This window comes from Vibrio inusitatus, assembly GCA_024346935.1.
In the GTDB taxonomy this organism is placed as follows: domain Bacteria; phylum Pseudomonadota; class Gammaproteobacteria; order Enterobacterales; family Vibrionaceae; genus Vibrio; species Vibrio inusitatus.
In genome coordinates this window covers 576713-692055 of record AP024878.1, presented here as the reverse complement: position 1 = coordinate 692055, position 115343 = coordinate 576713, and the positions used below count along the sequence as shown (strand labels likewise).

Annotated in this window: 104 protein-coding genes, 1 other RNA gene and 2 pseudogenes (2 of these 107 running past the window's edge); 37 read left to right on the top strand and 70 right to left on the bottom strand. The window is 43.1% G+C overall.

Features of this window, described 5'->3' with window-relative positions; all coding sequences use genetic code 11:
- The 9 genes from OCU48_RS03245 to OCU48_RS03205 all read right to left on the bottom strand — a co-directional run.
- A protein-coding gene (locus OCU48_RS03245; RefSeq protein ID WP_141343692.1) for a riboflavin synthase crosses the window boundary here: on the bottom strand, window positions 1–206 show its 5' end (the start). 451 nt of this gene lie to the left of the window's left edge; 206 of the gene's 657 nt are visible here — the first part of the coding sequence; its start codon is at window positions 204–206; its stop codon lies beyond the left edge, outside the window.
- Window positions 207–219: 13 nt separating this feature from the next.
- Window positions 220–1317: a bifunctional diaminohydroxyphosphoribosylaminopyrimidine deaminase/5-amino-6-(5-phosphoribosylamino)uracil reductase RibD gene (gene ribD / locus OCU48_RS03240; protein WP_141343691.1), complete on the bottom strand. Its 1098-nt coding sequence runs from the start codon at window positions 1315–1317 to the stop codon at window positions 220–222.
- Between the two features lie 48 nt (window positions 1318–1365).
- Entirely contained in the window at window positions 1366–1815 is a 450-nt protein-coding gene (gene nrdR / locus OCU48_RS03235; protein ID WP_141343690.1) for a transcriptional regulator NrdR, read from the bottom strand.
- Window positions 1816–2090: 275 nt separating this feature from the next.
- Complete coding sequence (locus OCU48_RS03230; protein WP_141343689.1) at window positions 2091–3341, bottom strand: glutamate-5-semialdehyde dehydrogenase; 1251 nt, start codon at window positions 3339–3341, stop codon at window positions 2091–2093.
- A 39-nt stretch (window positions 3342–3380) separates the two neighbouring features.
- On the bottom strand, window positions 3381–4490 hold the full coding sequence (gene proB / locus OCU48_RS03225; protein WP_141343688.1) for a glutamate 5-kinase: 1110 nt from the start codon (window positions 4488–4490) through the stop codon (window positions 3381–3383).
- A 114-nt stretch (window positions 4491–4604) separates the two neighbouring features.
- Entirely contained in the window at window positions 4605–4994 is a 390-nt protein-coding gene (gene crl, locus OCU48_RS03220) for a sigma factor-binding protein Crl (RefSeq protein ID WP_141343687.1), read from the bottom strand.
- Window positions 4995–5104: 110 nt separating this feature from the next.
- Window positions 5105–6343, bottom strand: coding sequence for an esterase FrsA (gene frsA, locus OCU48_RS03215; RefSeq protein WP_141343686.1), 1239 nt, complete (start codon window positions 6341–6343; stop codon window positions 5105–5107).
- A gap of 115 nt (window positions 6344–6458) precedes the next feature.
- Entirely contained in the window at window positions 6459–6923 is a 465-nt protein-coding gene (gene gpt, locus OCU48_RS03210) for a xanthine phosphoribosyltransferase (RefSeq protein ID WP_141343685.1), read from the bottom strand.
- Window positions 6924–6950: 27 nt separating this feature from the next.
- The gene (locus OCU48_RS03205; protein ID WP_141343684.1) at window positions 6951–8243 is read right to left on the bottom strand and encodes an NCS2 family permease; all 1293 of its coding nucleotides are present in this window, start codon (window positions 8241–8243) and stop codon (window positions 6951–6953) included.
- A 1000-nt stretch (window positions 8244–9243) separates the two neighbouring features.
- Here OCU48_RS03205 and OCU48_RS03200 point away from each other — a divergent pair.
- Window positions 9244–10716, top strand: coding sequence for an aminoacyl-histidine dipeptidase (locus tag OCU48_RS03200; RefSeq protein ID WP_141343683.1), 1473 nt, complete (start codon window positions 9244–9246; stop codon window positions 10714–10716).
- A gap of 67 nt (window positions 10717–10783) precedes the next feature.
- On the opposite strand, the gene OCU48_RS03195 is transcribed toward OCU48_RS03200, so the two are convergent.
- Both OCU48_RS03195 and purL read right to left on the bottom strand, forming a co-directional pair.
- A complete protein-coding gene (locus tag OCU48_RS03195; protein ID WP_141343682.1) occupies window positions 10784–11320 on the bottom strand; it encodes a DUF3332 family protein in 537 nt (178 codons plus the stop codon).
- A 327-nt stretch (window positions 11321–11647) separates the two neighbouring features.
- Entirely contained in the window at window positions 11648–15541 is a 3894-nt protein-coding gene (gene purL / locus OCU48_RS03190; RefSeq protein ID WP_141343681.1) for a phosphoribosylformylglycinamidine synthase, read from the bottom strand.
- Window positions 15542–15869: 328 nt separating this feature from the next.
- On the opposite strand from purL, the gene mltF reads away from it, so the two are divergent.
- Together mltF and OCU48_RS03180 are read left to right on the top strand one after the other, a co-directional pair.
- Window positions 15870–17363, top strand: coding sequence for a membrane-bound lytic murein transglycosylase MltF (gene mltF / locus OCU48_RS03185; protein WP_141343680.1), 1494 nt, complete (start codon window positions 15870–15872; stop codon window positions 17361–17363).
- Window positions 17364–17536: 173 nt separating this feature from the next.
- Window positions 17537–17671: a hypothetical protein gene (locus tag OCU48_RS03180; RefSeq protein ID WP_280176866.1), complete on the top strand. Its 135-nt coding sequence runs from the start codon at window positions 17537–17539 to the stop codon at window positions 17669–17671.
- Window positions 17672–17716: 45 nt separating this feature from the next.
- On the opposite strand, the gene tadA is transcribed toward OCU48_RS03180, so the two are convergent.
- Both tadA and OCU48_RS03170 read right to left on the bottom strand, forming a co-directional pair.
- A complete protein-coding gene (gene tadA, locus OCU48_RS03175; RefSeq protein WP_141343679.1) occupies window positions 17717–18247 on the bottom strand; it encodes a tRNA adenosine(34) deaminase TadA in 531 nt (176 codons plus the stop codon).
- 15 nt (window positions 18248–18262) lie between these two features.
- Complete coding sequence (locus tag OCU48_RS03170; protein ID WP_141343678.1) at window positions 18263–19153, bottom strand: LysR substrate-binding domain-containing protein; 891 nt, start codon at window positions 19151–19153, stop codon at window positions 18263–18265.
- Window positions 19154–19271: 118 nt separating this feature from the next.
- On the opposite strand from OCU48_RS03170, the gene OCU48_RS03165 reads away from it, so the two are divergent.
- Both OCU48_RS03165 and fghA read left to right on the top strand, forming a co-directional pair.
- Window positions 19272–20402, top strand: coding sequence for an S-(hydroxymethyl)glutathione dehydrogenase/class III alcohol dehydrogenase (locus OCU48_RS03165; protein WP_141343677.1), 1131 nt, complete (start codon window positions 19272–19274; stop codon window positions 20400–20402).
- A 62-nt stretch (window positions 20403–20464) separates the two neighbouring features.
- The gene (gene fghA / locus OCU48_RS03160; RefSeq protein WP_141343676.1) at window positions 20465–21322 is read left to right on the top strand and encodes an S-formylglutathione hydrolase; all 858 of its coding nucleotides are present in this window, start codon (window positions 20465–20467) and stop codon (window positions 21320–21322) included.
- A gap of 145 nt (window positions 21323–21467) precedes the next feature.
- Here fghA and OCU48_RS03155 read toward each other — a convergent pair whose 3' ends face one another.
- From OCU48_RS03155 to grpE, 8 genes are all read right to left on the bottom strand, one after another.
- Window positions 21468–23024, bottom strand: coding sequence for an AbgT family transporter (locus OCU48_RS03155; RefSeq protein ID WP_141343675.1), 1557 nt, complete (start codon window positions 23022–23024; stop codon window positions 21468–21470).
- A 306-nt stretch (window positions 23025–23330) separates the two neighbouring features.
- On the bottom strand, window positions 23331–23681 hold the full coding sequence (locus tag OCU48_RS03150) for a hypothetical protein (RefSeq protein ID WP_141343674.1): 351 nt from the start codon (window positions 23679–23681) through the stop codon (window positions 23331–23333).
- A 28-nt stretch (window positions 23682–23709) separates the two neighbouring features.
- Window positions 23710–24603, bottom strand: a complete 894-nt coding sequence (locus tag OCU48_RS03145) for a hypothetical protein (RefSeq protein WP_244312206.1) — start codon at window positions 24601–24603, stop codon at window positions 23710–23712.
- A complete protein-coding gene (locus tag OCU48_RS03140; RefSeq protein WP_141343673.1) occupies window positions 24590–25168 on the bottom strand; it encodes a hypothetical protein in 579 nt (192 codons plus the stop codon). Before OCU48_RS03140 ends, OCU48_RS03145 begins: the two co-directional genes overlap by 14 nt.
- The gene (locus OCU48_RS03135) at window positions 25162–25668 is read right to left on the bottom strand and encodes a hypothetical protein (RefSeq protein WP_141343672.1); all 507 of its coding nucleotides are present in this window, start codon (window positions 25666–25668) and stop codon (window positions 25162–25164) included. The genes OCU48_RS03140 and OCU48_RS03135 overlap by 7 nt, the downstream gene beginning before the upstream one ends.
- A gap of 142 nt (window positions 25669–25810) precedes the next feature.
- Window positions 25811–26956, bottom strand: coding sequence for a molecular chaperone DnaJ (gene dnaJ, locus OCU48_RS03130; RefSeq protein WP_141343671.1), 1146 nt, complete (start codon window positions 26954–26956; stop codon window positions 25811–25813).
- A gap of 287 nt (window positions 26957–27243) precedes the next feature.
- On the bottom strand, window positions 27244–29160 hold the full coding sequence (gene dnaK / locus OCU48_RS03125) for a molecular chaperone DnaK (protein ID WP_141343670.1): 1917 nt from the start codon (window positions 29158–29160) through the stop codon (window positions 27244–27246).
- 229 nt (window positions 29161–29389) lie between these two features.
- Window positions 29390–30016, bottom strand: coding sequence for a nucleotide exchange factor GrpE (gene grpE / locus OCU48_RS03120; protein ID WP_141343669.1), 627 nt, complete (start codon window positions 30014–30016; stop codon window positions 29390–29392).
- A 150-nt stretch (window positions 30017–30166) separates the two neighbouring features.
- Between grpE and nadK the strand changes: the two genes are divergently transcribed.
- The 3 genes from nadK to OCU48_RS03105 all read left to right on the top strand — a co-directional run bounded on the left by nadK (window position 30167) and on the right by OCU48_RS03105 (window position 33347).
- Complete coding sequence (nadK, locus tag OCU48_RS03115) at window positions 30167–31051, top strand: NAD(+) kinase (protein ID WP_141343668.1); 885 nt, start codon at window positions 30167–30169, stop codon at window positions 31049–31051.
- Between the two features lie 104 nt (window positions 31052–31155).
- The gene (gene recN, locus OCU48_RS03110) at window positions 31156–32817 is read left to right on the top strand and encodes a DNA repair protein RecN (RefSeq protein WP_141343667.1); all 1662 of its coding nucleotides are present in this window, start codon (window positions 31156–31158) and stop codon (window positions 32815–32817) included.
- 170 nt (window positions 32818–32987) lie between these two features.
- The gene (locus OCU48_RS03105; protein ID WP_141343666.1) at window positions 32988–33347 is read left to right on the top strand and encodes an outer membrane protein assembly factor BamE; all 360 of its coding nucleotides are present in this window, start codon (window positions 32988–32990) and stop codon (window positions 33345–33347) included.
- Window positions 33348–33409: 62 nt separating this feature from the next.
- Here the strand turns inward: OCU48_RS03105 and OCU48_RS03100 are convergent, their stop codons facing one another.
- Together OCU48_RS03100 and OCU48_RS03095 are read right to left on the bottom strand one after the other, a co-directional pair.
- Window positions 33410–33721, bottom strand: a complete 312-nt coding sequence (locus tag OCU48_RS03100; RefSeq protein WP_141343665.1) for an RnfH family protein — start codon at window positions 33719–33721, stop codon at window positions 33410–33412.
- A complete protein-coding gene (locus OCU48_RS03095; RefSeq protein WP_141343664.1) occupies window positions 33711–34154 on the bottom strand; it encodes an SRPBCC family protein in 444 nt (147 codons plus the stop codon). Before OCU48_RS03095 ends, OCU48_RS03100 begins: the two co-directional genes overlap by 11 nt.
- A gap of 102 nt (window positions 34155–34256) precedes the next feature.
- Here OCU48_RS03095 and smpB point away from each other — a divergent pair, with 102 nt between their 5' ends.
- The 4 genes from smpB (at window position 34257) to OCU48_RS03075 (ending at window position 37916) form a co-directional block, all read left to right on the top strand.
- On the top strand, window positions 34257–34742 hold the full coding sequence (gene smpB / locus OCU48_RS03090) for an SsrA-binding protein SmpB (protein ID WP_141343663.1): 486 nt from the start codon (window positions 34257–34259) through the stop codon (window positions 34740–34742).
- A 66-nt stretch (window positions 34743–34808) separates the two neighbouring features.
- Window positions 34809–35175: a transfer-messenger RNA gene (gene ssrA / locus OCU48_RS03085) on the top strand.
- Between the two features lie 81 nt (window positions 35176–35256).
- On the top strand, window positions 35257–36975 hold the full coding sequence (locus OCU48_RS03080; protein WP_141343662.1) for a DUF6538 domain-containing protein: 1719 nt from the start codon (window positions 35257–35259) through the stop codon (window positions 36973–36975).
- 86 nt (window positions 36976–37061) lie between these two features.
- Window positions 37062–37916, top strand: coding sequence for a hypothetical protein (locus OCU48_RS03075; RefSeq protein WP_141343661.1), 855 nt, complete (start codon window positions 37062–37064; stop codon window positions 37914–37916).
- A gap of 109 nt (window positions 37917–38025) precedes the next feature.
- On the opposite strand, the gene OCU48_RS03070 is transcribed toward OCU48_RS03075, so the two are convergent.
- A complete protein-coding gene (locus OCU48_RS03070; RefSeq protein ID WP_167496136.1) occupies window positions 38026–39057 on the bottom strand; it encodes a competence protein CoiA in 1032 nt (343 codons plus the stop codon).
- Between the two features lie 184 nt (window positions 39058–39241).
- On the opposite strand from OCU48_RS03070, the gene OCU48_RS03065 reads away from it, so the two are divergent.
- Both OCU48_RS03065 and OCU48_RS03060 read left to right on the top strand, forming a co-directional pair.
- Window positions 39242–39856 carry a recombinase family protein gene (locus OCU48_RS03065; protein WP_141343659.1) on the top strand — a complete coding sequence of 205 codons (615 nt, stop codon included), beginning with the start codon at window positions 39242–39244 and terminating at the stop codon, window positions 39854–39856.
- A 32-nt stretch (window positions 39857–39888) separates the two neighbouring features.
- Window positions 39889–40410 (top strand): helix-turn-helix domain-containing protein, encoded by a 522-nt coding sequence (locus tag OCU48_RS03060; RefSeq protein WP_141343658.1) that lies wholly within the window; start codon window positions 39889–39891, stop codon window positions 40408–40410.
- 3 nt (window positions 40411–40413) lie between these two features.
- Here the strand turns inward: OCU48_RS03060 and OCU48_RS03055 are convergent, their stop codons facing one another.
- Both OCU48_RS03055 and OCU48_RS03050 read right to left on the bottom strand, forming a co-directional pair.
- Window positions 40414–41265 carry a DUF2971 domain-containing protein gene (locus tag OCU48_RS03055; RefSeq protein ID WP_141343657.1) on the bottom strand — a complete coding sequence of 284 codons (852 nt, stop codon included), beginning with the start codon at window positions 41263–41265 and terminating at the stop codon, window positions 40414–40416.
- Between the two features lie 22 nt (window positions 41266–41287).
- Entirely contained in the window at window positions 41288–42589 is a 1302-nt protein-coding gene (locus OCU48_RS03050) for a DUF3427 domain-containing protein (RefSeq protein WP_141343656.1), read from the bottom strand.
- A 540-nt stretch (window positions 42590–43129) separates the two neighbouring features.
- On the opposite strand from OCU48_RS03050, the gene OCU48_RS03045 reads away from it, so the two are divergent.
- Entirely contained in the window at window positions 43130–44857 is a 1728-nt protein-coding gene (locus tag OCU48_RS03045; protein ID WP_141343655.1) for a site-specific integrase, read from the top strand.
- Between the two features lie 184 nt (window positions 44858–45041).
- Here the strand turns inward: OCU48_RS03045 and OCU48_RS03040 are convergent, their stop codons facing one another.
- Complete coding sequence (locus tag OCU48_RS03040; protein ID WP_141343654.1) at window positions 45042–46214, bottom strand: hypothetical protein; 1173 nt, start codon at window positions 46212–46214, stop codon at window positions 45042–45044.
- A 575-nt stretch (window positions 46215–46789) separates the two neighbouring features.
- Window positions 46790–47638, bottom strand: coding sequence for a hypothetical protein (locus OCU48_RS03035; RefSeq protein WP_141343653.1), 849 nt, complete (start codon window positions 47636–47638; stop codon window positions 46790–46792).
- Window positions 47639–48107: 469 nt separating this feature from the next.
- On the opposite strand from OCU48_RS03035, the gene OCU48_RS03030 reads away from it, so the two are divergent.
- On the top strand, window positions 48108–48653 hold the full coding sequence (locus OCU48_RS03030) for a recombinase family protein (protein WP_141343652.1): 546 nt from the start codon (window positions 48108–48110) through the stop codon (window positions 48651–48653).
- Between the two features lie 73 nt (window positions 48654–48726).
- Window positions 48727–49797, top strand: coding sequence for an HNH endonuclease family protein (locus tag OCU48_RS03025; RefSeq protein ID WP_141343651.1), 1071 nt, complete (start codon window positions 48727–48729; stop codon window positions 49795–49797).
- A gap of 359 nt (window positions 49798–50156) precedes the next feature.
- On the opposite strand, the gene OCU48_RS03020 is transcribed toward OCU48_RS03025, so the two are convergent.
- A complete protein-coding gene (locus tag OCU48_RS03020; RefSeq protein ID WP_141343650.1) occupies window positions 50157–50444 on the bottom strand; it encodes a hypothetical protein in 288 nt (95 codons plus the stop codon).
- A gap of 833 nt (window positions 50445–51277) precedes the next feature.
- On the opposite strand from OCU48_RS03020, the gene OCU48_RS03015 reads away from it, so the two are divergent.
- Complete coding sequence (locus tag OCU48_RS03015) at window positions 51278–52483, top strand: integrase domain-containing protein (RefSeq protein WP_141343649.1); 1206 nt, start codon at window positions 51278–51280, stop codon at window positions 52481–52483.
- Between the two features lie 328 nt (window positions 52484–52811).
- Here the strand turns inward: OCU48_RS03015 and OCU48_RS03010 are convergent.
- Window positions 52812–53045, bottom strand: a pseudogene (locus tag OCU48_RS03010) (IS66 family transposase); the annotation flags it as partial.
- Between OCU48_RS03010 and OCU48_RS03005 the strand changes: the two are divergent.
- The 3 genes and pseudogenes from OCU48_RS03005 to OCU48_RS02995 form a co-directional block, all read left to right on the top strand.
- Window positions 53037–53129 (top strand): annotated as a pseudogene (locus OCU48_RS03005) (transposase); the annotation flags it as partial. The pseudogenes OCU48_RS03010 and OCU48_RS03005 overlap by 9 nt on opposite strands.
- Before the next feature lie 472 nt (window positions 53130–53601).
- On the top strand, window positions 53602–55332 hold the full coding sequence (locus tag OCU48_RS03000) for an amidohydrolase (RefSeq protein WP_141343647.1): 1731 nt from the start codon (window positions 53602–53604) through the stop codon (window positions 55330–55332).
- Between the two features lie 279 nt (window positions 55333–55611).
- Window positions 55612–55947 carry a hypothetical protein gene (locus OCU48_RS02995; protein WP_141343646.1) on the top strand — a complete coding sequence of 112 codons (336 nt, stop codon included), beginning with the start codon at window positions 55612–55614 and terminating at the stop codon, window positions 55945–55947.
- 233 nt (window positions 55948–56180) lie between these two features.
- Here the strand turns inward: OCU48_RS02995 and OCU48_RS02990 are convergent, their stop codons facing one another.
- Window positions 56181–56843, bottom strand: a complete 663-nt coding sequence (locus OCU48_RS02990) for a DNA-binding protein (protein WP_141343645.1) — start codon at window positions 56841–56843, stop codon at window positions 56181–56183.
- A 261-nt stretch (window positions 56844–57104) separates the two neighbouring features.
- Here OCU48_RS02990 and OCU48_RS02985 point away from each other — a divergent pair, with 261 nt between their 5' ends.
- The 3 genes from OCU48_RS02985 (at window position 57105) to OCU48_RS02975 (ending at window position 60309) form a co-directional block, all read left to right on the top strand.
- Window positions 57105–57353, top strand: a complete 249-nt coding sequence (locus OCU48_RS02985) for a helix-turn-helix transcriptional regulator (RefSeq protein ID WP_141343644.1) — start codon at window positions 57105–57107, stop codon at window positions 57351–57353.
- Window positions 57354–57357: 4 nt separating this feature from the next.
- Complete coding sequence (locus OCU48_RS02980) at window positions 57358–58560, top strand: tyrosine-type recombinase/integrase (RefSeq protein WP_167496134.1); 1203 nt, start codon at window positions 57358–57360, stop codon at window positions 58558–58560.
- A gap of 735 nt (window positions 58561–59295) precedes the next feature.
- Complete coding sequence (locus OCU48_RS02975; protein WP_141343642.1) at window positions 59296–60309, top strand: integrase domain-containing protein; 1014 nt, start codon at window positions 59296–59298, stop codon at window positions 60307–60309.
- Between the two features lie 74 nt (window positions 60310–60383).
- On the opposite strand, the gene OCU48_RS02970 is transcribed toward OCU48_RS02975, so the two are convergent.
- Window positions 60384–60713, bottom strand: a complete 330-nt coding sequence (locus OCU48_RS02970; RefSeq protein ID WP_141343641.1) for a hypothetical protein — start codon at window positions 60711–60713, stop codon at window positions 60384–60386.
- A 301-nt stretch (window positions 60714–61014) separates the two neighbouring features.
- Between OCU48_RS02970 and OCU48_RS02965 the strand changes: the two genes are divergently transcribed.
- Complete coding sequence (locus OCU48_RS02965; protein WP_141343640.1) at window positions 61015–61305, top strand: hypothetical protein; 291 nt, start codon at window positions 61015–61017, stop codon at window positions 61303–61305.
- A gap of 300 nt (window positions 61306–61605) precedes the next feature.
- Here the strand turns inward: OCU48_RS02965 and OCU48_RS02960 are convergent, their stop codons facing one another.
- The gene (locus OCU48_RS02960) at window positions 61606–62001 is read right to left on the bottom strand and encodes a hypothetical protein (protein ID WP_337983900.1); all 396 of its coding nucleotides are present in this window, start codon (window positions 61999–62001) and stop codon (window positions 61606–61608) included.
- 259 nt (window positions 62002–62260) lie between these two features.
- A complete protein-coding gene (locus OCU48_RS02955) occupies window positions 62261–62641 on the bottom strand; it encodes a hypothetical protein (RefSeq protein WP_141343638.1) in 381 nt (126 codons plus the stop codon).
- Window positions 62642–63232: 591 nt separating this feature from the next.
- Between OCU48_RS02955 and OCU48_RS02950 the strand changes: the two genes are divergently transcribed.
- The 7 genes from OCU48_RS02950 (at window position 63233) to OCU48_RS02920 (ending at window position 71232) form a co-directional block, all read left to right on the top strand.
- On the top strand, window positions 63233–64045 hold the full coding sequence (locus tag OCU48_RS02950) for a RecX family transcriptional regulator (RefSeq protein WP_141343637.1): 813 nt from the start codon (window positions 63233–63235) through the stop codon (window positions 64043–64045).
- 230 nt (window positions 64046–64275) lie between these two features.
- Window positions 64276–64701 (top strand): septal ring lytic transglycosylase RlpA family protein, encoded by a 426-nt coding sequence (locus OCU48_RS02945; RefSeq protein ID WP_141343636.1) that lies wholly within the window; start codon window positions 64276–64278, stop codon window positions 64699–64701.
- Between the two features lie 107 nt (window positions 64702–64808).
- Window positions 64809–65030: a hypothetical protein gene (locus OCU48_RS02940; RefSeq protein WP_141343635.1), complete on the top strand. Its 222-nt coding sequence runs from the start codon at window positions 64809–64811 to the stop codon at window positions 65028–65030.
- Between the two features lie 372 nt (window positions 65031–65402).
- Window positions 65403–66446, top strand: coding sequence for a polysaccharide lyase family 7 protein (locus OCU48_RS02935; RefSeq protein ID WP_141343634.1), 1044 nt, complete (start codon window positions 65403–65405; stop codon window positions 66444–66446).
- Window positions 66447–66822: 376 nt separating this feature from the next.
- On the top strand, window positions 66823–67584 hold the full coding sequence (gene kduD / locus OCU48_RS02930) for a 2-dehydro-3-deoxy-D-gluconate 5-dehydrogenase KduD (RefSeq protein ID WP_141343633.1): 762 nt from the start codon (window positions 66823–66825) through the stop codon (window positions 67582–67584).
- Window positions 67585–67797: 213 nt separating this feature from the next.
- Window positions 67798–69213 (top strand): glucuronate isomerase, encoded by a 1416-nt coding sequence (gene uxaC, locus OCU48_RS02925; protein WP_208727071.1) that lies wholly within the window; start codon window positions 67798–67800, stop codon window positions 69211–69213.
- Between the two features lie 18 nt (window positions 69214–69231).
- The gene (locus tag OCU48_RS02920) at window positions 69232–71232 is read left to right on the top strand and encodes a heparinase II/III domain-containing protein (RefSeq protein ID WP_141343631.1); all 2001 of its coding nucleotides are present in this window, start codon (window positions 69232–69234) and stop codon (window positions 71230–71232) included.
- Between the two features lie 56 nt (window positions 71233–71288).
- On the opposite strand, the gene OCU48_RS02915 is transcribed toward OCU48_RS02920, so the two are convergent.
- From OCU48_RS02915 to OCU48_RS02900, 4 genes are all read right to left on the bottom strand, one after another.
- Complete coding sequence (locus OCU48_RS02915) at window positions 71289–72146, bottom strand: amino acid ABC transporter ATP-binding protein (RefSeq protein ID WP_141343630.1); 858 nt, start codon at window positions 72144–72146, stop codon at window positions 71289–71291.
- Window positions 72139–72804, bottom strand: coding sequence for an amino acid ABC transporter permease (locus tag OCU48_RS02910; RefSeq protein WP_141343629.1), 666 nt, complete (start codon window positions 72802–72804; stop codon window positions 72139–72141). The genes OCU48_RS02915 and OCU48_RS02910 overlap by 8 nt, the downstream gene beginning before the upstream one ends.
- Window positions 72805–72827: 23 nt before the next feature.
- Window positions 72828–73469 (bottom strand): amino acid ABC transporter permease, encoded by a 642-nt coding sequence (locus tag OCU48_RS02905; protein ID WP_141343628.1) that lies wholly within the window; start codon window positions 73467–73469, stop codon window positions 72828–72830.
- 124 nt (window positions 73470–73593) lie between these two features.
- Window positions 73594–74457 carry a transporter substrate-binding domain-containing protein gene (locus OCU48_RS02900; protein ID WP_141343627.1) on the bottom strand — a complete coding sequence of 288 codons (864 nt, stop codon included), beginning with the start codon at window positions 74455–74457 and terminating at the stop codon, window positions 73594–73596.
- A 193-nt stretch (window positions 74458–74650) separates the two neighbouring features.
- On the opposite strand from OCU48_RS02900, the gene pdxR reads away from it, so the two are divergent.
- Window positions 74651–76141, top strand: a complete 1491-nt coding sequence (gene pdxR / locus OCU48_RS02895; protein ID WP_141343957.1) for a MocR-like pyridoxine biosynthesis transcription factor PdxR — start codon at window positions 74651–74653, stop codon at window positions 76139–76141.
- An 85-nt stretch (window positions 76142–76226) separates the two neighbouring features.
- On the opposite strand, the gene OCU48_RS02890 is transcribed toward pdxR, so the two are convergent.
- A complete protein-coding gene (locus OCU48_RS02890) occupies window positions 76227–77540 on the bottom strand; it encodes an aspartate aminotransferase family protein (protein WP_141343626.1) in 1314 nt (437 codons plus the stop codon).
- 211 nt (window positions 77541–77751) lie between these two features.
- On the opposite strand from OCU48_RS02890, the gene OCU48_RS02885 reads away from it, so the two are divergent.
- Both OCU48_RS02885 and OCU48_RS02880 read left to right on the top strand, forming a co-directional pair.
- Window positions 77752–78456: a sulfite exporter TauE/SafE family protein gene (locus OCU48_RS02885; protein ID WP_141343956.1), complete on the top strand. Its 705-nt coding sequence runs from the start codon at window positions 77752–77754 to the stop codon at window positions 78454–78456.
- Window positions 78457–78469: 13 nt separating this feature from the next.
- Window positions 78470–79222 carry an SDR family NAD(P)-dependent oxidoreductase gene (locus tag OCU48_RS02880; RefSeq protein WP_141343625.1) on the top strand — a complete coding sequence of 251 codons (753 nt, stop codon included), beginning with the start codon at window positions 78470–78472 and terminating at the stop codon, window positions 79220–79222.
- 195 nt (window positions 79223–79417) lie between these two features.
- On the opposite strand, the gene OCU48_RS02875 is transcribed toward OCU48_RS02880, so the two are convergent.
- From OCU48_RS02875 to OCU48_RS02835, 9 genes are all read right to left on the bottom strand, one after another.
- Window positions 79418–80485 (bottom strand): polysaccharide lyase family 7 protein, encoded by a 1068-nt coding sequence (locus OCU48_RS02875; RefSeq protein ID WP_141343624.1) that lies wholly within the window; start codon window positions 80483–80485, stop codon window positions 79418–79420.
- Between the two features lie 238 nt (window positions 80486–80723).
- Window positions 80724–82214, bottom strand: coding sequence for a tripartite tricarboxylate transporter permease (locus OCU48_RS02870; protein ID WP_141343623.1), 1491 nt, complete (start codon window positions 82212–82214; stop codon window positions 80724–80726).
- A 9-nt stretch (window positions 82215–82223) separates the two neighbouring features.
- On the bottom strand, window positions 82224–82670 hold the full coding sequence (locus OCU48_RS02865) for a tripartite tricarboxylate transporter TctB family protein (protein WP_141343622.1): 447 nt from the start codon (window positions 82668–82670) through the stop codon (window positions 82224–82226).
- Window positions 82671–82736: 66 nt separating this feature from the next.
- Window positions 82737–83663 (bottom strand): tripartite tricarboxylate transporter substrate binding protein, encoded by a 927-nt coding sequence (locus tag OCU48_RS02860; protein WP_141343621.1) that lies wholly within the window; start codon window positions 83661–83663, stop codon window positions 82737–82739.
- A 26-nt stretch (window positions 83664–83689) separates the two neighbouring features.
- Window positions 83690–84163, bottom strand: coding sequence for a hypothetical protein (locus OCU48_RS02855; RefSeq protein WP_141343620.1), 474 nt, complete (start codon window positions 84161–84163; stop codon window positions 83690–83692).
- Window positions 84164–84669: 506 nt separating this feature from the next.
- On the bottom strand, window positions 84670–85770 hold the full coding sequence (locus tag OCU48_RS02850; RefSeq protein ID WP_244312202.1) for a hypothetical protein: 1101 nt from the start codon (window positions 85768–85770) through the stop codon (window positions 84670–84672).
- Window positions 85771–85781: 11 nt separating this feature from the next.
- On the bottom strand, window positions 85782–87332 hold the full coding sequence (locus OCU48_RS02845) for a YiiX/YebB-like N1pC/P60 family cysteine hydrolase (protein WP_141343619.1): 1551 nt from the start codon (window positions 87330–87332) through the stop codon (window positions 85782–85784).
- 335 nt (window positions 87333–87667) lie between these two features.
- Window positions 87668–88729, bottom strand: a complete 1062-nt coding sequence (gene arsB / locus OCU48_RS02840; protein ID WP_141343618.1) for an ACR3 family arsenite efflux transporter — start codon at window positions 88727–88729, stop codon at window positions 87668–87670.
- Between the two features lie 85 nt (window positions 88730–88814).
- A complete protein-coding gene (locus tag OCU48_RS02835) occupies window positions 88815–89150 on the bottom strand; it encodes an ArsR/SmtB family transcription factor (protein WP_141343617.1) in 336 nt (111 codons plus the stop codon).
- Between the two features lie 232 nt (window positions 89151–89382).
- Here OCU48_RS02835 and OCU48_RS02830 point away from each other — a divergent pair, with 232 nt between their 5' ends.
- Window positions 89383–90312 carry a LysR family transcriptional regulator gene (locus tag OCU48_RS02830; protein WP_141343616.1) on the top strand — a complete coding sequence of 310 codons (930 nt, stop codon included), beginning with the start codon at window positions 89383–89385 and terminating at the stop codon, window positions 90310–90312.
- A gap of 63 nt (window positions 90313–90375) precedes the next feature.
- Here the strand turns inward: OCU48_RS02830 and focA are convergent, their stop codons facing one another.
- The 8 genes from focA to guaB form a co-directional block, all read right to left on the bottom strand.
- On the bottom strand, window positions 90376–91851 hold the full coding sequence (gene focA, locus OCU48_RS02825; RefSeq protein ID WP_141343615.1) for a formate transporter FocA: 1476 nt from the start codon (window positions 91849–91851) through the stop codon (window positions 90376–90378).
- A gap of 447 nt (window positions 91852–92298) precedes the next feature.
- Complete coding sequence (locus OCU48_RS02820) at window positions 92299–92904, bottom strand: CDP-alcohol phosphatidyltransferase family protein (RefSeq protein ID WP_141343614.1); 606 nt, start codon at window positions 92902–92904, stop codon at window positions 92299–92301.
- Window positions 92897–93544: an ATP-binding cassette domain-containing protein gene (locus tag OCU48_RS02815; RefSeq protein WP_141343613.1), complete on the bottom strand. Its 648-nt coding sequence runs from the start codon at window positions 93542–93544 to the stop codon at window positions 92897–92899. The genes OCU48_RS02820 and OCU48_RS02815 overlap by 8 nt, the downstream gene beginning before the upstream one ends.
- Window positions 93510–95219, bottom strand: a complete 1710-nt coding sequence (locus OCU48_RS02810) for an ABC transporter permease (protein WP_141343612.1) — start codon at window positions 95217–95219, stop codon at window positions 93510–93512. Before OCU48_RS02810 ends, OCU48_RS02815 begins: the two co-directional genes overlap by 35 nt.
- A 6-nt stretch (window positions 95220–95225) precedes the next feature.
- On the bottom strand, window positions 95226–96371 hold the full coding sequence (locus tag OCU48_RS02805; RefSeq protein ID WP_141343611.1) for an ABC transporter substrate-binding protein: 1146 nt from the start codon (window positions 96369–96371) through the stop codon (window positions 95226–95228).
- A gap of 288 nt (window positions 96372–96659) precedes the next feature.
- Entirely contained in the window at window positions 96660–97181 is a 522-nt protein-coding gene (locus OCU48_RS02800; protein WP_141343610.1) for a DUF2058 domain-containing protein, read from the bottom strand.
- 145 nt (window positions 97182–97326) lie between these two features.
- Window positions 97327–98904: a glutamine-hydrolyzing GMP synthase gene (gene guaA / locus OCU48_RS02795; RefSeq protein ID WP_141343609.1), complete on the bottom strand. Its 1578-nt coding sequence runs from the start codon at window positions 98902–98904 to the stop codon at window positions 97327–97329.
- Between the two features lie 196 nt (window positions 98905–99100).
- Window positions 99101–100564 (bottom strand): IMP dehydrogenase, encoded by a 1464-nt coding sequence (gene guaB / locus OCU48_RS02790; RefSeq protein ID WP_141343608.1) that lies wholly within the window; start codon window positions 100562–100564, stop codon window positions 99101–99103.
- Window positions 100565–100771: 207 nt separating this feature from the next.
- Between guaB and xseA the strand changes: the two genes are divergently transcribed.
- Entirely contained in the window at window positions 100772–102121 is a 1350-nt protein-coding gene (gene xseA / locus OCU48_RS02785; RefSeq protein WP_141343607.1) for an exodeoxyribonuclease VII large subunit, read from the top strand.
- A gap of 10 nt (window positions 102122–102131) precedes the next feature.
- Here the strand turns inward: xseA and OCU48_RS02780 are convergent, their stop codons facing one another.
- The 14 genes from OCU48_RS02780 to hscA all read right to left on the bottom strand — a co-directional run.
- Window positions 102132–102359, bottom strand: a complete 228-nt coding sequence (locus OCU48_RS02780; protein ID WP_141343606.1) for a zinc ribbon domain-containing protein — start codon at window positions 102357–102359, stop codon at window positions 102132–102134.
- Between the two features lie 377 nt (window positions 102360–102736).
- Window positions 102737–104224: a ribosome biogenesis GTPase Der gene (der, locus tag OCU48_RS02775; protein WP_141343605.1), complete on the bottom strand. Its 1488-nt coding sequence runs from the start codon at window positions 104222–104224 to the stop codon at window positions 102737–102739.
- Window positions 104225–104386: 162 nt separating this feature from the next.
- Window positions 104387–105547 carry an outer membrane protein assembly factor BamB gene (gene bamB / locus OCU48_RS02770; protein WP_141343604.1) on the bottom strand — a complete coding sequence of 387 codons (1161 nt, stop codon included), beginning with the start codon at window positions 105545–105547 and terminating at the stop codon, window positions 104387–104389.
- Window positions 105548–105558: 11 nt separating this feature from the next.
- Entirely contained in the window at window positions 105559–106173 is a 615-nt protein-coding gene (locus OCU48_RS02765; protein ID WP_141343603.1) for a YfgM family protein, read from the bottom strand.
- Window positions 106174–106184: 11 nt separating this feature from the next.
- Complete coding sequence (hisS, locus tag OCU48_RS02760) at window positions 106185–107453, bottom strand: histidine--tRNA ligase (protein WP_141343602.1); 1269 nt, start codon at window positions 107451–107453, stop codon at window positions 106185–106187.
- A gap of 41 nt (window positions 107454–107494) precedes the next feature.
- On the bottom strand, window positions 107495–108616 hold the full coding sequence (ispG, locus tag OCU48_RS02755) for a flavodoxin-dependent (E)-4-hydroxy-3-methylbut-2-enyl-diphosphate synthase (RefSeq protein WP_141343601.1): 1122 nt from the start codon (window positions 108614–108616) through the stop codon (window positions 107495–107497).
- Between the two features lie 2 nt (window positions 108617–108618).
- Window positions 108619–109551, bottom strand: a complete 933-nt coding sequence (locus tag OCU48_RS02750) for a RodZ domain-containing protein (protein WP_141343600.1) — start codon at window positions 109549–109551, stop codon at window positions 108619–108621.
- A 56-nt stretch (window positions 109552–109607) separates the two neighbouring features.
- Window positions 109608–110273, bottom strand: a complete 666-nt coding sequence (pilW, locus tag OCU48_RS02745) for a type IV pilus biogenesis/stability protein PilW (protein WP_141343599.1) — start codon at window positions 110271–110273, stop codon at window positions 109608–109610.
- Window positions 110274–110335: 62 nt separating this feature from the next.
- Window positions 110336–111451, bottom strand: a complete 1116-nt coding sequence (gene rlmN, locus OCU48_RS02740; protein ID WP_017028343.1) for a dual-specificity RNA methyltransferase RlmN — start codon at window positions 111449–111451, stop codon at window positions 110336–110338.
- A 148-nt stretch (window positions 111452–111599) separates the two neighbouring features.
- Complete coding sequence (gene ndk, locus OCU48_RS02735) at window positions 111600–112028, bottom strand: nucleoside-diphosphate kinase (RefSeq protein WP_141343598.1); 429 nt, start codon at window positions 112026–112028, stop codon at window positions 111600–111602.
- A 93-nt stretch (window positions 112029–112121) separates the two neighbouring features.
- Entirely contained in the window at window positions 112122–113408 is a 1287-nt protein-coding gene (gene pepB, locus OCU48_RS02730; RefSeq protein WP_141343597.1) for an aminopeptidase PepB, read from the bottom strand.
- Window positions 113409–113657: 249 nt separating this feature from the next.
- Window positions 113658–113852 carry a Fe-S cluster assembly protein IscX gene (iscX, locus tag OCU48_RS02725; RefSeq protein WP_141343596.1) on the bottom strand — a complete coding sequence of 65 codons (195 nt, stop codon included), beginning with the start codon at window positions 113850–113852 and terminating at the stop codon, window positions 113658–113660.
- A 26-nt stretch (window positions 113853–113878) separates the two neighbouring features.
- Window positions 113879–114217 (bottom strand): ISC system 2Fe-2S type ferredoxin, encoded by a 339-nt coding sequence (fdx, locus tag OCU48_RS02720; protein WP_017032736.1) that lies wholly within the window; start codon window positions 114215–114217, stop codon window positions 113879–113881.
- Window positions 114218–114229: 12 nt separating this feature from the next.
- On the bottom strand, window positions 114230–115343 hold the 3' portion of the coding sequence (gene hscA, locus OCU48_RS02715) for a Fe-S protein assembly chaperone HscA (protein WP_141343595.1). 737 nt of this gene lie beyond the right edge of the window; 1114 of the gene's 1851 nt are visible here — the last part of the coding sequence; the start codon falls outside the window, past its right edge; its stop codon occupies window positions 114230–114232.

Sequence of the window (115343 nt, the reverse complement as noted above, 5' to 3'; positions counted from 1 at the left end):
CTTAGAGTCTCGACTGACAAGTCTGCGGTAAACGAGCGATGATCAAATCGCACAACCGTCAAGCAAATGCCATTAGTCGCAATACTGTCACCTAGTTTGACATCAGACATGTCCAAGCTTCCAGTTTCCACCGTGATTGAGATATCTTCGCCCTGATTTGTAATGCTAGCGAGCGTACCAACGGCTTCAACAATACCGGTAAACATAGTAAATCCTACTCTATTTTGATGTTTTAAACGTAGCGACCAATTTAATATCCGGCCCTACTTGGGTAATCTGCTCAATGTTGAGATCAATGGTCTGGTCCATACTGGTTAAACCCAATAAATTCACCAATCCTCGACCATCGGTTCCCATGATTTTTGGTGCCAAATAGACAATAAACTCATCGACGAGTTGTTGTTCTATGAAACTGGCAGCGAGTGTCGCTCCCGCTTCCACCCAGATGTGGTTTATATTGTGCTCCCGAGCAAGCTTTGCAAGTAGCTCTGGTAAATCTATGTGCTTTTCTTGGCTATTTTTCTGCTCAGAAATCAGCAGCACCTCACCTTCAGTATTAAATAGGCGCAGCTTTGAGGACAATTCTGGGTTCAAGTTTTGCTGACGATCAAGGATAACACGCAGAGGTTGTCTAACCTCACCCTCTGGGTACAAGGATTGGATTTCGTCTGGCAATTCAGTGAAACGCACGTTAAGAGAGGCATTATCATCAATCACAGTTTTTGAGCTAGAGAGAATAGCGCCCGATTGTGCTCGGTAGAACTGAACATCTGCACGCGCTTGGCTGCTGGTTATCCATTGACTTTGACCGTTACTGAGGGCCGTTTTACCGTCTAGACTAGCGGCCATCTTCAGTTGAACCCACGGCAAACCGGTGCGCATTTTCTTCAAAAATGGACGATTGATACGTTCAGCTTCAGACTCAAGTAATCCAACTTGAACCTCTATACCTGCCTCTTTAAGCATGGCAATACCATTGCCTGAGACCTGCGGGTTAGGATCTTGCATTGCGCAGACAACACGAGAAACACCCGCTTTAATGAGTCCTTCAGCACAAGGTGGCGTACGACCATAATGAGAGCAAGGCTCTAGTGTGACATACGCTGTCGCGCCTAAAGCCTTTTTACCAGCCATACGCAAGGCATGTACTTCCGCGTGTGGACCACCAGCGCGGATATGATAGCCGTCACCAACAATATCGTTACCTTGAGTAATGACACAGCCAACATTGGGGTTCGGATGTGTAGTAAAGCGGCCTTTCTCAGCTAGCTTTATTGCTTTCGCCATCATCTGATGATCAAATACAGAAAAACTCATTTATGACTCTTTGAGGTTGAAAATCTATTCTACGAGTTCGAGTTCAAGTTAATCTTCCAGTCTGGCGATCTCTTCACCAAACTCTCGGATATCTTCGAAGCTACGATAAACGGACGCAAAACGAATGTAAGCAACCTTATCCAATTCTTTCAATTGCTCCATCACAAGATTTCCAATCATATCACTAGAAACTTCTCTCTCACCGGTAGCTCGAAGCTTAGATTTAATGATACTCATAGAAAGCTCTACCGAATCAGCGCTCACTGGGCGTTTCTCAAGCGCACGATGCAAACCGTTAGATAATTTATCTTCGTTAAAGGGTTCACGATTTCCATTGGACTTAATCACCTTTGGCATTACTAGTTCGGCGGTCTCAAAGGTGGTAAAGCGTTCACTACATGCTAGGCATTGGCGACGACGGCGTACTTGATGCCCGTCAGCAACCAATCGGGAATCGATTACTTTCGTCTCATTTTCTGAACAAAATGGGCAGTGCATACAAGCTCCATATATACGATGAAAAGGGCGCTATGCCGATTTTACTCATCTAAGTAAAACCAACATCGGGTTGGTATTAATACTAAGCATTATTAGCAATGCAATTTGATCTCATTAGTGTAACGGATTTAATGAATTGATTCGAGAGTGAAGATCTATGCTTGAGCATCAAAAAAGGGCTCTGTGATTGAGCCCTCATTACTTTTTATGTCAAAATCTTAATAACCTGAATCATCTTGATTTTCAGTTCGTTACAAGCAAAGGTTAACCAAGCATTATGGTCTTGGTAAGTAGTCGCCCTTTCCTACCCATTTATAACTGGTTAACTCTTCCAGTCCCATCGGGCCGCGAGCGTGCAATTTTTGTGTAGAAACTGCAACCTCAGCACCTAGGCCAAACTGGGCACCATCAGTAAAACGTGTCGAAGCATTCACATAAACCGCAGCAGATCCTGCAGAATTAATGAAGCGCTCAGCATTATTCAAGTCATTGGTCATGATGGCATCTGAGTGGCTCGCGTTGTGCTCACGCATATGCTCAATAGCCTCATCCACATCCTTAACTACCTTTACGCCCAAGATGAAGGCGAGCCATTCAGTGTCAAAATCCCCTTCAATGGCTTCACGAAGCTTGGTCGCGTTAGTCAAGTATGGCAACGCTGAAGCATCTGCTACAAACTCGATTTTATCATTGAGTTGGTGAGCAAGTTTACCAAGGAACTCATCTGCGATTGATTGATGAACAAGCAAGGTATCCAAAGAGTTACACGCTGAAGGACGCTGCACCTTAGAGTTTTCTACTACTGTTAGCGAACGCTCGATATCTGCACTCTCATCAACATACACATGAGAAATACCAAATCCACCAATGATCACAGGGATAGTGCTGTTTTCTTTACACATTTTATGTAAACCAGCCCCACCACGAGGAATGATCATGTCAACGTACTCATCTAGCTTCAATAATTGAGAAACAAGCTCACGATCAGGCTTTTCAATATATTGAACAGAAGCTGCAGGTAACCCTGCTTGTTCTAGGGCTGTTTGAATAACCTTAACCAAAGCCATGTTTGAATGGAAGGTCTCTCTGCCACCACGCAAAATACTGGCATTGCCTGTTTTTAGGCATAAAGAAGCGATATCAATGGTCACATTTGGACGTGCCTCGTATATAACGCCGACCACACCTAAAGGTACGCGTCTGCGAGATAGCGCCAAGCCATTTTCTAGCACGCGACTATCCAGTTCACTACCAATAGGGTCACTTAACTTGATTACATTGCGAACATCGTCAGCAATTGCCGATAATCGAGCCTCATTTAGCAGTAGACGATCCAGAAGAGCTTCACTCATCCCTGCTTCACGACCGTTTTGAATATCGATAGCATTTGCTTCTAGAATCGTTTTCGATTGTTTTTCCAGCTCATCAGCCATAATCGCTAAGGCTTGATTTTTAGTTGCGGTGGTCGTCGTTGCTAGAGCAAAAGATGCATGTTTTGCGCTCTGGCCAAGTTGAATAAGATCCACAGTGTCATCCTCTATAATTTCTTGTGAGCGATTAAGCTCTTAATCTTGCATCATGACTAAGTCGTCACGGTGTACTACTTCGGAGCCATAGTCATAGCCCAAAGCTTCACCTATTTGTTTGCTATGCATGCCTTTTATTTGGCGCATATCATCACAGGAGTAGCTAACGAGCCCCTTCGCAATCAAGGTTCCAGATTGAGTGGTAACTCGCGCAACTTCACCGCGAGCAAAATTACCATTCACGCCAATAACACCTTTAGCTAAAAGGCTACTGCCTTTCGTTTGTAGGGCTTGTACTGCACCTTCATCGATAATAATTTCACCGGTTGCAGCGGGACCTGCCAGTATCCAGCGCTTACGATTTTCAAGGGCATCAGGAAGTGCAACGAAGCGCGTACCACTTGGCGAAGTCGAAACACTCTCAATCACCACATTTTGTGCACTTCCAGCTGCAATAATCACTTCAATACCAGCGCGGCGGGCAATATCTGCAGCTTGCAGTTTAGTTGCCATGCCACCCGTACCTAGGGTTGTGCCACTGCCACCGGCAATTTTACGCAGGGTCTCGTCAATAGTAGTGACTTCACGAATCAACTCAGCTTCTGGGTTGTTTCTTGGGTCAGCGGTAAATAAACCTGGCTGATCGGTCAATAGCAACAGTGTATCTGCGCCGCACAAAATCCCAACCAACGCCGAAAGGTTATCGTTGTCTCCAACCTTTATCTCTGTAGTCGCCACCGCATCATTTTCGTTTACGATAGGAATAATATCATGCTCAACTAGGGCATTAATCGTATCCCTAGCATTTAGAAAGCGCTCTCTATCGTCGAGATCAGCACGAGTTAGCAACATCTGCCCAATCTTTAAGCCATAGATTGAAAATAATGACTCCCACACTTGGATAAGATGTGACTGACCGACAGCAGCTAAGAGTTGTTTGCTTGCCATTGAGTTGGGGAGTTTGGGGTGTCCTAGATGCTCTCGACCAGCAGCAATCGCGCCAGAAGATACTAGAACTAGGTTATAGCCACGTTGCTTTAATTCTGCGCACTGACGCACTAAATCAACCATATGGGCGCGGTTAAGGAACTGAGAGCCCCCTGTTAGCACACTTGTGCCAAGTTTCACCACAACTGTCTTAGCTTGCATTTGTTACTCAATGATACTGATAAAAAGAGTCCCTTTTTTAACAAGGTGTGACCCGTTGCACAAGCTAAAAAAACAAAAAGGCGCCACTAGGCGCCTTGAATCAATGTTTTTTAATTAAGCGATGGCTTCAGAATCTTCATGTAAAGCAAACTCTAAAGCAAATTGCTCAGTCAGTTGCTTCTGAATTTTGGCTTGAAAAACGCTTTGAGTGCGTTGCACTTCCGCCTCTGCGGCAGCTGGAAGCTTTTCATCTACCCATGCGCCTGACGCGTTATACATTCCGTGATGAAAGCGAGCAGTACAAATGTTTTCTTCGTCTTGCTTTTCTAGTTCCATCCACCAGCCCCAAAACTCGCGGCACTCTGGTGATTTAGTGTCATCGACACAAACAGACAAGCAATCGAACAAAAACAGGTTTGGTTTACATTCAGCTTCACGTAAATAAGGACCAATCGCTTTGAGCTTTGCGATCATCCGATGATAAGTAGGTTTGTTTCCTGGCATAATAACTCCATTTATTATTGCTTCGCCACGCACAACTACGCACAGCGATTTTTATGTTGCTCATCAGTTACATAAGCAACACTCATAGTGCCATTAAATTAACATATATGTCACGATTTTAATTCTTCAAGGAGCCAATCTATCGCTAGGTTTAGTGATTTTTGGTATCCAGAGCTCAAATTCTTTGACGGGATCTTCACGGCCTTCCCTACCTTACTCGACATTGCTATCAATTTATTGTCGCTATGGGGTGCGACAGGATCGCCTTCCAAAGAAATAGCTAACATCGGCACATTGGTGCGACGAGCGGCAAGCAAACCTTGAGTACGAAGAGACCATGCTGACATCTGCCCCGTCAAGCTTTGAATATCAACCGGCGATTTACCAAGACGAGAGCCCAGTACATCGATATACATTTTCGACATGTTCGTCAGCTTTTCTGGATTTGCCAAGATATCATGTACTGGCGAGCCTATTGCGACACATGCCTTAATTCTGTCTTGCTCCAAAAAGCTTAAGCGAACCAGTGCATTGCCCCCGAAGCGGAATCCCAGTAGCCCTACTTTCCAGTGGTCTACAAATGGCACTTGCGGCAGATAATCCAGCAAAGCCTTGTGTAAACAGCTCGTATCCTCTGAAAGCGTCCATTGACTGCTTTTACCCACGGATGGCATATCAATAGTCAGCATCGCAAATTCATTAGGGGCTAGGTGGTCGAGGAAAAGCTTCCACATATCGGTTTGTACGCTATCTAACCCCGCACATACGATGACCACGGGTAATGGACGCTCAGTATGTGGCAGGTGTAAATTGGCTTGAACCGTTTTTCCCTTATAAGGCACATTAAGTTGCTTAAACACATACTTACTGGCATGAGATGCATCTTCGTAAGCCTTGTTTGCTAATACTTGAGCTTGTAGAGATAGGTTATCGCCCTTGATATGTGGGTAGGCTGCAATACTGAAATAAAGGCTCGCTTTATAAAGCGCTTCAGCGGCCTCATCTCCCTTTAGGTCTGCAGCACGTTTTTGATGAACCATCCCAGCATGTGTCCATTCATAGGCCCAATTCCCCGAACGAAACCCCATAACGGTATCCAACCACTCGTCGTTACTCCTAGAGTGTTCAGATGAAGATATCCGTGCGAGTACTTGATCTTGTTCAATTGGGTCTGCCCCCTGCCAAATCCATTGCAACCGGCGCAGATTACGATACCAAGAATGCTGTGGCTTATTCTCTAAGATACTCAAGCTGCTTGGCATGTACTGCGTTAAGCCTGAGGTTTCTTTTGCTTGTAAATGCTTAGAGAATAGTTGCTCGGAAAGATTTTTATTGTGTTCTTCAGTCATATGAGGGCATCTTCGAATTGAACTTATGCTTAAGCATAAACAAAAAATGCCTCTAAATAGAGGCATTTAATATAAATATTATTTTGCGATACTGTATGAGTACCGAAAAAGCTAATTATTTGCGTTTGCGATTAATCGGCTCTGCAAATTGTAGCTGCATATCCCAAGGCTGCTCAATCCAAGTCTCTTGAGCAATATCAACAACATAATCGTCTAGCAGTTCAGCGCCAGAAGGCTTAGCACATACAGCGATCAACTTCGCTTTAGGGTACATTTCACGTAGCTTACGTGCAGTGTCACCACTATCCACTAAATCTTCAACGATTAGGAAGCCTTCGCCATCACCTTCAGGTGCTTTAAGAACGGTCATGTCACGCTGGTGATCATGGTCGTAGCTTGAGATACAAATAGTATCAACGTAACGGATACCTAATTCACGAGCAAGAATAGCAGCAGGAACTAGACCACCACGGCTCACACCCCAGATACCTTTCCACTGTTCAGCAGGCATTTGACGAGCAGCAAGCTCACGACAGTTTGTCTGCATTTCATCCCAGGTGATGATGTATTTTTTTGGCATAACTTGAAAACCTATTTAATGACGCAATTAAGCGGTCAAAACATATTTTAGGATAAAGACAGCAGACATAACCCAAACACTCATGGAAACGTCGCGTCCCTTACCACTCAGCAATTTAATTGCAGCGTAAGAGATGAAGCCTAGAGATATACCCTCTGCGATAGAGAACGTTAGAGGCATTAACAAGCAAGTTACTACTACAGGAGCAGCTTCTGTAATGTCACTCCAGTCAATGTTCACTAGACCAGAAAGCATCAGGATAGCTACATAAAATAGCGCTCCTGCTGTCGCATAGGGCGGAATCATACCCGCTAATGGAGAAAACAGCAAAGCCAATAGGAAAAGTACGCCTACGGTTACTGCAGTCAAACCAGTACGACCACCAGCGGCAACACCAGCTGTTGATTCTACGTAAGATGTGGTGTTAGAAGTACCAAGTAAAGCACCCACTGACGTCGCAGTGGAGTCAGCCAATAGCGCCTTATTAAGACGAGGCAGTTTGCCATCTTCTTTAATAAGGTTTGCTTTAGTTGCTACACCCACTAGCGTGCCCGCCGTATCAAACAGATCAACAAACAAGAATGCGAAGATAACTGAGATCATGCCAACTTCAAATACACCAGCAAAATCCAGTTGCATGAAGGTTGGAGCAAGGCTTGGTGGAGCAGACATTAAGCCGTTGTATTGAACATCACCAAAAATCAGACCTAAAACGGTAACACAAAGGATAGCGATCATAACCGCGCCACGAACGCCGCGGTGAACAAGAGCGATAGTAATAAAGAAGCCAACAGCAGCCAAAATCGCGTTCAAGCTAGTGATATCACCAAGAGAAACGAATGTTGCTGGGTTATCGACTACGATGCCTGCATTCTTAAGACCGATAAACGCAAGGAATAAACCAATACCCGCAGCGATACCAGTGCGCAGCGACATAGGGATTGAATTAATAATCCACTCACGAATACGAAACAGGCTTAGCAAGATAAACAAGATACCTGATACAAATACCGCTGCTAGTGCAACCTGCCATTCATACCCCATGCCAAGAACAACACCATAGGTAAAGAAGGCGTTAAGACCCATTCCTGGTGCTTGAGCAATTGGGTAGTTAGCGTATAGACCCATGATGAAACAACCAATAGCGGCAGCTAAACACGTTGCTACAAATACAGCACCGTGATCCATGCCCGTTGCAGACAACATCGACGGGTTAACAAAGATGATGTAGGCCATTGTCAGGAAGGTAGTCATACCTGCAATGATTTCAGTGCGAACCGTAGTACCGTGTTCACGTAGTTTGAATAGCTTCTCGAGCATAATCAATTCCTAAAAGTTTCTAAAAGTAATCGTTTGCGTATCTAAATTGGCGTGAATTATAGTGAGTAACATCACGAAATACCATACTGTTTTGGCTATAAATTCATTTGGATCACTTTATGCGCAAACTGTCAACGTTAGAGGATGCATTAACTTATTGATATTCATGAATATGAATGGTTAGGTGCCGTCTGATATATAAGGTTAATTATTGAACCCTGTCTTAAAGTTACAGCTCAAAAATTACAGATAAGTACTTATGTAGCACATAGAAATAAGCCTCTTACCCTGTAATCTGAAGAAGAACTCTCAAACTGGCATCCAGCAGCTATTACTCTTAATTATTACAGCCTTAAAATAGAAGATTTAGACGAAAAAAAAGCCGCTCCAAACTGGGCGGCTAATGAAATCAGTAATAAATTTCCAATATATCAGGGTGAACCGAAGTTCAATCACATGCTTAAAAACCCTATAAATAGGGTTGAAACTTTATACGAAATACATCTTTAGCCGACAAGCTATCAATATACCCATCTAAAATCCCAAGGCTAATTAGTTTAAAATCAACAAATTAGCGCTTTAAATTAGCATAGATACAGACATAATGATGAGCGGGGTGGCTCATAGAAGGGTAGTCTGTATCGACAGGGTTTATATTACCGATCTTGTAATTTAATTACAAGTATTTTTCTCATTGAGGTCGTAAAAGTCAAAACAGGCTGTTTTGCGACCTGTTTTGGTAATTTAATTTCACACGTAAAATAAATAATTAACGCTCAATTTCTTCACTATCGCGTCACAAATGATAATAAAACTTACTCAAGCTTTACGAGTTTGCCTGTCCAACCCTACTTCACAGTGATATCCTGCCCACAATTCTTCGACCTACATGAGGTCGAACTTAGTACTTGTGCCATCCACAGTAAGTAAACAATCAGCCTAGTTTGTTACTTACTTCGATTGGTATTGGTTGCTATTTGTATGCATGAAGGAGTATTACATGTCCCAATTTCTCAATGAAATCACCCTGCAAACTCAAAATCCAATCTGGCCATTCTTCGATAAGATCTGTTCTATCCCGCACCCCTCTAAACATGAGCAGGCGCTAGCAGACCATATTGTTGCTTGGGCTAAAGAGCAGGGACTAGAAGTAAAAGAAGATGCTGTAGGTAATCTTTTCATCAAAAAGCCTGCAACTCCTGGTATGGAAAACAAAAAAGGTGTCGTGCTACAAGCACACATCGACATGGTACCTCAGAAGAATGAAGATACCGTTCATGACTTTACTGTCGACCCTATCCTTCCGTATATCGACGGTGAGTGGGTAACAGCGACTGGCACCACGTTAGGTGCAGACAATGGTATAGGTATGGCATCGTGCCTTGCTGTTCTTGCTTCAACCGATGTTGCTCATGGACCAATCGAAGTATTGCTAACCATTGATGAAGAAGCCGGTATGACAGGTGCTTTCGGCTTGCAACAAGGCTGGCTTGAGGGGGATATCCTTCTTAATACGGACTCAGAACAAGAGGGCGAAGTTTACATGGGTTGTGCCGGTGGCATTGATTCTAGCCTTGAGTTCACAATCAGACGTGAAGATGCACCGCAAGGCTCTGTGACGAAAAAGCTAATCTTGAAAGGTTTAAAGGGCGGTCACTCTGGTTGTGATATCCACACAGGTCGTGGTAATGCGAACAAGTTGTTGGCGCGCTTTCTTGCCGGTCATGCCGAAGAGTTAGACCTGAGACTGATTGAGTTTACCGGCGGTAGTCTGCGCAATGCTATTCCTCGTGAAGGCTCTGTCACCCTTGCTCTGCCTGAAAAGCATGTAGCGACACTTGAAGGATTGTTCACCGCTTACACAGACATGCTTAAAGCCGAACTTGGCGCTGTTGAAACCAATCTCGTTACCTTTGTAGAAGATGCACAAGCTCAATTCGGTGTTTTCTCAACTCAAAGCCAACAAGCGTTAGTCGCTGCTCTTAACGCATGTCCAAATGGCGTAATTCGCATGAGTGACGCTATTGAAGGCGTAGTGGAGACATCTCTTAACCTTGGTGTGATTACTACAGAACAAGATAAAGTGACTGCGCTTTGTTTAATTCGCTCTCTTATCGACTCAGGTCGTAGCCAAGTGGAAAGCATGCTGACATCAGTTGCTACACTATCAGGCGCTAAGATCCAATTTTCTGGCGCATATCCTGGTTGGAAGCCAGATGCAGATTCAGAAATCATGGCTATCTTTCGTGACATGTACAAAGAAGTGTATGGCCATAAACCAAATATTATGGTGATCCATGCCGGTCTTGAATGTGGTTTATTTAAGAAGCCTTATCCAAACATGGATATGGTGTCGTTTGGTCCAACCATCAAATTCCCTCACTCTCCTGACGAGAAAGTAAAAATCGACACCGTCGATTTATTCTGGGAGCAGATGGTCAATCTACTCAAGCATATCCCTGAAAAAGCATAATTTACTTTCTAGCGAACAGTAAAAAGCCGAGCTTCTAGCTCGGCTTTCTTATATCTAAAACAATATTTTATGCTTTAGTTGCTGATAACTCTTGTAGTTGAGAAAGCGTAGTTTCAGACATTAACTCGCCATTGTAGTAGTAGCTAACATTCTCGCCATCACGTACACCCATGATCAATGCTTTGTCACCATTGTTGTAGGTTACGTTCATTTGAATTGTATTTGCATCAATTGCTTCAAATGTTGATGATTCTACCTGACGCATAGAAATTGGGTCTAGAGGTGCTTCAGTCAGTGAAGGATCAAGATCATCGTTCATGTTGTACATAGTCTTCACTTTTGAGTCGAAGATATGTGGTTTACCGTTGATTGGGTTTTTACCTGCCCAGAATTCGATGGAGTTAAAAATCAATGCATCCACCGCTACCGATAGCGCGTAAACAGGAGCAAGAAGCATGTTTACACCACCACGAGCGTAACGGTTATCAACAACTTCAAGGTTAAACTTCATTACATAACCAGTAACTGCGTTACTACCGATACAACCACTTAACGAAGCAGCAACAACTGCCAAGCCCACTGCCTTTAAGCCAAATTTTTTCATGTTATGAATCCTTCAAATTTTTATAATGAAAAAGGTGATCTGCCTATCTAAAATAGCTGATTTTCAATTGTTTACAATAAAATAATTGAACTTGCTTGTAACTTTAGTGTCAATCCTGTCTTCCTGACGTCAGAACCATCTACGAAACTAATAAATACAACCAACATCAAAAGGTTAGATGAATCAATAAGAATTAACAACAAGAAAACCTACATTTTCAGAACATTAATAACAAATTGAGATCTATTCGTAACCTATTAAATACAGACATAAAAAAAGCGACCTATGCAGGTCGCTCATATATATAAATAAGATAATTAAAGCTGTTTAGCCAATATTCTTACGAACGTTGCGGAACATACGCATCCAAGCAGAATCTTCACCCCAAGATTCAGGAGCCCATGAGTTAGCTACAGTCCTAAATACACGCTCAGGGTGTGGCATCATGATAGTCACACGACCATCTGCTGTAGTTAGACCTGTAATTGCATTTGGTGAACCATTTGGGTTGTTCGGATACTGCTGAGTCGCATTCCCGTTGTTGTCTACATAACGTAGTGCTACCGTACCTGAATTCTCAATCGCGTTCAGGTGAGCAGAGTCTTTCACTTCTACTCGACCTTCACCGTGAGAGACAGCGATAGGCATACGAGAACCCGCCATACCATCAAAGAATACAGAGTCAGACTTCTGAACTTCAACCAAGCTGAAGCGTGCTTCAAAGCGCTCAGATTCGTTGCGTACGAATCGAGGCCAAAGATCAGCACCTGGAATCAATTCTTTAAGGTTAGACAGCATCTGACAACCATTACACACACCTAGAGAGAAAGTATCTTCGCGGTTGAAGAAGCCTTCAAACTGGTCGCGTGCTGCTGAATTAAACAGTACTGACTTAGCCCAGCCTTCACCAGCGCCTAGAACATCACCGTAAGAGAAGCCGCCACAAGCCACAAGACCTTGGTACTCTTCTAGTACTGCTTTACCAGTTAAGATGTCGCTCATGTGGATATCAACAGAATCAAAACCTGCACGGTCAAATGCTGCTGCCATTTCTACGTGAGAGTTAACACCTTGCTCACGCAAGATAGCCATCTTAGGCTTAACACCGGTAGCAATGTACGGTGCCGCTACATCTTCACGTACATCAAAGGTAAGATCCACGTTTAGACCTGGGTCAGAGTTGTCTTTCTTCGCTTCGAACTCTTGGTCAGCACAAGCAGGGTTATCACGTAGCGCTTGCATCTTATGCGTCGTTTCAGCCCAGATAGTACGTAGTTCTATGCGAGAACGCTCTACAATTGCACTGCCGTTAGCAAAGATTTCAAAGTTGTCGCTTGCTTCTACCGTACCGATAACATGTGAACATGTATCTAGACCGTTAGCTGCCAATACTGCGCGAACTTGCTCTAGATCTTCGTTCTTAACTTGAACAACCGCACCTAACTCTTCATTAAATAGGGTTGCTAGTGTGTCTTCACCTAGCTCAGAAATGTCAGCCTTCACGCCACAGTGACCAGCAAATGCCATCTCAGCGAGAGTAACTAATAGACCACCATCGCCTTTATCGTGATAAGCAACAAGCTTGTCATCACGCACTAGAGTTTGCATTGCATCGAAGAAGCCTTTCAGTTGCTCTGCGTTGTCAACATCAGCAGGCTTATCACCAAGTTGCTTGTAAACCTGTGCCAGTGCTGTTGCACCCATGCGGTTCTTGCCATTACCAAGGTCAACAAGTACTAGGCTTGATTCACCTTTGTCAGTGCGAAGCTGAGGAGTCACTGTCTTACGAACATCTTCCACACGACCAAATGCGGTGATAACCAATGAAAGTGGAGAAGTTACTTCTTTGTCTTCGCCGTTTTCGTTCCATTTAGTCTTCATAGACATTGAGTCTTTACCCACAGGGATAGTCAGACCCAGAGCTGGACACAGTTCCTCACCCACAGCCTTAACTGCTTCATAAAGACCTGCATCTTCACCAGGGTGACCTGCTGGAGACATCCAGTTTGCTGAAAGCTTAATGCGTTTAATATCACCAATATCAGTGCCGGCGATGTTAGTCAGAGACTCACCGACCGCAAGACGCGCTGAAGCGCCAAAGTCTAGAAGTGCAACCGGAGTACGCTCACCCATAGACATAGATTCGCCGTGGTAAGTATCGTAACTTGCCGCAGTCACTGCACAGTTAGCTACAGGAACCTGCCAAGGACCAACCATTTGGTCACGAGCAACCAAGCCCGTTACACTGCGGTCACCAATGGTGATAAGGAATGTTTTCTCAGCAACGGTTGGCAAGCGCAGAACGCGGTCTAGTGCTTCATTTAGCTCAATGCCATCGCGGTTGATCGCTGGGCTATCCACTTTAAGAGTTTTCACATCACGGTACATCTTAGGTGTTTTACCTAACAGTACGTCCATTGGCATATCAATTGGCGTGTTGTCGAAGTGAGAATCTTCAAGAGTCAGTTGACGCTCTTCTGTTGCGATACCGACAACCGCATACGGTGCACGTTCACGCTTACAAATTGCATCAAAGGTTGCCATGTTTTCATCAGAAACAGCCATTACGTAACGTTCTTGAGATTCGTTACACCAGATAGCCAGTGGGCTCATGCCCGGCTCATCGTTAGGCACGTCACGTAGTTGGAATTTACCACCACGTTCGCCATCATCAACAAGCTCAGGTAGTGCGTTAGAGATACCACCTGCGCCCACATCGTGAATGAATGCAATTGGGTTATCGTCACCTAACTGCCAACAGCCATCGATCACTTCCTGACAACGACGTTCCATCTCTGGGTTTTCACGTTGTACTGAAGCAAAGTCTAGATCTTCTGCTGATTGACCTGATGCCATAGAAGATGCTGCGCCGCCACCAAGACCGATGTTCATTGCAGGACCGCCAAGAACAATCAGCTTAGCGCCAACAGGAATTTCTTTCTTCTGTACGTGTCCATCACGGATATTACCCATACCACCCGCAATCATGATTGGCTTGTGGTAACCACGGATTTCTTCACCCGCGTGAGAAGTCACTTTTTCTTCGTACGTACGGAAGTAACCCAATAGGTTTGGACGACCAAATTCATTGTTGAATGCAGCGCCGCCTAGCGGACCTTCAGTCATAATATCCAATGCCGTAACAATACGACCCGGCTTACCAAAGTCCGTTTCCCATGGCTGCTCAAAACCAGGAATACGTAGGTTTGAGGTTGTGAAACCCACTAAGCCAGCTTTTGGCTTGCCACCAATACCTGTAGCGCCCTCATCACGGATCTCACCACCAGAACCGGTTGAAGCACCAGGCCAAGGAGAGATTGCCGTTGGATGGTTATGAGTTTCAACCTTCATCAAGATATGAGCATCTTCATGGTTGTAAGAGTATTGGCGTGTCTCTGGGTTCGGGAAGAAACGGCCTACCTTAGAGCCTTCCATTACCGCTGCATTGTCTTTGTATGCAGACAATACATGGTCAGGAGTGATTTCCATCGTGTTCTTGATCATCTTGAACAGTGACTTGTCTTGAGCCACACCATCAATTGTCCAGTCTGCGTTGAAGATCTTGTGACGACAGTGCTCAGAGTTTGCTTGTGCAAACATCATAAGCTCAATATCGTTAGGATTGCGCCCTAGCGTGTTGAAGCTATCTACTAGGTAGTCAATTTCATCTTCTGCTAGTGCAAGACCCAAATTAATGTTGGCATCTTCTAGGGCTTTACGACCACCAGTAAGTACATCGACAACAGTATGTGGTGCCGGCTCGGCAACAATGAATAGTGCAGCAGCTTGTTCCATCTCACCAAAGACCACTTCCATCATGCGGTCATGCACCAATGCTTTTACAGCTTTGGTTTGTGCTTCATTTAAAGCAACAGATGTTTCAACATAGTATGCCGTACCGCGCTCTAAACGCTTAACCTTGTCCAGACCACAGTTATGTGCAATATCTGTCGACTTAGAAGACCAAGGAGAGATAGTTCCTGGGCGAGGAGTCACAAGCACTAATGTGCCTTGTGGTTCATGTTCTTCGATCGTTGGACCATAAGTAAGCAGCTTTTCAAGCTTCTCTGCCTCTGACGCGTCAAGTTCTGCACTCACGTCTGCAAAATGCATAAACTCAGCATAAATACCTGTTACTGGCAGGTCTTGTTCACGGCAAAGTTCTAGTAGTTTTTGTACACGAAACTCAGAAAGAGCTGGGGAGCCACGCAAAATTCTCATGTGCTTAGGTCTCTTTGATGATGGATTAAAGATAATATTCAAATAAAAACAATAACTTATATAAATTACCAATCTTTATTTCAATATTACCTATGTTGTTTCGGGCGTATTATAGAGCAAATCTTTTTGTGAAGTAACACAAAAAGCAACCGTTTGCGCAAATTTTTGCGTCAAGGTCTACGTAACCGATAAATCGTACGGTAAATATCTAAGATGCGAGGACGGTTTAATCATGATTCTAGTTTCACTTCCCCGGTGATAAGGGGTTTGATATAAAGGGGAAATAATTAAGAAAAATCCCCTAATTTATTTGGAGTTGTCACGCACAATGCGCACGTCAGTGTTAACTAGATTCTCCCTACTAGTAGCTTCACTAGTAGCCTTACTTTTTGTCACTGGCTGTCAGTACGAAACCGACACTAAGAACGAACTTCAAAAAATAAAAGACCGAGGTGTATTGCGCGTAGGAACCCTAAACAACCAACTCTCTTACTATATCGGCCCTGATGGTCCAACAGGTCTAGAATATGAATTAGCGTCAGAATTTGCCGAACAACTTGGCGTTCGTTTAGAGATAAAACCAGCCTATCGTCTCTCTGAGTTATTTCCTGCACTAAAAAATGGTGAAATAGACATTGTTGCTGCAGGCCTTACTCAGGCACCCAACCGAGTTAAAGCTTTTAGAGCCGGCCCAGCTTATTACTACGTCAGCCAGCAAGTAGTGTATAAAAAAGGCACGTGGCGTCCGCGCAACCTTGATCAACTCATAGAAAGCGGTGAATCAATTACTGTGGTCAAGGGATCGCACTTTGAACAAACCCTGCTCGATCTTGCTGAGGAACACTCAGACCTTAAATACGAGATCACTGATAGCTACGATATTAATGACTTACTAAAACAAGTATCGCAAGGCGAGCGCTTATTTACTGTCGCTGATTCTATAGAGCTTTCCATTACGCAACGTATCTATCCTAATGTTGCACTCGCATTTGAGTTAACAGAAGATCAGCCTACATCTTGGTTCTTACGCAAAGGCACGGACGAAAGCCTTTACGCGTTGGTTTTAGAGTTCTTTGGCGACATTCAACAAAATGGTCAGTTGCAATTAATAGAAGAGAAATATTTTGGGCATATCGAAGACTTTGATTATGTTGATACACGCGCGTTTGTGCGTGCCTTAGATAGCAAACTACCTAAATGGGAATCTCTCTTTCAAAAGTATGCCGGAGAATTTGATTGGCGTTTAATTGCGGCTCTTGCTTATCAAGAGTCACACTGGAACCCCGATGCAAAATCACCGACTGGTGTGCGTGGCATGATGATGTTGACCCTACCAACTGCAAAAAGTGTTGGCGTCACCGACCGACTTGACCCTGAACAATCCATCCGAGGCGGTGCTGATTACTTAAGAAAGATCGTTAATCGCATCCCTGACAGTATCAATCAGCATGAAAAAATCTGGTTCGCGTTAGCCTCTTACAATGTTGGTTATGGGCACGTGATGGACGCAAGACGTATTGCCAAAGCGCAAGGTGCAGACCCTGATCTCTGGAGTGATGTAAAAACACGCCTTCCCCTACTACGAAAAAAAGGTTACTACGAGTACACACGTTACGGCTATGCCCGAGGTGATGAAGCTCTCAATTACGTAGAAAATATTCGTCGTTACTATCAAAGCATCATTGGACATATTGACCAACGCGACCACGCCAACGTAGAAACTGACACTGATGACTTAATGGTGATAGAAGCCCCAGAGCCAGCAAGGTCTGAAGCTTTAGAAACACTCAGCGATGAAAGTGAATCCACTATTGAAGAATAGGGAGAGATAGCTCACAAATTAAATTCAACTGAACAATCGTTTGCGTTTATTTGCGATCTAGATCCTATGTTTAGATTCATATTATAGTAACAATCATGTTCTATATATGAGTAATGCAAACATCAAAGCGTCAGTGATTGTTTGCTTACATAAAGTTCATAGGAGATTGTTCGTTGAAACTAAAAAGAAAGCTATCTAAGAAATTATCAAATAGCACTGTTTCAGCTAACCGTCGTAAGCGTATGCTAGCCAATAACAAGAAAAAGCTTCTTTGGCGAAACCGTTCTTACGTACCGTTAGCGTTGTAGTAAAACTAAAAGCAAACATTTAACACAATAAAGTTGAATGTTTGCCTAATCCCCCTTCTGCTCTGCCTCTCTTTGTAAACGCTTTAATTCTTTTTGCTCTTTTCTGCGCCTTTTAAAAAACGCCTGCAATTGTTCTCTACATTCTGTTTCCATCAGCCCGGATTCAACCGTTGCATAATGATAGGCCGCTTGGCTTTCAAATAGATCAAGAACCGTACCTGCAGCCCCAGCCTTAAGATCCTGAGCACCAAACACAATTCGCTTCACTCGGCTATGTAGTAAGGCTCCTGCACACATAGGGCAAGGCTCTAAAGTCACATATAACGTAGTGTCGAGCAGTCGGTAATTTTGCAAAGCCTCTCCGGCCTTGCGAAGCACCTGAATCTCAGCATGGGCTGTGGCATCGTGAGCGCCAATGCAGCGATTCCATCCTTCAGCAATGACTTCATTGTTTTTAACCAAAACGGCACCTACCGGCACCTCTCCTTCCTCTTCTGCATTCTGCGCAAGTTTAATAGCACGTTGCATATAAACATGATCTTGCTCTGAAAAGGAGGGAATCTTTATTTCGCTCATATCTTGGCCTATGGATTAATTTGAAGGCAATGTACCTTGAGTCAATTTCGCACTCAAGAATTCAATGGCCATTTTTACTTTAGGTGAAAGGTGGCGGTTTTGCGGATATAACGCCCAGATCGGTTCTCGCTCGCAACGATAGTCAGCAAGTAATTCCACTAAGCTTTTATTTTCTAAATGTGTAGCCACATAGAAGTCAGGAAGTTGAACCACACCTCGCCCTTGTAAAGCAGCATCGGTAAGGACATTTCCGCTATTACATCTAATGCTCCCTCTCATTGTAAGGTTAAGTTTTTTATTGTTTTCTAAAAAACGCCATGTGGACGAGGAACTTAATAAGCAATCACAGTCAATTAATTGAGAAGGATGTGTCGCTTCTCCATGTTCAGAGATATAGTCCGGACTTGCACACACATACTGCTGACGCTCAGAGAGCTTCTTTGCAATAAGACTAGAGTCAGGAAGGTCACCAATACGAATTGCGATATCGAATTTATTCGCGATCAGGTCCAGCCTATCGTTACTCAATTGTAAATCCAGCTCAAGTTGAGGATGGCGAGCGACAAACTCCATCAGCAAAGGGGCAATAACCGACTCACCATAAGTTGTAGGGGCGGTGATCCTTAAGCGGCCTATGGGTAAAGAGTGAGACTCAGTGACTTCTCTCTCGGCTTCTGCAAGCCCATCAAGCAACATACGACAGTGCTCCGCATACCCAATACCCACATCAGTAACTGACACTCTACGAGTTGTTCTTTGGACTAACTTAACACCTAGGCGAGTTTCTAAAGCAGACAATTTACGGCTAACTTGAGCAACAGAAGTATCCAGTGCTTGAGCTGCCTTGGTGAAGCTTTCACTATCAACAACAGCAACGAACTCTTCAATGCCTTCCCACTGACTCATTATTACACCTATGTAAAAGTGATTTTCAAAATGGCTAGTTTATCATCATAAAAGAAACAATATAATCATCCCCATAGTCTAAAGTTTTAACTAACTCATTCGCCAATAGGAAATCACTATGACCGACCAATTTATCAAATCACGCGCAGCTGTTGCTTGGGGACCAAACCAACCACTGATCATGGAAGAAGTGGATGTAATGTTACCTAGAAAAGGCGAAGTTCTGGTTAAGATCATCGCAACCGGTGTATGTCATACCGATGCTTTTACTCTATCAGGCGAAGATCCAGAAGGTATCTTCCCATCAATTCTAGGCCATGAAGGTGGCGGTGTTGTCGAAATGGTGGGCGAAGGCGTTACGAGTGTCTCTGTGGGTGATCATGTTATTCCACTTTACACAGCAGAGTGTGGCGAGTGTAAGTTCTGTAAATCAGGAAAAACTAACCTATGCCAAGCGGTACGCGAAACCCAAGGCAAGGGCTTGATGCCAGATGGCACAACACGCTTCTACAAAGATGGTCAGCCTATTTATCACTATATGGGCTGCTCTACCTTCTCTGAGTACACTGTATTACCTGAGATCTCCCTTGCAAAAGTGAACAAAGATGCCCCTCTTGAAGAAGTTTGCTTGCTAGGTTGTGGTGTGACTACCGGTATGGGCGCGGTATTAAATACTGCAAAAGTAGAGAAAGGCGATAACGTGGCAATCTTCGGCCTTGGCGGTATCGGTCTATCTGCCATCATTGGCGCAAAAATGGCTGGAGCCAATCGCATCATCGGTGTTGATATTAATGAAAGTAAGTTCGAGTTAGCAAAACAGCTCGGCGCAACCGACTGCATTAACCCGAAAAACTACGATAAACCAATCCAAGAAGTGATCGTAGAGATGACTGATGGTGGGGTCGAATACTCATTTGAATGTATTGGTAATGTCGATGTAATGCGTTCAGCTCTTGAGTGTTGTCACAAAGGTTGGGGTGAGTCCGTCATTATTGGTGTTGCTGGTGCAGGACAAGAGATCTCAACTCGTCCGTTCCAATTGGTAACTGGTCGTGTATGGCGTGGCAGTGCATTTGGTGGTGTGAAAGGTCGCTCTGAATTGCCTGAAATAGTAGAGCGCTACATGGCAGGCGAGTTTGGCCTGCAAGAGTTTATTACCCACACTATGGGCCTTGAGGATATCAATGAAGCCTTTGACCTCATGCACCGAGGCGAAAGTATTCGAACTGTCATCCATTTCGATAAATAACAGCAGTAACAGCGGCGCTATATCAAGGATGTAGCGCCGCTGTTTTATTTTGGGAACCCTTTATGAGCATCAACAAAATCAACGAAACTAAAGTCTTTGATGGGTTACATCAAAGATTTACTCATCAATCGAGCTCCACACAATGCGAGATGACCTTTGCCATTTTCTTGCCCCCTCAAGCAAGCAAACAACCCGTACCTGTGCTCTATTGGTTATCAGGGCTAACTTGCACTGACGAAAACTTTATGCAAAAAGCGGGAGCCTTTCGTAAGGCCGCTGAGTTGGGTATCGCTATCGTCGCTCCTGACACTAGCCCAAGAGGCAACTCAGTACCTGATGATAGCGAGAAAGCCTATGACTTCGGACTAGGTGCGGGTTTTTACTTAAACGCCACCGAAGCACCTTGGAAAGAGCACTATCAGATGTATTCCTATGTTGTCGACGAACTGCCCGCTTTGATTGAATCACAGTTTCCTGTTACTCACAAAAAGGCAATTTCGGGCCACAGCATGGGCGGTCATGGCGCTTTGACCATTGGCTTAAAAAATCAAGACAAATATCAATCAATCTCAGCATTTAGCCCCATTACTAATCCAACAGAGTGTCCTTGGGGCATCAAGGCTTTCTCAAATTACCTAGGCAATGATCAAGTACTATGGCAAGACTATGATGCCTGTAAGCTACTAGCAAAGCACGGCTGTCAGTTGCCTATTCTTGTTGACCAAGGTGATAGCGATGGCTTTTTAGAGGAACAACTAAAGCCCAACCACCTCATTGATGTAGCGGCGCAACAACAACTGGATTTTAACCTTCGCATGCAAGCAGGTTATGACCACAGCTACTTCTTTATTTCGAGCTTTGTTGATGACCATCTAACGTTCCACGCTAAGCATCTAATACCAATCACAGTAAGTAAGTGATCAGAAATAGCGCAGGAAAAACGCCGTTATTGAATGCTTTTACAGGCTAGGCTGAACTGTTATTTACTACAATTGGTATAAACCAAGCCCGCAGAAACAACAAAGCCCGTCTAAATAGACGGGCTTTTCTTTATTGATAAGTCACTTACATAGTGTAAGTGTACGGTGCTTGGATACCTAGTGGGATACCAAGAGCCCAGTAAGCTAGCAAGAAGATAGTCCAACCAATCAGCATTGCGATTGAGAATGGCATCATTAGAGAAGCTAGAGTACCGATACCTGTGTTCTTAACGTAGCGCTGACAGTAAACAACCACTAGAGGGAAGAACACCATTAGTGGAGAAATGATGTTAGATACTGAGTCACCTACGCGGTATGCAGCCTGAGATAGCTCAGGAGAGATACCAACAGCCATCAACATTGGCACTAAGATAGGGCCGATCAATGCCCACTTAGCTGATGCAGAACCGACAAGAAGGTTCACAAATGCTGTCAGTAGAATCATGCCAACTACCGTAGCTTCACCAGGAAGGTTCATCGCTTTCAGGCCTTCAGCACCGTATAGCGCAAGCATGGTACCGATGTTTGATTGACCAAATGCTACTAAGAACTGAGCACAGAAGAACGACATTACCATGTATGCACCCATAGTGTTCATGGTGTCAGACATTGATTTAATTACGTCGTTGCTGCTTGAAAACTTACCTACCACACGGCCATATACGATGCCCGGAATGATGAATAGGATAAAGATCAAAGGAACAATTGACTGCATGATAGGTGCAGAGAATGCGGTGATCTCGCCTTCAGGAGAACGAAGTGCTGAGTTCTCAGGCATGATTGCAAATACAAGCAGTGCAATACCTACAATCATTGACCAACCAGCGTATTTAAACGCTTTCGCTTCTAGCTCAGTCATAGAACCAAGATCAGGAGCTTCTTCCGCGTCTTCATCTACTTTAGTCGTTGCATTTAGACGAGGTTCAATGATGCGCTCAGTAACAAACCAACCGATGGCAACAATTAACACTGAAGATAGGCCAGTGAAGTAGATGTTTGCTAATGGGTTAACAATGTACTCAGGGTCTAGAACGTTTGCAGCCGTCTGAGTAAAGCCAGCTAGAAGCGGGTCGATACCAGAAGGAATAAAGTTCGCAGAGAAACCACCAGATACACCTGCAAATGCAGCTGCAATACCCGCTAGAGGGTGACGACCCGCAGCGTGGAAGATGATACCACCTAGTGGAATAACCAATACGTAACCAGCATCCGCTGCTGTGTGAGACACGATAGCAACAAGAATAAGCATTGGAGTAAGAAGTTTAGCTGGCGTGAAGCTCAGCATCTTCTTTAGACCAGTAGTGATGAAGCCAGAAGAATCTGCTACACCGACACCCAACATTGCAACTAGAACGATACCTAAAGGAGCGAAGCCTGTGAAGGTCGTTACCATGTTAGCAAGGAAACTTGCTAATGCTTCACCGGTTAATAGGTTTGTAATCTCAAGAGGATCACCGGTGCGTGGATTGATTAGGTCAAACGAGACATTAGAAAGTAGAGCTGAAAATACCCATACTATGATTAATGCCCAAAAGAATAAGATAGCTGGATCTGGAATCTTATTACCTGCTTTTTCGATCAGGTTTAAGAAGCGATCCATACCACCTTGTTTAGGTGCTGTGTTTGCTGCTTGGTTGCTCATTAGATTACCGCTCTGTGACTTTTACAAAAATGTAAAATGCTAAAAAATTGGTATTATTTTTATTAGGGCGCACATTTTACCCAAACTAATGCGAAAAAACAGAATCTAAGTTTGCAAAATGAGGTATCTAACGCTTATTTTGCATCCATTTAACAAGTGCAAAATAGTCCCATTACACACGACCCTACAATTAGTGCACAAACGCAACTGACCAGTTACCTAACTGATACTTTATATATTCATATCGCTGATTATTAGTCTCTGCAACATTTAACTGTGAACGGTTAATGCTCAGTTGATACAGAGTTAATGAAATGCTACCCAAGTAGATAAAGCAGCAGATTCCGACTGTCCCCAAGGATTTATCCAACTCGCAGTAATTTCTAGCTTAGTACCCTGTACTCTCAGAGATGAAACCTTGTGGCTGCTAGATAGAGCCATTTCAAAACCGAGGTCCTCTAGTCCTTGCCACTGCGAGTCACTCGCAGAGCCCGTGATAGTCATAATACGAGCATACTCTAAATAGTTTTCCATATGCTGCAATACGAGCAAGGATTGCTCCGCGCGCTTCGACTCTCTTTGCAAGTACACGCCACCTTGAATCAAACTCAGCGATAGCAATGACACCAAAGCCGCTGATAGCAGCACCTCGAGCATGGAAGCCCCTTCCTGTCTGCGACTACAGTTAGAAATCACGCCAACTGCCGTTAAGCCACTCTCGCTTAGCAAATTTAAATCTAGACATCATAAGATGACCTTCATTTTCCACAACATCCAAGCTCCCTTGTTCAAGTAGAATTGACGTTGAAGTGTCTATTAGTAATCCCCCTTCAATTCTTAGGTTTCCCGCAATATTAACTTCATGGTATTCCTCTTCAGAGTGCCAGATTGCAATGACTCCCTGTAGCCATTGACTGCCAGAGAAGCCAAGATCGCCCCCAACAAACAGTAGAAAAAAAGGGTCTGTCGTTGATAAAACAGTTAATTGATCCCAGTGATAAGGACTAATAGAGCAATCCCCATTAATGATTAAACTGCGAGCACCATTCGCACTGTGAAGCAAAATTTCATCACCACACGCCTGTTTTAAAGTAACTTCAATTTCTTTTCCCCAACGCAGCTTTAATACCCCAATATCGTCTTCTCCAAAGAAGTTCGATATCACCGATGGTTCAACTAATACCGAAGAGCCCCATACGCCCTCAGGCAAAACTCGGTTAGAAGCAATGGCAACATCATATTGCATCTTTCCTAACTGCATCACAGCACTACTTGCAAGGGTCCCTTGATCTGCTTGCAGTTTAAATTGATTCTTAGTCTCGAAGGCGACTACCGATAAATGAGTGCTGTCATCTTTCACACATTGCGCAGTTGGAAGTGCTTGTAACGAGACTGTATGTATCGCCAAGCAATTGATAACAGATTCAAGTTGCCAATCCAGGTTAAGTCGCTTGTGGTGCAGGTGTGCCTGCCATTTTATTGAATCGGTCAAATAGCGAGAATTATCTAAGGCGAAAAACCCCATCACAAATAGAACACTTAACACTATAAATAGTGTGTATCCTCTACTGTGATGCATTGTCATCTAACGTTGTATCCAGTGAAGGTGCGCTATTGCGGGATGCCACATAGATAACACGGGCCAAAGGAGGTTGCCCTTTTAGCGCGATAGCAAAGTCAATACGCAATAAATTGCCACTATCAGAAACCTGAGTAATCTCAAAACTACTCATAGAAAAAAGCTTATCGTTCAACATTGAAAAATTAATGGTGCTAGAGCAGATATCAAGCAGTGGTAATTCAGAAGAATGAGAATCAGCACAGTATTTTAGTTTATCTTGCGATGCGTCTCGCCAGATTGAAACTCGGCGATATTGTCCCCCTTCATCTTTGTAACCTAAAGCAACCGTTGAGCCTTCTATCTCGACAGCGGATGATTGTGCGTGCCCTGCCCTTCGAATCTCTCCTCTTAGATAAGTCGTTAATTGATGACTTGCTATCAACAGTTGAGTGCGTTTAATTTGTTGTGATAACAACTGCTGTTGATGCAAAAATAAGGTAGAAGCCGAGATTAGCAATAAACTAGACAGGCCAAGCCCAAGCACTAACTCAAATAATGATAGCCCGCTTTCTACCTTCAACATTTCGAAAATCCATAGCTAAGAGTACCCGAAGCACAGATCCTTACTCGCCCAGTAATATCATGGTAAATCACCTTAACTTTGCTTTCGGCATTCAGCCAAACACTGATATTGCCATTACCTGACGGCCTGCCCGTAATACCCGAAAATCTCAGTGCTGTTGCGGTTGAACTCAGATAAACATCAGAGAGAGTCTGAGGATTGATCGCCTTAATGAATATTGACGATTGAGTGCGTGGATTAGCATCTTCATGTAGCGCGATAAAACTTTTATTTGGCGTTGAGTGAATATGCAGCCATAGATCCTTTTTCATACCATAGGCTGTATCTCGCCCTGCAATAACAGCGAAATGAACTTGGGCGACGGCGCGCTTAATATTGAAGTTATCGAGTTGATGCTTAACCGGTTTCACTATCCACTGGATTGCTATGCCGAGTAACAAGCAACACGCTAATACCTCAATAAGAGAGTATCCTTCAACGTTCTTGATTGTAGTGTTCATTATCGAACACTAGTTGCCTCAACAAATGACGTAAATCGAGAAAAAATATCTTAGGGGATGAGACGCAAAAGTTAATACTTTTACTGATACAAAAAAGGCCAACACTATGTTGGCCTTTATCAATCAAAATATAGTTAATGACTTAACTAGTCAGGTCATCAAAGAACTTTTTAACACCGTCGAAGAAACCTTCAGATTTTGGTTTATGCTTGTTGGCTGCATCGCCACCGCACAACTCTTCAAACTCTTTAAGCAGTTCTTTCTGGCGAGTGTTCAATTTAACTGGAGTCTCAACAACTAGCTTCACGATCAAATCGCCTTGTGGACCACCACGAACACCTTTCACACCCTTGCTACGCATGCGGAACATACGGCCAGTTTGCGTTTCAGCTGGAACCTTCAGACTTACGCGTCCATCTAGCGTTGGTACTTCGACTTCCCCACCAAGAGCCGCCATAGTAAAGCTAACTGGCACTTCACAATACAAGTTACTACCGTCACGCTCAAAGATATGGTGCTCTTTAACATGTACTTGAACATAAAGATCGCCTGCTGGAGCGCCTTGTTCACCGGCTTCACCCTCGCCTGATAGGCGGATGCGATCACCAGTATCTACGCCAGCTGGGATTTTAACGTTAAGTGATTTCGTTTTATGCTTGCGACCTTCACCATGACATGAATCACAAGGGTCTTTAATGATTTTGCCTTTACCATGACAAGTAGGACAAGCTTGCTGCACAGCAAAGAAGCCTTGACGCATTTGAACTTGGCCATGGCCATGACAGGTGCCACACGTCTGCGCAGAAGAGCCTTTCTTTGCACCGGAGCCATCACACACTTCACAACCTACGAGTGTAGGGACTTCAATCTCTTTTGAACAACCACGAACGGCTTCTTCAAGAGTCAATTCCATGTTGTATCTAAGGTCTGCACCACGTTGCGCACGCTGTTGACCACCGCCACGACGACCGCCACCAAAGATATCACCAAACACATCACCGAAGATGTCACCAAAATCAGCACCGCCGCCGCCACCAAAGCCGCCACCGCCCATACCACCTTGTTCAAAGGCTGCATGGCCATATTGATCATAGGCTGCGCGTTTTTGAGAATCAGTAAGGATCTCGTACGCTTCTTTAACTTCTTTGAACTTCTCAGCCGCGCCATCGTCACCTTGATTGCGATCCGGATGGAACTTCATTGCAAGGCGTTTGTATGCTTTCTTGATATCACGCTCAGAAGTGTCTCGGCTTACGCCTAGTACTTCGTAAAGATCACGTTTAGACATGTGTTTCGTCACCAAATTGTTTACTGCAAGCGGCTTGGCCGCCTAGTGTTTATATCGATATAGAGCAAGCCTAAAGCATTAAGCTCATAGCTGTAAGACTGCTCTATAGCGACAGTTACTTTACAAACAGACGGGCGTTTTGGTTTCCCGAAACGCCCGCATCAAAAGAAATATGCAGAAAATGATTCTGCTAAGCTATAGCGGGTAAATTCAAGGAGAAGGCGCGCAGCTTACTCTCGTAAGTGAGCACCTTCGACGTAGAAGTTATCCGCTATAGCGACGAAGAATTACTTCTTGTCTTCTTTTACTTCTTCGAATTCAGCATCAACAACATCGTCGTCTTGCTTAGCTTGTTCGCCAGCGTCAGCACCTTGTGCTTGCTCTGCTTGAGCTTGCTGTTGAGCCATTTCCATTAGCTTTTGAGCTGCAGTCATTAGCGCTTGAACTTTAGCGTCGATAGCTTCTTTGTCGTCACCAGACTTAACTTCTTCTAGCTCAGTGATAGCAGCTTCGATCTTAGTTTTCTCGTCAGCTGGAAGTGCGTCGCCCGCTTCTTCGATTTGCTTACGAGTACCGTGGATCATTTGGTCTGCTTGGTTACGAGTAGTCACTAACTCTTCGAACTTCTTGTCCGCTTCTTTGTTAGCTTCTGCTTCTTGTACCATTTTCTCGATATCGTCGTCGCTTAGGCCACCAGACGCTTGGATGGTGATCTTCTGCTCTTTGTTAGTCTGCTTGTCTTTCGCAGAAACATGCAAGATACCATCAGCATCAAGATCGAAAGTTACTTCGATTTGAGGCATACCACGTGGTGCAGCTTGGATACCTTCTAGGTTAAATTGACCTAGAGACTTGTTGTAAGACGCTTGCTTACGCTCACCTTGAAGAACATGGATAGTTACCGCGTTCTGATTGTCTTCTGCTGTAGAGAAAACTTGGTTCGCTTTAGTTGGGATAGTGGTGTTCTTCTCAACCAGCTTAGTCATTACGCCACCCATAGTCTCGATACCTAGAGACAGAGGAGTTACGTCAAGAAGTAGTACGTCAGTTACTTCGCCCGCAAGTACACCACCTTGAACTGCAGCACCCATTGCTACTGCTTCGTCAGGGTTAACGTCTTTACGTGGCTCTTTACCGAAGAACTCAGTTACCTTAGCTTGAACCATAGGCATACGAGTCTGGCCACCCACAAGGATTACGTCAGTGATTTCGCCTACAGATAGGTCAGCATCTGCTAGAGCTACTTTTAGTGGCTCAAGAGAACGTTGAACTAGGTCTTCAACTAGAGATTCTAGTTTCGCACGCGTCACTTTAACGTTCATGTGCTTAGGACCTGTCGCATCTGCAGTAACGTAAGGTAGGTTTACGTCAGTTTGAGTAGTAGAAGAAAGCTCAATCTTCGCTTTTTCTGCTGCTTCTTTAACACGCTGCATTGCTAGTGGATCGTTCTTAAGATCAATACCTTGCTCTTTTTTGAACTCATCAACCAAGTAATTGATCATGCGAGTATCAAAGTCTTCACCACCTAGGTGAGTGTCACCGTTAGTTGCGAGTACTTCAAACGTCTTTTCGCCTTCAACTTCGTCAATTTCGATGATAGAAATATCAAAAGTACCACCACCAAGGTCGTAAACCGCAATCGTGCGATCGCCACCTGACTTGTCTAGACCGTATGCTAGAGCTGCAGCTGTTGGTTCGTTGATGATACGTTTAACATCAAGACCAGCAATACGACCCGCATCTTTAGTTGCTTGACGCTGTGCATCATTGAAGTAAGCAGGAACTGTAACAACAGCGCCAGTCACTTCTTCACCAAGGAAGTCTTCTGCCGTTTTCTTCATTTTCTTAAGAACTTCAGCAGATACTTGAGGAGCAGCCATTTTCTGGCCTTTCGCTTCTACCCATGCATCACCGTTGTCAGCCTTAACAATTTTGTAAGGCATGATTTCGATATCACGCTGAACTTCTTCGTCTTCAAAACGACGACCGATTAGACGCTTAATTGCAAATAGCGTGTTTTCTGGGTTTGTTACTGCTTGACGTTTCGCAGGCTGACCAACCAAAGTCTCGCCGTCTGTGTATGCGATTACAGATGCGGTTGTGCGCTCACCTTCTGCGTTTTCGATTACGCGTGGCTTTTCACCGTCTAAAACTGAAACGCATGAGTTAGTTGTACCTAAGTCAATACCAATGATTTTACCCATCAGGCTATCTCCAAAAATTTGATTATTTGTTTCTTTCTACCCCATAAGTGGGGATGCTTAGCTTGGATTCAACCCCAAGCTACAAATTAGTTAGTAGCAGTTAGCTTATGTTTAATTGCTCTGCACCATAGATAGGGTCTGGATTCTTTGTTTCAAGACTTGGGCAGAAAAAAAATGAAAAAAAAGAGGCTGAAAACAGCCTCTTCTTAATACTTCATGCTTTGGACGCTTATTTAGCAACCATTACCATCGCTGGACGAACCACGCGACCGTTAAGTTCATAACCCTTCTGCAATACGATTGTAACTGTATTACTTTCGTGATCAGGGCTTTCAACCATAGATACGGCATTGTGTAGTTCAGGATTAAATGCTTCGCCTACAGGATTAATTTCCACTAGGCCATTCTTAGAAACAACGTCAATGAATGACTTATGTGTCATTTCAATTCCCTCAAGGAATGGCTTAACCACCTCGTTGTCCGAGTCTGCCGCTTCCATTGCTCGCTCTAGGTTATCGATAACCGGTAGCAACTCTTCGGCAAACTTGTTGATCGCAAACTTACGCGCTTTAGATATTTCTTGTTCTGTGCGGCGACGCATGTTCTCAACTTCAGCCTTAGCACGAACAACAGTGTCTTGTTGATCTTTAAGGCGCATTTCGGTTTGAAGCAATGCTGCTTCTAGTTGAGCAACTTTAGACTCTTCTACATCTGAGTCAGTTTCTTCGTTCCACTCGATATCACCCTCACCGCCGATCACTTCAGCTTCTTCAGTTACTTCTTCTGCAACTTGTTCAGCTTCATTTGCCGCTTGTACTAGTTCTTCTTCGTTAATCTTATTTTCTTTATCGCTCATGATCTCTCCGACGCGGATGCGCATATTCCTGAAAGTGCTATTATTTTGACAGAAATGCATCCACAAAAAATTAGCATCTGAATTCAACTTGCCTTTATTATGGGGATCATCGTTTCTGAATCAAGCCTAACCAATTATTTTGGGACTAAAATGAGCAAGCATTTCTCTACAATCGCTATTTTGGGTAAACCTCGCGACATCAGTGCCATCCAGACTCATCATGAGATCTATCATTGGCTTGCTGAAAAAGACTATCGCATTCTTATTGATGACCGACTGCAAGAGTTGTTACCAGAGTTAGACGACGAGGTCTTCAGCAACCTAATGCAAATAGGCAAAGAGGCCGACCTAGCTATTGTAGTCGGTGGTGACGGCAATATGCTAGGCGCTGCTCGTGTTCTGTCTAGATTTGATATTTCCGTCATTGGTGTAAACAAAGGGAATCTCGGATTTCTGACCGATTTGGATCCTGATAATTTCAAAGCTCCTTTAGAAGAGGTGCTAGAAGGCCATTACATCAAAGAACAACGCTTTCTTTTAGAAACCGAGATACATCGTCACGGATTGGTTAAAAGTCAAAATGCGGCACTCAACGAAGCGGTGCTCCACCCAGGTAAAGTCGCCAACATGATTGAGTTCGAGGTCTATATCGACAACTCTTTTGCCTTCTCACAGCGCTCAGACGGTTTAATTCTATCAACACCAACCGGTTCAACCGCCTACTCTTTATCTGGAGGTGGCCCAATCTTATCACCAAGCTTGAACACCATTTCTTTAGTGCCTATGTTTCCCCATACGTTATCAAGCCGCCCATTAGTAGTGGATGGAAACCGTCGCATCAAGCTTGTGTTAGCACCGGATAACCGTGGCACTCAAGAGGTAAGCTGTGATGGACAAATCTCTCTTCCCGTTGAGCCTGGTGATGAAATACACATTTATCGTAGCGACAATGTATTGCAACTGGTTCACCCAAAAGACTACAGCTACTACCATGTTCTACGAGAGAAACTGGGTTGGTCGAGCAAACTTTTTTAAGCCATCACACAAAAAATAACAAAAATCTCACTGAGCGACTTTACTGTATGTAAAACCAGTATATACTGTTTCCATATACAGTGTTTCATTCTATGGATTTTTGTATGTTAGCTCATCTTAGTGTTAATAATTTCGCCATTGTAAAATCGTTACAAATTGAACTTCAGCCTGGCATGACCACCATTACCGGTGAGACTGGTGCTGGTAAATCTATCGCTATCGATGCCTTAGGTCTGTGCTTGGGAAGCCGCTCTGATTCAGGCATGGTGCGCCAAGGAGAAGATAAAGTAGATCTATGCGCTAGCTTCATGATTGAGAGCAATCTCAGTGCACAGCGCTGGCTAGAAGACAACGAACTTACCGATGGTGAGGAATGTATTTTACGTCGAGTTATTGGCAAAGATGGGCGCTCTCGCGCCTTCATTAATGGCAATCCTGTACCTGTTTCTCAGCTTAAAAGCTTAGGCCAGACATTAGTCAGTATTCACGGGCAACACGCCCATCACCAACTGCTTAAAAAAGAATATCAGATCACCTTACTCGATCAGTATGCTGGCCATCAAAGCTTACTGAATAATGTTCAAAAGCATTATCAAGCATGGCGACAAGCAGACAATACGCTTAAGCAAACCATTCAAAATGGTCAGCAAAATCTTGCTCAAAAGCAACTACTTGAATACCAAATTAAAGAATTAGATGAATTAGCACTTCTAGAAAATGAGTTCGCAGAATTGGAAGACGAACACAAAAAGTTATCCAATAGTGGTGAACTTCTGTCATTAACTCAGCAAAGCCTTGATGTGATTAGCGATAATGACGCTGTCAATGCCATTACCCTGCTACACAATGTAATACATCAAACACAGCAATTAGGTGAGCTAGACAGCAGTCTTTCAGGTATTAGTGAAATGCTCAACGAAGCCTTGATCCAGATGGAAGAAGCAAGCAGTGAACTGCGTAATTATCTTGATTCTATCGATATGGATCCAATGCGTATGCAGATGGTAGAAGAACGTTACTCACGTGTAATGTCGTTGGCTAAAAAGCACTTAGTTTTACCTGAAGACTTGTATCAGCACCATCAAGATCTCGCAAAACAAATTGAAGCACTTGATTGCTCAGATGAACGCATTGAGCAACTTCAAATTGAGGTGAATCAAGCCCTAGATAAGTACCTTAAAAGCTCCGAAAAACTCAGTAAGTCGCGCAAACGATATGCAAAGGAGCTCAATAAACTGATCTCTGAAAGTATGCATCAGCTTAGTATGGAGAAGGCACGCTTTGATATCAGTATCAATAACGACTCTAAATATGCCTCTCCACTAGGCACTGATGATATAGAGTACTTAGTCTCTGCAAACCCAGGCCAACCTCTACAACCGTTAGGTAAAGTCGCTTCGGGTGGTGAATTGTCACGGATATCTTTGGCGATTCAAGTTATCACCGCACAAAAAGTAGAAACACCAAGCCTAATCTTCGATGAAGTGGATGTCGGGATCAGTGGTCCAACGGCTGCAGTGGTTGGACAAATGCTACGTAAACTGGGTGAAAGTACGCAAATCCTTTGTGTGACTCACTTGCCTCAAGTAGCTGGTAGTGGCCATCAGCAGATGTTTGTCGCAAAGAAAACAAAAGCAGGCACTACTGAAACAAGAATGTTTACCCTAAATACAGAACAACGTGTAGAAGAACTAGCAAGACTATTGGGAGGAAGTGAAATCACCTCATCAACATTGGCCAATGCCAAAGAGTTAATGGCAGCTTAAAGGAACTCACGCTAAATCCAACTGTCTACAGCCATGAAAACACGGGAAATGTCATATTTTGCACAGTCAATAACAGGCAATCCCCACTCTCATGGCTGTTTCTCTATACAAGCTGGCTCAGCTTGTTTATTATCTGCCGAGTTTTATTTAGAAGTTAAAGACCTGATCATATGCAGCTTACAAAATGGTTAATCGCAGCTCCATTGGCCCTAACAATGCTAACTGGCTGTGCTTTCTTAGAAAAATTGGTTTATCGCATTGATATTAGCCAAGGCAATTTTGTCGAACAATCTGCAGTAGATCAGCTTCGTATTGGTATGTCTAAAGAACAAGTGCGCTATGTTCTAGGTTCACCGATGCTGATAGAAAACGGTAAACCAAACAAATGGTATTACATCTACCATTTCACAAAAGGTCATAACGACCCAGAGCAAAAGAACCTATTTGTGTTCTTTGGCAGTGATGAGCGTCTACAACGCATTGAAGGTGACTTCAGCGCAGGCCCAGCTTTCAATCAAGCTATTCAATAACAACGTCACTAAACCAAATAAAAAAGGGGAGCACTTGTGCTCCCCTTCTAATATCTATCGATTTATTTCTCGGCCGCTTTCTTTGCTGCTTGCTCTGCTCGTTTACGTCGAATTTCTTTTGGATCTGCCAGCAGAGGTCGATATATCTCAATGCGGTCATTATCTCGCACCAAAGCATCGAGTTTAACGTTGCGACTAAATACACCAACCTTATTCTGTTTAAGATCTATCTCAGGAAATAAGGCTAACAAACCTGATTGTCCAATGATTTGCTCAACCGTTAGTTCTTTGTTTACTACCAAAGCCACCACCCTTTGATCATGGGGAAGTGCATACACGACTTCAACGTGGATCATATCGGAATCAATACTCATAACACGGGTACACCTGTTTTGCTCGCTGAGTAAAGGCATTAATCATATTGGAAGTCAGCTCGTTAAATACTTTACCAAAGGCCATTTCTATCATTCGGCTAGAGAATTCAAACTCAAGTTTCAGCTCCACTTTACAAGCCCCCTCATCAAGAGGAGTAAAAAACCACCCTCCCTTAAGGTGCTTGAATGGACCATCGACCAAATTCATTTCAATCGCACGACCAATATGCAATACATTCTTGGTGGTAAAAGTTTTACTTATACCAGCCTTAGAGACATCTACAGAAGCAGTCATCATGGTGTCATCAAAATCATGCACCTGAGAGCCAGAGCATCCCGGTAAAAATTCAGGATATCGTGCGACGTCATTGACCAAATGGAACATTTGTTCAGCGCTAAATGATACCAATGCTGAACGGGTCACCTGCGGCATAACTACTCCTCAACTACTAAATCGCTAATTTTATTGAGCTTTACCCTAAACCGAGTAAAAAGAATTTCCCTATAATAAGGCAATCCGTATAATGGCGCTATTATGGCAAAGAAAAAATCAAAAACCAAAGCGTCTAGTAATACTATCGCGCTGAACAAAAAAGCCCGTCACGAGTACTTTATCGAGGACGAGCTTGAAGCTGGCTTAGAGCTCCAAGGTTGGGAGGTAAAATCTCTACGTCAAGGTAAAGCGAATATCGCAGAAAGCTACGTCTATCTTAAAGATGGCGAAGCTTACATTAGCGGTATGAGCATTATACCACTTAACCAAGCGTCTACTCATATTGTAGCTAACCCTACTCGTATCCGTAAGCTTCTGCTTTCGCGTAAAGAGCTAGACAACCTTTTCGGTAGCATTAACCGTGATGGCATGACACTTACAGCATTATCCCTGTACTGGTCACGTTCATGGGTTAAAATTAAGATCGGTGTCGCTAAGGGTAAAAAGCTGCACGATAAACGTACAGATCTTAAAGATAAAGACTGGGCGCGCGATAAAGCTCGGATTATGAAGAGTAAACTGCGCTAATATTAAGCATCCAGTAAGCATGGTGCTAGACAGGCTGGTCTTTTCTGGTACTATGCAAGAACACTAGGGGCTGATCTAGGATTCGACGGGAATTCTGAAGTCTGAGGTGCATGTCGTGGGGCGGTTGGCCACGTTAAAAGCCGCAAAAAAATAGTCGCAAACGACGAAAACTACGCACTAGCAGCTTAATAACCTGCTGAGAGCTCTCTTACCCTAGCTTCCGCTTTTAAGACGGGGACCAATAAGAGATCAAACCCAAAAGAGCTAGCCCGGATTCTCCCGCCTGAGAGATGAACGGCGAATTATAATTCAGGATAGTCATTTACTAGCGTGTCGGTTCGCAGGTACTTGGTGAATTTAAAGATCGACTAAGCATGTAGTACCAATGATGAACGGTTTTCGGACGCGGGTTCAACTCCCGCCAGCTCCACCAATCGATTGGATAAAAGCCTGTTTTTACAGGCTTTTTTTCTATCTGAATTTTGCTTTCGGGATGAGCCACTAAGGTGTCCCAATGCAAAAAAAACTTCCAGGCCTTACACTCAACCGTTTCGGCGTCTATTATTTCCGACTTGTCTTTCCCTCTGCACTCAAAGACGTTCCAGGCGTCCCTAGAGAGCTTCGTGTGTCACTTAGAACCAAATGCAGTGATACGGCTCTAAAAAGCTACCTCCCTCTCAGCGTATCGTCTCGTCGTTTGATATCTTCCTTGCTCCGTTTTTATCATAGGCAATTAGGAATTATGACTATGGCAGCAATTGGACAGGTGCTTCAGCAAAAAATTGACAATCACCGGATAAAGTATTTCAAGGCGCGGCATGAAGAGTTAGAACTAGAACTTCAAGCCACTCAAGAAGCAGCCGATGAACTCTATGCCGACAATATAAACAAAGACAAAGAGATCGCTCGACTTAGAATAGAAAACTTTAAGATACGTGATGCGATTGTCCCAAAGCATACTTCAGTACCGGAAAGCAAAAAGATTGAGCCATCACCACTCATGCGTAAGCTGATAGACAAATTTTTGGCGTATGAGGCAACTGAGAGCACTAACACTGAACGGACTCTACAAGCACGAATGCGTCACCTGAATCGTTTTATCGATATCATTGGGTATGACCTATCTATTAGCGACTTGAGCGCTAGTCATATTCAGGAATATAGAGAAGTGATGCACCATATCCCCTCGAACTTTGATAAGTTAGGGTATATGTTACCAACCGACCGATCTTTACGTGCGAAATGGTTTAGTGATCAAACAAAAAGCTTAGATGGCTCGCGCCTCTCTGGCGGAGGGATCAACTCGGCGTTTAAGCATGCCAGACAGCTACTACGATGGGCTAAAACTAATCGTTACCTGCCCGAAGACTATAGCGACATGCTCACTGTTTCCGCAAAGCGTGAGAAATCGACCCGTAAGAAACGTGTACCGTTTACTCAAGACCAACTTAACCAGCTTTTCACCGGGTATCTTTATGGCGATAGAATGCGCCCTCGCGAAAAGCCACTCGATTGGAAATTTTGGGTTCCTTTAATTGCATTAACGACAGGAATGCGCTCCGATGAGATCGGTGCGTTGACGCTTGATAGCCTTATCTATGAACAGGGATTTTGGTGTATTCGTATCGGAGAAGCCAAAAGTGATGCTGGTATTCGCTACTTTCCTATTCCTGAATCACTTATCAATGCCGGCCTAATTGAGTACTACAAGGACAAGAAGAGTCGTAGACGCACTAAATCAAAACCTACTCGACTATTTGAAGAGCTGAAGCTCAAAGGAAAAACATCAAAATACAGTGACACTATAGGTCAATTCTTTAATGCTTCATCAAAACAGATAGACAACAAAGGAGAGGTGCGCCTCAATGGTTACATGGCTAGAGTTGGTGTATTTCCAGACAGAAGCGATATATCGCTAAGCTTCCATAGCCTGAGGCATAACTTTGTCACTCTTATGCTTAATACCAAGCTCAAAGAGACGGGAGAACCTGCCACACTTGAAACGATTAAAAACATCGTTGGTCATAGTATGGATTTTGCGAAAACCTACGGCATATCTGAAAGCCGATGGAGTGATGTAACACTGCACACATACAACCATAGGGACCGCCTTCCCATTCCTGAGCAAAAAGAACGCCTCCATGCTATGAAGCAAGCGCTCGATAACCTCGACTTTGGTTTTGACCTCAACGCAGTATCTTTTAGTCGCTTCAAGTGCCGTAAGAAGAAGTAAGCCTCACCCACAAAAAAGCCAGCGTATCCCCGCTGGCTTCTCTAATACCACTAGAAAGTAGTACCTCTAATAAGGATGATTCTAGCATGCACACTCCTCCTCTAACAGCCTCCTCTATTCAGCAAATAGCTGCACTCAAATTGGCTGACCTATCGATAAGCAGTCATAAATATTGGCTGGAATGTGAACAAAGAAAAAAAAGAGAAATCACGGACATTTGTAAATATTCACTCATAGCACTTGAGTCACCACAAACGCGCTTAATTCTTGCTTTAACAAGACTTTACACCAATCGAACATACGATCAGTTCAGGCAATTAGCATGCCACCTAGTTACTATGGAGGATAAAAGTGCTTATCCTAAACTATCTACTATCAAATCTACCCTTCCTCGATGGAAAGATCTCTGTAACTACGAGCGAGCCATTCTGACGATAGATGCAATAGGAAACGACTGTACGATTGACAGTTATCATGTAACTCTGAAGTTTACGCCAGCAATACTTAAGCAAATACACCAACAAGACAATCCTAGACATTGGATCGCAGCTAGAGTACGTCGTTATCTCAAGAGTTGCTGCGCTCAACTAGGAGTCACGCCACCTATGGTTATGTCTGTACTCGAAAATGACTCTGAAGGTGAAAAACACATACACATGGTGATTGCCTATCCAAAAACTAACGCTCGCTTCAAATTGCAGTTTAAACGCGCTTTGGAAGCGAGTGCAGGCAGTGATTGGGTATATAGAAAAGGTATCTATCAATCCATGTTCAAGAAGATAAAAAGCTCACGTGATGCGCAAAATGTATGTAACTATCTTTTGAAACAATCCCATGATGTCTATTTAGACCGACGATTAACAGCATTAGGTAAAGATCGTTATAAAAAACTCCAGTCAGTACTCAAGGACATTAGAACAAAGCACCTCCCTTCCTCTTAAGTTGCTTCAGATTGGCATAGTCTTAGAAATATCGGTCTAAGCTAAACAGAACCGGCTCACTCTCTATAGGCAAATTTGAAAATTGAGCCGGTTTTGGACCGGCTCAGCTCTAAAACCAATAGGTGCCGGGATTTCCCTCAAATGACCATGTAGGTTCTATATGCAACTCTTCCGAGTTATATGACCATTCACAAACAAGTTTGTTTCCACCTTCTAAACTCGGAGGAATAAAAAAATTGCCTTGAAGGGCATCACAATGAAAACACCCATTAGACATATAAGAATGTCCAACTGTTTTACTGTACCTATTTTTAATCTGTCCTATCCCTGCCGCATGTAATTCAGCATTGTCTATATGAGTACTTATCCACTCTTCAACTCCAGCACCACCGAACGATAAAAAATCGAGATGACGATTATTTTTATCTAATACTTCTAATCCAGTGACCAGATTCGTTGTTCTTTTACATTTCCAACAAATATCATCGATATAGCACACACGTATATTTAACAAATCACCTGTCTTTGGTCCCCAAACAAGCTTACCGCACAGCATTCCATGTACAAATTCAGTAATACTTTTCTGATAACGAGCCACTACATAGCCATCGGCTTTTTTCTTGAAACCAAAATACGGCAAACTATAAGACTCAATGAATTCATAGCGACCATATTCCTTGCTACCATTTAGCCTAAATAGCCAAGCACAACGTACTCCGGATTGAGTATATTTCTCTGTTCGTCTCAAATACTCATTCGTCGCTTGTTGTGACCATTGAATTTCAAAAGCAATTCTTGCAGTCCCTTTTTCACAAAAAACGTCAGCAACCCACTTGTCCCCCGAAGGAGTGCAGCCTTGATATTCTGTTGTCACGGTCCAGCCCGATTCTTTGGCCGCCTTTGCGACAGCAAACTTTAGATACATATGCTCCTGTGATTCAGGGGCTGAAGTGCAATCTCCTCGACGAGAATGAGCAAAGTATTGAGTGCCAAGTTTGCTGGTTTTCGGAATTGCTTTATTTAAACAACACGGCATTAAAAGCTTTTGCTTTCGATATCCATGTTTAAGTTCCTCCCACTCATCTAATGGGAACTCGAAAGATTGAACTTGCTTGTCATTCAATGTTGCTCTGAGTGGCATATTCATCTCCTTATAAACCTAAACACATTCTATTAGGCCACTACACAATTTACTTTGAGCTACTTCAACTGTATCTATATGTCCTTTCTATTGATTACATTAAACAGGACACAAAACACTTGCCAAAATCATCCTTTCTATCGCACAATAAGTGCATTAAAGAGGACTTTACGGGCAAAGCTATATGATTGGGTATATTCGTGTATCGGACATCAATAAAGCAGACGGCACCAGCCAAAGAGAAGCAATCAAAAAATACGCTGCGGAAAATCAAATTACCATCACGGATTGGGTAGAAGAGCACATATCTGCATCCAAGACGAATCTGCAAGATAGACAGCTCTCAAGTCTAATTGCCGCTCGGCAGTCAATCGTGGTTTCTGACATCACACGACTCGGTCGCAACAAGGTCATGCAACTAATTGGCACCATCGCACAAATTGCCGAGTATGGTGAGCTGCACCTTGCTTATGATAACCGCGCTATCACTTCTCAGAACGTTGATGATGCTGAAACCATCTTTACGGTTGTGGGGCAATCTTTTGCCTCTGCAATGGAAGCACAGAAACGCTCAGAACGAGCAAAAGCAGGACATGCACAACGCAAAGCAAAAGGGTTAGCTAGTGGACGACCAAAAGGTGCCAAAGTGAAATCCAAACTCGATGATCATATTGCGTTCATCATGCCTGAGCTGAACAACGGAACCTCTAAAGCAAAGATCTTACGGTTGCTGGAGGACCGGGGTTGTAAAGTTGCTCGTTCTCGATTTTATAGCTGGCTTTCCGATCGCGGATTGTAATTTATCACTCTTCACAAAAGGACTACAGCCTCATGCCAAGACTCACTGAATCCCAAAAAGCCAAAGCACTCGCAATGAAAGAAGCCGGATTTTCTAATCCAGCCATCGGACGTGAAATAGGTTGCAGTATATCCACTATAAAGCGCATTTGTTCATCATCCAAAACAGCCAAATCAGAGTTAGTCGAACAAGCCAAAGACGAACTCTTGAGAGCCCTTAGCAGTGATGAAACTAAAATACGCCTATCCTCACTCATAGTTGATGACTTTGCTCGCTCTGAGGCGATTCGAGAAGCAATGAGCCAAACCATCGATGAACTTTGCGCAACCAAAACGACAGACCTCAAAGAGCTTGCTCTAAAATCTCGTGCTCTAGTTGCTCTTGCAACAGCAAACAAACTCAACAGCGACTCTTTGCGTCACTTGATTTCTATGACATCCCCAGAGCTCGAAACAGAAGAACTGCCCGTACTTGAGTTTCGAGAAATGTCCGCTGAAGAGGTTTCAACAATCAGAAAGGAGCAGGAAGTCGAATTCAAAAAGCAATTTGCTTAACAATCAGATTGCTCTGTATGGAATCTCAGATTTAGTAATGTCTATATTGAGTCCCTTAGCTTTCATAAACATAGTCAACGACTCTTCACATTCTTTCGTAAAGTTGGACGGGCCTATATTAATCTGTTTGATCGCTTCTATTGGAAAATCCACTTTCAAATAAGGGACAAGGAAATTCTGCTTTGGTCGAAAGGAGACCTCTTCTGGTTGAACTAAAGGTATAGAAGGCATACTCGAAGTAGCCTCTATCACCAACTGCTCTAGACCTCTGTCTCCATATGAAAACAACCTCACTTCTTGCTCTTCCCTAAAATGAGGGTTTTTAGTACGACCTAAAAACGTCATTAATTCAAGGAAAAAAGTATGCTGTAAGAATCGCTCTCTATCATTAGAGTCTCCGGAGCATAAGTGCATATGAATTGCATCAGCTAAAGTAGCTGCATCAAATTTAGTCTGCGTCTTGTCATAGCAACAATCTTCCAAGTACCGCGAATTGAGCTTACCTAGTTGAATTCTTTGCGACCTACTTAACGCCTCTCGGTCAAACCCTATCGCGACACCTCCTTCCTTTGGACAATAGCTACGCCATTGCGATAAAAGGTCACTCTCCTTAGAAAAAGACGTTGAATAAATCATAATTTTTTCAATATATGATATAAGCTCTTGTGCCCTTAATTGTGATGCAGGAGGCACACCTTTGAGCTTTTCATCGAGCATCTTCTTAAAAGCCTTAAATCCTTCAAAATACTCTGTTTCGTCATTCAGAAATGAGTGTGCACTTAGCCAAAACTGTTTATTTTCTATCATGCTTTGACACGCATGAATATCTGTATAGTGATAAATAATATCGGACATTAACGCCTCTTTGTGTATTGTGCTATTTAGCAAATGCCTTAAATGTGTCGGGTTCTAGTTCAAAGTTTTCTTCTACTGGACCATTTTTCATATAGAAAGAGACATTCTTATTATTTACGTCGTAACCATAAAGCCGATATATCCAATAACTGCCTCCGAAATCACTCGAGACTTTCACTTCATTTGATGATATATAAAAAGGAGCACTTTTGGATTGAGTTGTTGTTTTGACCTCGATATGTCGCTCAGAACCATCAATATTGTATGATTGCACATCGTACCCAGCGGACGAATCGACCAAAGCAATGTGTTTTATCTGCTCAGCTAATTCCGGTTCTCCGGCAGAGATCAAGCGGTGCTTTTCGTAATCTATTACTGCATATTCACCAGCTAATCCTAACTCTCTGTTTCTCTTTTCTCTCAATGACCAATCTATCGTTCCTTTCGATTTTCGCCGAGTAGAGCTTCGTTTCTTCCTGCCATAAGGCGCCGGCTCTTCTTTTAGTTGCATACCCTCTACATTAGGTCGTTTAAATGTCGGAACCAAAGCAGATCGAATGTGCTTGGAGAATGTTTTTTCTATGTTTTTTGGTAATGGCCAACTCAGCAAGTCCCATTGAAAATGGACTGGATTGGAAGACATAGGATCCCAATCGCGAAGAGCAAGAGGGCCTAAGAATGTATAGTCGTCTTTTTCACTGGTTCGCATGAATAAGTATATGGTTGCTAAGTCAGGATCATGCGCACTTAATCGTTGAATCAAAGAGCTTTGCGGCGCGTGACGGTTTTGAGACTTCCAAAACAACACGCCATCTTCAGTCAAAAAGTCATCATATTCATTCCCATCCCGCTCTTCCAAAGTCACAATGAACACAACATCATCCGGGCCTGGCTTTCCTGAAATAATACCGGAGATCCCCCAGCGCCCCGCACCCTGTTTAAACTCGTAGTCTGGGTCAAAAAGTTCAGATATATCTTGGCGGCTATATTCATCATACAGCGCCAGTTCAGCTCTTTTCTTAGCGATGGTAAAGCCTAATGCTTTGAGCACTTTAAAGCATGGATGAGACGGACCTCCACTAAAATGACCGGACTTTATTTTTTGCCCTAAACGAGAACTGAGAGCGAGCCCAAATATAGCCTTTGGAGGGTAACGTTTTCCCTCGTATACCAAATCGTATTTAGTAGAATGTGCATACGTTTCTACATATCTGCCCTTTTCCTCAAACAAGAAAATAGCGGCAACTATATCTTCTGGTGTCAGAGGTTCTGCTAATGCGGTTAGCTTCTTGATTTCCCCTTTCTTGTTCAGCTCAAATTTCAATTTGGTGCCTCCTATCGAACTCAAAATACTGTCTTTGCGTTGTTGTAATGTGACCCCCGATTGTTTGCCCCTTCGGCTGCCAAACTATCAAAATCAAGTAGACTAGGAGGTGTATTCACTTCGAGCAACCTGGTAAAACTCAAGTGTCAATTTTTGATATTCAGCCCTAAAGTGCCCAATAGAGCATAGCTAGGTTGTTGCTTCATTATTTACGCTGCATCTTCCTTTATGTCACTGATTTAACAGTGATTGAAGAGAAAGCCAAGCAAAACGTGAGGTCATTCATAAAGCAGGATGAAATAGAGAGGAAATTGGAGGAGTTGAACCGGCGTCCGGAAATGGTGTACCAAGCACGTGTGACAACTGACGAAAGTGATGATAACCTAGTAAGTAATTGAAAATATGAGTTTTTATTCGTTAAATGATCCCATCCCGGCCAGCTCCACCAATCATCGTTAAAAGTCTGATTTCTAACAAGAAGTCAGACTTTTTTCGTTTTAGGGCGAAAGGAAGTCAGTGTCACGAATAGGTGTCACGATCATGAGAAAACTTCCATATTTAAAGAAAAATAAGTTTGGCGTTTACTACTTTAGGTTCATTTTTTCTAAAAAACTAAGAGTCTTATCCAACTCACCAAAAGAACTCTCCCTATCTATGGGTACCAAAGATTTTTTGGTCGCAATTCCTCACTACCTTCGGGTATTGGAAAATGCGAACCAACTGAAACTTTGGTTAGACACATATTTAGAAAAGGATGAGTTTGATATGACAACTCTAAAAAGCAAAGTTGAACTCTGGAAACAAGCCAACCAACTTAATAAAAAGATTGAAGAAACAGGAAATCTCAATTTTGAATTAAGAAAAGAACTGTTAGCACAGCAATCGGCTAAGCAGTCTCTGTTAGATCAAAACGCCAAACTCAAAGAGACCTGTAGTGAGCTAACCGGTGCTTTGAAAGCCACCAAAAGGTTGCATAAAAGCGCCTTGCCTTCCCCTGCCCCCTCTAAGAAGCCCGCTCCCGCTGAACGTTCTGTCGCCATCTCAAGCATGACGCTAAAAACGCTTGTAGCGCGATTTCACGCATTTGAGTCAGAGCACAGTCTCAACACGGAAAAAACACTTAAAGCTCGCAAGATCTATCTACAGCGCTTCTTAGACATAGTCGGAGCAAACACTCGCATCCACTTGCTCAATGCGGATAAAATCCGCTCTTATCGTGAGCTGATTCACGCCATACCTCGAAACTTTGATAAGCAAGGCTTCATCATCCCAAAGGCAAACGGCAAGCGTCCTAAGTGGTTCAAAGAGACGATTGAAGCTTCCGAGCTCCCTACCCTATCTGGAGAAGGGATTGAGACACACTTTAAGCACGTGCGTTGCCTACTTCGTTGGGCGCAAAATGAACACCATCTAGAACAAGACTTATATTCGATGCTGGTGGTTTCTAAAAAGCATGCAAAAGCCACAAAAAAGATCGTCGTGAACTTCTTAGCTCATGATCTTCACAAGCTATTTATGGATGGATACTTGTACGGAGACCACAAAGCAGCGAGAGAAAAGACTCAGCCTTGGCAGTTTTGGATCCCGCTCATCGCGCTCACTACAGGTATGCGCTCTGAAGAAATCGGTGCGTTAAGCGCTTCCGATATCTTCATTGAAGAAGACTTTTGGTGTATCACTGTTCGTAACAGTAAAACCGATGCCGGTGAACGCACATTCCCTATACCGCAATTCTTATTGGATATGGGGTTACTGGATTATCGACGAGCTATTTTAGAGGGGGCTTCAACAGCAGAGACGCCTTTATTTCCAACCTTAAAACGTAAGGGCGACACGTTCAGCAATCGCATTGGACAGTTCTTTAACCGAAATATCAATGGAAAACTAAAGGATGGCTCACCACGATATGAAGGCTACCTGCACAAATGTGCTATCTCTAACCCATCAGACAAGGAAGTACTGTGTTTTCATAGCTTCCGTCATGGCTTTATTACGACTTTACTCAATACTCTTATAAACGAACATGGAGATCGTTTAGAGCTCGATCTAGTAAAGAATATCGTTGGCCACAATTCTGACTTTACCAAATACGGTATTGCAGCAGAAAGCTGGACTGATGTTACTCGACACGTCTACGACCATAAAAGTCGAGTCTCCCTGATCACGTTGAGAGAACGCTATGCCGCAATGAAGCACGCAATGGATAAGATGGATTTTGAGGTAGATTTATCTCTGATTTCGTTCAAACGCTATAAGGATAGGTTCTAAAAAAATGAAGGTCTACTTCGATAGTGGACCTTCATTTATTGCTGAGCTGATTTTTAGCCCGTTGTGAATTCTGGCAGTCTATGACTCAAATTAGCTAAATGCCCTTTGACTTAATTCTCTCAACACTAGTAATCTAATCATATGATTATTAGTAAATAAAAGTTAACCAATCAACACAACAATACTAATTACTCGGTCTTTTCATTAACCCCAGAGCTTCTTTTAGGCTCAAACCCTTTCGAATGTGCCTTGCCAAACTGCCAAAGGGAACACCTTCCAACTTCGCGATCTGCGTCAAGCTGCACATAATCCCATTATGAAGGTGTTGAGTCATCTTTCTTGTAACTGGTTTAGTAATATCTTCTATACACATTCCTTTACGCCACCGACGATTGATTGTGTCAATACCAAGACCTGTCTCCAAAGCCAGCTCTTGACGCGATAACCACCTGCCTTGATAAAGTTTACGCTCAATCTGATCTGCTACAGCTTGCTCGGGTGTCATTCCTTTTGCTAAACGCTTCTTAAGGGTCACGAAAGATACTTGATACTTTTTGCAAATTTGGTTCAGTGTCAGCCATTCACCGTGAACTTCAATTGTTGGGTAAGGATTTGCCCGTACTGCCTCATCAACAGTCATACCCTGTTGAGTTACGCGGTTGTTTAAAGTGCTATACGCAACACCACACATTTCAGAGATCTTAACCAAATTATGCCATTCTCCTTTGAAATAATATCTTCGTTCTTTCTCTTGAACCGGAGTACCTAGCGCCCTATTGATACTCCACTCCCGAATATAGAGTCGTGAGTACAGTGTTTGATAAGAAATACCTGCTTGTTTTGCTAGCTCTACTAACAGTCGTTTCTCACCCTGATAAGTAGCATAAAGGTTGTTACTCTTGTTTCGAGCTTGCTCTTGTAGTGTCGCCCAACGAACATTGCCTTTGAAATATCCTCGTGCATTATCGATTCTATCAATTGAATAATCTGACTTAGGCTCTGGTATTTCACCAATATGATTAATAAAAGCCTGAAAGCTTTTGACCCATTCTGGCTCTATGCCTAAACCTTTTCCGCCATAGAACTGATAATTAGGATTACTGGGGCTTAATATTCGTTTCTTCATTGAGCTCCAGATGCTGTATTCTCGCGTATTGCGCATACCATGTACAACATTGATGGCGCCTTTCTCTTGCCGAGGAGTGTCCACTGCTTTCTCTACGCTCCAGCCAAGCCTAAGTCGACTTTTTATAGTGCTCTTTCTAAGTCTCGCTCCTCGGCTGCACAGTTCGGTTAATTCAAACACTTCCCCTTTGTAGTGATAAAGCTTTAGGTTGTGAGGTACTCGTTTATTCATTGATAACTGTTCAGTCTTTGATAACCACTATCATTAAATCACACGGGTAAGTCTGGATCAATAAATTATTTTAAATCAACAGCTTAGCGTTAAACGAACGTTTGACGAACGTTAAACAAAGTATGCTTGGAGAGAGCATAGGACGGCGAAGGCGCCTTCATGGTGGATGAGCTTTTGATAAAGAATCAAGCTTCATATATTAGGTTGATTTAAACAGAATAAAACATGGCATATAGGACATTTAATACGGTGGGATAGTTGCGTCAAACTTCTATGTAATAGTCAAAGTAGCCTGTTCTATCACCACCCGTTCCATTTCCGGATGGCGTTTAGTACAGGACGTTAATTCTCCTTAATTCCTATTTTTTCGGTATTAACTACATCTCCTCTAGTATCAAACAAAGGAACTGAGACACCGTGTATGCATTGCTCTTTACAAAATCTCTTCCAAATAAGGTGTTTACCGTCCAACTTTTATTGCCCTCTGTTACGGTTACTAATGACTAAAACCTGGCTGTATAAGGCTAACGTGGCCGACAACAAACTCTCTACCTACCCCCATGACAATCTTATAGTTAACCTAAGACTTCCGACTTTATTAAGATCCTACACAGCTTAGCTAACTCTCTGCGCAGATCCCCGACCCCATTCAAGCCAATGAGAGAATAGTTTGGGCCTCTTCCAATCGGCTTGTTTAGTTCCTTCGTTAAATAATCCACCGCTCTCAGGCATATCGGATGTCTCGTACAAACCATCAAAGTCCCATTGATATACTTTTTATATCTACTAGCCCATTCATCAGAACCTTGTGGCTCATCAAAAGGCATTGGACCTAGCAACTCCTCCTCGATAGCATCTAGGTCACTGTATCTGTATTTTGAAACCCACTCATCTTTGATTTGTATCCTTTTGCGCTTATCTAACAGTAAATCCCTTTGCAGCTGTTCCGCATCTGATTCAGATAACAAACAAAGAATGTGCAAATGAAGCCTCGGCCTGATTCCATTCGATGTTATAACGTTAGAGTTATGAGAGCGCTCTACCACCACAATTGCATTTTCGATAGCAGGATAATATCTAAACCAACGAGCCACTGTAGTAGAGACTGTTGGGCCATAAGTCTTCTCTGCTACCTCCCACAGCTTGATGGTTTCTTCATCATTCAAACTAATAGTGACAAAGTGAATTTTCTTGCATACCTCTTGAGCGATCAATGACATCAAAATGTAGGCACAAGTTAGATGATCATCTGTAGAATAAGAGGTGTCACCGAAACGAAATTTATGTTCGGCTTTAACCTTTCTTCCTACTCTCAATCGATTAGTAATATTAGGAGTATTCTTAGTAATAGTTCTCAGATACGAACCATTGACACTCATCATAGCCAAAGCCTTATCAAGACTAGATCTAGACGTGTTTTTCATAACCTGTTTTACACGTCCCCCGAGGACAGCTAGTGACATTGTCCCAAGCTTGTCAAAGCTAGTTATCGTTCTCAATTTTTATGTCCTTCAAATAGTGCCTCTGAAAAAACATTACCTCAACCGGATAGCTTGACCAACTCCTCTCACATCTAATCGCAATCAGTGAAAGTGAATTTAAAATTAACATAGCTGAATTTATATGCACAAAGTAGACTATAGAGATCATTTGTAACACTATAAAGCAATGTTCAAGTAGAGCTTCTTCTTACCGCTCATCTCCACTTTCCACAGGAGAATATTCAAGCAAGCAGCCCACAACGGAATTTTTCCTTTTGTCATAAGTTTGAGCTGACTCTCAAAAGTATACTTTTTGAGACGCCCCAAAAGCCTGTCTCAAAACCACGAATACTGTACTTATGATACATATTCTCATAAACTCTAAGAGGTTTTGATACTAAGAGACGAATACATGGCTAATATTGCATACAAACGAGTTTCAAGTAGTGACCAAAAAACAGATAGACAGTTAGATGGAATGACTTTCGATAAAGTATTTGAAGAGCATTGCAGTGCTAAAACTATCAGCAGGCCAGTGTGGGATGAATGTTTAAATTATCTGCGTGAAGGTGACTCGCTAACAATTCACTCTTTAGATAGGGTATGTAGATCCGGAGCGGGAGACGCTGTAGCTATCGTAGAAAGGTTGTCTGAAAAGGGAGTATCAATCGAGTTTATCAAGGAAGGCTTGAAGTTTAATGGAGTGATGACCGCGGCACAAAAAGGCGTTCTAGGCATATTAGCCAGCATTGCACAAATGGAGCGAGAGCTAATTCGAGAGCGCCAACGTGAAGGAATAGAGGTCGCAAGGTCTAAAGGAAAAACACTTGGCCGACCTAAGAAAACCGTCAATATTGAGCTCATTCACGAAATGAAAAGACAAGGTAAGAGCGCCACAGAGATAGCTAAAGAGTTGAAAATTGGAAGGGCTACGTACTATCGCTATATAAAGGAATAATCGACATAGTATGACTCACAGCTAGAGTAACTACAGGTAAAGTACTCAATAATAACCTCAGAGAAAGCTAAATTTGACTGCACACACTATTAAGAAACAAGAAATCAGAAGCTTCATAGACAAAGATAACACTACGGTAAATACTTTCCGAACTCTAACTCTATTTGGCAAAAATACGGCTACATACAAATTTGCACTTTGCCATGCTCTACTAAAGCAAACCAGCTCATCCACTGAAATCCGATATGAGGACCTCCAAGAGGATTTTCTACGAGAATTAGTGCGTCACTACACCGATAATCCCCACCAATTTCAGGGGGGACAAAATAAACTAACACTCAAAATCGATGAATACTTAGCATCCGATCAAAGTGAACTTGAGTGGGCCAAATTAAATCAGAATGCAAGAAAAACCATTTTTAATCACGTATTCGGAGCGTATCAAAATGTAGGCTCTGGTACTCTGGCTCACTCACACAGGCTATTCGAAGATCAAGCAAAGTACAAAAAAATCACCATTACCGACAAACTAGCCGAAATTCTTGAAGACGACATAGCAAAGAACATCATCCGTACTGAAAACCAGGCAAGATGGAGTGTCGTCGAAGAGGCGTGGAGAGCAGGAATCGCTCCAAACATGCTTACATTCAACAAAGAGGATGGGCTCTTCTATTCAGAATTTGGTAACAAACGCATAGGGCTAAGATCAGCAGTAGATACTCTGCTTCCATATCAAAATGGGCGCTGCTTTTACTGCAACAGAAAGATCAGTAAATTTGTCTTAAATCACAGTGACGATTTTGCAGACGTAGACCACTTTTTCCCATTCTCCATTATGAATAAAATTGGCCAAAATCATCCCAACCCTAATGGTGTCTGGAATTTAGTTATCTCATGTAAGAAGTGCAACAGAGGGGAAAATGGAAAGTTCGATGCGCCACCGACTTACGAGTACTATCACAAGCTACTTTGCCGGAATGTTCTTTTCTTTGAGGAGCACAAACACTCTTTAAAAAATGCTATCCAACTAAGCCTAAATGCAAACTCAAAAGAGGCCATTATTGGGCAAATGAAGAAGATCTACAGTATCTTTGAACCTTTAGCAGGTTGGAAGCCTGCATATATCTACAGAACAGAAGAATAACGAAGACCATCTAGCTTTATTCCAACCAGAGCTTTCAAATGAATGAGCCAGTAGAATTGAACACTTATCATTTCTTCAGGGCTTCTTTAGCAGAAATGATAAACAGGCAACCATATCATTAGGGACATATTGGTATGGTAAAACCTAGTGCGTAGCTTTAACCGTACTGCGCTCCCACCAACATGACAGTAAATACTAACCCAAACAGCACTACTCAGAATCAGGAATTCTTTCGATCGAGGAATACTGGATGCTATAGCTAGACTGCGCGCTTCAACAACTGGAGATGACTCAGAAATTCCTGATTAATACCTGAAACGCGTAGTTCTGAATGGTACAAAGTCAAACAACTCAATAAGTTATTCTAACGTGCCTGCTTCCATCAATTTTCGTATCAGAGCATCAGTTAATTGCTTATGCTCCTTTTTTTTCCTCTCAAGACTCTCTGACAGCAACTGTTTTTCATATTCTAAATCTTGGCACGTTTTGATCTGGCTATTGGTTTCCCAACCTTTCAAAGTCTTTTCAGTTACATCTATAAAATCGGTTACTTGTGAGGCCGTAAACACACCAGTACGCATTAACGTAGCTACAGCAGTTCGAATAGCCTGTTTCTCACTTTTTTGAAGCTCACTCCAGATTATCATATCCACTCCTATTTGTTCCCAAGAAACACTTAGATTATGCAAAAAAAACCAATGCATCAATAGATTTTTTCTTTTAAAAACATAGCCTTATCGTAGTAACTACTTATTAAGTTAGTATTCACTACAATTAATTTTTATGTGGAGATCTTACTTAATACACCTGCGTGTCTTTACTGTTTTGAAGCAACAAAGGTTTACATAAACGTTGCAAGCAACGAAGGTTTACATAAACGTTGAAAGCAACGAAGGTTTACATAAACGTTGAAAGCAACAAAGGTTTACATAAACGTTGAAAGCAACAAAGGTTTACATAAACGTTGAAAGCAACGAAGGTTTACATAAACGTTGAAAGCAACGAAGGTTTACATATAAGTTACGAGTAACCTTGTTGGGTTGCTGTAAACACTACAACCCAACAAGGCTCAAGGCTTTAAATCTGGTGTTAAAGCGGGACTTGAACTGGCGTCCAAACTTTTAATTACAGTCAAAATTGAGACGCGGCCTTTCAGTAGGCCGTATTTTTGATCTAAGCTATATGCAGAAACGAACTGGTGTCACGAAATTAATGATACAGTTTGTGTAGGCAGTTCTTCTCTAAACTTAAGTAGAGTAAGGCTTTTAACAATAGTACGGTGATACTGGTTTCCATTTTTTCCAGCTCCACCAAATCGTATAGAAAGGCACCCAGACGGGTGCTTTTTTATTGCCTGCAGATAAGAAAATCAATAACTTAGAACCCCACTAAGCGCCAAGAGACCTCACTGTGACTTAGACTTTTTGTTCCCCAAAAACTACCTTTGGGGAACAAACATGAAACTTTGGGGACATAAAACATGCCGAAACCCGCTACCAAACTCAGCCACACACAGATCGCTGGCCTTGTTTGTAAAAACAAAGAGAAACTGCTCACAGACGGCAATGGTTTAACATTGAGGGTTCGCCCGAACGGTTCTAAAGTTTTCTATTTTCAGTACTCCCACCCACTTACAAAAAAAAGAACCAAGCTTCAGGTAGGTAAGTTTCCTCACTGTTCATTAAAGCAAGCTCGGAAGACAGTGCTTGAGTACAGATACTTACTGGATCGGAAGATAGATCCAAAAAGCCACCTAGCACAGCAAAAAGAGGAAGAGCTCAATGAAGAGAACAATCTGCTAGCCAACGTGGCAGAGGAATGGCTTGAGGTAAAAAAGCACAGTGTTACTAAAGACTATGCCCAAGATATATTGCGTTCTCTCGAGCTGCACGTATTCCCTTCTCTTGGTACAGTTCCAATTTCTAAGATTACCGCCCCTAAAGTCATCAAAGTTCTAAGAGTTGTTGAATCGAAAGGGAATCTAGAAACGGTAAAAAGATTATGCCAAAGACTCAATGAGGTAATCGATTTCGCAGTGAATACAGGAAAAACCTTCTCAAACCCGATCTCAAAGGTTCATGTCGCATTCAAGAAACCCAAAGCCCAGAACATGAAATCTATCCCCCCATCCGAGCTACCAGAACTACTTCAAACAATATCCCGAGCATATCTAAATAGAGTCACAAGATGCTTGATTGAGTTTCAACTGCACACTATGTCTCGACCTAGTGAAGCCTCAAACGCTCTCTGGGAAGAGGTAGACCTAGAACAGAAGACATGGACCATACCAGCGAATAGAATGAAGCGAAGACGCGAACATATTGTCCCACTCAGTGAATACTGCGTAGAGTTGTTGCGCTTTACGAAAACTATTAGGCGGGGGAGTCCCTATGTTTTCCCCTCACCTATCGACAATTTCAAACCTTTGAATAGCCAAACCGTCAATGCAGCCTTAAAGCGTATGGGTTACCAAGGAAAGCTAGTAAGTCATGGTTTCAGGTCAATAGCTTCTACGGCTCTTAACGAAGAGGGGTTTGACTTTAACCTTATAGAATCAGCTCTGGCACATGTTGACTCAAACCAGACTCGAGCAGCATACAACCGAGCCACATACCTGGAACGCCGAAGAGAGATGATGAATTGGTGGAGTCTACATATCGTTGATGCTAAAAACCCGTACCTCTAGCTGCCATTGAGTACAGCACTAGCACTTCCAGAAATCACAGTTTGAACGTGAAATTAGACGACTTTATTGGCTAGGATAGCACTAAGGCCACTCATCCCAACCTTCATAATCATCATCTGGGTCACTACACTCAACCCTACCTTCTTGATATTAATTAACCCAGTACGATTTGGGACAAAAGGTTTCCTAAAATGAAAGAGTATTCGTTAAGAACGAACACTCTCTGATGAACAAACATGTTCGTTCGCGGTGAGCTAACATTTTGAGGCCGGATCACCCCATTTCAGCGACATCAGACGTTAAAAAATTACCAGCGAACTTCTTTTTCCATTGAAGTGGCTGGATGTATCGAAACACGTTGTAGCACATCAACAAGGTAGGCGTAAGGGTTGATATCATGAAGTCGACAGGTCACCATTAAGCTTTGAAGCACACCTAACTGCTCCGCACCCAACTCAGTCCAACAGAATAAGAAGTTCTTTCTTCCCATTGGGATCACTCGCAGAGCTCGTTCAAGATGGTTCGTGTCGATTTGAAGGTGTGGGTTCGAGAGGAACACTTTAAAAACCTAACCGTTATTCACATCCCACCTTATTCACCTGAGCTAAATCCGATAGAACAAGTCTGGAGTTGGCTTCGTCAGAATGGAATCGATTTTTCGAAGATAAAAACAGAGTGATATAACTCTGCTTTAGAGACTGGGTTACATTGATAAAATAATTAATGTAATTGGTATTATAAGAATTCTAGCCACTTTGGCCTGCCTATTATGTTTATCAATGTTGTTCAGAAAATTGGTGACATTACGTGAAGAATGAATTCATTTATTAATTGATGAATCAGAACAATCTAGCTACAACGTTGAGCACTTTTTTGTTCGGTAAAAAATAATATTAGTGGCGTTAGTTCTCGACCAAAGGATTTTCATGGTCTGTAATTAATTGATAGTTAATGATTAATGATTTTTTATATCCTTTGAATGTTCACTTTTCACTTCAATTTTTAACTATCATTTTTTGCTACTTTTTGTTGTTAGTATTTGCGGGCGAAATTCGAGAAGGTAGCGCTATTAGGTTTTCCTAATTTCATTCCTTACCATATAAAGCGAAGTCACAACTATGAACAACAACACGCTAAAAACAGGTTTAAAATATAGTCAAGAAACGGTCCTTTACACCGGCAGATTCATCACAGTAAATGAAGACCAGCCTAGTGCGACAGCCATCGTCGTTCAACATGGAAAGATATCTTTTGTTGGCACGCAAGAACAAGCAGAAACCTACCTATCCAATGAAAATATTGAATACAGACTAGATACACAATTTGCATCGAAGACAGTGGTACCTGGTTTCATTGAAGCACACATGCACCCACTTGGTGCTGCACTGTTTACTGCTCGTTTTGGTTATGTTGGTCAAATCGAACGTACAGCAGGTGGTGGTGAAATCCTTACTGCTAGCCTTACTAAAGATGCGCTTAAAGCTAAAATCAAAGGTTTTGTTGATGCACACAACGCTGCGGGGAAACAAGGAGAATGGTTAAATCTATGGGGTCTAGACCCTCTTCTAATGAGCGACGGCACTATCATTGATCGTGATTTCCTAGACGCTCTTTGTGATGATTCTCCAATCTTACTTATGCACGCATCTTGTCACGTAAGTGTTCAAAATACCGCTGCAATGGATAAAGTAGGTTACAGCCTGAGTGATGATCCTGCGTTTGTATTTCGTAAAAATGACCGTCTAACGGGTGAAATTGCAGAAATGCCGTACATCCTAAAAGCAATTGCTGCTGGTGCTTATGACTTAGGTACGCCAGAAGACGCTATAGGAGCAATGATTGGTTACGCAGACAGCGCTAGCCGTTTAGGTGTAACAACGATTTCAGATTGTGGTATGGGCGTTCCAACTAACCCTTACCCTCTATACCAAGCTTTGTCTAAAATGCCAGCTTTCCGTGCACGTTTGGCTGCTTACCCACTAGTACCAAACTTCACAACGGAGCAACTTGCTGAGTTTAGAGACCAAAGTAATGACCGTCTATGGGCAACAAAAACGAAATATCTAAATACAGATGGCTCCATTCAAGGCTTCACAGCATTGCTGAAGAAAGGTCAAAAGTACTACAACGGTAAAGAAAGTGGCCATCTATCATTCTCACAAGAGAAAATGTACGAAGATGTGTTCTACTCTCATAAAGCGGGTTACAGCATTTCTTTTCACTGTAATGGTGAAGGTTGTACTGACGAGCTACTAGACCTAATTGAAAAAATGCAAGCTGAGTGTCCACAGTCAAACGCTCGTCACTGTCTTGAGCACAACCAAATGGTAACGCCAGAGCAGATGGACCGTATGAACAAATTAGGTGTTGTCCATAACCTGTTTGGTACGCATATTCCATTCTGGGGTGATGTACACGCAACAGTAACTGTTGGACCAGATCGTGTTAAAACACTGAACCCGTTCCAAACTTCAGTTAAGAAAGGTGTCCCTTTCTCAATTCACTGTGATGATGTTGTAACTCAAGTAAACCCATTGTTCATGATGTGGGGTGCAATGAACCGTGAATGTGTGTTCTCTGGTAACGTGTATGGTGAAGAAGAGTGTCTAACTGCAGAGCAAGCACTTCATTCAGTAACTATGGGCGCTGCTTATCTAATGGAAAAAGAGCACATGATCGGCTCTATTGAAGTAGGTAAGCTTGCGGATATGGCTATTCTTGACCAAAACCCGATAGAAATCGCTAAGCAAGATGTGAAGAGCATTAAAGTTCACGCGACGATGCTAGGTGGGGACGTTACTGTACATACAACACAAGAAGTAAATAAAGCAGAACCTGCCATCGCTTAAACAATTCCATTTAAATCCCCTAAAGAGAAAAACTCTTTAGGGGATTTATTGTTCGTTGCACTTTCGAAAAATATCTGCTTTACGATGATTCGTTACGTCCTATCTAATCTAAAAGCAGCTAACGTCACTTGTTTGCTTTAGAGCCTGTAATAAAACAATCTAACCAAATGGCTTTTCCTTCTTATTGCATAGAACACTGTCTAGTTTTTCCTGCTTTATCAGTACCGGGCATGCTTTGGTGGGAGGTGAAGATTAGTATCTAATTAGTGAGGTTACATCATGAAGCGTAATGAACAATTCAAGTATCTTGGAGCCGAGTCCATTCCCATACAGTGGCAGTGGCAGTGGCAGTGGGGTAGGATTATTGAAGGTGTCCCTGTTCTTCAAGTTCATATGTCAGATCGACACAGCATAGATGATCAATCTCTTGTCAAATTAACTGGTACAGACTGGCAGAGAACAAATAAAAATGGCTCTATAAATCTCGGACATAGAGAAAGACTGCAACACATAGAGATGATCAAACAAGGCCCTAATGGTTATTGTTTCTTTGATGATGATAGTTATAGACCTAAGAAAATTTTTCAGAGGTCATCTATTAAATATCATCTTTGAAGACGCTTTCTGACGGTACCTATGGTGTTCTAGACGCTCTACTTACACCTAGTGAATTTACTCAAATAAATGAAAGGCAACTATCAAGTGTGTATTTCTTTAGCTAAAAAACACTCCATTTTTGCTTCTCTTCTGTTACCCCTAGTGATCGGTTTCCGTTCGCGAACACGGGCGCAAAATAAAGGTGCACCACTGCGCACCTTCCCTACTGAGTGAACTCTTTTGTTTCTTTTTTACGCATCGACTCGATTTTTACGCTTACCTAGCTCAGCCTTCAGTTGCTCAATCTCATCTTTTTGTAGCAGGATCAGATCTTTCTGCTCAGCCTGCTTTTCTCGTAGGTTTTTCAGTTCAACATCAGTGACTGCCGAATGTATTTTGAGCGTATAGAATTCGTCCCTCTCTTTTGAAAGCTGCTGGTTTAGTTCTAGAAGCTGTTGCTTCAGGTTTACATGCTCCGAGTTATCTTTTTCCATTGCCAAGCGCAAACGTATTTCTAGCTCTGCTTTTTCCTCGAAAGCTGTCTCTACAGTTTTTTGCAAGGCTACCGCCCGATCTTCTGCATCTTTCAGATCCGCTGTGAGGCTATCAATATGTCTTGAATGTTCCTGCCTCATTGACTCATAAATGCCAACTCGCTCTGACACTATGAGATCTATATTCTCCTGAATAGCCTGCGCAACGGTATCAGAGATAGGGATCATTCTCACGCGCTCAACAGCCTTGAACTCTCGTTGCTCCCTCCATGCCTTAAAGTATTTATGACATGTTGATGTGCTGTTTACCCCCTCAACTCCAGCTTGAATCTCCCTTACCGTAGGATAGGTTTGTTTTTCCTCTAAATATCGTTCACAGAAATCTTCGATTGCATTACATTTAGCTTCAGATTCATTCATGACTACCTCTCAATGGGCCTTTGCTCAAACCTGTGGTAATCACTTGTTCTGCATATCAATTGCCATGTTGAAGCAATAATAAAACCTAAGTTCTAGAGCACATAAACAGATGGCATGTACCTGACATAGGTTTCTGTGAGTGCTGTCCCATAAGAGTTTGCGACTCTTGCTGGTTTAAGGATTTCCCTTCCCTACTTTCACTTTTCCCCCTCTTTTCTTGCTTCAATCGGCTCAATGTTCAAGCAGATAGGTAGTTGCAATATGAACCAAGACACTCAAACTTTTATTAAGATGGAAACACTTTGCAAGCAAATTGACACTTCAAAAAAAACGATTGAGAACTGGATTCGTGAAGGTCTTTTTGTGCCTGCAGTCGCTTTCTGTGGGCGTTCTAAACGATTCAACGTCCAAGAATTAGAAATCTACTACGTAGGAGTCATAGCTCAACAAGATCGCAAGGATCTTGTGAAAGAGATAGTTGATGCACGCTCTAAAGGTTCAAAGGTGTAACAGCATGACAAAACCTTTAAATAGCTTATGCGATCTTCAAATCAAAAATGCGAAACCAGAAGGAAACGATACTCTCCTCTGTGATGGTGGGGGACTTTACGTTCGAATCAGAGGGAAAAACTCCAAGTCTTTTATATTCATTTACAGCGACTCAGTCACTAAGAAACGTTGTAAACAAACTCTGGGAAAATATCCGAACTTGAGCTTGCGCGACGCTAGGGCTTTGCGTGAAACATTAACTAATAACGTCATTTCGACTATCCCGTGCCATATAAGTAATGCTATTGCCAATAAAAGTCTAAATTTTGAAGACGTTGCTCGAGATTACATCGAGAATAAAGATATTCTGCAAAGCTCAAAATCGGATGAACTGGTTAGGCTAGAAAAATACGTCTTCCCATCCCTAGGGGGCGTTAATATCGATGAATTCACACCGGCACTTGTTTCTCATGTGTTAGAGCAAGTGATAGCTCGAGGTTATAAAGAAACGGCTAGTCGCATTGCAAGTTCTATCGTCAGTATTTTTAATGACGCCACTTGCCGTGGTTTAATCGAAATGAATGCGTTGACGCCGCTTAAAAGTGTCTACAAATCACCTAAAAGTACACCTTTTCTTACGATTAAGTGGCGAGAACTTCGTACATTCTTTCAAACTCTAGGAAGTGCAGATCTTCTTCCAATAACTCGTTGTTTGATTGAATTTCAATTTCACACTATCACTCGGCCGATAGAGGCAGCTTCTGCTCGTTGGGCTGATATCGATTTAGAACAGCGTATTTGGACCATTCCCTCTAAATCAAAAAATGAGCTAAAACATAAGATAATGCTCAGCCAACAAACCGTAAATATTCTATCTACCATAAAGAGCTTAATCGGGGATAAACATGAGTTTGTTTTTCCAAATCAGGGCCGTAACCGCAATGGACATATGAGTTCACAAACAGTAAATGCCGTTCTCAAGCGTATTGGGTATCAAGGCAGGTTTCATGGTCATGGTACTCGATCACTGGCTAGCACCACACTGAACGAATTTGGTGTCAATTATGATCACATAGAAAAAAGCTTGGGGCACATTGAACAGAATGACTCCCGAAGAGCATATAACCGTGCAGAGTACATTCATCAGAGAAGAGATCTAATGGATTTTTGGAGTACATTTTTGGTGCAGCAGGCCGGATCTACCCTGCCATGCTGGGAACGCTATTAGTCTCGACAGTTTTGAACTTCGACTCCTCATTTAGCAAAGTAATTTCAGCATACTAGCTAGCGAAGACAGTAAGTCACTCAAACACTCCGCAATAGCGGCACTAGTCGAGAGATATATCAGGAAAAACCATCGCGGGATGCTCATCCCATTTGGAGCGCAGCGACACAAGTGCTAGCACTCAGAACACTCGAAAGAGTGTGTACTGAGTGCTACAACGACGAGTACCTATGCTCTCACTCGCTTCGTCTAATTCTCTATAGAAATTAGACGAAGCTCTACTCTGGCTCGGAGCCCTTGCTTTTCGGGGTTCACGAAAAACAAAGCTCAAAAGTTTTCGGAAGTTACGGTTTGTAGCTAACCCTCAACCTCACTTTCGATCATTTCGGCATTGATGACAACCGCACTCGCTTGGCACCGGACAGAAGCAACTTCACAGTTTGGCGTTCTGTCTCTATCGCAATCCAAGTCGTTGTCATCAAGCCAAACCACACATAGCAACTAGATAGAGGAGTTAATATCCCGCGCTGATGCCAACAGCCTATCTAGAACCAGACAGAGGACGCAATAAGCCCATTGCTCTCAAACGCTGAGAGAACTGTTTGTAACGTGACTGAGGATGCAACAAGCCCGCGCTTCTCATGGAGAAGAGCAGTCACAAATTGGCGTAATCATTAATCGGTAAGAGGTGAAATCCCTCTGTGCATTCAACGCTATGTCAAATTACAAAGGTTTAATATGAAAATGAAATACAGTGGTCATTTGCCCCCTACAAAACGAAATTTTTCCGCTCCAAACTTCGGACTAGGTGCGCGACAAATAGATAAGGCTCTTATTAATGCAAGTTTGGAAAATCTTGGAGGGGTTAAGAACAACACTCACAAAGCCCGATCAGCGGCTTGTCGTGACTTTGCACTCTTCCTTAAACAAGAAACAGATGTGAAGAGGCTAAATGCCATAACTAAGCAAGAAGTAACGGGGTATGCCGAATATCTCAGAGAACGCTACGAATGTAATGGTCAATTCAGTGCGAGAGCAGCACGCGATTACCTCAGCCATATCAACGTTTGCCTACGTCAAGCAAGAGGTGACAGTAAACTCACTGTACTCGCAACTAAAGAGATGGACTTTCCACCCAAGAATGAGATTGAAACCATAGACCGCTCGGTCTCTGAAGAACTACACAACCAGATAGTGACTCAAGCGAGCGAACCTGTCGCTGTCATCAGTCAACTCCAGAGAGCATTTGGATTGCGATTTAGGGAAGCTAGTCTAACGGACTGTGAGAAAGCACTAAAAGAGTATCATTCTACTGGCTTTATCACTGTGTCTAGAGGGACCAAGGGGGGACAAGATCGTACTATCGAAATCGAAAACTCCAATCAAGTATCTGCACTTGAACGCGGTGCAAACCTGCAAGCTCAGACTGGCCATGTCAATGCCACTCCCGTTGATTCTTCTTTCAAAGCATTCCAGAGTAAGGCATGGCGTGAAGTCAAAAGTATCAACTCAAACTATCTCTCACATGGAGAACGCAAGTTTTTTGCATGCCAATACTATACCGAAAAGATGGGCGTAGTACCGCCTGTCATTGCTGGAGTTTCTCATGGTAAAGCACATCTTGTATTTGCCGCAGAACGTCTTGGTATTACTGTTTCAGAAGCTAGAATAAAAGATGAAAAAGTTCGCTTACAGTTATCCCAAATATTGGGGCATCATCGACCAGGAATCACCAACGCCTACATAGGTTAATGCTAATAATATAACGAGAAACGTATCAAGACACGCTTCTCGTTATTAGGCTCATTAAGCAGAAATGCACAACGTTAGCCCGTTGCCTTGCTGTGGGATGGTCGTTCAATATCCAACAGCTTCAACAAGCAAAACTGACGATTTTTGGCATCTGTGCAAACGGCAAATAGTAGCCAGTGCTCAATGAAGCCATTATTAGAAAAGGACAAACGATAATTTTGAATGTCCAATGCCTTCAGTACTTTTGAGGTACCAAACGCACAATGAGTCATCAATGTAGTTACATCATTGACGTGTTTTTTATTGTTAATGCACACAGGCACTAAAGCAATTGGGGCATCACCCATTTGAGTTAGGTCGATATCGACCAATGGAGTGACGAAGAGGTTGTTGAATGTAGCCATAATTGGCTCCTTATTTGCAATTAGATACTCACATCGAGTACAAAACCACACTATCAAATCAAAATGCGCCGGAAAGTCGCTATGAAATGATATTTCTTAAGAAAGCCTTTCTCTTTTATTTCTTAACCGCTAAATCAGCATCCTTCTTTCTTCACTTTAAGAACCAATTACCCAGAAGTCTTCCCCCTCCCCCTTTCTGATTTTGAAAAGGGCTGAATAGTTGTCACCTAAAAAGAGCCATTCACCCTAATCATTTGTCATCACATTACATACATCTCCTAAACAACGCAGGAGAAAAGGCATGAACCCAAATACTTTCAAGCAGATCTACACCACTATGACGCCCTATCTAAAACGAGGAATCCCATTCCGACGCAAACAGGTCAAACGATTGGTGGCTATCTTTGAGGACATTTTTACTCATGAACCATATTTGAATGAGCATTTGGATAGAGTTGGGAAACGACAAATCATTGGTTATTGGCGTCGTACAGAACACGAAGGAGAGAATGTAAGAAAAGAAAAGCACGCAATCTTGAGCAGATTCTTCACTGCGGCACGTCTAAAAGGTAAAGTCCCCAAGCCGAAGTAGGATTTGAACCACCAGCACAGGCCATTGCGTTTTCCTGTGGCTTTAAACTAGCACACGCACTGAAATGTCTTAATACATCGTCACTCCAGATCCATTGAAGGGGGTCTTTCTGGGACAGATATTTGTTCTATGACGTACTCTTCTGCACGAAGAACCAACACATTATTGGACAGAAGCGTGTCAGTGAGCTTACTAAATTAGCCACATACGGATTAATTTATATTGAAAAGGTTACACTAAAAGAATCAGTGTGTGCCGCGTAGGGTTACTTGCTCTGATATGTACTTTTAGCTCATTTCGTTACTTATTCCGCACACACTTCAACATTTCTTTTGGCTCAACATTTTCATTATACTCAATATAATCAACTAGATATGCAGTTCCGTTTGCACCTAAATAAATGGCGTATCTATAATAATCGGGGTCATCACTTTCACCAAAAAACCAAATTCTATCCAACTCGGCTGACCGATACGATCCGAGGTACTCTTGATCCAGCATGGTGACAAACCCTTCGTCACCTCTGAAAGCTAGCGTTACAACAGTTTCTTCACCAAAAAATACTCGGCAGTTCCATTGTTTATCATACGCGAAACTTGTTTTTTGAACTTCGACATCTTTTCTCTCTAGCTTATCGCTAGTGGCAGCCATACAGCCCACTAAAAGAATACTGATAAAACATATGATTATTCTCATTTAGCTACCCTGTGTTGATTTATAGCGGTGTTCTTGAAATACATAACATTTAGTTCCAAAAAAACGAGGTATTGTACTAACTCATTATCGCTCTTGCGCTCAATTTGCAATGAACTGTTTGAAGTTCTTATTTGGCCATAATTATGAATTTATGCAGCTTAGCTGGCAGGTACTCTACAGCATCTAGTAGGATTTTTCTGACCATTTAGCGCCAGTAGAATGATTGCTAGTTACAGGGTGCTCTAGCGAGACTGTTGATTCAAGGTATGTAAAGTGCTTTGCCACTCACTGTTTGTTCTGAAACAGGGATAAGGTATTGATAGTCTGTTCCTTGCCCACCGAGTATCACTGAATTATTGCTGCCAGTTGCTTCAAGTAGCACACCATTTGCTCCTACTTTTGCTGCTTGGTTCTTAAGCTCCTCAACAGCGTAATTAAGAGAATCCTGCTTTGTCATTCCAGCATCGCTTGAAGCATTAACAATAGCAATTATTTCATATAATTCGGGATAGTCTGTATATAAGCGCACTTGCTCGGGTAAAATTGCTTCTCTAGGCTCTCCAACAATAATTGAAGATCCTGAGGCACAACCAAAAAGTGTAAGAGTGCTAATGAGAAGAAAGGTTTTAAGGACGTTCATATGGGCTAGTCAATTTCAAAATTTAGACTGAATTATACGTAACAGTAGAAAACTTGGTAATGCGAATATTTCGAAATCTTGATGTGGATATGATTTTTCATAACTCGATTAATTGAGCAAAAGTAAGAGCAAATGACACACTTATTTAGATCCCTAGACCAGCCTCGCAACAAACAATGGGGCAGAAATGAGTTTACCAACACTCGCTGTCTGTAACTAAAAAGTACAAACTTTGAACCTAAAGCACATCAAAAAGGGGGGCCAATTGGAGTTGCTTTTGGTATCAGCACCAACAAAGCGCATTGCCTAGCCACCAGCACTCTTTTTTGAACTGAATGTAGGAATGAGGAAGTGGAGATAAGCCACAAAAATCGTGACATCAATCACAACCTGAAGAATCTATGACTTATTTTTGTTCTGGGAAGATTTTTTGTTCCCCAAAGTTGTTCCCTATAAAGACAAGGGTAACAATAAAGAGTAATATAATCAGACGCTTAAAGTCACAACGTGAAGACCGCCAGCTCCACCAATCGATTGGAAAAGGCCACCTTCGGGTGGCCTTTTTTTTATCCAAATATAAGCTAGACGCACATGAACTCTGACTCCAATAAGCCAAGAAAAGCGACACGCCAAGAGAGTGTGATGAACTCTGCTATGTGGCATCTCACACAAAGGGATATGACCGAAAGTGAACTACTAACAAAGCTTAAAGCGAAAACGGATAATCAGGATTGGATAGATCAGACTTTAGAAAGCCTTCGAATCTACGGATACCTTAAGTCTGACTCTGTGTTTGCAGAACAGTTTGTTGAACGCTCTTTTAGTAGTGAATATGGTTCGGCCTACATTGTCGAGAAGTTGAAACATAAAGGAATTGACGAACATACAATTATCGGTGCTATCGACATAGTAAAAAATCGATTGAGAATAGATGAGTTAGCCATTTTGATAGACCGACTCAATAACCAATATCAAGAATTTACGATGAGTCGAGAGAAGCTCGTTAATTCATTACTAAAACGCGGATTTACCTTTCAACAGGTGAAAATAGCTATTTCTCAGCATCCTGAGGTAGACACTTTACGCTCTAACTTAGAAATAAAGGCCGAAAAAGCAGATCTTGAAAAGGAAGTCCTTAAGTATGTAAGAAAAGGCAAAGGCCTCACTGTTATTCGCCAAGAACTAAAGCAGCGAAAAATAGATATTACTGATCTAGATTCTTTCATCGAACAAGCCGTGAACAGCGGAGAGATAGATTTTTTTTCGTCTTGCCTCGAGCAGCTAAATAAAAAATCTTACAATCTAAATGACTTCAAAGAACGAAGCAAAGCCTATGCCATGCTTTCTCGAAAAGGCTTTTCTTCAGAGGAAATAAAATATGCGCTCAGCGAGGGAGATGAATAACCCAATATTTTTGATCGACTAACCTTCGATTAAGTGTCGAAAGCCATCAATGCCTACTCATATTATCTCCTCAAAAAACCTAAAATGGATACGACTTGAACAACATATTGCTCATTGGAATGCCACTCTGTTTATAATTCTCATCCTTTACACTGCTATGACGTGGGAAATTCATTCACCGATAAGATCTATTTGAAACACACCCATTCGATATTTAATAGATACTATAAATGAAAAAACTACTGATCATTCTTCCTATTTTTTTAGCTCTTACTCTTTCTGGATGTTCATCAGCTTCTAGCGGCGCTTCAGCAAAAACGAAACAATATTCCTCAAACCATGACCTCAATGGGCAAGCTTCTTGGTACGGAAATGCCTACCATGGAAAACTCACGGCGAGCGGTGAAACTTACAATATGCGAGCTTACACCGCAGCACACAAAACCTTGCCGTTTGGCACTATCGTTCGGGTAACAAATACAGCCAACAATAAGAGTGTTGATGTAAAAATCAACGATAGAGGCCCTTTCGTTAAAGGCCGCGTGATTGATTTATCACTGGTCGCCTTCAACAAAATTGGAGACAGTAGCAAAGGCTTGGCACCAATTAAAATCGACATTCTAGATGACAGCAACACATTTAGATATAAACACTAATTTGCTCACTCTTAGTCGTTATTAGGCATTTTCACTATTTAGAACTAAACCAAAGTACGCGTTGTCACGTAAGCAAACTTTGTAATAGTAAAATCATCGAGGTTGATATGAAAAGCATAGTGATACTTGGTCTACTGGTCTCCGGTTCAGTGCTAGCAAATCCAGATATTTGTATGGAAATTGGCAAGGCTCAAGCCGTTAACGACCATGAAAAAGTGATTGAATTGGCGGCAGGATTGAACCCAACCGATGTGGAACAGTGTAAAGCTATTGCCGATGATACAAGAGCAGACACCAATCATGACCTTGAATTTTTGACAGACGATTAGAATCAATAACCACCCCGAGCCCTTTATAAACAGCACGTCTTAAACGTGCTGTTCTTATTTCCCAATTCAATAAAGAATTGATATTCAATTAGTTAGTAGATTTCTTTTATTCAAAGCTGTTATGAGGACCCGCTCTATTTCGAATAGATCACGTCTTTTTCTTTAGCATCTAAGGTCTCTCCTTCAAATAATAACTTAACTAGGCACCTAGTTAGTTGGTCACTGATCGTTATCATCCGCTCAATTTTTTGAACTAGATCTAATGATTGTGTTTCAAAATGTGATCAAACATGCACATCATGGCTTATGTTCTTTTCTTCGTAATTACCACACCTATTATGTACGACAATAATACATACAAGGAATTACAAAATGAAACAAACTCTTGTTCTTGCTGGTTCACTCTTACTTGCTCTACCGGCTGCTGCTGACATAGCCAACAACGGAGTTTCTTACCCTGTTCCTGCAGACAAATTCGATATGCGTAACTGGAAGATCACTATCCCTTCAGACATTAATGAAGATGGTAAAGTGGATGAGATCGAAGGCGTTGCGATGCTAAGTTACTCCCACGAAGATTTCTTCCACTTAGATAAAGATGGCAATCTTGTTTTTGAAGTTCAAAACAAAGCAATCACAACTAAGAACTCAAAGAACGCACGCTCTGAACTGCGTCAAATGCCTCGCGGTGCAAACTTCGATAACATTCTTACAGACTCCAAGGGAAACCAGTGGGCACTATCTAGCCACCCAGAAGCGGATCAATACAGCGCCGTTGGCGGTACATTAGAAGCAACGCTAAAAGTTAACCATGTTTCTTTACACGCTAAATTCCCTGAAAAATACCCAGCACACTCTGTAGTTGTTGGTCAGATCCACGCCAAAAAACACAATGCGTTGATTGAAGCAAAAACTGGCTACGGTCACGGTAATGAGCCACTGAAAATTTTCTACAAGAAATTCCCAGATCAAGAATATGGTTCAGTTTTCTGGAACTACGAGCGCAATCTAGAGAAAAAAGATCCAAACCGTGAAGATATCGCTTACCCAGTATGGGGCAACACTTGGGAAAACCAAGCAGAACCAGGCAAAGCGGGTATCGCTTTAGGCGAAGAATTTAGCTACAAAGTTGAAGTTAAGGGCACAATGATGCACCTAACTTTCACAACAGCAAGACACGAAAAAGTGACTTATGACATCGACCTAAGCAAAGGTATTGATGCTAAAGACCACCCAACAGGTTATGCAGAAGATGACTTCTACTTCAAAGCTGGTGCTTACGGTCAATGTAGTGTTCAAGAATCTCACCCTGTATGGGGCCCAGGCTGTCAAGGTACTGGTGATTTCGCTATCGACAAAAGAAATGGCGACTACAACAGCGTGACATTCTCAGCGCTAAAGCTAAACGGTAAGTAATTCACCTTTTAACTCCTAGATTATTTATCTCCACACTTGGCCTTTCACGAACTCTTCGTGGAAGGCCTTTTTTGATCCAACTATCACTATAATCAACCGCCTGCCATTCAAATCACTTTTTCTACTTGTGCAACGGATGCAGTGCGTTCCTTTATCCACATGCTCAAAACCCCCTCTAATGTTCGCCAGAAATCTTCGGTCTCTACAGCACACAACAAATTAGCTAACCCCACTTAGATCTCAAAAACAGAAATTTCAGTTTAATTTTTTAAAACGACATTTCACTTTACTTGATTGATCGATTTATTTTGTTTAATGTAACCACATAAACAACACAAGGTTGTACCCAACACGTGATTACACATAGGACTTAATAATGATTCTCAACTCATTCGATCTAAAAAATAAAGTAGCAATAGTGACTGGCTGTGATACTGGTCTTGGACAAGGTATGGCACTGGGTCTTGCAAGCGCAGGTTGTGACATCGTTGGTGTGAATATCGTTGAACCAACAGAAACCATCGAGAAAATGAAGGCAACAGGGCGCAAGTTCATCGATATTCGTGCAAATCTAATGAAACTAGACGATATCCCTTCAATCGTTGATCAAGCAGTAACTGAACTAGGTCGTATCGATATCCTAGTAAACAATGCTGGTATTATTCGTCGTAACGATGCTATTGATTTCACAGAGCAAGACTGGGATGACGTAATGGACATTAACGTTAAGTCTCTATTCTTCATGTCTCAAGCCGTTGCTAAGCAGTTCATCTCTCAAGGTGAAGGTGGCAAGATCATCAACATCGCTTCCATGCTCTCTTTCCAAGGCGGTATCCGCGTGCCTTCTTACACTGCGTCAAAAAGCGGCGTAATGGGTGTGACTCGACTAATGGCAAACGAGTGGGCTAGCCACAACATCAACGTTAATGCTATTGCACCGGGTTACATGGCGACGAATAACACAGCAGCACTTCGCGCTGATGAATCACGCAATGCTGAAATTGTTGGCCGTATTCCTGCTGCTCGTTGGGGCACACCTGAAGATCTTGCTGGTCCATGTGTATTCCTAGCCTCAAGTGCTTCTGATTACATCAATGGCTACACCATTGCTGTTGATGGCGGCTGGCTGTCTCGATAATAAGATCAGAAATGTTTCTGATACCAAGCCTGTTCAGGGGAAGAATCGCATTCCTATTCAGGTGTGGTGTCGTTGTCACCTTGGGTATTGCCTTATTGCGTAGTGCCAAGGTGACGAAAGTAGAACCTCAATTGCAAACTCAAAGCTAACTGTTAACTCAAACCGAGGAGACCGCCATGTGGCGCTCTCCTCTTTGTGCGTATAAGGCCAAACATGTTCCAAGAATACATTCATGACAATGTGCTGCTGACCTCATCACTTGCTCAGCATCTATATCATACCTATGCCGCGCCTATGCCGATTATTGATTATCACAATCATCTTGATGCAAAAGATATCTGGTTAGACACCAAGCATAAAAACCTTGCTGAGGCCTGGCTACATAGTGATCATTACGTATGGCGTGCAATGAGAAGTAACGGTATAGCTGAGCGCTACATTATAGGCGATGCCACTGATCGTGAAAAATTTGAAAAGTGGTGTGAGGCAATGCCCTACCTTCTCGGAAACCCTTTATACCAGTGGTCACATCTAGAATTAAAGCGTTTTTTCGACTGCGATTTACTTCTTAATCCAAGCAATTCTCACGCCATTTGGGATCATTGTAATCACACTTTGAAAACGACAGACATGAGCACTCGCTCTGTATTAGAAAGACTCAATGTCGATACGCTTTGCACTACCGACTCCCCACTTTCAGATCTTGAGTATCATCAAAAGCTAAGACATTCGGACTTTTCAGTGAAGGTTCTACCCACCTTCAGAGCCGATGAGTTGATTGGATTTGACAACACTCATGGCTTTTTAAACACCCTGCATCAGATAAGCCAGATCACCAGTATCACGATTAGCTCACTAGGGAGTTACATTGAAGCCATTGCAAGCCGAATTGAATTCTTTCATGAGATGGGATGCAGGCTTTCTGATATTGGCCTACCAACCGTGTGTTATGCCAAGGGCAGCACGGGGCAATGCGAAAGCATTTTCCTCAAGTTAGTGGCAAAGCAACCGCTATCAGAAAGTGAGATAGCCCAGTTAACCACTTACGTATTAAACCAACTTGGCAAGCTCTATCACAAATACCAATGGAGTCAGCAACTGCACATTGGTGTGCTTGCCAACGTGAATGAAAGACGCAAGCAACAGCTAGGAGCTGGCACCGGCTTTACCGTTATCAATCATGACTTAGATATAGACGCGCTAGCCAAGCACCTTAGCGATCTGGATCGAGAGTATAAACTGCCGAAAACCATACTTTACAACCTCAACGCCAATCACAACCAACTGCTTAGCTGTTTGGCGGGTGCATTTCAGGGGGATGATGCCACAGGCAAGATTCAGTTTGGCGCTGCATGGTGGTTTAACGACCATAAAGACGGCATGGAAGCACAGCTAACCAGCCTAAAAAACTTAGGAGCCCTAGGTCGATTTATTGGCATGTTAACGGACTCTCGCAATCTATTTTCATTCAGCCGACACGAATACTTTAGACGTGTGCTGTGCAACTTACTTGCAAACTGGGTTGAGAATGGAGAGATCCCTTACGACCTAGAGCTACTCAAGCAGACCATAGAAGGTATCTGCTATCACAATGCAAACAACTATTTTAAATTCAACGATATAGCATAGCTATTAAGGTATTTTGTCATGCTACAGTTTTCTGAATCCGAGATACAGGCAATCAAAGAGCGTGCGAGTGTCTCTATGATTGAAACACTCAAAAACAACAATGATGTGGTGCTCAATCACGACACCTTAGTCCCTGAAACAGGCATCGCGACTTGGAATTTATACTATTTTTGTCCTGAGCACGGTGTGCGTCTTACTTGGGATCGCTACAAGCCTAAATCTCATTGTTGTCCTGTAGATGGTAAAGAATTCACTGGCGAACCGTATGATGGTGCTTGGTGGCGCTGGCTCAATGGCCTAAACGCAAAAGCCTGTTACGACCTCGGTTTGTTATGGCAATTGACTGGAGACAACCTGTACCTTGAAAAAGTAACTGGGATTCTTTTAAAGTACGCAAAATACTACCCTGATTATGAAGAGCATGGCGGTATTCCTTACAACGGGCCAGGCAAAGCTAACGCACAAACCCTGTGTGAGGCGAACTGTCACCTAGACTTTGCGCGCGGATATGATTTCGTCAAAGGTCAGCTCTCTACAGAGCAGCAGCAATATGTCGAAGATAGATTACTGCGTGAAGGTGCCGAGTTCTTAATGAAGCATCGCACTGCTCAGCTGCATAACCATGAGATGAAGATCAACGCGACGGTAGGCGTCATTGGCCTTATCTTAGATGAGCAAAACTACATCGACTTTGCTCTAAATACCGAGTATGGCATTCACTACCAATTGGATCATGGCTGTACTAATGAAGGCATGTGGTTTGAAGGATCGATTCACTACCACTACTACGCACTGCAAGCGCTACTCAATTTCGAGAAAATGGCCTGCAATACGCCTTACTCGGTGAGCAGTAACACTAACTTCTTAAAGATGCTTAAGTTTCCGTTAAGCCTAGTGCTTAATAATGGAGAGTTCCCTCGTCTAAATGACAGCATTGATGGGCAACAAAAGCTGACTCACGCTCACTTGTTTGAGTTTGCGCAAAGGCAATATCCTTGTGAGTTATTTGCAAGAACGCTGGCAAGTATCTATCAAAATATCAGTCGCGATAACATTGAAGCCTTATTGTATGGCGTTGATGAACTGCCTACCGCAAAGCCATTAGCATGCCACACAGTTCATGCCAAAGAAGCAGGGATTACCTTAGAGTTTGATGCAAAAAATGATAACGCATTGCTTTTCAAACACGCACCTTATGGTGGTGAGCATGATCATTATGATCGCCTCGGCATTATTCTGACTCGTCAAGGTAAAGAGATCCTGCCTGATCTTGGCACCACAGGCTATGGCGCCGAGCTTCACTGCAGCTATTACAAGAATACCGCAACCCACAACACACTTGTTGTAAACCAGCACAACCAGTCCCCGATTAATCCACAGCTAAACCATTATCTACAAGATGAAAAGGCTACCGTGATTGATGCACAAGTGGATTGGACACAAGAAGAGGCTAGCGTCGATAGTCACACTATCGTGCAATGGAATTCTAAGAGCTATCAAGATGTTAAGTACCGCCGAGTGTTGATTTGGCTAGATAATCTATTGGTCGAACTGCATAAGGTTGAAAACCCACATCAACAACAGCTGGATCTTACCTATCATGTTCGTGGTGCGCATAAACACCCTCAGCAAATGGTAGCGGTAGACAATCCTTTACAGGGACCTTTGGCGCGCATGACGCAGACTCGCTTATCTGCGCAAGCTCAGTCTCATGAACTCATTTATAAAGTAGAGAAACAAGCCGATTACAGTCAGCATATTTGGAGCAATCAGCCATGCCAGATCCTTACCGGCTATGCACCAGACAACCCCGCTATCAGTGATTTGGCTTACTCACTTGTTCAAAGCACCGAACCACAATTTAACGCTGTGGTTTTGCACGATTTGTCCGATGAGCAAAGTGTCTCTATTGAGTATATCGAATGGGAAGGCGACCGACTTAATTGCACTTTTGTAAAAGATGGGCAGGAGCAAACACTGAATTATGACTTAGCTTCATGTGCTTTTGACCACCCATAGTAAAAGTACTCCAGTAGGCCAAAAGGCTAGCAGATTGAACTACTAGCCTTTATAAACTAATCCAATTTCAAGAACTGCCTAACTCTTGATGAATCAGGGTTGGTAAAGAACTTCTCCGGTGAATTCTTTTCTATCAAAATGCCCTTTTCAAGAAACACCACCTGACTTGATACATTTCGCGCAAACTCCATTTCATGAGTGACCACTACCATGGTATAGCCCTCTTTTGACAGTTTTTGCATCACCAGCAGAACCTCATCCACCAGCTCAGGATCAAGCGCTGACGTTGGCTCGTCAAACAGTAAAACCTCTGGCTCCATCGCAAGAGCACGAGCAATAGCAACGCGCTGTTTCTGGCCACCAGAGAGCATACTTGGGTAGCTATCGAGCTTGTGTGACATGCCTACTTTCTCTAGCTGCATTTTAGCAATGGCTTCAGCCTCAGCTTTCGGCATTTTCTTAACGTGCAATAAGGCTTCCATAACGTTCTTAAGCACAGTGAGATGCGGCCAAAGGTTAAACCCTTGAAAGACCATACCAATTCGCTCTCGCATCTTCGCTAAATCACGATATTTGAGAGGCTTATTAGTTTGAGGACAAATACCTATGCGTTCATCGCCAAGGTGAATGGTGCCGCGCTCAGGTTGTTCAAGCCAGTTCATGCAACGCAGAAGCGTTGATTTTCCCGAGCCTGAAGAACCCAGGATGCTCACCACCTCTCCTTTCTTAATGGTCAGATTAATATCTCTCAATACCTCAACACCATCAAATTGCTTGGATAGGTTCACTACCTTCACGATATCTTCTGCATCACTGACAACTACTGGCTCAGCGTGTTTAACGGGCAGTTCAACAACGGCCGCAACCTCTTGATAGGATTCAACGGTTTTGGTTTCTAATGTTTGATTAAGCATGGCTTAGCCCTCTTTCCTGAACTTTGTTGAGCGTAATTTTAGTGATCTGTTCAACGACAATACTGATCAGCCAGTACAGCGCGATAGCGACAATAAACGCATTGAGCGGAATAAAATAAGTAGATTGAATGCTATTGGCAGCTGCAGTGATCTCTCCTACCGTGATGATGCACAAGAACGCGGTGTCCTTAAGGCAGATGATCAGTTGGTTAGCAATCAAAGGTATGGATTTAAACAACACATTGGGGACGAGTACACGAGTGAAAATTTTAAACTTGGGAAAACCACATGCTTGTGCCGCCTCTATATACCCCGAATCTAGCCCCTTTCTAATACCTCGAAAGATTTCACAAAAATAAGTGCCGTGATAAAGGCTTAGTGAAACCAACCCTGCGGTAAAGGCATCCATACGAATCCCCACTTGTGGTAACCCGTAATACAACAAATAGGCTAAGATCAAAAAAGGTAAAGTGCGCATAATATTAATAGTCAGAACGACACTGCCTTTTAGCCACTTAGTGCCATTTTCCAGCACATACAACAGTGCAATACCTAGTAGAAAGCTCACTACAGATGCAACGATAAACAGTAGGAAAGTATTACCAAATCCCGAGAAAAAAATGTCTTTTTGCTGCCAGATGATTTCCCATTCAGCCATAATTACTCCTTAATGTGATGGTATTAGCTCGCTAGATAGTCGGCTTTACGTTCAGCTATTTCTTGCAACTTAATCAGCACACCGATAATGAGCATGTACAGGACACCTGCGCACAAGATTGGAACTAAAGGTTCATAGGTCACTGCTGCGATACGGTTGGTTACGCGAGTCAGGTCAACAACGCCAATCACTGCAATGGCAGGGCTTCCCTTAATCAAAAATGACATTTCATTCACTAGAGCAGGAAGACTCATAATCACCATCTGCGGGAACATGATGCGTCTAAAATAGGTAAAGCGCTGCATGCCAAGCGCTTCAGCAGCCTCTTTTTGCCCGTTTGAGAAATTTATAAAGGCATTTCTCCATATTTCGGCGTTGAATGCTGAAGTGTTGAGGGTTAAGCACAAGATTGCAGAAAAGTGTTTGTCGAGATTGATACCAAAAGAAGGAAATGAGAGAAAGATAAACAATGCTAAAGTCACTAATGGAGTGGCTCGCGCCCAACTCACATATACTCCTAACACTTGGTCAATGATGGGTAGCTTAGCCATTCTAACAAGGGCAATCACAAGTCCAATAACAACCCCTAAGGCAATCGACACCATCGATATCCATGCAGTTGTCCACGCTCCTTGAAGCAATTGCATCCACGCGTAGTAATCCATATACACCTACTTGTCTGCTTGAATAATTGAAATAATTTTGAAAGTAGGACCAAGGCTACGGCAGTATCTGCTCTATTTGGACCTTGATCACTACTGATTTATAGAGGTTTCCTACAACCCTTCTCTACTGTACGGCGGTCAGCGTGTGGTATTGTTCTACAGACACAATGGCTTCAGTAGGTAGGTTTTCAAATGACTCTCCAAACCATTTTTCTTGAAGTTCCGCCAATCGGCCTGTCTCTTTAAGATGAGCAAAGAATTCGGTTAAGTAAGCTAGAAGCTCAGGATTATCCTTTGGAACAGGCCAGCTCACAAACCCAGGTCCTGACACCGCTTCACCTTTCTTAAACACTTTAGATTTTGCTTTCACGACTTCATTGACTGATATAACACTGTTGATCACATAGTCCACTCGGCCATTAGCAAGATCGGCGTAAGCCTCTGGATAAGATTGATATTCGACGACTCTGCCTAGCTCTTTACCTTGTGACTCAAGCATATCTTTGAGCTCAGGAAGCCTTTCTAGAAGTGCACTACCCGCTTGCAAACCGACTGTTTTACCATCGAGATCGCCAATAGTATTGGTGCTATCATCCTTCGCTCTAGCGACAAAGTAGTGCTGTGCTGAAGCAATGGGTGGCGTGAAATCAAAGGCTTTAAGGCGAGCATCTGTCACAATTGCCCCTGTTAAGGCTAAATCATATTGCCCTGCTGAAACAGAAGCCAGTAAACCAGTCCAAGGTAGAATGTCTTGCTTAACCTCAAACTCAGAATAAGCTCGAAGCTCCTCTAATAAATCCTTGTTAATGCCACTCGCCTTACCTTGAACGATGAAGTTAAATGGAGAGTAGTTGTCTTCTGTTGCCACCTTCAAACCATTGCTAGCAAACGATGGCATCTCATCTGCGAGAGCTAGACTAGACATACCTAAGGTCATCGTTGCTGCCGCGACTGCTACCAATTTTTTCAGTTTCATACCCTGTCTCATAATTCATTCCTTGCTGTATTTTGTGGACACCTTCACTTTAGAGACAGGACAAGGATGTGAGTTAGAGCCAATTTTATAGGCCGATTGGGACAGCATTGCAAAACAGCAAGATAATACTAAAGAGGTAGTCTGGCTTACTTCTTGCACAAGTTAATGAAATACCGTGAATAATAACCACAAAGAGGTTGGCTCTATGGCAATCAATTACAGCTGTTTCATTGAATTCGATTCAAAGAGAAGCTTACAAGAACAGGTACGAGAGTACTTAGTCAAAGCGATACTCGAAGGGGTATTCTCTGCTGACGAGGCTTTGCCCTCTTGCCGCAAGCTTTCCAGCCAGTTGAAGGTGTCACGTAATACAGTATCTCTAGTGTATGAAGCGCTGTCTGATGATGGTTATCTGATCAGCAAGCCTAGAAGTGGCTACTATCTGTCGGAAAAATATCGATTAAGACTGCAAGAGGTCGAAGATGAACTGGATCATTTTGAGGCAGGAAACCCGTCGAGCGCACCAAACTGGACTAGCCGGTTAAAAATATCTACTGATCACTTTCCTCGTATCGTCAAGCCATCACATTGGAGTTGTTATCAATATCCCTTCATATATGGGCAGCCTAGCATTAGCGACTTCCCTTTGGCTCAATGGCGAGAGTCAGCTCGTAAGGTCATTGCGGATCCGCATGATCACAGCTGGCTTTGTGACAAGGTAGATAAAGACGTTGAATTGCTTGTAGAGCAGATACGCACTCGAGTACTTCCACAACGAGGTATACACGCTAAGAGTGATGAGATACTCATAACCATAGGCTCTCAAAACGCTTTATATCTCGTATCCCAACTGTTAATGGGTAAGGAGACTCGAGTAGGTGTTGAGAACCCGGGTTACAAAGAAGCAAACAACATTTTTGGTTTAGCTGGCGCTCAACTGCACCCGCATACTGTCGATGAAGATGGGCTAAAGCTAAACGAGCTCTCTTCCATGTGTGATTACTTTTATGTCACCCCTAGCCATCAAGCGCCAACAGGGGTAACCATGAGTAAAATGCGGCGCGATGAGCTACTGCAGCAGGCACGAGTAAATGATGCCATCATTATTGAAGATGATTATGACTCAGACAGTAACTCTGAATGGGCTCCTTTGCCTGCGCTCAAAGCATTAGATAAAGATAATCGAGTCATCTATGTCAGTAGCTTCTCTAAAATACTTGCTCCTGGGTTGCGCCTAGGGTACATCGTTGCACCTGAAGAGTTGATCTACGAACTTCGCACACTCCGCCGTTTAATGTATCGTCATCCTCCAAGTCGAGTACAGATGGAAATGGCACACTTTATCTCACAAGGGTACTACGATAGTTTTCTTCGTCGCTTTAAAGACAATACTCGTCAACGCTGGCAAACCATTAATGAAGCCGTTGAGCATTATCTTCCTGATTGTGCGCGACTAGCAAAGAACAACTATAGCAACGCTTTGTGGCTTGAAACCCCTAATAAGATAAGCAGTCAACGACTGGCTTCTAGAGCCTCATCTCAAGGTGTGTTAATAGAGACCGGCTACTCCCACTTTATGGATAAACAACAGTCTCACCCTGAAACCAACACCTACTTTAGGCTCGGGTTTCATGCAATAGATAAGGCGCTAATCACCCCGGGAATTGAACAACTCGCAAGAGTGATACAAGGTTAACTTCGACCTGGTATTGAGTTTTATTCAATGCGCCAACGCCAAGACAATTGTCTTGGCGTTTTTTTGACTACCGCTTTCAAGAAGGTTAATCAAACTCAGCTAATACTTGACTGATAATTGCCACACCCTGAGCAATCTCATTAGGTTTGATGATCAATGGCGGCGCTACATGAATACGATTATTCACGATAAAAGTCAGTAGTCCTTTCTCTGCAAATTTAGACTTCATTGATGCAATTTTGCTATTGCTCAATGGCTCACGGGTGGCTCTGCTTTCAACTAGCTCTAGCGCCCAAAACATGCCTTTACCGCGAATATCTCCTATCGTTTCATGCTTCTCCATTAATTCAATCAATGCAGGCCCAAGAATGTTATTTCCAACTTCATCGGCATAGCGAACAATGCCTTCTTCTTCCATTGCATCTAGAGTGGCAACAATGGCAGACATCGCCAACGGGTGACCAGAATAGGTTAAGCCTCCCATAAAGAAATTACTCTTGAAGTACTCTGAAATCGGCTCGCTGATTACAACGCCACCAGCAGGTACATAACCCGAATTAACCCCTTTCGCAAAGGTAATAAGGTCAGGCACTACATTGAAATGCTCAAACGCAAACCAACGACCAGTACGACCAAATCCCACCATAACCTCATCAAAAATAAGTTGTATGCCATGTTCTGTAGCAAGTTCTCGTACGCCTTGCAGGTAACCCTCAGGTGGCAATAAAAAGCCTGCTGTCCCTGGAATGGTTTCTAGGATAATTGCAGCTATCGCATTGGGTCCTTCACATTCAATGACGCGTTTAAGGTGCTGCAATGCTCGTTCACACTCTTGCTGCTCAGTTTGCGCATTAAACTCGGTGCGATACAGGTAGGGATTAAAAAAGTGTACATGCCCACGGCTGTATTCATTGGGTACACGACGAAAATCACCGGTAGCCGCAATCGCTGATCCCGTATTGCCATGATAAGAACGGTAAGCAGAGAGAACCTTATCTCGACCAGTAAACTGTCTAGCCATACGGATTGCATTCTCATTGGCGTCAGCTCCAGCGTTAGTAAAAAACACCTTTTTAAAATGATCAGGGGCTCTATCTAAAATGCGCTTCGCCGCCTCGCCACGAGTCACGTTTGCGGTAGCTGGAGCAATGGTAACCAAGGTTTCTGCTTGAGCCTTAATCGCATCGATCACTTTAGGGTGTTGATGACCAATATTGGTATTAACTAGCTGGCTACTAAAATCTAGGTACTGCTTTCCTTCAAAATCCCACAAACTGCACCCTTGCGCGCTCGCTATCGCTATAGGTGGCGCTGACTCTTGTACAGACCAAGAGTGAAATACATGTTTGTCGAGATCCACGACGTATTGATTTGATATCTCGGGTGCAAATCCATTCATTTTATTTCTCCTATGCGAACTCTAAGTTGTGCTGTTGATGTCGAGATATCTTGTCGATAAACGCAGGGATAGGCGTAGGGTCAGTTTAAAAAAAACTATGGGTCAGGCGATATTGTGGACTCTGCCTCAAATAATCTTAAAAACTGGCCCTATAGCGAAATCGAATGCCTGATTACATTGATGTCATCAACGATTGAGAATGGAATTTAAAATGGGATTAGCGGCAGTATTTGTATTTTTTGCCGGAATGATAAGAGGCTACAGTGGTTTTGGTTTTGCCATTATCGCGGCCTTGTGTCTCAGCTTTGTTTATTCTCCTTTTGAGTCTATTGCTATTGCCCTTACCCTAGATCTCCTGAGTAGCCTTTGCTTACTTTCAGGGATCAAACGAGAGATCAATAAACGACTGTTGGCTCTACTCTCCGCAGGTATGTTAGGAGCAATTCCTATTTCTCTGTTGTTTATATCTCAGATTTCTGCCCATCAACTAAAGATGATGATTGCGGGCTTCTCTTTTATTGCGGGCACTTTGATTATGCTGAACCTAAAGGTGTCTTGGCTGAATCAACGCTATGCATTGCTCGCTGGCGCTATATCTGGGTTTAGTATGACTACTGCTTCAGCGGGAGGGCCGCCACTGGTATTATACCTTTTGAATCTGTCCCTTAATGCTCGAGAATTAAGGGCCACTGCCATTGTATTTTTTATCTTCAGCTCATTGGCATCGTTAACCGGATTACTGTATGTAGATGCCATTTCTGCAGAGTCTATCCAATTTAGCTTATTACTCTTTCCCGCTGCGGTCATTGGTAACATGGTCGGTAAGAAGCTATTTAACCAGTATCCAGATCCATCACCAAGAAAAACAATAGCGCCCATTCTCGTAATGTTGGCACTACTCATAATCCTATTTTAAGAAGGAACTCAGCATGAACAAAATTGCATTTATCACTGGAGCAACCTCAGGCTTTGGCAAGGCCGCCGCACACAGGTTTGCAAAAGAGGGATGGTCATTGGTGTTATCTGGCCGTCGTATCGAACGATTATTAGACCTAAAAGAAACGTTATCTGTGCCTGTGCATATCATGCAATTGGACGTACGAGATGCTGACGCGGTTAAACAGGCGGTAGACTCTTTGCCGGATGAGTTTTCAGCGGTAACAGCACTAGTCAACAATGCGGGCCTAGCTCTTGCGCCACAAGGTGCTCCAGAGGTTGAACTATCCGATTGGCATACCATGATCGATACCAATGTGACAGGCTTGGTCAATGTTACCCATGCACTATTACCTACCCTTATCAAAACGGGAGCAGGCGCAACCATCATCAATGTGGGCTCAATTGCAGGTCAATGGCCCTACCCTGGAAGCCACGTATATGGTGCCAGTAAGGCCTTCGTAAAGCAGTTCAGTTACAACCTAAGGTGTGATTTACAAGGCACAGGAGTGCGGGTTACGGATCTCTCACCTGGTATTGCAGAAACCGAATTTACGCTCGTAAGAACGAAGGGCAATCAAAGTGCTTCAGATAATTTATACCAAGGCACTACACCGCTTAGCGCAGAAGATATTGCAGAGCAGATGTATTACATTGCATCACTACCGGATCACATCAACATCAACCGCGTAGAAGTCATGCCAACACGTCAGGCATGGTCGCCGTTTGCGATTGATCGCGATTAATTACAAACCAACAAAAAAAAGAGCCTGCACAAAGCAGGCTCTAAAAAAACGTGAGGAAACATTGAAGTGAATCATTGGTAAATCGCCGTTGAAAACAGTCCAATCCCCGATTCCCTCACCACTTATCGAGACTCTAGCCCCCACCAGAAATCCCGACATGCTCTTTGACATTCGATGAATGTCATTTAAACCGTATTACTGGTCTAGGCTGAACTGGAAGAAACTCACTTTAGCGTAATCGCCAGCTTCAATGCCGTTGTTTGAACAACCGCTTGAGCCAGTATTACATTGGTTGTAAGTACCTGCTTTGAAATACATCCAGTCGTTTGCGTAACCTTGGTCATATTTGTCGCCTTGGTATTTACCTTTCGCTAGGTCAATATCAAACGTCTTAATTTCTTGGTTTGGTTTGCCTGGGTTCTTAGTGAACGTTAGGTGCATGATATCACCTTCTACATTTACGTCGTAAGAGAAAATCTCACCCAGTTTGATACCCGTTACCGGATCTTTTGAACCTTGACGCAAGCCACTTTGGCCAAACACTTCATGGCGGATATCACGACGTTGGCTGTAATCATCACCTAGAGCATTAGTTTCGTAATTCCAGTAAACAGAACCGTATTCGTGCTCTGGTAGTTTACGGTACATGATTTTTAGAGGTTCATTTTTTGAACCGTGTATTTGACCTATTACGGTAGCAAATGCACCATTTTTCTTGTAATCACCACTAGTACTAACCCAGTCAACCGACAAAGTCGCGCTCATGTGACCGCCAATCGCACCGTATGCTTCAGCATTGTCTGTCGAAGCGATAGTGAAGTTATTTTTAGACGATGAGTAGTCATCAGAAAGCATTGCACGCAGTTCACTACGAGCATTCTTAGAGTTTGGAGTGGTCATCGCTTTGTTCGGAGAAGCAAACACCATAGCGCCAGTCACGGAATCAGTGTAGAACCACTCAGAGTCAGAGAACGGCTTAGCCTTATCATTCAACATAGGCTTGTAAATTTCCATAACCTTACCCGCACGCTCAGGCTTGTTATCATCTCTTGGGGTATTGAGCTTAAACTTAGATAAGTCAAAGTTTTCAGCAGGAACCTTATTCACATCTAGGTTGTACTGTACAGCCAGTTGCGGATCATTATTCGCAGACGGAGCTTTTATCGCAGATGCAGTATCGGGGGAAGAAACTGTTGAGCAGCCTGCTAGGCCAGCAACGAGAGCTGAAACAACAACAGCAGCAATCTTATTCTTAGTATGCATATTAACCTCTAGATATTTATTTTTTGATGCTAGGAGAAAACAGGGGGAAATCCTTAGTCTCCCAGCGAACACAGAAATAATGCACTAATATAATAATACAAGATATGAACAGGATCACGAACGGTAACATTTGGCATCGAGATAACTTCAATCTTAATTTTCAATTATTGCGAATGAAGAAAGGGCCAGTGATTGCCCCACTAGCCCTTAATATTGCCACTTTATGTTCGTCTATTACTTAGCTGTCCAATTGCATCTTTTTTTTCTTTTTCATCTTCATCGTCGAGTAAACTGAGAAGACAGCCAACAGAATAAAGGCCAAAGCAATCGGTCTTTCGTACAAGAATGACCAAGAGTTATCGTACATAAGTAAAGCTTTACGTAGGTTGGTTTCAGCCATTGGTCCTAGAATGATAGCAAGTAGTATCGGCGAAGAAGGAATATCCATCTTGCCTAATACAAAACCTAGGATACCGAACGCAATTGCAATGCCTACATCAAACATTGAGTTGTTGATAGCGTATGCACCGACAACAGACAAGAAGATGATGATAGGGATCATCAACATCTTCGGCACTTCAATGATGCGGCAGAAGAAGCGAATACCAACCAAGCCAACAATTAACATCACAATGTTAGCCACCAGCATTGAGCTGAATACTCCGTAGACCACCTCTGGATTTTGCGCGAACAGCAGAGGACCTGGAGTTAAACCCTGAACAATCAAAGCACCCAGTAATACAGCAGCTACCGCATCACCTGGAACACCTAGCGTAAGCAAAGGTACAAGAGAGCCACCCGTTACGCCGTTGTTACCCGCTTCTGCAGCGGCTAGGCCTCGTACAGAACCTTTACCAAATTCATCAGGGTTCTTCGAAGAACGTTTCGCTTCGTTGTAGCAAACGAAAGCAGAGATGTCCGCGCCAGCGCCAGGAACAGAACCAATAGTCGTTCCCATCAGACCACTTTTGACCGCTGTTGGCATCATGTCTTTTAGGTCTTGTTTGCTCAGCAGTTTGTGGTCAAACTTAGCTACTTTTGCCTGCTTTTCTTTTAAGATTTTTTCAATCTGATTAATCGCTTCAGATAGTGCAAACAAACCAATCAGAACAGGGATAACATTGATCCCGCTATACAGATCCATCACACCAAACGTAAAGCGAGGCACACTACTAATTGGATCTAATCCCACAGTAGAGATCAACAGACCTATGGTACCGGCCAATAGGCCTTTTAGAATATTTTGCGCGGAAACACTGGCAATGATCGTCAGACCAAATAGCGCCAATGCAAAGTATTCCGGTGCATTAAATCGTAGTGCGAAGTTTGCTAACAATGGAGCGATGGCGATCAAAATGATAGTACTGATCAATCCACCTACAAACGAAGCAATGGCAGAGATGCTCAATGCTCTCGCCGCTTGACCTTTTGCCGCCAAAGTATGCCCGTCGAGCACCGTTGCGGCAGAGGCTGGTGTGCCTGGTGTTTTCAGCAAGATAGCAGCGATAGAACCACCGTAGATACCACCGATGTAAACACCGATTAGCATAACAAGCGCCGCCGTTGGCTCCATGCCAAAGGTAAATGGTAGAAGAATTGCCACACCCATGGTTGCTGTAAGACCCGGCAACGCACCAAGTACGATTCCCCCTACAACACCAAAAATTAGAATAGGTAAAACAGCTGGACTGAACGCGGTCAGTAAGCCATTCAATAGATGCTCAATCATACCGCCTCCTTAATAAAATAGACCTTCAGGAAGTGCTATGTAGAACACCTCACCGAACAGGTAATAAACGCCAAATACAAAGGTCCATGCCACGACGTAATACAGTGGCTTCTTGACCTTGAACAACACAAGGTAAACAGTGAATGCAACCAGACTTGCTAACAAGTAGCCAATCAAGTTGATTAATAATGCGTATCCAATCAGGAATAGGACACCAAATACGGCCATTTTTGAGAAAATAGCAGGCTGTGCTTCGGTATTGATGGATTTAAGTTTGTGTTGCACTAGCAAGGCAATACAAATGATGATTTGAGCAACCGCAATGGCTGTTGGGAAAAATTTCGCATCTACGCTCGCATCTTGAAAACGAGGCTCTGCAAACTGTCCAATAAGAACCAAAATAACTGCGCTTAGGGCAATGATTAGGGATGGGAAGATAATATTTCTATTAATCATAATGCTACCCTTTAAAGCTAAACTTTAAAGAAGGAGGGAGCCCTAACTAGAGCTCCCTGGTGGAAATTAGTTGATCAGTACACCAAGGTTTTTAGTGTCTTGCTCAACAAAAGTAGTGAACTCTTCTGCATTCATGTTGTGGATAGTCATAGCGCCTTTTTCCATGAATTCTTTGAATTCAGGTGATGCCATAGCTTCGTCGAACGCTTTACCTAGAGTTTCGATAACTTCATCTGGAGTATTTTTCGGAGCACCGATACCACGCCATGTACCTGTTACAACGTCAATGCCTTGCTCTTTTAGAGTCGGGACATCTGGGATGAACGAAATACGCTCTTCAGACATAACACCTAGTGCTTTTAGCTGGCCAGAACGTAGCTGAGCAATTGCTTCACCTGGAGTAACCATAGTTACGTCAGTGTGCTTACCAAGTACCGCAGGGATGGCTTCTGATGCACCGTTGTATGGGATTGCGTTTAGCTTGATACCTTGGTCTTTTTCTAGAGCCATTAGGTAGAAGTTTGGCGCAGCGGTAGAAGCAAATTTAACCACACCGTCGCCTTTCTTCGCTTCTGCGATAAGATCGTTGATTGTGTTGTATGGGCTATCTGCAGATACCAGTACTACTGCAGGATCAAGGTTAACCATGCGGATTAGTTTGAAGTCGCTTGCATCGTGCTGCATTAGACCCATTTGAGGTAGAGATGCAATCTCACGAGTTACTACAGTTAGAGTGTAACCGTCAGGACGTTGCTGAGCACCAAAGCTCATACCAACTGCACCAGCACCACCAGTACGGTTCATTACCGCAATGTTTTGACCAAGAATGTCTTTTGCAGAGTTAGCCAGTGTACGACCAACAGCATCAGTACCACCACCAGCACCAAAAGGTACAACTAAACGAATGTTTTTGCTTGGGTAGTCCGCTGCAACTGCTGTTGCTGATACCATGATGCCTGCGGCAACAAGAAGGGATTTAAGAAGTTTGCTCATGTTAATTCCTTTTGTGTCAGTTTTAATTAGTTTCTAGTTGTTTGTGTAGGGTTACTTACTTTGTTGTTCTGGTACTCAGCCATGCACAACTGTTCAATTGCTACTGCAATCCAGCCACTAATTAGCATGTCGTACCATTGTTCAACACCACTACAGCCAACCACTACGTCTCCATAAACAAATGAACCATAGAAAAGCAGATCATCTTCGCTCAGTGACGCTGTATGTAGTGTTTGATTAGTGATATTTGCACGTGTATTGCGCCACGCTTGCTTGGCTTTTTTGCGTGCAAACTCATCAAAAGGGATAGTCCATTGCTCAGGATTACCAAGAGAGCTTTCAACCAAAATAGCTTCTTCAAAAGAGGTTTCCCAAGGCTTAACGCGTGGGTCCATGACAACGATATGAAGCTCTTTACGATTGGTTCTTTCAAACAACCTTTCGATTGCCGGTGTTACTAGTTCGATAGCATCCTTTGCTATTTCTGCATGACTTTTCATTGCCTAACCTCTGTTATAGACATTCACCTCGTGGATGAATTAACTATATTGTATGACATGAGATACTTGCATTGGCGACGTGGTCAAATGATAACTGGATCACTCACCACCCTCTCAAAGGGTCTAGCAGATCGAATTTTTAAGTGATTTTATGGATTTTTATATGACACTAGTCACATTGACTAAATTGAGAAAAGTGTGATGCGTAAGACGTTTACTGGGCTTGCGTGAACCGAGAAAAGTTTATCTTTAGACGTATGGAATCAAAAATAGAGTACTTAGCAACCAAAAATGCAAGTAAAGAGCAATATAACCCAGTAGAACACTGGCTTAAACCTTGATGAAATCCGCAGTTTTCATCCCAGAATTACAGTCCTTTCCCCACTAAAAGAAACAAGCACATCAGGAAGGTTTGAATACTTTCTAATGTGCTTGTTCAAAATTACTCAATAAGTGAATTAAGCCGTGTTCAACTAGCGAAAGACTAACACTCCCTTAGAAGCAGTTTATGGGCAAAGTTGATTCAAAGTATAATCGAACTGTAGAGGCGTTTTTACTTCACGAGCCCAAGCATCGAGTTGGGATTGTGTGATGTTTAGTTGCTTAAACTGCTGATGTAAGTATTCGGCAGTCAATGTTTCTGGTTTGTGTTTATATTGCTGAGTAAGAAACAGCAGTTGTGCGGAGAAACTCGTGTTTAAGTACTCGTCACTCTTTACTCTAGGGTAAAGATTAAACTGTCTATATTGCGCTGTTTGTGACTTGACCCAGCTTGACTCTTTCAACTCACAAAATGGCAATTGCATTAAATTATTTTTTACACTCTCTTTGCGAGAACGGCTGTAAGCGGAGGCGTTAAAGGACTCATCCCAATTGGGATTTACATAGTTTTTTAGATCAATAGGCGTCGTCAGATTCCACTTTTTATCAATCTGCGTAATATAAGGGGTGTCACATAAGTTCTTTGCAAACAAAAAACCTTGATAGTTGGCTTCTAGATCAGCGTATGAATAAACTCCGACAACCTTCATCCCTAATAAACCACCCTCCATCGAGTCAGCCCAAGCTATAGCTTGCATCTGCGCAAGTTCTGATGACCTTGATTGCAGCGCTTTACGATAACGCTTGTAATACTCGTAACCAGAGCCCAAGAAATGGCTAATCTTATCTGTGCCAATGTATACACCATTCACATTGATAATATGATCGAGATCTGTTTTTACACCGGCAGTGCGCATAGCAGGTGCATAGATACTTTGCTCGGCATACTCGTCCAAAGATTCATCTGCTGTAGGTAGCTTGTCGATAACAAGATTATCTTGCGCCCAGATTTCCATATCTGAATTGAGTGCACCTCTATACACGAGAGGGTATCTCTGGGCACCAAGATTTTGCATTACCCACTGAGCTACGTCTACACACTGCGCTTTGGCCTGTTTCGTTTTTTGCTTGAGTAGCGTTTGCGCTACCGCCTCATTAAGGTATTGATTAAAAGCGACGCTCTCATCTGGAAGATTCTTCCCCCAGCCGTAATAATTATCTACTTCACCTGCGATTGTTGAACCACAAGACAGCGCTAGTAAGCTGATTATCCATCTCTTTTGCAAAACTCAATCCCTTACTCTTCAGCCAATAATACTTGAGACATCTGCGGCAAAAGGTCTTGCTCGACTTTATTGCTGTTCAGATAAAGCAATTCAAGCTCTACCCTCTCATTATCCAATGCCTGCTTCGCGATAGCATCGGGGCTGATTGTGTACCTGCCCGCAACTTTATCTGTAGACCAATTGATATCACTATAAGCAATATAAACAAGTTGAGAGCACACGATTTTATCTGTCGTTTCCACATCAAAGTTAAAATCATACTCTTTGCCGATCTGACGCAGTGTATTGATAATCACTTGTTGTTTTTGCGTCTTAGTTTGATTTGTCACCCGTATCAAAGCCAAGTCATCAACGTTCATAAAGTGTTCAAGAGTACTAAGTTGCACCCCAGAACGTAAGGCTTCAGCCACCAGGTTTCCTTGTTGAATTTGTTGATGGTACTTCACAACCACTGGATGTTGCCATATACCAAGTTCTCGCAACTCTTGTTCATTACCCACCCACACAGCAGCATGCCCCCAATAGCCGGGAATGACTTTATCCGTTAGCCTAAAAGGCGTCTTCTCTAACAGAATGTCTCCAGCCTTAAGATTTGAATTGACATCTTGCAGGACTAATGGGGTGTTATAGAGGTACCCTGTTCTAGATTCAAACAATCCTGTGACATTCCCGAAAAAACCACTTATTCCATTCACTGCAGAGCGATTAAGTTCCTCTAAATCATAAGTCACTAAGTCCACATTATTACTAAAGCGCTGAGACATGACCTTACTAAATTCGATGTCTGGGACTTTCTGGAATGTAGGACTTTGCTCAATAGATAGCTTTAGGTACCAAAGCTGAGGATGCATCTCGAGTTTCGGATAGTTCTCGATATTGTTTTGATAAAAAGAAACTTGTTCAGACAAACGCTTGATATTGGCTAGATCTTGGATATTTTGAGTATATTGAGATAGAGCATTTTCGGGTTTTTCATAGCCTTTATCACTTTGATTTAAAAAACGGCTAATACGTTCGTTTTCTTTGGTAACGCTCGATACTTGCATGTAAGTATCGTACAAAGCTAATGCACTTGATAGCTCAAGCATAAAGCCAATAAATGAAGAATAATCGAGGTTTTCTTTCTGTAAGTTGCTATACCAGCAGTAGTTATTTTGTAAAACCTCTTCGTATTGATATGCCATTTCAACACTGACGACTAATTCCTGATTGAGCTTATTCAGTGCCCACGATGGCACAGGATTATCGGCCGAATAGTCAGTTTTCATGTTTTCAATTTCAACAAACATCTCTTCGCGATGCGATAGCATATGCTCATTCAAAGTAATGTAATCATTCACCGCTGTTCTGATTGTGTCAGAGGAAGCTAGTTGTTTAGGCGTTAGATTGGGCTTCCATCCATAACTGGGATCAGCACAAGCCCCAAGGGATTTAGGCTCACTTAACGTTGAGTACTTGAGAGAGCTACAGCCTACTAGCGAAAAAATGACCAGCAGTAGTAGCCCTTTCAATACTGCTCTAATGGTAAATAGCAATCTAGGTATAAAATGGAAAGTATTCATTCAACAGTTCAACATCTTCCTTAATTTATTCAGCGCTTTGTACATTTCAGCTTTTGTTCTAGAGATCTACCCTCATACAGATGCTTTCAACAGCATATGCTACAAACTAAAACCGAGCAATTCACTTCTCTTTGAAAGAGATCTAATGACAAATAAAAAAGCTTTTTTATCAGATACTTGAAGAGCGATAATATACTTTTAACTTATACCAATCATAGGAAGTAAATGATTGGCATTAAGTATGAAGATAATAAAAAGGCCACAATAATAAAATGGTGGCCAATCTGGAGACAGTTACGAATAAGAAAGGGGATAGTTTTCCTAAAGCACTAATATTACACAGCCTTTACCTTATATTTCTTTTTCATTCGCAATGCGACGTTCACTAAAGCAATTAAAACTGGCACTTCAATCAACGGGCCAATAACACCTGCAAATGCCTGATCCGAATTGATACCAAATACTGCGATTGAAACCGCAATCGCCAATTCAAAATTATTACCGGTAGCAGTGAAGGAAATAGAAGCATTCTTATCATAAGGAATACCTAGTCGTTTCCCCACAAAGAAACTCACAAAGAACATCAATACAAAGTAGATAGCCAAAGGAATAGCAACGCGCACCACGTCCATTGGAAGTTCTAGAATCATTTCACCCTTAAGGCTGAACATAAGCACTATTGTTGCCAGTAAAGCAATAAGAGTCATCGGTGAGATACGAGGAATATAGACCTCGTTGTACCACTGCTCTCCCTTTGCTGAAACCAACAGCTTACGACCTAAAAAACCAGCCAAGAATGGAATACCAAGGTAGATGAATACACTCTGAGCAATATCTGCCATAGAGATGTCAACCACCATTCCTGTATAGCCAAATAATGGTGGCAATACCGTAATAAATAGCCAAGCCATAAAGCTATAAGTGACAATTTGGAACGCACTATTGAAGGCGACTAACGCTGCTCCATATTCTTTGTTACCGCCACCGATATCATTCCATACCAAAACCATTGCAATACAACGCGCTAAGCCAATAAGAATGATACCAACCATATATCCGGGGTGATCCCCCAAAAATGTTAGAGCTAGCACAAACATTAAAATCGGACCGACAATCCAGTTCATGATCAAAGAAAGCTTGATGGCTTGTTTATCTTGTGCCACTTTCCCGAGCAGGCTGTAATCTACCTTAGCTAAAGGTGGATACATCATTAAGATCAGGCCGATAGCCAAAGGAATGTTGGTGCTACCTACTGACATAGCCTCATTAAGATCTGCTACCTCTGGATATAAGGCACCAATTGCAACCCCAACGGCCATCGCCAAGAATATCCATAAGGTTAGATATCTATCGAGAAAGCTCATTTTTGGTGAGGCACTCATTGTTTCTGTTGTCATCTGTATGTCTCTTTCGTTTATCGTCGAATAACGATTCATTAAATTAAAAAATAGTTTCTACTTAACCATTAGCCGCTTTATTCTACTAAAACAGACTTTCAAAGAGTTCCTTAACTCGATGAATGGTTTGTAGCTCGATTCGATAGCAAACCTTAGGTGGCTTTGGTTCACTTCGTACCAACCCTGCTTGACGCAAAATTCGTAAATGCTCTGATACCGTAGATTGAGCTAAACCTAATTGCCCTACTAAATCCCCATTAAGACAGCCGCCTTTTGTTTCAAGCTCGAATAATACTTTCAAGATTCGAATTCGAGCAGGATGGGCAATGGCCTTAGCCAAAGTTGCGAGCTCTTGTTCTAGCTTTGAATCCTCGTCTGAGATAACGGGGGCGATGCACTCATCAGTCTGGCACTTGGTCATGGTTATATTTCGACAATCGTAGAATAACGATTAATATACTAACTACTTTTACATTCTGCAACTAAATATTTCTTTACGCATTGAAAAGAAGCATAGGAATCAATCAAGGCATAAGCAATCAGTTACATTTGCAAGCATAACAAAGGCGAATAATTATTGAACTAAAGCCGATTAAGGCGCAAAATCAAAGTATCAAAAAAACTGATACTTACTTTTCATTTATGAGGGTTGCATGTTCAAGTTTTCTCTAAAGCAAATTGCTGTATTCGATGCTGTTGCAAGCCATGAAAGTGTCAGTGCTGCCGCAAAAAAACTCTCCATGACCCAATCAGCGGTCAGTATGTCACTCTCTCAACTAGAGTCAGTGCTTGATCGTCCGCTATTCAACCGTCAGGGCAATAGATTAGTACTAAGTCACTGGGGACATTGGTTAAGACCTAGAGCCAAGCGCCTACTTCAAGACGCAAGGCAAATAGAGTTTGGTCTTCATGAACAGCACCTTATTAGTGGCGACCTCACCCTTTGTAGCAGTCAAACGGCGGCAAAACATTTAGTCCCAGCCCTCATCAGCAAAATTGATAGTGACTTCCCTGAATTACGCATTGACTTGATGATCGAAAATACAGAAAACGTTATAGAAGCACTGCTTAACTATGACTGTGACTTAGGTATTATTGAAGGCAGAAATACCGATAGCCGTCTGCAACAAGAGCATTGGCTTGATGATGACTTAGTTGTTATCGCTTCGCCAAATCATCCGTTTGCTCAATATAAGCAAGTGACTCTCGCTCAGTTAGAACAAGCTAAATGGGTATTGCGAGAGCCTGGCGCTGGTACTCGTCGCATCTTCGATGGTGCCATTCATGGACTTATCGATAACATTAAGGTGTGGAAAGAGTATGAGAGTATTCGAGTGATCAAATCACTGGTTGCGAACGGCAGTTACTTGGGCTGCGTGCCCTACCTTGATGTTTTGCCCGAACTAGAAAGCCATCAGGTGATAGTGCTACCAACGCCACAACTTAACATGCAACGCGAGATATCTTTTATTTGGCGTAATGATAGTGGTGAATCACCACTTAGAGAATGTTTTCTGTCTGAGGCAAGAAGATTAACAAGGGGACGATCTTTCAAGCCACGCAAAGATAATATCTCTGCGTGACCCAAAAACTTAGTTGTGCTTTTTAGAGAGGGCTACACTTGCCCTTTTTGCTATCGCTTAGAATTAAGCGACAGACAGGTCCTTCTCTTTTTGCTGTTGTGGCTGATTAAAGTTAGCCACCCACTGCGCAATCGCATCGCGATTCAAAAGACCTACATACTGACCATTGAATACTACAGGGTAAGCACTTGGCATTTTGCTTGCTGCTTTCGCTAGACGCTCACTGAATGATAATGCCTCGCCACCCATGAAGAAACCGCCTTGGTTTACTGGGTATAGAGTATCTTGGTCAACAATCATTGGCTCAAGCGCTGCCAAAATGCTTTGCTCTGGAGTAAGAGTACATACTGGAGTCTGCATGAAATCTTTCACTGCCATTACCGCATTCACGTCAAAGTCCTGACCCCACATAGCTCGAAGAAGATCCTGCTGAGAAATAAAGCCTTGAACTTGATGATCTTCGCTAAGTACCGCAGCGCCCGCTTGATTGTTATCAATCAATAACTTAAGTGCTGAATGACAGTTCAAACCTTCTGAGAAAGTGATTTGATCGTCTGAGGCTAGGTCTGCAACTCGTAAACGTTTCATTTGTTCTAACATGGCGTGCTCCAATGAATTTAATGATGAAAATTGTATATCTGAATTTTTGATTGGGTAAATTGATGGTGATGCGCTCTGTTTTGGTTCAATGCTCCAATAAGCAAGTCCCACCAATACCGCGCCGCCAAAAATGTTTCCAAGGGTCACTGGAATAAGGTTCGCAGTGATAAATTGTTTAATATTGAGTAGTTCTAGATGAATGCCAGCTTCTGCTGCTGCTGTTAGCATATGAGCATCAGCGCTCGCCTTAATAGCGATACCTAGAGGCACCATAAACATATTTGCAATGCTATGTTCGAAGCCAGAGCTCACAAACATCGCCACAGGTAGCAGTACTAAAAACGCCTTACTTGCACTTTCTTTACTACTAAAACTCATCCAAATACCTAGACAAACCAATAGGTTACACATAACACCTAGAGAGAATGCCTGCCACCATGAGTGCTCTAGCTTATGGGCCGAGATACTCAAGGCGTTAAGCCCCCAATTGCCATGGTCGAGAATGTGCATCTTTGCCATCATAATGAAAGCAAGGGTCAACATGGCTCCAGCAAAGTTACCTGCATATACACGAGCCCAGCATCCAAGTAACTGCTTAGTGGTGACTCGTTTTTGAGCCCAAGCAACCGAGCTAAGCACGGTACTTGTAAACAGTTCCCCCCCACATACAACCACTAGCATTAAGCCAAGGCTAAAAGCAAGACCACCAATAAAGCGAGTCACACCCCAGCCATTTTCGTATGATCCTGTAGTCACAGTAATATAGAAGACAAAGGCAAGAGCTATAAAAGCGCCAGCAAACATCGCTAATACAAATGACTGTTTAAAAGGCTTCAATACTTTCTTGTGCCCATAGTCTGCCGCTTGCATGGTTAGACTTGGCTTCGCCTTTGACGAGCTGCTATCTACCAATTCAGGACGTGGGCGTTTTAACGGCATGATTTCCTCCTTATCTGAGAATGACCTCAGTAGTCATCCGCTGTTATTAAATGCTTTTCGTTGAAAGCCCATTCAGATTAAGAGAAGTGAGGCAGAAAAAATATCTAGTAGTTTTGAAACTGATCGTGAGGAAAACTGATAGGTGCATACCGTTGCAGATAACTCTCTTGCTCATAAGCCACTATAAGCAAGATATTGAATATGGATATAAGGAAATACGAGCGTAATAGCTAGAAGCTAAAGTCTGACTTTCATACACAAGTAAGATTAAGTCGGATATTAGGTTCTTAGTAAGTATTGAAAACTTATGCCAAACAAATCGTCGTCCCCGACGGCTTTTATCAGGGACCTTTCGATTGTATTGAGTAGAAATAGATTCCCGATAAAAACACTCGAGAATGACGCATACCACGGAGCGTGATTTGCGATTAATAGACAAGCTAGACGCTATTTTAAAGTATGAAACCCTGAGTAGATGCGGGTTGCAGTAGTAAACCAACACATGGCGCCAAATAGGTATGCTAGCTCTGCAAAGTAGTTGGGGAGCAGGCACATAAGAATAAAACAACCAATGGTCTCAGTGCCCTCGGTTAAGCCACTCATATAATATAGAGACTTGTGCTTGTAGACTGGGTTATCTATACCTCTTTTACCCGCCATTACAGCAAACGCGAGAAAGCTACTGCCTGTACCAATAAATGAAAAAATCAAGAAGGCTCCAGCGATAGCGTTCGCTTCTGGATTGGCAAGTACGAAGGCGAATGGCACCATAGAATAGAATAGAAAGTCGAGGCTTATATCCAAAAAGCCACCGGCATCAGTAATTCCCTGCCTTCTGGCGAGTGCGCCATCTAAGCCATCACAAATCCTGTTTAACACTATCAACAACAGTGCGGCTGTATATTGCTCTAATGCCAACAATGGCAAAGCAAAACAACCAATAATAAAACCGAATAACGTTGTTTGGTTAGCAGTGATACCTATGCTGTCTAATGCCCTAGCGCCTTGAGCTAAGGGCCAACGGATAACCTTGATACTAAAACTATCAAGCATGACTCTTCTCCCAAGGCCAATTCAACACTCGACTATTACCAGGGATGTCTTGCTCATCATGAGTCACCATAAGCGCAGGAATATTAGCAACCCTTAACTGCTCGAATACCCAGTCACGAAACTGTGAACGCAGTTGCTTATCAAGTTTACTGAAGGGTTCATCCAGTAATGCTACCTCTGGCTGTGCCAATAACATTCTAGTTAAACTCACTCTTGCCCTCTGTCCTCCTGATATTTGTTCAGGATAGGAGTGCGCTAATTGACTCAATGATATTTGTTCAAGAGCTTCAATAGCCTGTAGCTTTCTTTGTTCACCTTTCACCGTATTTGGGAGTGCAAAAGCAAGGTTCTCCCAGATATTAAGGTGTGGAAATAACAAGTCATCCTGAAACAGTATTCCTACTTTACGCTGATGCGCAGATACCGAGTCCAACATACGTTCGTTGAGTATTACCTCTCCATGATAAGAAAACTCTTCTGATAAGTGACCTGCGATAACATCCAACAAGGTCGATTTTCCACATCCACTAGGCCCCATCAAAGACACCACTTCACCAGAATCGATAGTCATATTCAAACTATCAAACAGCACACTGCCATCTAGTTTACGAACTGTGAGATTTTTTAGACACAGACTCATTCGACTGCAACCCCTTAAATTTACTACGACGATATCGAACTTGCATACGACTGCCCAATATCGCGATAAAGAAAAATATCAATGGTAACAACGCTTGCCACAAAGCATAGATAGCGGTTACTCGACGATCAAAGCCACTGGATAATGCAACGGCTTCGGTAGTCAGTGTTGAAATACGCCCCGCTCCCAAGATTAGGGTTGGTAAATATTGAGATAGACTGACACTGATGCCAATAGCCCACGCAAACAAAATAGCTGGCAATACTTGAGGTAGCTTTACTTTTAGGAATACCGATAATGGCGTTTTTCCTAAACTTAATGCGACACGAGTCATCGCTTCATTGTAACTGCGCCACGGGCCATCTAGTGAAAGGTAAACAAATGGGAATGCAAAAAACAGATGAGCCCAACACACCCATAGCCAATGTGCATTTCCACCAATAAATAAGGTCGTTATCTGTAATCCGAACAAGATAGAGAGTTGCGGAATCAACATAGGTATGGCGATAACATAGCCCGGAACCTGCCAACGATGTCGTATACGATACTCGTGTGCTATCAATGCCAATACGACTGCAGCACTTCCAGAAACCAAGGCTAAACTTAGGCTCTGTTCAATGGTACTGATGATGCCTGACCATTCGTACTCCCAAAATCGAACAGAATAACGACTAGGAGCAATATCAGGAAAGCGCCAGCGCTGAGCAAAGCTCCATACCACCATTAGAGGAAGCATGGCTCCGGTAAGTAGAATCATACCGCTAAACAGCCCTCTCCCCGGAAGCATAACTCCGCGTCGCCCTGAGATTTGCCACCCACGAAATCCTTTAGTAAGTAGCCACTCTACTGTTCGAGCAAAAGCAATGATCAGCATGGCGATGATGAATAGAACAATAGCACCAGAAGAGGCTCGAGGAAGTAACGTAAGATCAGGGTCGTTAAACCATTGCCATACGAGTACTGCAAAGGTTGGAGGATTAGTTGGCCCCACAATCAATGCCACATCCACGACAGATAAGCTATAGGCCAATACTGCTAGCATAGGAAAACGTAGTTTCACTAACCATTGTACAAATAAAGACTTCCACCAAGCGTGTGCTCGGCTGTAACCCATAGAGGCTGTGATCTTTTCTGTCTTATCAATGTTCAGCTGTTTCAGAATGGGAATGCTCATCAATAGCAAGAAAGGCACTTCCTTAATCGCGAGCATGACGATTAACCCTAACGCGTAGGGGTCATGAATAAGCAAGGCGAGCTCATGGCCTGTCGATTGATTGAGATCGTAATCAAACAGCGTATGAATAAGACGAACACCTAAACCCGTCGGGTCAAACAAGAAGGCAAAACCAATAGCAAATGCCACATGAGGGATTGAAAGCAGAGGTGATAGGGAAAGTTCTATCTTCTGCCACCACCGAGTATTCCAACAACGTTGCAAAATGGCAAAGGCCAATAAGCAAGCTAGGTAGCTACTCGCAATGGCAGAAAACAGGGTTAACCCCATAGACTGCCAAACACCATTCCAAGCAAACACTTGTTTAAAACCGGCAAAGGAAAGTGAATTCATGCCCAATGGGGGAATATAGCTAAGCGAAGCAGAAGCAACGCCTAACACTCCCGGTATGGTTGGCAATACGCACAAGACGACAACAAGTGCGTAGAGAGGTCGAAGCATCGTCCGTTATTGCCCGTAACGCTTAAGCCATTCTTTCTCAATCAATACTTGCCAGCTTGGATGAGGCTCATCAATTGCTTCAAACTGCTCAGAGGCCTGCGCACTTCCTTTCAAGTATTTATGTTCAAGAACAGAAGGGTCTCCCCATACCGCTAAGTCACCTTTATGTGATTGAGCTTCGGGACTAAGTAAAAAATTGATAGCAACTAGCGCACCTTCCTTCGCCGTGGCATTCCAAGGGATGGCTAAGAAGTGAATGTTTGAGAGAGCACCCGCATTCATCGCATATGGCTTAGTGGTGTATTCTAAATTTCCAGCCGCTTGTGCGGAATAAACCGCATTAGGATTAAACGTCAGTGCCAGATCCAGTTGTCCATCATCAAGCAGACGAATCATCTCAGCTGTGCCCGCAGGGAACTGCTTGCCACGTCTCCAAGCCACACTATGAAACTCATCTAGGTAAGTCCAAAGTAATGGGCTAAGTCGAGCAAAATCTTCTTCCGTTGCAGTTTTAGACAATGCAGGATCATTGTTTGAAAGCTCTATAAGCAGCGCCTTTAAGAAGCTGGTGCCATGAAATTCGGGTGGCTTAGGGTAACTCAAGCGATTTGGGTTCTGCTTGGCGTATCGGAGCATTTCAGCAAATGACGTAGGGGGCGCGACCAGTAATTCTTCATCGTAGATAAAAACCAACTGCCCTACTCCCCACGGCGCTTCCAGTCCTTCTGTTGGTTCAGAGAAATCCACCGCTACAGGTAACGATTGATCAACATATTGCCAATTAGGTAAAGACTCCGTGAAGGGCCCAAACAACAGCGTGTTCTCTTTCATCGATTTGAAGTTTTCTCCGTTAACCCAAACCAGATCAATGCTTCCACCTTCGCTTTTTCCTACGGCTTTTTCTGCAATTAAACGAGGAGTACTTTCTGCAATATCGGTCACCTTAACATGCTGTAATGTGACACTATATTGCTGTTGCAACTCGTTATTCGCCCATTGGATGTAGCGGTTAATTTCTTGACTCCCACCCCAAGCATGAAAATAGACGGTTTGTCCTTCAGCCTTTTTTTCCACTGCTTTCCAATCAAGTTCTTTTGCACCCACCCCAAACGCGGTACATAGCGTTAGGACTGCTGTGAGTATTTTCTTCATAATATTTTCCGTTATTTTCCGTGGCTAATGCCTTTAAACGAGTACTTCTCTGGAACACCGAGTGCCATGCTTCATAGTAATACGCGAGCGTAGCTGAACGTAAACAAATGTTGCATCCTATAACAAAGGCTGTGAATCTAAACGTTAAAGTAACATTTATCCCCCATAAAGACCTGCAATCGATTGAGTTTCTTTCACCGTTTCACTGTAGGTATGCCTGAGCGTTTGATTTTTGAACAGACATAAAAAAAGGCAGCCAATGCTGCCCTATAAAACTCAGGTTGTGAGTTACCACATAAGGTCATCGGGTACGACAAAGTCCTTATAAGGGTCATCTTCATCAGGTGTTTCTTCTTCTGATTGCATGGTTTCAACAATCGCCTCAGGGACACGAGTAGCTATTTTCTCAGCTACGATTGTCGGAATAACCGCATAGCTCTCGCCATCTCGAGCAATACTCAAAATACCTTTGATAAGCTGAGTACGGGACAGTTCTTCAACATATACAGACTTCACTAATGTACCGTCAGTAAAGTTATATTTGATTTCACCTTTAGAGGTATCGATACGGTTCATATCGATAAGTTGTTTTACTTGAGCCTTGAGTTCTTTCGCCAATCGCTGCTGTTCACGCTCTTGGTTAATTTGCTTATCGCGCTCTTGTTGTGCAACTCGGTTTTCTTCTGCCGCTGCTTTAGCTTCACGTGCTTGCACGCGAGATTTCTTAGCGCCTTTCTTTGCTTTCTTTAGCTTCTTCTCATTGACTAAGCCAGCTTTCAGCATTTGCTCTTGAAGGGTCAGTTTTGCCATCTGTAATTCTTCTATCTATCGATTAATCTGATTAGGACTATTTTCGCACGCCTCGGACCATTTTTCCTAATTTTTGAGTCACATAAAAAAAGCCCACAAGCTAAGCTTGTGGGCTCAAGTAAAACTAAATCATGTTAGCTAAGGATTATTCCCACTCGATAGTCGCAGGTGGTTTACCTGAGATATCGTAAACGACACGAGAAATACCCCCTACTTCATTGATGATACGGTTTGAAACCTTACCCAAGAAGTCGTATGGCAAATGTGCCCAATGCGCAGTCATGAAGTCGATCGTTTCTACTGCACGCAGAGAAACAACCCAATCGTATTTGCGGCCATCGCCCATTACACCTACAGAACGAACTGGCAAGAACACCGTAAATGCTTGAGATACCTTATGGTAAAGATCAGCGTTGTGCAGTTCTTCAATAAAGATAGCATCAGCACGACGTAGCAAATCACAGTACTCTTTCTTGATTTCACCAAGAACACGAACACCTAGACCTGGTCCTGGGAACGGATGACGATAAAGCATGTTGTAAGGAAGACCAAGCTCTAAGCCAATCTTGCGAACTTCATCTTTAAATAGCTCACGTAACGGTTCAACCAAACCCATTTCCATATCATCTGGAAGACCACCTACATTGTGGTGCGATTTGATAACGTGCGCTTTGCCTGTTTTAGAAGCCGCAGATTCAATAACATCAGGGTAAATAGTACCTTGAGCAAGCCATTTCGCATTCTCAAGTTTCTTAGATTCTTCATCGAATACATCAATGAAAACGTGACCGATGGTCTTACGCTTCTGTTCTGGATCTGATTGGCCTTCAAGAGCACTTAGGAAGCGTTCTTCTGCTTCAACCTTGATAATGTTTAGTCCAAAGTGGTCGCCAAACATATCCATTACTTGCTCGCCTTCATTAAGACGTAGCAGACCGTTGTCTACAAATACGCAAGTTAGCTTATCGCCAATTGCGCGGTGAACCAACATAGCAACAACCGATGAATCAACACCACCTGATAGGCCAAGGATCACTTCGTCATCGCCAACCTGCTCTTTAATACGAGCAATAGCATCGTCGATGATAGATTGAGATGTCCAAAGTTTTTCACAACCACAGATGTTGATAACGAAGTTTTCTAGCATACGCGCGCCCTGACGAGTGTGCGTTACTTCTGGGTGGAACTGAACACCGTAATATTTTTTCTCTTCGTTCGCCATTGCAGCATACGGACACGTATCTGTTTCAGCAATCTTAGTGAAGTCTGATGGGATTTCGACAACCTTGTCACCGTGACTCATCCACACATCGAGAAGTGCATTGCCGTCTTCTGCGATTGCATCTTCAATATTATTGAAGAGCGCTGACTTTTCTACCACTTCTACTTGAGCATAACCAAACTCACGCTCATCAGAGCCAGCAACTTTACCACCCAACTGCTCAGCCATCGTTTGCATGCCGTAACACACACCTAGAACTGGAACACCTGAGTCAAAAACGTATTGTGGAGCACGTGGAGAATTTTCTTCTGTCACACTCTCTGGACCACCAGAAAGGATAATACCGTCTGGGTTGAATTCACGGATATCCGATTCTTCTACATCCCAGCTCCAAAGCTCACAGTAAACACCAATTTCACGCACGCGACGCGCAACAAGTTGAGTGTACTGAGAACCAAAATCAAGGATCAAAATACGCTGGTCGTGGATATTCTTAGTCATTTAGAAATCTCAATAGTATTAGATGGATGGAGGAAAATGGCCTCCAAAACTTTAAATAAATGTCTCTTTAATCAAAAGAGCTTCTAGGGTGATATTTGCTAAGCTGAGTGCTTTGAAATCGAGGAGAAGGCGCGCAGCTTACAAAAGTAAATGAGCACCTTCGACGCAGAGTTCGAAGCAGTCAGCGACGAAAATATTAACCTAAGCGGTAGTTTGGAGCTTCTTTGGTAATCTGAACGTCATGAACATGAGATTCATTTAGACCGGCACCTGAAATACGAACAAACTCAGCTTTAGTACGCATATCTTCAATCGTTGCAGAGCCAGTTAAACCCATGCTCGAACGTAGACCACCCATTTGCTGGTGAACGATCTCTTTTAGGCGACCTTTATATGCGATACGACCTTCAATGCCTTCAGGAACAAGCTTGTCTGCAGCATTATCAGTTTGGAAGTAACGGTCAGAAGAACCTTGAGACATAGCGCCAAGAGAACCCATGCCACGGTATGACTTATAAGAACGACCTTGGTAAAGAATAACCTCACCCGGTGCTTCTTCAGTACCCGCAAACATTGAACCAACCATCACACAAGATGCGCCCGCTACGATAGCTTTACAGATATCACCAGAGAAACGGATACCACCATCAGCAATAACAGGGATATCAAACTCAGCGGCTACCTCTGCTGCATCTGCGATTGCAGTCACTTGAGGAACACCAACACCAGTCACGATACGAGTGGTACAGATAGAGCCAGGGCCGATACCTACTTTAACTGCGCTTACGCCAGCTTCGATAAGAGCACGAGCACCAGCACCTGTTGCAACGTTACCACCGATGATCTCAAGATCTGGGTGTGCTGCGCGAGTTTCGCGGATGCGGCTTAGTACACCTTCAGAGTGACCGTGTGAAGAATCAATAAGTAGAACATCAACACCCGCTTCAACAAGAGCAGCAACACGCTCTTCGTTACCAGCACCGGCGCCAACCGCAGCGCCTACACGTAAACGGCCACGCTCGTCTTTACATGCATTAGGCTTTCGCTCAGCTTTATGGAAATCTTTTGCTGTGATCATGCCGCGCAGTTTGAAATCGTTATTTACTACAAGAACTTTTTCAACGCGAGCTTCGTGCATTTTCTCTTGAACTTCTTCAGGAGAAGCGCCTTCTTTAACAGCAGCTAGGTCTTCTTTTGGCGTCATAACTGCTGAAACAGTTTTGCTCATATCCGTAACAAAACGAATATCACGGCCAGTAATAATGCCCACTAGCTCTTGATTATCGGCAACAACAGGGAAGCCTGCAAAGCCATGCTTTTCAGTTAGCTTCAGCACTTCTTCGATAGTTTGCTCAGGGCGAACCGTGACAGGATCAGAAACGATACCAGCTTCGAAGATCTTAACCTGACGAACCATCTCAGCTTGCTGCTCAATAGACATGTTCTTGTGAATAAAACCAATACCGCCTTCTTGAGCTAATGCGATAGCCAAGCGAGCTTCTGTAACTGTATCCATAGATGCAGAAATCATTGGGATATTAAGGTTGATATTCTTCGTCAAGCGGGTGCGAAGATCCGCTGTATTTGGGAGAACGGTGGAGTGTGCTGGAACCAGTAGGACGTCGTCGAAGGTCAGCGCTTCTTTGGCAATACGTAACATTTGCAATATCTCACAACATAGATGTTTAAAGTAAGGACCCAACGATTTACAAGGTTTTGTAAACTGAGTTGGATTGATATTGCGGACGGATTATACGCAGAGCGCAATCGTTTGGCTACACATTTTTTGGGATTAAATTTGCGCTTTAACCCTTACTGTGTAGTATATTGGCGCTATCCTCCATATTCACGTCTGACGAGCGTCATTTTGCCTTCCCAGCAATCTAACAACATCTTTACTGTTTCACGCCTTAATGCTGAAGTCCGCTTACTCCTCGAGAACGAAATGGGCGTGGTTTGGTTAATTGGCGAAATCTCAAACTTCTCAGCTCCTGTATCGGGTCACTGGTACCTGACACTCAAGGATTCACGCGCTCAAGTCAAATGTGCGATGTTCCGAGGCAATAATCGCCGGGTCACCTTCCGTCCAGAAAATGGCAAGCAAGTACTAGTTAAAGCAAGGCTTTCTCTTTACGAACCTCGTGGTGACTATCAGTTGATCATCGAATCAATGCAGCCAGAAGGCGATGGGCGACTGCAACAGCAGTTTGAAGAGCTAAAGATGCAACTTGCTGCGGAAGGACTGTTTGCGCAATCCAATAAGCTTGCAATACCAGAACACCCAAAACATGTTGGCGTGATCACCTCAGCTACAGGGGCAGCGCTACATGACATTCTCCAAGTACTCAAGCGACGCGATCCTAGCCTTCCTATCATCATTTACCCCACTATGGTGCAAGGTGACTCAGCGGCTATAAGTATTGCTCAAGCCATTGGGCTTGCCAACGAACGTAACGAATGTGATATTTTGATTGTTGGACGAGGTGGTGGGTCATTAGAAGATCTTTGGTGTTTCAATAATGAAATAGTGGCACGTACCATAGCCTCGAGCCAGATCCCTATCATTAGCGCAGTTGGACATGAAGTGGATGTCACTATTGCCGACTTCGTGTCAGATCTTCGTGCAGCGACACCGTCAGCTGCAGCCGAATTAGTTAGTCGAGATCAAAGCTTTAAACTGCAAGGTATATTAGCGAAGCAAAAGCAGCTAATTAACGCCATGAATCGTTACATTAGCCAACAGCAACAACAGGTATTGATTCAGCAACACAGATTAGAAAAACTTCATCCAAAGCATCAATTGCAAAAGCAAAGCCAGCAATTAGATGAAAAAGAAGCTCAGTTAAAGCGAGCGATGCTTGCTCAATTAAGTAGTGCAAAGCAACGTCTTTCTCGTTTTGAGATGCAACTAGAAATGCATGCTCCAGCCAATAAGATAGCGAAAAAGCAACAAACTCTAAGCCATTTAGAGCAAAGACTAAAAAAAGCCATCGAAGCACAAGTGCGGCAAGAAAGGCATCAATTTGAACTGCTTACCGAAAAGCTTGACGCAGTGAGTCCATTAGCAACAATGCGTCGAGGTTATTCGATTTCGACTAAACAAGGTAAAGTTGTCACTCAATCTCAGCAATTGAAATCCGGTGACACCTTGGTAACTCGATTTGCTGACGGAGAGGTTACATCACACGTACAATCCATCACACCTTCTCAGGATTAATAGTTCAAGGTTAATCAACTTTCTTAAACTCAAATCGAGCTCGAGACTTAGACTTGAGCTCATTACAACTTGCGTTGCAAAAATAGCTTTCCGCTCCGCATGCTTGCAGCTTTTCCAGTTCAACATCGCAATCAGGGCAAAAGGCGTGTTTCTTATAGTGTAACTGGCAATCGGCGCAATAATACTGACCATCCCAATCCAATTCTTTACTACACTCTGGGCAGATATTCTGTGACATAGAGAACCTCACAACTCTTAAATATTAACTGATGCTAATGTATCATGAGATAGGCTGATGTTTCTATTATGAGTCCTTTTTATCAAAAGCATCTTCTAACAGCATTTATGTGATCTTTGTTTGATCTTCTACTTTATTGGTCGTGATCAGCGATCTACCTAAAAAAGAACATTTATATAACCACACACCGAAAGCATAAGTTACATATGCTGTTTTTGAATTTAAAGCAGGATATAACACCGATAGATTGAACTTACAGCAAAATATAAGAGAATAATAAAAAGATCATCTAGCTAGAGAAATTCAAAAACACACAGATTACGGGCATAAAAAAACCGCTTCAGTGTTTGAAGCGGTTCTATTTAATACGTGGCTGCTTATTTCTTGCTACGGCCTCTAAGCATCTCAGAAAGGCGTTTCTTCTTACGCTCTTGCGAGATAGTCATCTTACTCGTTTTACCTTCAAACGGGTTTTCACTACTTTGGAACTGAATACGAATTGGTGTACCCATGATCTCCAACGAACGGCGGTAGTAGTTCATTAGGTAGCGTTTGTAAGAAGCAGGAAGATCATTAACCTGATTACCGTGAATCACCACGATTGGAGGGTTATAGCCACCTGCGTGCGCATACTTAAGCTTCACACGACGACCACGTACCATTGGTGGTTGGTGATCATCCGTTGCCATCTTCATAATACGAGTCAGAACAGACGTCCCTACGCGAGTCGTTGCCGACTTATAGGCTTCTTGTACTGATTCAAATAGATTACCAACGCCTGTACCATGCAAAGCAGAGATAAAGTGAATTCGTGCAAAATCAACAAAACCTAGACGACGATCCAACTCTTTCTTTACGTGTTCTTTAACGTCAGTATCAAGACCATCCCACTTATTTACAGCAATCACGATAGAACGACCCGCGTTCAGCGCAAAGCCTAATAGGCTTAAATCTTGATCTGAAATATTCTCACGCGCATCAATGACTAGCAGTACAACGTTTGCATCTTCTACTGCTTTCAGAGTTTTCACCACGGAGAACTTTTCTACAGTTTCATTAATGCGTCTACGACGGCGTACACCTGCAGTATCGATCAATACGTATTCACGCTCGTCTCGCTGCATTGGAATGTAAATAGAGTCACGTGTCGTGCCGGGCATGTCATACACAACAACACGTTCTTCACCCAGAATACGGTTAGTCAGTGTTGATTTGCCTACATTAGGTCGGCCAATAATAGCCAGTTTAATCGGTTGGTCTTGTAGACGCTTGAATTCCAGTTCAGCTTCTTCTTCTGTGTATTCTAGTTTCTCTTCTTCTTCATCTTCGAAACCAGTGAGATCTTCTATTTCACCTTGCTCTTTCAGTAGAGCTTCAGCAAATGGATTCAATGCACGATCAATCAATACACTTACACCACGACCGTGAGCCGCGGCAATTTGATACATGTCTTCAACGCCCAACTGCCAAAATTCAGCACTTGCCGCATCAGCATCAATACCATCGACCTTGTTGACCACCAACATAGCTGGCTTCTCAATGCGACGTAAATGTTGAGCAATCGCCTCATCCGACACAGTTAAGCCAGCACGGCCATCAACCATAAACAGTACAACATCAGCTTCATCAATCGCAGCTAGCGACTGTTCGGCCATTTTGGTTTCCACACCCTCTTCAGTACCATCGATACCGCCAGTATCGATAACTATAAACTCATGCTCGCCAAGTTTAGCTCGACCGTATTTTCTATCACGTGTCAGACCAGGAAAGTCTGCTACCAGTGCATCTCTAGTACGAGTTAAGCGGTTGAATAATGTGGATTTTCCTACGTTAGGACGCCCAACAAGCGCAACAACTGGAACCATAATGACCTCAAAATAAAAAGCGTTATGTAGCTATAGGTAAGACGGTTTTCTTAATCCCTGCTTACCTATAACTACACTAAAATTAATAACAAAACGGCTCTTAACTGTTTCCAGTCAAGAGCCAATTGTGAATTATATCACGTTATTCGAACGTCGGAAGATCTAATTGATCTTCAGCATCTTGACGCTACCATTACGTGTTGTGATAACAAAACCGTCGTCAACCTCAATAGGAGCGACAGCAAAACCACTATCATGCTCTAGCTGCTGGGAGATAAACTCACCGGTATTACGATCTATCCAATGCAGATAGCCTTCGCTATCACCTAATACAATTTTACGATCTATGATTGCAGGTGCTGTAAGCAAACGGTATTCAAGCTCTTTGTTTTGCCAAAGTTCAGTACCACTTCGTGCATCTACAGCAACCACAAAATCTTTATCTGTTACCAAGTAAATATTACGACCGTCTGTCGTCATATCTTGCGCAGAAGAGTAATTACGCTTCCAAGCAGGAGAGCCAGAACGAAGATCGATAGCAACAAGCTGTCCATTGATACCAATGGTGTACAACATACCCGCAACAATCAAAGGCTTGGCATCAGAATCAACCAGACGATCAATTTCTGTCGCGCCTTTTGGCGTTCCTACCGGTTGCTGCCAAATCATTTGACCACGCTCTACAATAGCGGCAGCTAAACGACCATTAGCCGTACCCCAGAAAACACCGCCTGAAACGGCCACTGGAGAACTAGTCCCACGTAATGTTAAGTTTGGTACTTCAGTGCTAACCGTCCACATTTCGTTACCGGTTTCTTCCTCTAGGGCGACAAGCGCACCACGAGTAGTGTGAACAAGTACTAAGTTGGCATCAGTTTCGGGGACAGACAACACTTCACCGTCCACTTCCACACGCCACTTCTCTTCACCGGTTTCGGCATCAAGGGCGATCATCTCACCGTTTTCAGTCCCAATGAACAGCTTTCCGTATGAAGCGTTGATTCCGCCCGATAGACGAGCAGGTACATCTTTCTCAAGATCTGCTGTCCAAATTTTACCACCAGACTCAGGGTCGAGTGCCATTACCTCGCCATCACGGCTAGCAACAAACACTTTATTGTAGGCGTAAGTAGGTGTCAGCTTAGAGAAATATTGCCCTACCCCATCACCGACAGAAGTTGACCACACAACCTCCGGTGTAAATTGACTTTCTACTACAGGCACAGGAGCCATGATAATAGTGTCTTCTTCACTGGCACAGCCGACAACAGCCGTCGCAACAGCTGCAATAAGTGTTCGACGAAGCCACTTGTTAGTTAGCATGCAATGCAGTCCTATTTCGCTAGATCGTCAAGTTTGAACTGGATAGTTTGGCTCGCATCTGCCGCTTGTTGCGCTTCAGAGTAAGCCGTTAAAGCGCCTTCGCTATCGCCATTGCGCAGCAGTAGATCGCCTTTTAGTTCAGCAACACGACCTTCCCAGCCTGCAACTTGCATTGCAGAAAGGTCTGCAATTGCACCGTCAACATCACCAGTTTCAGCTTTAACACGCGCCACACGAAGTGTAATGACAGGTACAATCGCACCATCTTTAGTATTGGCTTTCGCCCACTCTAGTTGTGCTAGCGCTTCTTTGTATTGTGCTGCCGCAACTTGAGCTTGTGATAACTGCAGAGCTGCAAGCACTGCGTACTCGCGATCAGCATTATCATTGATAAAAGTTTGCACTTGTTCTGTGGCATCTAGACCTTGAACTTGCAGAGCTTGAATAGTTTTACCATAAGCATCTGATGCAGCTTCTTGACCAGAAACTACTGAATCTTGGTAGTAACGCCAACCAAATAGGCCACCAAGACCAATTACAGCACCCAAGATGACTGCTTTACCATTCTCTTTCCACCAATCCTTGATGGCTTCAACTTGTTGTTCTTCGCTATCGTACAATTCCACGACCGATCCTCTTAAATTAATTCTTTTAGTTTGTTCACAAGATCTGCTTGCGCGATAGTGATTTGCTCGCCGCCGATAAGATCCTTAACCACAACGTTGTTTTCTGATACTTCATTTTCACCCAGAACTAGGGCTACTGCTGCGCCGACTTTGTCAGCACGCTTGAATTGTTTCTTGAAATTACCACCACCAAAGTGGTTCATTACACGAAGTTCAGGCATTTGCTCACGCAAACTTTCTGCTAGCTTCATTCCCGCCATCAAAGTACCTTCGCCTGCAGTAACAACATACGCATCTACAGAGCGACGAACTTCATTTAATTCCAGTGTTTCGAGCATAAGAACCAAACGCTCTAGCCCCATAGCAAAGCCTACTGCTTTAGTTGGCTTACCTCCGAGTTGTTCAACAAGACCATCGTAACGACCACCACCACAAACAGTGCCTTGTGAGCCTAGGCTCTCAGTGATCCACTCGAATACTGTACGGTTGTAGTAATCCAAGCCACGAACTAGACGTTCATTAACTTGGTATTCGATTCCAGCGGCATCAAGAAGTTCACACAAACCCGCAAAGTGCTCTTTCGATTCTGCATCAAGGTAGTCCGAAAGACGTGGAGCATCACCTAAAATAGCCTGAACATCAGGATTTTTAGTGTCGAGTACACGCAAAGGGTTAGTGTGCATGCGACGCTTACAATCGTCATCCAAAATGTCGATATGTAGCTCAAGATACGCGACAAGTGCAGTACGATAGTTTGCGCGAGCTTCTAATGAACCGATAGAGTTCAGCTCTAGGCGAACATGCTTATCAATACCCAACTCACGCCACAAACGCGCGGTCATCATGATTAGCTCTGCATCTACATCAGGACCGTCAATACCAAATACCTCAACGCCACATTGGTGGAATTGACGGTAACGACCTTTCTGAGGGCGCTCATGACGGAACATTGGGCCCATGTACCATAGACGCTGCTCTTGGTTGTACAGCAAACCATTTTCGATTCCTGCACGTACACAACCGGCAGTACCTTCTGGACGCAGTGTTAAACTATCGCCATTGCGATCTTCAAAGGTATACATTTCTTTTTCAACGACATCGGTAACCTCACCGATAGCGCGACTAAATAGATTAGTCATTTCAACGATAGGCATACGCACTTCGTTATAGCCGTAAGCACTGACTACACGCTGAACGGTTGACTCAAGTTTCTGCCACAAAGGAGATTGAGTGGGTAGGCAGTCATTCATGCCTCGGATTGCTTGGATTGATTTTGCCACAATTAAATACCGTGTATTGTCAGGGCCTACGCCCTGAGCATTTATTCTTGAATATCGTTAACGTCGATTCGGTTTGCTGGGTCAAGTTGACTCGCTTTTGAACGAATCTTTGCCTCTAGCTGATCGATGATATTGTCATTATCGAAGCGCTCTTTTTGGCGTTTGCCATCTAAGTAGTAAGCACTCTTTCTATTACCACCAGCAAGTCCCAAATGTGATACTTCAGCCTCACCAGGACCATTTACAACACAACCAATGATGGATACATCCATTGGCGTAATAATGTCTTCTAGGCGTTGCTCTAGTACATTAACCGTATTGATTACATCAAACTCTTGACGTGAGCAGGTTGGGCAAGCAATAAAGTTGATGCCACGAGAGCGAATACGAAGTGATTTGAGGATATCGAATCCTACCTTCACTTCTTCAACTGGATCGGCAGCCAGAGAAACGCGTAGCGTATCACCGATGCCCTCAGACAATAGCATGCCTAGACCTACCGCCGACTTCACTGAGCCCGCTCTAGCGCCACCTGCTTCGGTGATGCCTAGGTGTAATGGTTGATCGATCTTTGTTGCTAGTAGCCGATAAGAGTCCACCGCCAAAAATACATCTGACGCTTTAACACTTACCTTGAATTGATCAAAGTTAAGGCGGTCTAGAATATCCACATGACGCATCGCTGATTCTACCAAGGCTGCAGCCGTTGGTTCGCCATACTTTTCTTGAATCTCTTTCTCGAGAGATCCGCCATTCACACCAATACGAATGGGGATGTTCATATCACGAGCACAATCAACCACAGAGCGAATACGGCTTTCATTACCAATATTACCTGGGTTAATGCGCAAGCAATCAACACCATATTCTGCGACTTTTAACGCAATTCGGTAGTCGAAATGAATATCAGCAATCAAAGGAACGTTAACTTGCTGTTTAATCGCTTTGAACGCTTCAGCCGCATCCATCGTAGGTACAGAAACACGTACCAAGTCAGCCCCTACTTTTTCAAGGGAGCGAATTTGTGCGACCGTGGCTTCTACATCTGTAGTTCGGGTGTTCGTCATTGACTGGACGGCAATAGGTGCGCCGTCGCCAATGGCTACGTCGCCTACATAGATGCGCGTCGAAGAACGACGCTTAATTGGGGATTCGTGATGCATAGTTACTCTGCAGTGAAACGTGCTACTTTGCCTGCAGTATACCTAGAAAGGTCGACAGGTTCACCCGAAATTGAGAGTGAAACCACCTCTGGTGCACCAAGAACAAATTTGAATGGTCCTTGTCCTTCTAGTTTGAGTTGTTGACCCGCAGTTTTTACGCCAGTCCACAGCGTTTTACCGTTCACATCTTGCACCTGAATCCAGCAGTCTGCTTTGAAACTCATCGCAATGCTTGGCATTGACGTTTCCGTTATTTCAGGTAACTGCACAGGCTGTGGAGCATCCGCATCGACTGTTTCTTCAGCATCAGCAGTCGATGTAGGTTCTAGACCTAATTCCGCTTCATTTCGCGCAGCTTCATTGTCAGTTGAAGCCAATGGCTCTCTATTTGGAGACTGAGGCTCAGCTAGCAATTGAGCATCTAATGCAGGATCATAGCTTTCTTCTAACACTGACTCATTCACTTCAACCGGTTCGCTGACCACTGTGTCTGAGTTTTGCTCACTCTGCCACCACCAAACCGCAGATATACCCACTATGATAGCGAAGATACCCCAAGTCAGTTTCATGATGTTGTTATCGTGTTTGGTTTTCTTTGTTTGCTGAGAAAAGCTTTGCATTTTATCTTCAGTAGGCTTAGCAAATTCTGAGCTATCAAACAGTTCTAGCAATACTTTTTCATCAGCACCGACTGCGCGAGCGTAAGAGCGAATATAGCCGCGAGTAAAAGTATGCACTTGGCCCAATTGGAAGTCATTACTATCAATACTTTGTATGATAGCGACCCTAAGACGCAAACGATCCGCAATCTCTTTTTGATCAATCCCCAAAGACTCACGTTTTGCTCTTAGGATGTCACCCACCATAGGGGATGTTGCGTGACCCTCTTTAGAGTCAAGATGTTGTGTATCTGTATTGCTGGATTCTTTGCTCATTCTTTATAGTACTTCAATCTTTAAGGAGGTCTAGATGGGGATTCGCCACTCTTTCGTTACGGATGATTGTGGTCCAATTCATCTTGTAACCGTTGCGTCTCTACCCTTGGTCCAAACCTCGTGTGAATTTGTTGTAATCGCTGCTGAGCTTCGCTAAAGGCGCCGAAGTGAACAGATAGTTTTACCAGTTCAATACTGCTTCGGAAGCGAGATGGCTCATGCTCTAAAGACTTAAGAAAATAGGTCTCAGCGAGTCGCAAATTACCTTGCATTGTGGCGCACAGACCTGCATTTTCATAACTTGCGGAGACATAGTCGTAGTCAGACTGTTGAATCGCACGCTCAAACTGTCTTTGAGCTAAGGTATATTCTTGTCGTCGACATAGAAACACACCATAGTCATTCAATACCTCACCGCTTGTTGGTGATTCAGTCAATGCTTTTTTATACCAAACATCAGCCAGTTCAGGCTCTGCTACCTGCTGATAATAATAGGCTATTGCGGAGGAAGCGCGTACATAATTAGGCGCATAACGGTGTGCCAGCTCAAGATTTTGCTTTGCTCTGACATTATGCCCTAGTGCTAGATAGTTTATACCGAGCTCTATTCTGGCATCCGCTGCTTTGAAAGGGTTGAATTGCGCGTTTCCAGCCTCACCATCAACTGTAACACAACCGACTAAAAGACTGAGTAAAAAAAGTGTGACCAATCCTTTAAACATAAGGTTCCCCGATAGTTATACCAGGGAACCTCAGTCAAATTAGTCAACGAGTATACTTTCCGTTAAAGAGATTTAACTGGAATGGCTTCCCCAGTGTTCTTCTGGGTACGCTTGGTTCGGTCGATAACATCACCTACTAATTGACCACAAGCAGCATCAATATCGTCACCTCGCGTCTTGCGCACCGTTACCGTGTAGTCGTATTGCATCAAGGTTTTTTGGAAACGGTCGATACGTGAATTACTCGGTTTCTTATAAGGTGAACCAGGATACGGATTAAAAGGTATTAAATTTATCTTCGCTGGCGTATCTTTGAGCAATTCTGCGAGTTGCCTCGCATGATCCATATCATCATTCACGTGATCAAGAAGCACGTACTCTACAGTCACCTTGCCACGGTTTGCATTCGAGGATGCGATATAACGACGGACAGATTCTAAGAAGTCTTGAATGTCCCAACGGTCATTGATCGGCATGATTTGGCTACGGAGTTCATCTGTAGGTGCATGCAATGAAATCGCTAGTGCAACGTCAATATTGCCGGTCATTTGGTCAAGACCAGACACCACACCAGAGGTAGATACAGTCACTCGACGCTTAGACAAGCCAAACCCTAAATCATCTAACATGATGTTCAGAGATGGCATTAGGTTTTTCATATTAAGTAGAGGCTCACCCATACCCATCATAACGACGTTAGTAATTGGACGGCGACCTGTCTCTTTCTCTAGACCGATTTCACGAGCTGCACGCCAAATCTGACCGACAATCTCAGATACTCGGAGATTACGGTTAAAGCCCTGTTGTGCCGTTGAGCAGAATGTACACGCAAGCGCACAGCCTACTTGTGAAGAAACGCACAATGTAGCTCTATCGCCATCAGGGATATATACCGTCTCAACGTCTTGGTCACCTACACGCATAGCCCATTTAATGGTGCCATCGCTAGAGTGCTGAGCTTCTGAAACGTAAGGTGAACGTATCTCTGTAAGACGTTGCAATTTCTCACGTAGTTTCTTGTTTAGGTTGGTCATTTTTTCAAAGTCATCACAACCAAAGTGGTAGATCCACTTCATTATCTGATCTGCGCGGAATGCTTTTTCACCCAGCTCATCAGCAAAGTACTGACGTAGGCCTTGGCGATCAAAATCAAGCAGATTTACTTTTGCTTTAGTCATGGTGCCTCTCAACGACGAACAACAAATCTAGGGGCGCAGATTGTACAGGGTTTGTGCAACAGCAACAAGAAATATGTGATTTAGGTCAATCTAACAAAAAAGACCTAAGCTTTCGCTTAAGTCTTTTTTTGCTAAAAGCTGTCAGCTGTCAGTTTCTTGGATGAATTTCTGAAGTAGGGAAGAAGAACTCTATTTCGCGAGCAGCAGATGCAGGACTGTCTGAGCCGTGTACAGAGTTGTAACGCATGCTCAGGGCGTAATCCGCACGGATAGTGCCGCAGGCAGCTTGTTCTGGATTAGTCTTACCCATCAACTCACGGTAACGACAGATAGCATCCTCACCTTCAAGCACTTGAACCATGATAGGACCAGAAGTCATAAACTCTTTTAGTTCAGGAAAAAACTCTTTGCCTTCATGCTCTGCATAAAAACCACTCGCTTGCTCCTCAGTAAGATGTAGCATTTTTGCCGCTACGATACGCAAGCCCGCTTGTTCCATACGCTGATAGATAGCACCAATTAGGTTACGTTTTACAGCATCTGGCTTCACGATAGAAAATGTTCTTTCAATGGCCATTTAATTTCCTTATAGCTCTTGGATTGTCAAAAACAATGGTTAAAACAATTATTCTCTTATGGTAAAAGAGGCCCGAAAGGGCCTCAATTCTTATTATTGATTGTTCAGAAGGTTTGCAAGTGTACGCACGCCCATACCTGTACCACCAGCAGCCCACTTATCAGTCGCTGACTTGCGGTAAGCACCTGCACAGTCAATGTGCAACCAGCCTGTTTTATAATCATCGACAAAGTACGATAAGAAACCAGCAGCAGTAGATGCACCTGGAGCGAAATCACCACTACTGATGTTAGATAGATCCGCAAAGTTAGACGGCAACATACCACGATGGAAATCGGCTAGAGGCAATGGCCATAGACCTTCTTTTTCTTCTGCAGCACATGCAAGCGCCTGTTCAGAAAATGCAGAATCAAAGCTAAACAATGCATGGAAATCATTACCCAGGGCATTTTTAGCTGCGCCAGTTAAGGTTGCGCAGTCAATAATAACCTCAGGGTTTTGCTCGCTTGCATAAATAAGGCCATCAGCCAATACCAAGCGCCCTTCAGCGTCGGTGTTCATGATTTCTACTGTCTTGCCATTCTTATAGGTAATAACGTCACCCAGTTTGACAGCTCGACCAGATATCATATTTTCTGCACAACATAGAATCAGTTTGACGCGCTTGTTTAAACCACGAAGAATCGCTAATGCTAAACCACCTGTAATGGTCGCTGCACCGCCCATGTCCGCTTTCATTGCGGTCATGCCTTGAGATGGTTTAATGCTATAGCCGCCTGAGTCAAAGGTAATCCCCTTGCCTACCAGACATGCCATTACTGGAGCATCAGGATCACCTGTCGGGTTGAAGTCTAGCTGTAACATAGCGGAGGTTCTTGCTGAGCCGCGACCTACTGCATAGATACCTTCCCAACCTTCCGTTAAAAGGTCTTTATCTTTAACGATACGGTACTTAACTAGGCCTGGTGCAACTGACTTGATAAGCTCACCCGCCATTGTAGCCAATTGGCGTGGCGCGACTTCTTCTGCACTCTTATTGATGATATCGCGAGTCCAGTTAGCCACCTTAATACGATCTTGAAGCTCTTTTTCATCGGCTTCAGCCAATGGTTGCCATTCTAGTGCGTTATCGCGTCTTGGATTACGGAAGCCTTGAGCAAAAGACCAAATGCCTTCTAGATCCCAACCTTCGCCAACGAGAGTAACGTTCTTGATACCTTGTGCGTCTAGCTTACGACCTGCTTTTTGAATAGCGCCGTAATCATGGCCTTGACCAATGTGCACAGAACAACCTTGCTCTGTGTGAGAAAGAATGGCATTTACGCCCCATTGAGGTGCTGCTTTATCTGTAGATAGTGATACTTGCATTGCTGTAGACATGACCTCTCCTTGCCCTCTACTTGTCTTATTATGTTTGTTACTTTTATGTATCTCAAGATACAGGAATCCTAGTCCCTCCGACAGAGGAAACTCAGTTATTAATGGAAAGTAAGATATCCCTTTCCTAACAAGCTGTTTCTTGTAGATTATGACCGTTTTTATTAGCCCATTATGCCTAGGCTAAGTGTCAAAAACATAAAAATCGGGCTCTAAGGCCCGATTTTTATTAAATTTATGTTAAGTGAACGATTAATCCGCCTCGTCCATCCAACAAAGGATAACGGCTTCTAAGATTTTCTCATTAGAGTGCTTCGGATCGTCATCAAAATCTTCCAGTTCTAATATCCATTGATGCAAGTCAGTAAAGCGTACTGTCTGAGGGTCTACCTCTGGAAACTTTTCCACTAACTCAATGGCAATATCTCTAGTATCTATCCATTTCATGCAAACCTCCTTGTTAGCTAAATTGATTAATGATCTTCCGATGCGTGGTTTAGCGTGTAGCGAGGGATCTCAACAACGAGGTCTTCATCTGCAACAATCGCTTGGCAACCTAGACGAGACTCAGGCTCTAGGCCCCATGCTTTATCTAACATATCGTCTTCGAGTTCTTCGCTCTCTTCTAGAGAGTCGAAACCTTCACGCACAATCACGTGGCAGGTAGTACAAGCACACGACTTCTCACATGCATGTTCAATGCCGATCCCATTCTTTAGAGCCACATCGAGTACGGTTTCACCCGTATTGGCTTCTAATACAGCACCTTCAGGGCAAAGATCATCATGGGGTAAAACTACAATTTTAGGCATAATTGCTTATCTCTATATATCATCTACTGATTGGCCAGACAAAGCCTGACGAATCGATTTATCCATACGACGGGAAGCGAAATCTTGGCTCGCTTTATCCGTCTGCTTAATTCCGTCTTCAATCGCATCAGCATCATCGCCGTTACGTAAGGCGATAAGGTCTTCAATAACTTCAAGCAGTGCAGCACGCTCTTGCTCGCTGAGCAATTCATCACCATCGGCTTGTAATGCGGCAATCAAACCTTCGATAACACGATCGGCCTCAACGCATTGCTCCGCTAACGCTCTTGCTTGCATATCTTCTTTAGCAAAGGTCATTGAGTCTTTCAGCATATTCGCGACTTCATTATCACTTAGACCATATGAAGGCTTGACCTGAATTTCAGCTTGTACACCTGTACTCTTTTCCATAGCGGTCACTGAAAGTAAGCCATCAGCATCTACCTGGTACGTCACACGAATATGCGCAGCGCCTGCCGCCATTGGCGGAATGCCCTTCAATGCAAACTTAGCTAACGAGCGACAGTCATCAACCATCTCTCGTTCACCTTGTACCGTGTGCACAGTCATTGCGGTTTGGCCGTCTTTAAAGGTCGTGAACTCTTGCGCTCTTGCTACTGGTATAGTGGTGTTACGAGGAATAATTTTCTCAACCAATCCTCCCATAGTTTCTATACCCAGAGACAGTGGAATAACGTCCAGTAACAGCATATCTGAATCAGGCTTATTGCCTGCAAGAATATCTGCTTGAATTGCAGCGCCTAAAGCAACCACTTCGTCAGGGTTAATGCTCGTTAACGGTTCTTTATCAAAGAACTCACCCACCATAGAGCGGACTAAAGGTGTACGTGTAGACCCGCCTACCATCACAACCTCAAGTACCTCATCATTATCAACCTGAGCATCTTTCAAAGCACGGCGACAAGACATGAGTGTTTTCTTCACTAGAGCGCGAATAAGATCGTCAAAAGTTTCTCGAGAAATCTCACCTTGCCAATCTAATACAGAAACCTGAGTTGTCTCGTTATTAGATAGGGCAATCTTAGTCTTTGCTGCAGCATTGAGTAAGATACGGTTCTGTTCATCCGATAAGGAGTCTAGACCCATTTCTTTTTGAATGTGTTCA

What these genes read in the sequence shown, in the direction of transcription:
- ribD (WP_141343691.1), bottom strand. Translation starts at nt 1,317, where the DNA reads ATGAGTTTTTCTGTATTTGATCATCAGATGATGGCGAAAGCAATAAAG.
- nrdR (WP_141343690.1), bottom strand. Translation starts at nt 1,815, where the DNA reads ATGCACTGCCCATTTTGTTCAGAAAATGAGACGAAAGTAATCGATTCC.
- proB (WP_141343688.1), bottom strand. Translation starts at nt 4,490, where the DNA reads ATGCAAGCTAAGACAGTTGTGGTGAAACTTGGCACAAGTGTGCTAACA.
- crl (WP_141343687.1), bottom strand. Translation starts at nt 4,994, where the DNA reads ATGCCAGGAAACAAACCTACTTATCATCGGATGATCGCAAAGCTCAAA.
- frsA (WP_141343686.1), bottom strand. Translation starts at nt 6,343, where the DNA reads ATGACTGAAGAACACAATAAAAATCTTTCCGAGCAACTATTCTCTAAG.
- gpt (WP_141343685.1), bottom strand. Translation starts at nt 6,923, where the DNA reads ATGCCAAAAAAATACATCATCACCTGGGATGAAATGCAGACAAACTGT.
- OCU48_RS03205 (WP_141343684.1), bottom strand. Translation starts at nt 8,243, where the DNA reads ATGCTCGAGAAGCTATTCAAACTACGTGAACACGGTACTACGGTTCGC.
- OCU48_RS03200 (WP_141343683.1), top strand. Translation starts at nt 9,244, where the DNA reads ATGTCCCAATTTCTCAATGAAATCACCCTGCAAACTCAAAATCCAATC.
- OCU48_RS03195 (WP_141343682.1), bottom strand. Translation starts at nt 11,320, where the DNA reads ATGAAAAAATTTGGCTTAAAGGCAGTGGGCTTGGCAGTTGTTGCTGCT.
- purL (WP_141343681.1), bottom strand. Translation starts at nt 15,541, where the DNA reads ATGAGAATTTTGCGTGGCTCCCCAGCTCTTTCTGAGTTTCGTGTACAA.
- mltF (WP_141343680.1), top strand. Translation starts at nt 15,870, where the DNA reads ATGCGCACGTCAGTGTTAACTAGATTCTCCCTACTAGTAGCTTCACTA.
- tadA (WP_141343679.1), bottom strand. Translation starts at nt 18,247, where the DNA reads ATGAGCGAAATAAAGATTCCCTCCTTTTCAGAGCAAGATCATGTTTAT.
- OCU48_RS03170 (WP_141343678.1), bottom strand. Translation starts at nt 19,153, where the DNA reads ATGAGTCAGTGGGAAGGCATTGAAGAGTTCGTTGCTGTTGTTGATAGT.
- OCU48_RS03165 (WP_141343677.1), top strand. Translation starts at nt 19,272, where the DNA reads ATGACCGACCAATTTATCAAATCACGCGCAGCTGTTGCTTGGGGACCA.
- fghA (WP_141343676.1), top strand. Translation starts at nt 20,465, where the DNA reads ATGAGCATCAACAAAATCAACGAAACTAAAGTCTTTGATGGGTTACAT.
- OCU48_RS03155 (WP_141343675.1), bottom strand. Translation starts at nt 23,024, where the DNA reads ATGAGCAACCAAGCAGCAAACACAGCACCTAAACAAGGTGGTATGGAT.
- OCU48_RS03150 (WP_141343674.1), bottom strand. Translation starts at nt 23,681, where the DNA reads ATGCTCGAGGTGCTGCTATCAGCGGCTTTGGTGTCATTGCTATCGCTG.
- OCU48_RS03145 (WP_244312206.1), bottom strand. Translation starts at nt 24,603, where the DNA reads ATGCATCACAGTAGAGGATACACACTATTTATAGTGTTAAGTGTTCTA.
- OCU48_RS03140 (WP_141343673.1), bottom strand. Translation starts at nt 25,168, where the DNA reads ATGTTGAAGGTAGAAAGCGGGCTATCATTATTTGAGTTAGTGCTTGGG.
- OCU48_RS03135 (WP_141343672.1), bottom strand. Translation starts at nt 25,668, where the DNA reads ATGAACACTACAATCAAGAACGTTGAAGGATACTCTCTTATTGAGGTA.
- dnaJ (WP_141343671.1), bottom strand. Translation starts at nt 26,956, where the DNA reads ATGTCTAAACGTGATCTTTACGAAGTACTAGGCGTAAGCCGAGACACT.
- dnaK (WP_141343670.1), bottom strand. Translation starts at nt 29,160, where the DNA reads ATGGGTAAAATCATTGGTATTGACTTAGGTACAACTAACTCATGCGTT.
- grpE (WP_141343669.1), bottom strand. Translation starts at nt 30,016, where the DNA reads ATGAGCGATAAAGAAAATAAGATTAACGAAGAAGAACTAGTACAAGCG.
- nadK (WP_141343668.1), top strand. Translation starts at nt 30,167, where the DNA reads ATGAGCAAGCATTTCTCTACAATCGCTATTTTGGGTAAACCTCGCGAC.
- recN (WP_141343667.1), top strand. Translation starts at nt 31,156, where the DNA reads ATGTTAGCTCATCTTAGTGTTAATAATTTCGCCATTGTAAAATCGTTA.
- OCU48_RS03105 (WP_141343666.1), top strand. Translation starts at nt 32,988, where the DNA reads ATGCAGCTTACAAAATGGTTAATCGCAGCTCCATTGGCCCTAACAATG.
- OCU48_RS03100 (WP_141343665.1), bottom strand. Translation starts at nt 33,721, where the DNA reads ATGAGTATTGATTCCGATATGATCCACGTTGAAGTCGTGTATGCACTT.
- OCU48_RS03095 (WP_141343664.1), bottom strand. Translation starts at nt 34,154, where the DNA reads ATGCCGCAGGTGACCCGTTCAGCATTGGTATCATTTAGCGCTGAACAA.
- smpB (WP_141343663.1), top strand. Translation starts at nt 34,257, where the DNA reads ATGGCAAAGAAAAAATCAAAAACCAAAGCGTCTAGTAATACTATCGCG.
- OCU48_RS03080 (WP_141343662.1), top strand. Translation starts at nt 35,257, where the DNA reads ATGCAAAAAAAACTTCCAGGCCTTACACTCAACCGTTTCGGCGTCTAT.
- OCU48_RS03075 (WP_141343661.1), top strand. Translation starts at nt 37,062, where the DNA reads ATGCACACTCCTCCTCTAACAGCCTCCTCTATTCAGCAAATAGCTGCA.
- OCU48_RS03070 (WP_167496136.1), bottom strand. Translation starts at nt 39,057, where the DNA reads ATGCCACTCAGAGCAACATTGAATGACAAGCAAGTTCAATCTTTCGAG.
- OCU48_RS03065 (WP_141343659.1), top strand. Translation starts at nt 39,242, where the DNA reads ATGATTGGGTATATTCGTGTATCGGACATCAATAAAGCAGACGGCACC.
- OCU48_RS03060 (WP_141343658.1), top strand. Translation starts at nt 39,889, where the DNA reads ATGCCAAGACTCACTGAATCCCAAAAAGCCAAAGCACTCGCAATGAAA.
- OCU48_RS03055 (WP_141343657.1), bottom strand. Translation starts at nt 41,265, where the DNA reads ATGTCCGATATTATTTATCACTATACAGATATTCATGCGTGTCAAAGC.
- OCU48_RS03045 (WP_141343655.1), top strand. Translation starts at nt 43,130, where the DNA reads ATGAGAAAACTTCCATATTTAAAGAAAAATAAGTTTGGCGTTTACTAC.
- OCU48_RS03040 (WP_141343654.1), bottom strand. Translation starts at nt 46,214, where the DNA reads ATGAATAAACGAGTACCTCACAACCTAAAGCTTTATCACTACAAAGGG.
- OCU48_RS03035 (WP_141343653.1), bottom strand. Translation starts at nt 47,638, where the DNA reads ATGAAAAACACGTCTAGATCTAGTCTTGATAAGGCTTTGGCTATGATG.
- OCU48_RS03030 (WP_141343652.1), top strand. Translation starts at nt 48,108, where the DNA reads ATGGCTAATATTGCATACAAACGAGTTTCAAGTAGTGACCAAAAAACA.
- OCU48_RS03020 (WP_141343650.1), bottom strand. Translation starts at nt 50,444, where the DNA reads ATGATAATCTGGAGTGAGCTTCAAAAAAGTGAGAAACAGGCTATTCGA.
- OCU48_RS03015 (WP_141343649.1), top strand. Translation starts at nt 51,278, where the DNA reads ATGCCGAAACCCGCTACCAAACTCAGCCACACACAGATCGCTGGCCTT.
- OCU48_RS03000 (WP_141343647.1), top strand. Translation starts at nt 53,602, where the DNA reads ATGAACAACAACACGCTAAAAACAGGTTTAAAATATAGTCAAGAAACG.
- OCU48_RS02995 (WP_141343646.1), top strand. Translation starts at nt 55,612, where the DNA reads ATGAAGCGTAATGAACAATTCAAGTATCTTGGAGCCGAGTCCATTCCC.
- OCU48_RS02990 (WP_141343645.1), bottom strand. Translation starts at nt 56,843, where the DNA reads ATGAATGAATCTGAAGCTAAATGTAATGCAATCGAAGATTTCTGTGAA.
- OCU48_RS02985 (WP_141343644.1), top strand. Translation starts at nt 57,105, where the DNA reads ATGAACCAAGACACTCAAACTTTTATTAAGATGGAAACACTTTGCAAG.
- OCU48_RS02980 (WP_167496134.1), top strand. Translation starts at nt 57,358, where the DNA reads ATGACAAAACCTTTAAATAGCTTATGCGATCTTCAAATCAAAAATGCG.
- OCU48_RS02975 (WP_141343642.1), top strand. Translation starts at nt 59,296, where the DNA reads ATGAAAATGAAATACAGTGGTCATTTGCCCCCTACAAAACGAAATTTT.
- OCU48_RS02970 (WP_141343641.1), bottom strand. Translation starts at nt 60,713, where the DNA reads ATGGCTACATTCAACAACCTCTTCGTCACTCCATTGGTCGATATCGAC.
- OCU48_RS02965 (WP_141343640.1), top strand. Translation starts at nt 61,015, where the DNA reads ATGAACCCAAATACTTTCAAGCAGATCTACACCACTATGACGCCCTAT.
- OCU48_RS02960 (WP_337983900.1), bottom strand. Translation starts at nt 62,001, where the DNA reads ATGAGAATAATCATATGTTTTATCAGTATTCTTTTAGTGGGCTGTATG.
- OCU48_RS02955 (WP_141343638.1), bottom strand. Translation starts at nt 62,641, where the DNA reads ATGAACGTCCTTAAAACCTTTCTTCTCATTAGCACTCTTACACTTTTT.
- OCU48_RS02950 (WP_141343637.1), top strand. Translation starts at nt 63,233, where the DNA reads ATGAACTCTGACTCCAATAAGCCAAGAAAAGCGACACGCCAAGAGAGT.
- OCU48_RS02945 (WP_141343636.1), top strand. Translation starts at nt 64,276, where the DNA reads ATGAAAAAACTACTGATCATTCTTCCTATTTTTTTAGCTCTTACTCTT.
- OCU48_RS02940 (WP_141343635.1), top strand. Translation starts at nt 64,809, where the DNA reads ATGAAAAGCATAGTGATACTTGGTCTACTGGTCTCCGGTTCAGTGCTA.
- OCU48_RS02935 (WP_141343634.1), top strand. Translation starts at nt 65,403, where the DNA reads ATGAAACAAACTCTTGTTCTTGCTGGTTCACTCTTACTTGCTCTACCG.
- kduD (WP_141343633.1), top strand. Translation starts at nt 66,823, where the DNA reads ATGATTCTCAACTCATTCGATCTAAAAAATAAAGTAGCAATAGTGACT.
- uxaC (WP_208727071.1), top strand. Translation starts at nt 67,798, where the DNA reads ATGTTCCAAGAATACATTCATGACAATGTGCTGCTGACCTCATCACTT.
- OCU48_RS02920 (WP_141343631.1), top strand. Translation starts at nt 69,232, where the DNA reads ATGCTACAGTTTTCTGAATCCGAGATACAGGCAATCAAAGAGCGTGCG.
- OCU48_RS02915 (WP_141343630.1), bottom strand. Translation starts at nt 72,146, where the DNA reads ATGCTTAATCAAACATTAGAAACCAAAACCGTTGAATCCTATCAAGAG.
- OCU48_RS02910 (WP_141343629.1), bottom strand. Translation starts at nt 72,804, where the DNA reads ATGGCTGAATGGGAAATCATCTGGCAGCAAAAAGACATTTTTTTCTCG.
- OCU48_RS02905 (WP_141343628.1), bottom strand. Translation starts at nt 73,469, where the DNA reads ATGGATTACTACGCGTGGATGCAATTGCTTCAAGGAGCGTGGACAACT.
- OCU48_RS02900 (WP_141343627.1), bottom strand. Translation starts at nt 74,457, where the DNA reads ATGAGACAGGGTATGAAACTGAAAAAATTGGTAGCAGTCGCGGCAGCA.
- pdxR (WP_141343957.1), top strand. Translation starts at nt 74,651, where the DNA reads ATGGCAATCAATTACAGCTGTTTCATTGAATTCGATTCAAAGAGAAGC.
- OCU48_RS02890 (WP_141343626.1), bottom strand. Translation starts at nt 77,540, where the DNA reads ATGAATGGATTTGCACCCGAGATATCAAATCAATACGTCGTGGATCTC.
- OCU48_RS02885 (WP_141343956.1), top strand. Translation starts at nt 77,752, where the DNA reads ATGGGATTAGCGGCAGTATTTGTATTTTTTGCCGGAATGATAAGAGGC.
- OCU48_RS02880 (WP_141343625.1), top strand. Translation starts at nt 78,470, where the DNA reads ATGAACAAAATTGCATTTATCACTGGAGCAACCTCAGGCTTTGGCAAG.
- OCU48_RS02875 (WP_141343624.1), bottom strand. Translation starts at nt 80,485, where the DNA reads ATGCATACTAAGAATAAGATTGCTGCTGTTGTTGTTTCAGCTCTCGTT.
- OCU48_RS02870 (WP_141343623.1), bottom strand. Translation starts at nt 82,214, where the DNA reads ATGATTGAGCATCTATTGAATGGCTTACTGACCGCGTTCAGTCCAGCT.
- OCU48_RS02865 (WP_141343622.1), bottom strand. Translation starts at nt 82,670, where the DNA reads ATGATTAATAGAAATATTATCTTCCCATCCCTAATCATTGCCCTAAGC.
- OCU48_RS02860 (WP_141343621.1), bottom strand. Translation starts at nt 83,663, where the DNA reads ATGAGCAAACTTCTTAAATCCCTTCTTGTTGCCGCAGGCATCATGGTA.
- OCU48_RS02855 (WP_141343620.1), bottom strand. Translation starts at nt 84,163, where the DNA reads ATGAAAAGTCATGCAGAAATAGCAAAGGATGCTATCGAACTAGTAACA.
- OCU48_RS02845 (WP_141343619.1), bottom strand. Translation starts at nt 87,332, where the DNA reads ATGAATACTTTCCATTTTATACCTAGATTGCTATTTACCATTAGAGCA.
- arsB (WP_141343618.1), bottom strand. Translation starts at nt 88,729, where the DNA reads ATGACAACAGAAACAATGAGTGCCTCACCAAAAATGAGCTTTCTCGAT.
- OCU48_RS02835 (WP_141343617.1), bottom strand. Translation starts at nt 89,150, where the DNA reads ATGACCAAGTGCCAGACTGATGAGTGCATCGCCCCCGTTATCTCAGAC.
- OCU48_RS02830 (WP_141343616.1), top strand. Translation starts at nt 89,383, where the DNA reads ATGTTCAAGTTTTCTCTAAAGCAAATTGCTGTATTCGATGCTGTTGCA.
- focA (WP_141343615.1), bottom strand. Translation starts at nt 91,851, where the DNA reads ATGCCGTTAAAACGCCCACGTCCTGAATTGGTAGATAGCAGCTCGTCA.
- OCU48_RS02820 (WP_141343614.1), bottom strand. Translation starts at nt 92,904, where the DNA reads ATGCTTGATAGTTTTAGTATCAAGGTTATCCGTTGGCCCTTAGCTCAA.
- OCU48_RS02815 (WP_141343613.1), bottom strand. Translation starts at nt 93,544, where the DNA reads ATGAGTCTGTGTCTAAAAAATCTCACAGTTCGTAAACTAGATGGCAGT.
- OCU48_RS02810 (WP_141343612.1), bottom strand. Translation starts at nt 95,219, where the DNA reads ATGCTTCGACCTCTCTACGCACTTGTTGTCGTCTTGTGCGTATTGCCA.
- OCU48_RS02805 (WP_141343611.1), bottom strand. Translation starts at nt 96,371, where the DNA reads ATGAAGAAAATACTCACAGCAGTCCTAACGCTATGTACCGCGTTTGGG.
- OCU48_RS02800 (WP_141343610.1), bottom strand. Translation starts at nt 97,181, where the DNA reads ATGGCAAAACTGACCCTTCAAGAGCAAATGCTGAAAGCTGGCTTAGTC.
- guaA (WP_141343609.1), bottom strand. Translation starts at nt 98,904, where the DNA reads ATGACTAAGAATATCCACGACCAGCGTATTTTGATCCTTGATTTTGGT.
- guaB (WP_141343608.1), bottom strand. Translation starts at nt 100,564, where the DNA reads ATGTTACGTATTGCCAAAGAAGCGCTGACCTTCGACGACGTCCTACTG.
- OCU48_RS02780 (WP_141343606.1), bottom strand. Translation starts at nt 102,359, where the DNA reads ATGTCACAGAATATCTGCCCAGAGTGTAGTAAAGAATTGGATTGGGAT.
- der (WP_141343605.1), bottom strand. Translation starts at nt 104,224, where the DNA reads ATGGTTCCAGTTGTTGCGCTTGTTGGGCGTCCTAACGTAGGAAAATCC.
- bamB (WP_141343604.1), bottom strand. Translation starts at nt 105,547, where the DNA reads ATGCTAACTAACAAGTGGCTTCGTCGAACACTTATTGCAGCTGTTGCG.
- ispG (WP_141343601.1), bottom strand. Translation starts at nt 108,616, where the DNA reads ATGCATCACGAATCCCCAATTAAGCGTCGTTCTTCGACGCGCATCTAT.
- OCU48_RS02750 (WP_141343600.1), bottom strand. Translation starts at nt 109,551, where the DNA reads ATGAGCAAAGAATCCAGCAATACAGATACACAACATCTTGACTCTAAA.
- pilW (WP_141343599.1), bottom strand. Translation starts at nt 110,273, where the DNA reads ATGTTTAAAGGATTGGTCACACTTTTTTTACTCAGTCTTTTAGTCGGT.
- rlmN (WP_017028343.1), bottom strand. Translation starts at nt 111,451, where the DNA reads ATGACTAAAGCAAAAGTAAATCTGCTTGATTTTGATCGCCAAGGCCTA.
- ndk (WP_141343598.1), bottom strand. Translation starts at nt 112,028, where the DNA reads ATGGCCATTGAAAGAACATTTTCTATCGTGAAGCCAGATGCTGTAAAA.
- pepB (WP_141343597.1), bottom strand. Translation starts at nt 113,408, where the DNA reads ATGTCTACAGCAATGCAAGTATCACTATCTACAGATAAAGCAGCACCT.
- iscX (WP_141343596.1), bottom strand. Translation starts at nt 113,852, where the DNA reads ATGAAATGGATAGATACTAGAGATATTGCCATTGAGTTAGTGGAAAAG.
- fdx (WP_017032736.1), bottom strand. Translation starts at nt 114,217, where the DNA reads ATGCCTAAAATTGTAGTTTTACCCCATGATGATCTTTGCCCTGAAGGT.